This window comes from Qipengyuania flavescens (genome assembly GCF_029688735.1).
Taxonomy (GTDB): domain Bacteria; phylum Pseudomonadota; class Alphaproteobacteria; order Sphingomonadales; family Sphingomonadaceae; genus Qipengyuania.
Genome location: NZ_JARULD010000001.1, coordinates 843,871 through 955,046 on the forward strand (window position 1 = coordinate 843,871; position 111,176 = coordinate 955,046).

Annotated in this window: 116 protein-coding genes, 4 tRNA genes and 3 pseudogenes (2 of these 123 only partly in view); 71 read left to right on the forward strand and 52 right to left on the reverse strand. The window is 61.9% G+C overall.

The window, feature by feature from the left end; translation table 11 throughout:
* The 5 genes and pseudogenes from P8R33_RS04065 to P8R33_RS04085 form a co-directional block, all read left to right on the forward strand.
* Nucleotides 1-117 carry the 3' end of an META domain-containing protein gene (locus P8R33_RS04065; protein WP_278327704.1) on the forward strand. Its footprint begins 576 nt before the window's first position, so 117 of the gene's 693 nt are visible here — the last part of the coding sequence; its start codon lies beyond the left edge, outside the window; its stop codon occupies nt 115-117.
* A gap of 267 nt (nt 118-384) precedes the next feature.
* Nucleotides 385-1,983: pseudogene (locus tag P8R33_RS04070) on the forward strand (FMN-binding glutamate synthase family protein).
* A 395-nt stretch (nt 1,984-2,378) separates the two neighbouring features.
* A complete protein-coding gene (locus P8R33_RS04075) occupies nt 2,379-2,681 on the forward strand; it encodes a hypothetical protein (RefSeq protein WP_278327705.1) in 303 nt (100 codons plus the stop codon).
* 158 nt (nt 2,682-2,839) lie between these two features.
* The gene (locus P8R33_RS04080) at nt 2,840-3,052 is read left to right on the forward strand and encodes a hypervirulence associated TUDOR domain-containing protein (RefSeq protein ID WP_347569026.1); all 213 of its coding nucleotides are present in this window, start codon (nt 2,840-2,842) and stop codon (nt 3,050-3,052) included.
* On the forward strand, nt 3,052-3,717 hold the full coding sequence (locus P8R33_RS04085; RefSeq protein ID WP_278327706.1) for a DUF488 domain-containing protein: 666 nt from the start codon (nt 3,052-3,054) through the stop codon (nt 3,715-3,717). Before P8R33_RS04080 ends, P8R33_RS04085 begins: the two co-directional genes overlap by 1 nt.
* Here P8R33_RS04085 and P8R33_RS04090 read toward each other — a convergent pair.
* Genes P8R33_RS04090 through P8R33_RS04110 form a run of 5 tightly spaced genes read right to left on the reverse strand, consistent with a single transcriptional unit; the run spans nt 3,672 to nt 7,158 of the window.
* Nucleotides 3,672-3,962 carry a hypothetical protein gene (locus P8R33_RS04090; protein WP_278327707.1) on the reverse strand — a complete coding sequence of 97 codons (291 nt, stop codon included), beginning with the start codon at nt 3,960-3,962 and terminating at the stop codon, nt 3,672-3,674. The genes P8R33_RS04085 and P8R33_RS04090 overlap by 46 nt on opposite strands.
* Entirely contained in the window at nt 3,959-4,360 is a 402-nt protein-coding gene (locus P8R33_RS04095; protein WP_278327708.1) for a PRC-barrel domain containing protein, read from the reverse strand. Before P8R33_RS04095 ends, P8R33_RS04090 begins: the two co-directional genes overlap by 4 nt.
* Before the next feature lie 59 nt (nt 4,361-4,419).
* Nucleotides 4,420-5,160 carry a uroporphyrinogen-III synthase gene (locus P8R33_RS04100; RefSeq protein ID WP_278327709.1) on the reverse strand — a complete coding sequence of 247 codons (741 nt, stop codon included), beginning with the start codon at nt 5,158-5,160 and terminating at the stop codon, nt 4,420-4,422.
* Nucleotides 5,147-6,118, reverse strand: coding sequence for a DMT family transporter (locus tag P8R33_RS04105; protein WP_278327710.1), 972 nt, complete (start codon nt 6,116-6,118; stop codon nt 5,147-5,149). The genes P8R33_RS04100 and P8R33_RS04105 overlap by 14 nt, the downstream gene beginning before the upstream one ends.
* A gap of 32 nt (nt 6,119-6,150) precedes the next feature.
* Complete coding sequence (locus P8R33_RS04110) at nt 6,151-7,158, reverse strand: rod shape-determining protein (RefSeq protein WP_278327711.1); 1,008 nt, start codon at nt 7,156-7,158, stop codon at nt 6,151-6,153.
* Nucleotides 7,159-7,426: 268 nt separating this feature from the next.
* On the opposite strand from P8R33_RS04110, the gene rnk reads away from it, so the two are divergent.
* The gene (gene rnk, locus P8R33_RS04115; RefSeq protein WP_278327712.1) at nt 7,427-7,849 is read left to right on the forward strand and encodes a nucleoside diphosphate kinase regulator; all 423 of its coding nucleotides are present in this window, start codon (nt 7,427-7,429) and stop codon (nt 7,847-7,849) included.
* A 100-nt stretch (nt 7,850-7,949) separates the two neighbouring features.
* On the opposite strand, the gene P8R33_RS04120 is transcribed toward rnk, so the two are convergent.
* The gene (locus P8R33_RS04120; RefSeq protein ID WP_278327713.1) at nt 7,950-8,111 is read right to left on the reverse strand and encodes a hypothetical protein; all 162 of its coding nucleotides are present in this window, start codon (nt 8,109-8,111) and stop codon (nt 7,950-7,952) included.
* Between the two features lie 613 nt (nt 8,112-8,724).
* On the opposite strand from P8R33_RS04120, the gene P8R33_RS04125 reads away from it, so the two are divergent.
* From P8R33_RS04125 to hemN, 13 genes are all read left to right on the forward strand, one after another.
* On the forward strand, nt 8,725-9,900 hold the full coding sequence (locus P8R33_RS04125) for an NnrS family protein (RefSeq protein ID WP_278327714.1): 1,176 nt from the start codon (nt 8,725-8,727) through the stop codon (nt 9,898-9,900).
* Entirely contained in the window at nt 9,897-10,346 is a 450-nt protein-coding gene (locus tag P8R33_RS04130; RefSeq protein ID WP_278327715.1) for a hypothetical protein, read from the forward strand. The genes P8R33_RS04125 and P8R33_RS04130 overlap by 4 nt, the downstream gene beginning before the upstream one ends.
* A gap of 23 nt (nt 10,347-10,369) precedes the next feature.
* A complete protein-coding gene (locus tag P8R33_RS04135; RefSeq protein ID WP_278327716.1) occupies nt 10,370-11,095 on the forward strand; it encodes a Crp/Fnr family transcriptional regulator in 726 nt (241 codons plus the stop codon).
* Nucleotides 11,096-11,228: 133 nt separating this feature from the next.
* The gene (locus tag P8R33_RS04140; protein WP_278327717.1) at nt 11,229-11,918 is read left to right on the forward strand and encodes a Crp/Fnr family transcriptional regulator; all 690 of its coding nucleotides are present in this window, start codon (nt 11,229-11,231) and stop codon (nt 11,916-11,918) included.
* Nucleotides 11,919-12,053: 135 nt separating this feature from the next.
* Nucleotides 12,054-13,682 carry a cytochrome-c oxidase, cbb3-type subunit I gene (ccoN, locus tag P8R33_RS04145; protein ID WP_278327718.1) on the forward strand — a complete coding sequence of 543 codons (1,629 nt, stop codon included), beginning with the start codon at nt 12,054-12,056 and terminating at the stop codon, nt 13,680-13,682.
* Between the two features lie 11 nt (nt 13,683-13,693).
* Nucleotides 13,694-14,446, forward strand: a complete 753-nt coding sequence (gene ccoO / locus P8R33_RS04150; RefSeq protein WP_278327719.1) for a cytochrome-c oxidase, cbb3-type subunit II — start codon at nt 13,694-13,696, stop codon at nt 14,444-14,446.
* Nucleotides 14,443-14,622, forward strand: a complete 180-nt coding sequence (locus P8R33_RS04155; protein WP_278327720.1) for a cbb3-type cytochrome c oxidase subunit 3 — start codon at nt 14,443-14,445, stop codon at nt 14,620-14,622. Before ccoO ends, P8R33_RS04155 begins: the two co-directional genes overlap by 4 nt.
* Entirely contained in the window at nt 14,612-15,523 is a 912-nt protein-coding gene (ccoP, locus tag P8R33_RS04160; RefSeq protein WP_278327721.1) for a cytochrome-c oxidase, cbb3-type subunit III, read from the forward strand. Before P8R33_RS04155 ends, ccoP begins: the two co-directional genes overlap by 11 nt.
* The gene (ccoG, locus tag P8R33_RS04165) at nt 15,510-17,120 is read left to right on the forward strand and encodes a cytochrome c oxidase accessory protein CcoG (RefSeq protein WP_278327723.1); all 1,611 of its coding nucleotides are present in this window, start codon (nt 15,510-15,512) and stop codon (nt 17,118-17,120) included. Before ccoP ends, ccoG begins: the two co-directional genes overlap by 14 nt.
* Nucleotides 17,117-17,566 (forward strand): FixH family protein, encoded by a 450-nt coding sequence (locus tag P8R33_RS04170; protein ID WP_278327724.1) that lies wholly within the window; start codon nt 17,117-17,119, stop codon nt 17,564-17,566. The genes ccoG and P8R33_RS04170 overlap by 4 nt, the downstream gene beginning before the upstream one ends.
* On the forward strand, nt 17,563-19,692 hold the full coding sequence (locus tag P8R33_RS04175) for a heavy metal translocating P-type ATPase (protein WP_278327932.1): 2,130 nt from the start codon (nt 17,563-17,565) through the stop codon (nt 19,690-19,692). The genes P8R33_RS04170 and P8R33_RS04175 overlap by 4 nt, the downstream gene beginning before the upstream one ends.
* Entirely contained in the window at nt 19,689-19,874 is a 186-nt protein-coding gene (gene ccoS / locus P8R33_RS04180; protein WP_103022851.1) for a cbb3-type cytochrome oxidase assembly protein CcoS, read from the forward strand. The genes P8R33_RS04175 and ccoS overlap by 4 nt, the downstream gene beginning before the upstream one ends.
* A 235-nt stretch (nt 19,875-20,109) precedes the next feature.
* A complete protein-coding gene (gene hemN / locus P8R33_RS04185; protein ID WP_278327933.1) occupies nt 20,110-21,420 on the forward strand; it encodes an oxygen-independent coproporphyrinogen III oxidase in 1,311 nt (436 codons plus the stop codon).
* Between the two features lie 365 nt (nt 21,421-21,785).
* Here hemN and P8R33_RS04190 read toward each other — a convergent pair whose 3' ends face one another.
* Nucleotides 21,786-22,268, reverse strand: coding sequence for a hypothetical protein (locus P8R33_RS04190; RefSeq protein WP_278327725.1), 483 nt, complete (start codon nt 22,266-22,268; stop codon nt 21,786-21,788).
* Nucleotides 22,269-23,357: 1,089 nt separating this feature from the next.
* Between P8R33_RS04190 and P8R33_RS04195 the strand changes: the two genes are divergently transcribed.
* From P8R33_RS04195 to P8R33_RS04215, 5 genes are all read left to right on the forward strand, one after another.
* Nucleotides 23,358-24,080 (forward strand): HPP family protein, encoded by a 723-nt coding sequence (locus P8R33_RS04195; protein WP_278327726.1) that lies wholly within the window; start codon nt 23,358-23,360, stop codon nt 24,078-24,080.
* Between the two features lie 186 nt (nt 24,081-24,266).
* Nucleotides 24,267-24,392: a MerR family transcriptional regulator gene (locus P8R33_RS04200; protein ID WP_278327727.1), complete on the forward strand. Its 126-nt coding sequence runs from the start codon at nt 24,267-24,269 to the stop codon at nt 24,390-24,392.
* Between the two features lie 35 nt (nt 24,393-24,427).
* Nucleotides 24,428-24,658 (forward strand): MerR family DNA-binding protein, encoded by a 231-nt coding sequence (locus P8R33_RS04205; protein WP_278327934.1) that lies wholly within the window; start codon nt 24,428-24,430, stop codon nt 24,656-24,658.
* 279 nt (nt 24,659-24,937) lie between these two features.
* Nucleotides 24,938-25,237, forward strand: coding sequence for a hypothetical protein (locus P8R33_RS04210; RefSeq protein ID WP_278327728.1), 300 nt, complete (start codon nt 24,938-24,940; stop codon nt 25,235-25,237).
* A gap of 364 nt (nt 25,238-25,601) precedes the next feature.
* Nucleotides 25,602-25,946, forward strand: coding sequence for a hypothetical protein (locus P8R33_RS04215; protein WP_278327729.1), 345 nt, complete (start codon nt 25,602-25,604; stop codon nt 25,944-25,946).
* Here the strand turns inward: P8R33_RS04215 and P8R33_RS04220 are convergent.
* The gene (locus P8R33_RS04220; protein WP_278327730.1) at nt 25,910-26,701 is read right to left on the reverse strand and encodes a formate/nitrite transporter family protein; all 792 of its coding nucleotides are present in this window, start codon (nt 26,699-26,701) and stop codon (nt 25,910-25,912) included. The genes P8R33_RS04215 and P8R33_RS04220 overlap by 37 nt on opposite strands.
* Nucleotides 26,702-26,842: 141 nt before the next feature.
* On the opposite strand from P8R33_RS04220, the gene P8R33_RS04225 reads away from it, so the two are divergent.
* Entirely contained in the window at nt 26,843-27,337 is a 495-nt protein-coding gene (locus P8R33_RS04225) for a hypothetical protein (protein ID WP_278327731.1), read from the forward strand.
* A gap of 9 nt (nt 27,338-27,346) precedes the next feature.
* Nucleotides 27,347-27,799, forward strand: coding sequence for a DUF421 domain-containing protein (locus tag P8R33_RS04230; RefSeq protein WP_278327732.1), 453 nt, complete (start codon nt 27,347-27,349; stop codon nt 27,797-27,799).
* Between the two features lie 144 nt (nt 27,800-27,943).
* Here P8R33_RS04230 and P8R33_RS04235 read toward each other — a convergent pair whose 3' ends face one another.
* Entirely contained in the window at nt 27,944-28,378 is a 435-nt protein-coding gene (locus P8R33_RS04235; protein WP_278327733.1) for a hemerythrin domain-containing protein, read from the reverse strand.
* A gap of 574 nt (nt 28,379-28,952) precedes the next feature.
* Between P8R33_RS04235 and P8R33_RS04240 the strand changes: the two genes are divergently transcribed.
* The 9 genes and pseudogenes from P8R33_RS04240 to P8R33_RS04280 all read left to right on the forward strand — a co-directional run bounded on the left by P8R33_RS04240 (nt 28,953) and on the right by P8R33_RS04280 (nt 36,181).
* Entirely contained in the window at nt 28,953-29,435 is a 483-nt protein-coding gene (locus tag P8R33_RS04240; protein WP_278327734.1) for a hypothetical protein, read from the forward strand.
* 69 nt (nt 29,436-29,504) lie between these two features.
* Nucleotides 29,505-30,707 carry an MFS transporter gene (locus tag P8R33_RS04245; protein WP_278327735.1) on the forward strand — a complete coding sequence of 401 codons (1,203 nt, stop codon included), beginning with the start codon at nt 29,505-29,507 and terminating at the stop codon, nt 30,705-30,707.
* Nucleotides 30,682-31,476, forward strand: coding sequence for an SRPBCC family protein (locus P8R33_RS04250; RefSeq protein ID WP_278327736.1), 795 nt, complete (start codon nt 30,682-30,684; stop codon nt 31,474-31,476). The genes P8R33_RS04245 and P8R33_RS04250 overlap by 26 nt, the downstream gene beginning before the upstream one ends.
* Complete coding sequence (locus tag P8R33_RS04255) at nt 31,476-32,657, forward strand: zinc-dependent alcohol dehydrogenase (protein ID WP_278327935.1); 1,182 nt, start codon at nt 31,476-31,478, stop codon at nt 32,655-32,657. Before P8R33_RS04250 ends, P8R33_RS04255 begins: the two co-directional genes overlap by 1 nt.
* A gap of 2 nt (nt 32,658-32,659) precedes the next feature.
* Nucleotides 32,660-33,454 (forward strand): SDR family NAD(P)-dependent oxidoreductase, encoded by a 795-nt coding sequence (locus P8R33_RS04260; RefSeq protein ID WP_278327737.1) that lies wholly within the window; start codon nt 32,660-32,662, stop codon nt 33,452-33,454.
* 43 nt (nt 33,455-33,497) lie between these two features.
* The gene (locus P8R33_RS04265) at nt 33,498-34,115 is read left to right on the forward strand and encodes a flavodoxin family protein (RefSeq protein WP_278327738.1); all 618 of its coding nucleotides are present in this window, start codon (nt 33,498-33,500) and stop codon (nt 34,113-34,115) included.
* A 41-nt stretch (nt 34,116-34,156) separates the two neighbouring features.
* A complete protein-coding gene (locus P8R33_RS04270; protein ID WP_278327739.1) occupies nt 34,157-35,026 on the forward strand; it encodes a glucose 1-dehydrogenase in 870 nt (289 codons plus the stop codon).
* A gap of 732 nt (nt 35,027-35,758) precedes the next feature.
* Nucleotides 35,759-35,926 (forward strand): annotated as a pseudogene (locus tag P8R33_RS04275) (plasmid stabilization protein); the annotation flags it as partial.
* 33 nt (nt 35,927-35,959) lie between these two features.
* On the forward strand, nt 35,960-36,181 hold the full coding sequence (locus tag P8R33_RS04280; RefSeq protein ID WP_278327740.1) for a hypothetical protein: 222 nt from the start codon (nt 35,960-35,962) through the stop codon (nt 36,179-36,181).
* A gap of 257 nt (nt 36,182-36,438) precedes the next feature.
* On the opposite strand, the pseudogene P8R33_RS14800 reads toward P8R33_RS04280, so the two are convergent.
* The 3 genes and pseudogenes from P8R33_RS14800 to P8R33_RS04290 all read right to left on the reverse strand — a co-directional run.
* Nucleotides 36,439-36,657 (reverse strand): annotated as a pseudogene (locus tag P8R33_RS14800) (type I restriction-modification enzyme R subunit C-terminal domain-containing protein); the annotation flags it as partial.
* 271 nt (nt 36,658-36,928) lie between these two features.
* Nucleotides 36,929-37,004 (reverse strand) — tRNA-Thr (locus P8R33_RS04285).
* A gap of 20 nt (nt 37,005-37,024) precedes the next feature.
* Nucleotides 37,025-37,098 (reverse strand) — tRNA-Cys (locus P8R33_RS04290).
* Between the two features lie 128 nt (nt 37,099-37,226).
* On the opposite strand from P8R33_RS04290, the gene P8R33_RS04295 reads away from it, so the two are divergent.
* Nucleotides 37,227-38,006: an acyl-CoA thioesterase gene (locus P8R33_RS04295; protein WP_278327741.1), complete on the forward strand. Its 780-nt coding sequence runs from the start codon at nt 37,227-37,229 to the stop codon at nt 38,004-38,006.
* A 134-nt stretch (nt 38,007-38,140) separates the two neighbouring features.
* Here the strand turns inward: P8R33_RS04295 and P8R33_RS04300 are convergent, their stop codons facing one another.
* The 5 genes from P8R33_RS04300 to P8R33_RS04320 form a co-directional block, all read right to left on the reverse strand.
* A complete protein-coding gene (locus tag P8R33_RS04300) occupies nt 38,141-38,734 on the reverse strand; it encodes a hypothetical protein (RefSeq protein ID WP_278327742.1) in 594 nt (197 codons plus the stop codon).
* Nucleotides 38,735-38,814: 80 nt separating this feature from the next.
* On the reverse strand, nt 38,815-39,441 hold the full coding sequence (locus P8R33_RS04305; RefSeq protein ID WP_278327743.1) for a hypothetical protein: 627 nt from the start codon (nt 39,439-39,441) through the stop codon (nt 38,815-38,817).
* Nucleotides 39,442-39,516: 75 nt separating this feature from the next.
* Nucleotides 39,517-39,753, reverse strand: a complete 237-nt coding sequence (locus P8R33_RS04310) for a hypothetical protein (RefSeq protein ID WP_278327744.1) — start codon at nt 39,751-39,753, stop codon at nt 39,517-39,519.
* A 181-nt stretch (nt 39,754-39,934) separates the two neighbouring features.
* A complete protein-coding gene (locus tag P8R33_RS04315; protein WP_278327745.1) occupies nt 39,935-40,729 on the reverse strand; it encodes a crotonase/enoyl-CoA hydratase family protein in 795 nt (264 codons plus the stop codon).
* 88 nt (nt 40,730-40,817) lie between these two features.
* Nucleotides 40,818-42,002: an LL-diaminopimelate aminotransferase gene (locus P8R33_RS04320; RefSeq protein WP_278327746.1), complete on the reverse strand. Its 1,185-nt coding sequence runs from the start codon at nt 42,000-42,002 to the stop codon at nt 40,818-40,820.
* Nucleotides 42,003-42,136: 134 nt separating this feature from the next.
* Between P8R33_RS04320 and P8R33_RS04325 the strand changes: the two genes are divergently transcribed.
* From P8R33_RS04325 to P8R33_RS04355, 7 genes are all read left to right on the forward strand, one after another.
* The gene (locus P8R33_RS04325) at nt 42,137-44,014 is read left to right on the forward strand and encodes a PHA/PHB synthase family protein (protein ID WP_278327747.1); all 1,878 of its coding nucleotides are present in this window, start codon (nt 42,137-42,139) and stop codon (nt 44,012-44,014) included.
* 107 nt (nt 44,015-44,121) lie between these two features.
* Nucleotides 44,122-44,970 (forward strand): phasin family protein, encoded by an 849-nt coding sequence (locus tag P8R33_RS04330; RefSeq protein ID WP_278327748.1) that lies wholly within the window; start codon nt 44,122-44,124, stop codon nt 44,968-44,970.
* Nucleotides 44,971-45,192: 222 nt separating this feature from the next.
* Complete coding sequence (gene clpS / locus P8R33_RS04335) at nt 45,193-45,558, forward strand: ATP-dependent Clp protease adapter ClpS (protein ID WP_278327749.1); 366 nt, start codon at nt 45,193-45,195, stop codon at nt 45,556-45,558.
* 4 nt (nt 45,559-45,562) lie between these two features.
* Entirely contained in the window at nt 45,563-46,069 is a 507-nt protein-coding gene (locus P8R33_RS04340) for a DUF427 domain-containing protein (RefSeq protein WP_278327936.1), read from the forward strand.
* A gap of 83 nt (nt 46,070-46,152) precedes the next feature.
* Nucleotides 46,153-47,376, forward strand: a complete 1,224-nt coding sequence (locus P8R33_RS04345) for an LptF/LptG family permease (RefSeq protein ID WP_278327937.1) — start codon at nt 46,153-46,155, stop codon at nt 47,374-47,376.
* A 9-nt stretch (nt 47,377-47,385) separates the two neighbouring features.
* Nucleotides 47,386-48,483, forward strand: a complete 1,098-nt coding sequence (gene lptG / locus P8R33_RS04350) for an LPS export ABC transporter permease LptG (RefSeq protein ID WP_278327750.1) — start codon at nt 47,386-47,388, stop codon at nt 48,481-48,483.
* On the forward strand, nt 48,480-48,998 hold the full coding sequence (locus tag P8R33_RS04355) for a GNAT family N-acetyltransferase (RefSeq protein ID WP_278327751.1): 519 nt from the start codon (nt 48,480-48,482) through the stop codon (nt 48,996-48,998). The genes lptG and P8R33_RS04355 overlap by 4 nt, the downstream gene beginning before the upstream one ends.
* Here P8R33_RS04355 and P8R33_RS04360 read toward each other — a convergent pair whose 3' ends face one another.
* Nucleotides 48,999-50,093, reverse strand: a complete 1,095-nt coding sequence (locus tag P8R33_RS04360) for a fatty acid desaturase family protein (RefSeq protein WP_446532491.1) — start codon at nt 50,091-50,093, stop codon at nt 48,999-49,001.
* Between the two features lie 160 nt (nt 50,094-50,253).
* On the opposite strand from P8R33_RS04360, the gene P8R33_RS04365 reads away from it, so the two are divergent.
* Nucleotides 50,254-51,411, forward strand: coding sequence for an N-acetyltransferase (locus tag P8R33_RS04365; protein WP_278327752.1), 1,158 nt, complete (start codon nt 50,254-50,256; stop codon nt 51,409-51,411).
* A 120-nt stretch (nt 51,412-51,531) separates the two neighbouring features.
* Nucleotides 51,532-51,969: a response regulator gene (locus P8R33_RS04370; RefSeq protein ID WP_278327753.1), complete on the forward strand. Its 438-nt coding sequence runs from the start codon at nt 51,532-51,534 to the stop codon at nt 51,967-51,969.
* A gap of 270 nt (nt 51,970-52,239) precedes the next feature.
* Here P8R33_RS04370 and P8R33_RS04375 read toward each other — a convergent pair whose 3' ends face one another.
* Nucleotides 52,240-52,986, reverse strand: a complete 747-nt coding sequence (locus P8R33_RS04375) for a Crp/Fnr family transcriptional regulator (protein WP_278327754.1) — start codon at nt 52,984-52,986, stop codon at nt 52,240-52,242.
* Between the two features lie 144 nt (nt 52,987-53,130).
* Between P8R33_RS04375 and P8R33_RS04380 the strand changes: the two genes are divergently transcribed.
* Nucleotides 53,131-53,922: a response regulator gene (locus tag P8R33_RS04380; RefSeq protein WP_278327755.1), complete on the forward strand. Its 792-nt coding sequence runs from the start codon at nt 53,131-53,133 to the stop codon at nt 53,920-53,922.
* A gap of 87 nt (nt 53,923-54,009) precedes the next feature.
* Here the strand turns inward: P8R33_RS04380 and P8R33_RS04385 are convergent, their stop codons facing one another.
* Nucleotides 54,010-55,662: a CHASE domain-containing protein gene (locus P8R33_RS04385; RefSeq protein WP_278327756.1), complete on the reverse strand. Its 1,653-nt coding sequence runs from the start codon at nt 55,660-55,662 to the stop codon at nt 54,010-54,012.
* Nucleotides 55,663-55,915: 253 nt separating this feature from the next.
* Here P8R33_RS04385 and P8R33_RS04390 point away from each other — a divergent pair, with 253 nt between their 5' ends.
* From P8R33_RS04390 to P8R33_RS04400, 3 genes are read left to right on the forward strand one after another with little or no spacing between them, the layout of a single operon-like run.
* Nucleotides 55,916-56,068 carry a NepR family anti-sigma factor gene (locus P8R33_RS04390; RefSeq protein WP_446532495.1) on the forward strand — a complete coding sequence of 51 codons (153 nt, stop codon included), beginning with the start codon at nt 55,916-55,918 and terminating at the stop codon, nt 56,066-56,068.
* On the forward strand, nt 56,068-56,676 hold the full coding sequence (locus tag P8R33_RS04395; RefSeq protein ID WP_278327758.1) for a sigma-70 family RNA polymerase sigma factor: 609 nt from the start codon (nt 56,068-56,070) through the stop codon (nt 56,674-56,676). Before P8R33_RS04390 ends, P8R33_RS04395 begins: the two co-directional genes overlap by 1 nt.
* A gap of 60 nt (nt 56,677-56,736) precedes the next feature.
* On the forward strand, nt 56,737-57,912 hold the full coding sequence (locus P8R33_RS04400) for an AI-2E family transporter (RefSeq protein WP_278327759.1): 1,176 nt from the start codon (nt 56,737-56,739) through the stop codon (nt 57,910-57,912).
* Between the two features lie 67 nt (nt 57,913-57,979).
* Here the strand turns inward: P8R33_RS04400 and P8R33_RS04405 are convergent, their stop codons facing one another.
* Nucleotides 57,980-58,591, reverse strand: coding sequence for a superoxide dismutase (locus tag P8R33_RS04405; RefSeq protein ID WP_278327760.1), 612 nt, complete (start codon nt 58,589-58,591; stop codon nt 57,980-57,982).
* A 172-nt stretch (nt 58,592-58,763) separates the two neighbouring features.
* Between P8R33_RS04405 and glmM the strand changes: the two genes are divergently transcribed.
* The 3 genes from glmM to thiD are packed head-to-tail and all read left to right on the forward strand — an operon-like array spanning nt 58,764 to nt 61,128.
* Nucleotides 58,764-60,101 carry a phosphoglucosamine mutase gene (glmM, locus tag P8R33_RS04410; protein ID WP_278327761.1) on the forward strand — a complete coding sequence of 446 codons (1,338 nt, stop codon included), beginning with the start codon at nt 58,764-58,766 and terminating at the stop codon, nt 60,099-60,101.
* On the forward strand, nt 60,101-60,328 hold the full coding sequence (locus P8R33_RS04415) for a DUF1272 domain-containing protein (RefSeq protein WP_278327762.1): 228 nt from the start codon (nt 60,101-60,103) through the stop codon (nt 60,326-60,328). The genes glmM and P8R33_RS04415 overlap by 1 nt, the downstream gene beginning before the upstream one ends.
* Nucleotides 60,325-61,128, forward strand: coding sequence for a bifunctional hydroxymethylpyrimidine kinase/phosphomethylpyrimidine kinase (gene thiD, locus P8R33_RS04420; RefSeq protein WP_278327763.1), 804 nt, complete (start codon nt 60,325-60,327; stop codon nt 61,126-61,128). The genes P8R33_RS04415 and thiD overlap by 4 nt, the downstream gene beginning before the upstream one ends.
* 7 nt (nt 61,129-61,135) lie before the next feature.
* Here the strand turns inward: thiD and P8R33_RS04425 are convergent, their stop codons facing one another.
* The 5 genes from P8R33_RS04425 to P8R33_RS04445 all read right to left on the reverse strand — a co-directional run bounded on the left by P8R33_RS04425 (nt 61,136) and on the right by P8R33_RS04445 (nt 66,563).
* Nucleotides 61,136-62,023, reverse strand: a complete 888-nt coding sequence (locus tag P8R33_RS04425) for an LOG family protein (RefSeq protein ID WP_278327764.1) — start codon at nt 62,021-62,023, stop codon at nt 61,136-61,138.
* A gap of 120 nt (nt 62,024-62,143) precedes the next feature.
* A complete protein-coding gene (locus tag P8R33_RS04430; protein ID WP_278327765.1) occupies nt 62,144-63,460 on the reverse strand; it encodes a PepSY-associated TM helix domain-containing protein in 1,317 nt (438 codons plus the stop codon).
* The gene (locus P8R33_RS04435; RefSeq protein ID WP_278327766.1) at nt 63,457-64,035 is read right to left on the reverse strand and encodes a hypothetical protein; all 579 of its coding nucleotides are present in this window, start codon (nt 64,033-64,035) and stop codon (nt 63,457-63,459) included. Before P8R33_RS04435 ends, P8R33_RS04430 begins: the two co-directional genes overlap by 4 nt.
* On the reverse strand, nt 64,035-66,149 hold the full coding sequence (locus P8R33_RS04440) for a TonB-dependent siderophore receptor (protein ID WP_278327767.1): 2,115 nt from the start codon (nt 66,147-66,149) through the stop codon (nt 64,035-64,037). Before P8R33_RS04440 ends, P8R33_RS04435 begins: the two co-directional genes overlap by 1 nt.
* Nucleotides 66,150-66,487: 338 nt before the next feature.
* A tRNA-Trp gene (locus P8R33_RS04445) sits at nt 66,488-66,563 on the reverse strand.
* 85 nt (nt 66,564-66,648) lie between these two features.
* Here P8R33_RS04445 and aat point away from each other — a divergent pair.
* Nucleotides 66,649-67,347 carry a leucyl/phenylalanyl-tRNA--protein transferase gene (gene aat / locus P8R33_RS04450; RefSeq protein WP_278327939.1) on the forward strand — a complete coding sequence of 233 codons (699 nt, stop codon included), beginning with the start codon at nt 66,649-66,651 and terminating at the stop codon, nt 67,345-67,347.
* On the opposite strand, the gene P8R33_RS04455 is transcribed toward aat, so the two are convergent.
* The 4 genes from P8R33_RS04455 to P8R33_RS04470 form a co-directional block, all read right to left on the reverse strand.
* A complete protein-coding gene (locus tag P8R33_RS04455; protein WP_278327768.1) occupies nt 67,272-67,754 on the reverse strand; it encodes a DUF2155 domain-containing protein in 483 nt (160 codons plus the stop codon). The two genes, aat and P8R33_RS04455, sit on opposite strands and share 76 nt — an antisense overlap.
* A gap of 32 nt (nt 67,755-67,786) precedes the next feature.
* Nucleotides 67,787-68,185: an NADH:ubiquinone oxidoreductase subunit NDUFA12 gene (locus P8R33_RS04460; protein ID WP_278327769.1), complete on the reverse strand. Its 399-nt coding sequence runs from the start codon at nt 68,183-68,185 to the stop codon at nt 67,787-67,789.
* 180 nt (nt 68,186-68,365) lie between these two features.
* Complete coding sequence (locus P8R33_RS04465; protein ID WP_278327770.1) at nt 68,366-68,851, reverse strand: DUF192 domain-containing protein; 486 nt, start codon at nt 68,849-68,851, stop codon at nt 68,366-68,368.
* Nucleotides 68,851-69,432 (reverse strand): regulatory protein RecX, encoded by a 582-nt coding sequence (locus P8R33_RS04470; RefSeq protein WP_278327771.1) that lies wholly within the window; start codon nt 69,430-69,432, stop codon nt 68,851-68,853. The genes P8R33_RS04465 and P8R33_RS04470 overlap by 1 nt, the downstream gene beginning before the upstream one ends.
* A 133-nt stretch (nt 69,433-69,565) precedes the next feature.
* Here P8R33_RS04470 and P8R33_RS04475 point away from each other — a divergent pair, with 133 nt between their 5' ends.
* The 6 genes from P8R33_RS04475 to P8R33_RS04500 all read left to right on the forward strand — a co-directional run bounded on the left by P8R33_RS04475 (nt 69,566) and on the right by P8R33_RS04500 (nt 76,987).
* Nucleotides 69,566-71,299 (forward strand): fatty acyl-AMP ligase, encoded by a 1,734-nt coding sequence (locus P8R33_RS04475; protein WP_278327772.1) that lies wholly within the window; start codon nt 69,566-69,568, stop codon nt 71,297-71,299.
* Between the two features lie 151 nt (nt 71,300-71,450).
* Nucleotides 71,451-72,665: a toxic anion resistance protein gene (locus P8R33_RS04480; protein WP_278327773.1), complete on the forward strand. Its 1,215-nt coding sequence runs from the start codon at nt 71,451-71,453 to the stop codon at nt 72,663-72,665.
* A gap of 10 nt (nt 72,666-72,675) precedes the next feature.
* Entirely contained in the window at nt 72,676-73,434 is a 759-nt protein-coding gene (locus P8R33_RS04485) for a hypothetical protein (protein ID WP_278327774.1), read from the forward strand.
* Nucleotides 73,434-73,745 carry a polyhydroxyalkanoic acid system family protein gene (locus P8R33_RS04490; RefSeq protein WP_278327775.1) on the forward strand — a complete coding sequence of 104 codons (312 nt, stop codon included), beginning with the start codon at nt 73,434-73,436 and terminating at the stop codon, nt 73,743-73,745. Before P8R33_RS04485 ends, P8R33_RS04490 begins: the two co-directional genes overlap by 1 nt.
* A 147-nt stretch (nt 73,746-73,892) precedes the next feature.
* Complete coding sequence (locus P8R33_RS04495) at nt 73,893-74,435, forward strand: biliverdin-producing heme oxygenase (RefSeq protein ID WP_278327776.1); 543 nt, start codon at nt 73,893-73,895, stop codon at nt 74,433-74,435.
* Entirely contained in the window at nt 74,432-76,987 is a 2,556-nt protein-coding gene (locus P8R33_RS04500; RefSeq protein WP_278327777.1) for an HWE histidine kinase domain-containing protein, read from the forward strand. The genes P8R33_RS04495 and P8R33_RS04500 overlap by 4 nt, the downstream gene beginning before the upstream one ends.
* Before the next feature lie 11 nt (nt 76,988-76,998).
* Here P8R33_RS04500 and P8R33_RS04505 read toward each other — a convergent pair whose 3' ends face one another.
* Nucleotides 76,999-77,727 (reverse strand): TonB family protein, encoded by a 729-nt coding sequence (locus tag P8R33_RS04505; protein WP_278327778.1) that lies wholly within the window; start codon nt 77,725-77,727, stop codon nt 76,999-77,001.
* A 28-nt stretch (nt 77,728-77,755) separates the two neighbouring features.
* Between P8R33_RS04505 and P8R33_RS04510 the strand changes: the two genes are divergently transcribed.
* Complete coding sequence (locus tag P8R33_RS04510; RefSeq protein WP_278327779.1) at nt 77,756-80,617, forward strand: ATP-binding protein; 2,862 nt, start codon at nt 77,756-77,758, stop codon at nt 80,615-80,617.
* Nucleotides 80,618-80,711: 94 nt separating this feature from the next.
* On the opposite strand, the gene P8R33_RS04515 is transcribed toward P8R33_RS04510, so the two are convergent.
* The 3 genes from P8R33_RS04515 to P8R33_RS04525 all read right to left on the reverse strand — a co-directional run bounded on the left by P8R33_RS04515 (nt 80,712) and on the right by P8R33_RS04525 (nt 85,724).
* A complete protein-coding gene (locus tag P8R33_RS04515; protein WP_278327780.1) occupies nt 80,712-83,207 on the reverse strand; it encodes a TonB-dependent receptor in 2,496 nt (831 codons plus the stop codon).
* A gap of 236 nt (nt 83,208-83,443) precedes the next feature.
* Entirely contained in the window at nt 83,444-84,385 is a 942-nt protein-coding gene (locus tag P8R33_RS04520) for an isopenicillin N synthase family dioxygenase (protein WP_278327781.1), read from the reverse strand.
* 10 nt (nt 84,386-84,395) lie between these two features.
* Nucleotides 84,396-85,724, reverse strand: coding sequence for a NupC/NupG family nucleoside CNT transporter (locus P8R33_RS04525; protein ID WP_278327782.1), 1,329 nt, complete (start codon nt 85,722-85,724; stop codon nt 84,396-84,398).
* A 136-nt stretch (nt 85,725-85,860) separates the two neighbouring features.
* Between P8R33_RS04525 and P8R33_RS04530 the strand changes: the two genes are divergently transcribed.
* The gene (locus tag P8R33_RS04530; RefSeq protein ID WP_278327783.1) at nt 85,861-86,550 is read left to right on the forward strand and encodes a queuosine precursor transporter; all 690 of its coding nucleotides are present in this window, start codon (nt 85,861-85,863) and stop codon (nt 86,548-86,550) included.
* 4 nt (nt 86,551-86,554) lie between these two features.
* Here P8R33_RS04530 and P8R33_RS04535 read toward each other — a convergent pair whose 3' ends face one another.
* The 3 genes from P8R33_RS04535 to P8R33_RS04545 are packed head-to-tail and all read right to left on the reverse strand — an operon-like array spanning nt 86,555 to nt 89,524.
* Nucleotides 86,555-87,070, reverse strand: a complete 516-nt coding sequence (locus P8R33_RS04535) for a DUF421 domain-containing protein (RefSeq protein WP_278327784.1) — start codon at nt 87,068-87,070, stop codon at nt 86,555-86,557.
* Nucleotides 87,071-87,119: 49 nt separating this feature from the next.
* Complete coding sequence (locus P8R33_RS04540; RefSeq protein ID WP_278327785.1) at nt 87,120-88,106, reverse strand: radical SAM protein; 987 nt, start codon at nt 88,104-88,106, stop codon at nt 87,120-87,122.
* A complete protein-coding gene (locus P8R33_RS04545; protein WP_278327786.1) occupies nt 88,106-89,524 on the reverse strand; it encodes a dihydrolipoyl dehydrogenase family protein in 1,419 nt (472 codons plus the stop codon). The genes P8R33_RS04540 and P8R33_RS04545 overlap by 1 nt, the downstream gene beginning before the upstream one ends.
* An 89-nt stretch (nt 89,525-89,613) precedes the next feature.
* Here P8R33_RS04545 and P8R33_RS04550 point away from each other — a divergent pair, with 89 nt between their 5' ends.
* A complete protein-coding gene (locus P8R33_RS04550; protein WP_278327940.1) occupies nt 89,614-90,630 on the forward strand; it encodes an SDR family oxidoreductase in 1,017 nt (338 codons plus the stop codon).
* Here the strand turns inward: P8R33_RS04550 and P8R33_RS04555 are convergent.
* The 7 genes from P8R33_RS04555 to P8R33_RS04585 all read right to left on the reverse strand — a co-directional run bounded on the left by P8R33_RS04555 (nt 90,627) and on the right by P8R33_RS04585 (nt 97,886).
* A complete protein-coding gene (locus P8R33_RS04555) occupies nt 90,627-91,349 on the reverse strand; it encodes a glycosyltransferase (RefSeq protein WP_278327787.1) in 723 nt (240 codons plus the stop codon). The genes P8R33_RS04550 and P8R33_RS04555 overlap by 4 nt on opposite strands.
* Nucleotides 91,346-91,933: a TIGR04282 family arsenosugar biosynthesis glycosyltransferase gene (locus P8R33_RS04560; protein WP_278327788.1), complete on the reverse strand. Its 588-nt coding sequence runs from the start codon at nt 91,931-91,933 to the stop codon at nt 91,346-91,348. The genes P8R33_RS04555 and P8R33_RS04560 overlap by 4 nt, the downstream gene beginning before the upstream one ends.
* A complete protein-coding gene (locus tag P8R33_RS04565; RefSeq protein WP_278327789.1) occupies nt 91,926-92,300 on the reverse strand; it encodes a hypothetical protein in 375 nt (124 codons plus the stop codon). The genes P8R33_RS04560 and P8R33_RS04565 overlap by 8 nt, the downstream gene beginning before the upstream one ends.
* A gap of 57 nt (nt 92,301-92,357) precedes the next feature.
* On the reverse strand, nt 92,358-93,731 hold the full coding sequence (locus P8R33_RS04570) for an HlyD family type I secretion periplasmic adaptor subunit (RefSeq protein ID WP_278327790.1): 1,374 nt from the start codon (nt 93,729-93,731) through the stop codon (nt 92,358-92,360).
* Entirely contained in the window at nt 93,728-95,518 is a 1,791-nt protein-coding gene (locus P8R33_RS04575) for a type I secretion system permease/ATPase (RefSeq protein WP_278327791.1), read from the reverse strand. The genes P8R33_RS04570 and P8R33_RS04575 overlap by 4 nt, the downstream gene beginning before the upstream one ends.
* Nucleotides 95,515-96,999 (reverse strand): TolC family protein, encoded by a 1,485-nt coding sequence (locus P8R33_RS04580; protein ID WP_278327792.1) that lies wholly within the window; start codon nt 96,997-96,999, stop codon nt 95,515-95,517. The genes P8R33_RS04575 and P8R33_RS04580 overlap by 4 nt, the downstream gene beginning before the upstream one ends.
* 143 nt (nt 97,000-97,142) lie before the next feature.
* Nucleotides 97,143-97,886: a hypothetical protein gene (locus P8R33_RS04585; protein WP_278327793.1), complete on the reverse strand. Its 744-nt coding sequence runs from the start codon at nt 97,884-97,886 to the stop codon at nt 97,143-97,145.
* Nucleotides 97,887-97,996: 110 nt separating this feature from the next.
* On the opposite strand from P8R33_RS04585, the gene gntA reads away from it, so the two are divergent.
* Genes gntA through P8R33_RS04615 form a run of 6 tightly spaced genes read left to right on the forward strand, consistent with a single transcriptional unit; the run spans nt 97,997 to nt 101,437 of the window.
* A complete protein-coding gene (gene gntA / locus P8R33_RS04590; protein ID WP_278327794.1) occupies nt 97,997-98,707 on the forward strand; it encodes a guanitoxin biosynthesis heme-dependent pre-guanitoxin N-hydroxylase GntA in 711 nt (236 codons plus the stop codon).
* Nucleotides 98,704-99,282, forward strand: coding sequence for a DUF1989 domain-containing protein (locus P8R33_RS04595; protein ID WP_278327795.1), 579 nt, complete (start codon nt 98,704-98,706; stop codon nt 99,280-99,282). Before gntA ends, P8R33_RS04595 begins: the two co-directional genes overlap by 4 nt.
* A gap of 4 nt (nt 99,283-99,286) precedes the next feature.
* The gene (locus tag P8R33_RS04600) at nt 99,287-99,568 is read left to right on the forward strand and encodes a hypothetical protein (protein ID WP_278327796.1); all 282 of its coding nucleotides are present in this window, start codon (nt 99,287-99,289) and stop codon (nt 99,566-99,568) included.
* A complete protein-coding gene (locus P8R33_RS04605; RefSeq protein ID WP_278327797.1) occupies nt 99,565-100,056 on the forward strand; it encodes a hypothetical protein in 492 nt (163 codons plus the stop codon). The genes P8R33_RS04600 and P8R33_RS04605 overlap by 4 nt, the downstream gene beginning before the upstream one ends.
* Before the next feature lie 35 nt (nt 100,057-100,091).
* Nucleotides 100,092-100,337 carry a hypothetical protein gene (locus P8R33_RS04610; protein ID WP_278327798.1) on the forward strand — a complete coding sequence of 82 codons (246 nt, stop codon included), beginning with the start codon at nt 100,092-100,094 and terminating at the stop codon, nt 100,335-100,337.
* Nucleotides 100,334-101,437, forward strand: coding sequence for a glycosyltransferase (locus P8R33_RS04615; RefSeq protein WP_278327799.1), 1,104 nt, complete (start codon nt 100,334-100,336; stop codon nt 101,435-101,437). The genes P8R33_RS04610 and P8R33_RS04615 overlap by 4 nt, the downstream gene beginning before the upstream one ends.
* Here P8R33_RS04615 and P8R33_RS04620 read toward each other — a convergent pair.
* Both P8R33_RS04620 and P8R33_RS04625 read right to left on the reverse strand, forming a co-directional pair.
* On the reverse strand, nt 101,430-102,317 hold the full coding sequence (locus P8R33_RS04620) for a glycosyltransferase family 2 protein (RefSeq protein ID WP_278327800.1): 888 nt from the start codon (nt 102,315-102,317) through the stop codon (nt 101,430-101,432). The two genes, P8R33_RS04615 and P8R33_RS04620, sit on opposite strands and share 8 nt — an antisense overlap.
* Nucleotides 102,314-104,356, reverse strand: a complete 2,043-nt coding sequence (locus tag P8R33_RS04625; protein WP_278327801.1) for an HAD-IIB family hydrolase — start codon at nt 104,354-104,356, stop codon at nt 102,314-102,316. Before P8R33_RS04625 ends, P8R33_RS04620 begins: the two co-directional genes overlap by 4 nt.
* 80 nt (nt 104,357-104,436) lie before the next feature.
* On the opposite strand from P8R33_RS04625, the gene P8R33_RS04630 reads away from it, so the two are divergent.
* Nucleotides 104,437-105,516 (forward strand): glycosyltransferase family 4 protein, encoded by a 1,080-nt coding sequence (locus P8R33_RS04630; protein ID WP_278327802.1) that lies wholly within the window; start codon nt 104,437-104,439, stop codon nt 105,514-105,516.
* Here P8R33_RS04630 and P8R33_RS04635 read toward each other — a convergent pair.
* Nucleotides 105,453-106,214: a Crp/Fnr family transcriptional regulator gene (locus P8R33_RS04635; protein ID WP_278327803.1), complete on the reverse strand. Its 762-nt coding sequence runs from the start codon at nt 106,212-106,214 to the stop codon at nt 105,453-105,455. The genes P8R33_RS04630 and P8R33_RS04635 overlap by 64 nt on opposite strands.
* 208 nt (nt 106,215-106,422) lie before the next feature.
* Nucleotides 106,423-106,498 (reverse strand) — tRNA-Lys (locus tag P8R33_RS04640).
* A 111-nt stretch (nt 106,499-106,609) separates the two neighbouring features.
* On the opposite strand from P8R33_RS04640, the gene P8R33_RS04645 reads away from it, so the two are divergent.
* Complete coding sequence (locus P8R33_RS04645) at nt 106,610-107,185, forward strand: DapH/DapD/GlmU-related protein (RefSeq protein WP_278327804.1); 576 nt, start codon at nt 106,610-106,612, stop codon at nt 107,183-107,185.
* On the opposite strand, the gene folK is transcribed toward P8R33_RS04645, so the two are convergent.
* Entirely contained in the window at nt 107,151-107,636 is a 486-nt protein-coding gene (gene folK / locus P8R33_RS04650) for a 2-amino-4-hydroxy-6-hydroxymethyldihydropteridine diphosphokinase (RefSeq protein ID WP_278327805.1), read from the reverse strand. The genes P8R33_RS04645 and folK overlap by 35 nt on opposite strands.
* A 62-nt stretch (nt 107,637-107,698) precedes the next feature.
* On the opposite strand from folK, the gene P8R33_RS04655 reads away from it, so the two are divergent.
* Nucleotides 107,699-109,123 carry a M20/M25/M40 family metallo-hydrolase gene (locus P8R33_RS04655; protein ID WP_278327806.1) on the forward strand — a complete coding sequence of 475 codons (1,425 nt, stop codon included), beginning with the start codon at nt 107,699-107,701 and terminating at the stop codon, nt 109,121-109,123.
* Here P8R33_RS04655 and P8R33_RS04660 read toward each other — a convergent pair.
* The 3 genes in view from P8R33_RS04660 to P8R33_RS04670 are tightly spaced (at most 11 nt apart) and all read right to left on the reverse strand, a layout consistent with a single transcriptional unit that may run on beyond the window.
* Nucleotides 109,120-109,551 carry a hypothetical protein gene (locus P8R33_RS04660; protein WP_278327807.1) on the reverse strand — a complete coding sequence of 144 codons (432 nt, stop codon included), beginning with the start codon at nt 109,549-109,551 and terminating at the stop codon, nt 109,120-109,122. The two genes, P8R33_RS04655 and P8R33_RS04660, sit on opposite strands and share 4 nt — an antisense overlap.
* Nucleotides 109,548-110,399, reverse strand: coding sequence for an N-carbamoylputrescine amidase (aguB, locus tag P8R33_RS04665; RefSeq protein WP_278327808.1), 852 nt, complete (start codon nt 110,397-110,399; stop codon nt 109,548-109,550). Before aguB ends, P8R33_RS04660 begins: the two co-directional genes overlap by 4 nt.
* 11 nt (nt 110,400-110,410) lie before the next feature.
* Nucleotides 110,411-111,176 carry the 3' portion of an SIMPL domain-containing protein gene (locus tag P8R33_RS04670; protein WP_278327809.1) on the reverse strand. Its footprint extends 11 nt past the window's final position, so only the last 766 of its 777 coding nucleotides appear in the window; its start codon lies beyond the right edge, outside the window — the gene reads right to left on this strand; the stop codon is at nt 110,411-110,413.

The following is a 111,176-nucleotide window of genomic DNA, read 5'->3' on the forward strand; positions in this document are numbered from 1 at the left end:
CAGCAAGAGCGCCGTTTCCTCGATGCCCTTTCTCTGATCGAGAACGCATCGCTGGAAGCTGGGGGTTTTCTCGTCCTCTCCGGCAATGGCCAGCGCCTTGTCGCAGTCCTCAACTAAGGATTATCCGATGTTGAACAAATTCCGAAGTCGCGCCACTTGAAATTACCATGTCGAAATCGCACTACCTTTTCATGACACGGGTCGATCATGGTCTCGGGGTGATGGTTCCGGCAGGCAGCAGCACCGCGCGCCTGTATCCCTAGAGCGCTTCGGGCGTTCTAGGGATGTGCGCCACGCTGCAACTTCCAGCATCGATGTTTTCCAAGCCCAAGGCGATAACGAGCCCGAGGCATGCTCGCTTCATTTGCGAGACCGGAGCCAACAGTGTTCTTCTCCCGCTTTACCGTGCTCGGCCTCTGTCTGGCTGGCCTCCTGTTTGCTCTCACGAGGCTTAGCGACGCATGGGCATTGCCAGTTCTCGCAATTTTCTCGTGTCTATGTCTCTTGGGCGTCATCGACCTTATCCAAACGCGGCATGCGGTGCGCCGGAACTATCCGATCATCGGACGCCTGCGATGGGCTTTCGAGAAGATAAGACCAGAAATTCGCCAGTATCTAATTGAAGGCGATGACGATCAGACGCCCTTCTCGAGGGCGCAGCGCTCCTTGGTCTATGCTCGCGCGAAGGACGAGGTTAGCGACCGTCCGTTCGGAACGCTCTCTGACGTTTACAAGAACGGCTACGAATTCATTTCGCATTCCACAAAGCCCAAGCCGTTGGCAGATCCCGACAGCTTCAGAGTGCCGATCGGGGGAAGCGACGCGCGCGATCCCTACATGGCCTCGATCTTCAACATCTCCGCGATGAGCTTCGGCTCCCTGAGCGCCAACGCTATCCGGGCGTTAAACGAGGGAGCCAAACTCGGCGATTTTGCGCATGACACTGGCGAGGGAGGGATCAGCCCCTACCACCGTGAGAATGGCGGCGACCTTATCTGGGAAATTGGCAGCGGCTATTTCGGTTGTCGAACCGAAAAGGGACGCTTTGACCCGGTGCGCTTCGCTGACAATGCTGCCGACCCGCAGGTCAAGATGATCGAACTGAAGCTGAGCCAGGGTGCCAAGCCCGGTCACGGCGGCATCCTTCCCGGCGAGAAAGTCAGCCCTGAGATCGCTGCTACACGCGGTATTCCGGTAGGCGTCGATTGCATTTCCCCTGCCGAGCACTCGGCATTCTCGACACCGCTTGAGATGATGCAGTTTCTCGCTCAGCTCCGAACCTTATCGAAAGGCAAGCCAGTCGGTTTCAAGCTGTGCGTCGGACACCCATGGGAGTTCATGGGAATGGTCAAGGCGATGCGCGAAACGGGGATCTTTCCCGACTTCATCGTCGTCGATGGCGCAGAAGGCGGAACCGGCGCGGCCCCGGTCGAGTTCGCCGACAACCTCGGCATGCCGATGCGCGAGAGCCTCCTGTTCGTTCATAATACGCTCGTAGGTGCCGGGGTTCGTGACCGGATAAAAATCGGTGCGGCCGGCAAGATCGTCAGTGCGTTCGACATCGCCGCGGTCCTAGGGCTGGGTGCCGACTGAACCAATGCGGGGCGCGGCTTCATGTTCGCGCTCGGATGCATCCAGTCTCTTTCCTGCCATACGAACCGCTGTCCGGTCGGCGTTGCCACGCAGGACCCCTTGCGCCAGCGGGCCCTGGTCGTGCCTGACAAGGCAGAGCGGGTCCGGCGCTTTCATCGCAATACGTTGCGAGCGCTCGCGGAAATGACTGCTGCTGCCGGTCTCTCGCACCCATCCGAGCTTGGACCGCACCATCTGGTAAGACGTGTCTCTCTGACCGAAATCCGCCTCTTCTCCCAGCTTCATATTTTTCTCGAAGACGGCGAGCTGCTGTCAGGAACGCATGACCGGGATTTCTACAGCGCCGCCTGGAAACTCGCACGCGCCGACCGGTTCGAGCTGGCAGCGTGAAACTGATCTTCCATATCCTGACGGCTGTTCTTGCAGTCCTTCTTCACTCGCAGGGTGCCACACCGGATCGAGGTGGCACCGCGCGGGATTCGACCGCATGGAACATATCGCAAGCTACCGCCTGTTACGATACCGGTCCTGGGCGTGGTGCCGAACTCTCGGCAGATACCGAACTGGGCGCTTCGGCCGATGGACCCGCCGGACCGTGCGGAGTGCTGGCCTTGGTTCGTCAGGCGCACGCATGGGAACGCAATGAGGAGGTCCGGCAATCCTACCACCGGATGGCCGACGCACCTGCGGAATGGTCGCTTCCCCCTCCGACCGGCCCTCCATTTTCCTGACACTCTGGACCTTTTTAGCGGACTTTCGTCCGCATCCAACAGTCAGGACATTCAATGGAAACCGAAATGCAACGCGGTGCGATCCGCGACGAACGGCGTGCATACGCCAAGGCCTTGTTGGCCCGATACCCCGACCTGCCGATTGATCAGCTCGACGATCTTCTGCGATGGTTCCGCAAGGAGGCAAGCGCGCTCGATGTCGGATTGATTTCGATGGATGACGAGGTGTCGCAGCAATATGCATTGTTGAAGCGCGACGAACTCGATCGGTTCGCGATGCCCGATATCGTATTCATGCTGCTGTTCTGGTCGGCGACGTGCGCCATCATCGGCGGTAGCGGTTATCTGGGTAGTTGATATGTGGAAGGGCCCGAAGCGAGAATCCCTTCGTTCCGGGCTCATACCCCGTCGCCAGATCCTGCCAGCTAACAAGCCATTGCAGCCCCTTGCGAAACGTTCCTGTCTACGCCCCGTTTGATAGGAAGAACGACATCGTCCCAACGCAGGAGCGCATCATGGCGAAATACGCAGTCGGAGATCATGTCAGCTGGAATTCCGAGGCAGGAAGAGTCAGCGGAACAATCTCCAAGATTCACGAATCGGATTTCGACTACAAGGGCCATACGCGGCGTGCCTCGAAGGACGAGCCTCAATACGAAATCGAAAGCGACAAGACCGATCATGTTGCAGCCCACAAGGAAGATGCGCTGACAAAGCTGAAAAACTGATGCCAACCGTTTTCACGATCGGCCATTCCAATCGGGATGCGGACACTGTCATTGCCATGCTGAAAACAGCAGGAGTGGACATGCTGGCCGATGTTCGGGCTTTCCCCCGCTCCCGCGCCAATCCCGCATTCAACATCGATTCCTTCCCCGATCTGCTCGATGAGCACGACATCGCCTACGGACACTTCGATAAACTCGGCGGCAGAAGGAAACGACAAGATGATGTGGATCCGGCGCTGAACGGATACTGGCGCGTCCAGAGCTTCCATAACTACGCCGACTATGCGTTGAGCGGCGACTTCCAGTCGGCGATCAAGGACCTCGTTAACCTAGCGGATAATTGTCGCGTGGCGTTGATGTGTTCCGAGGCGGTCTGGTGGCGATGCCATAGGCGTATCATCGCCGATCATCTCATGGCTCGCGGTCATGAAGTTATCCATTTGATGGCTCCCGATCGTCAGGAACGAGCAAAGTTGACGAATGGAGCCGTTGTCAGCGGATCAACCGGAGTCGTCTATCCAAGCTCGGAATACCGTGAGGAGCCGAACGAGCATATCCCATTATGCCGATACGAAAGGCTCGCGATCCGCGAGAACGAACTTCGTGCCCGTCACGCGGATCAGTCTACCCGCTCGAGCAGCTCCTCCGACGAGACGATCTGGTAAAGATCTCTGTCGATCTGTCGGACAGGCTCATCATCGGAAGTTCGCCAACCGATGGCGCCCACACGGCGACGCTCGCCGCGCTCAGATCTCGAAATGGCGATGTGGCGATACTGGATGACTTCGACCGGCCTGTCCGCATTGCCGCGGCAGGACATATTGGACATTGTTTCTTCAATTACATCGGCTTCGGCGGGCGTTGAAGCAGTCGGAAGCTGACTTGCCGGCTTGCCTCGCTCGATCGTCACAGAATCTGCGCATCCGGAAGCGAACCGATATCTTCCATCGTCATCTCCGACGAAAGATCGGTGTCATTGCCACGGGTCGTCACGGTCAGACCGTCAATCGGTATCGCGACGTAACGATCAGGATCGCTGTCCTCGACTTCTATAAGAAGTTCGGTCGCATTGCCGTCGGCATCTTTCGTCACGGCTTCCACGTCACCCAATTCGGTTCCGTCGGCGGCCAGGATTTCAGCATCGAGCAACTGGCGTTCGGTCAGACCGAGTGCCACCGGGGTGTCGCCGGACTCCTGCGCGCTCTGTTCGGCTTGTTCTTCAATACGGTCTTCGACCTGGTCTTCCTGATCATTGCAGGCGGAGAGGAGGAGAGCGGATCCGAGAAGCAGGGGGGCGAACTTGTTCATGTTGATCTCCTTTATTATCTGTCCGTCACGCTAACGGATGCGGCTGCTCCTGTGTTCCGTTAAGGGTTCGCGATGAGCGCCAGCATCGAGGCTTCGTCGGGCCGTGCGGCGACACGAATATCCATTCCTTGCTTCCCCTCGAAAGGAGCCGCGGCTGCATCGGAGATGCAATAGACGATGCCTCTGAAAGGCCGGGATGTCCGTTCCAGGCAGCGCTTCACCATATGGCCAGCACGCGGCGAGTGGATCAGAATTCCGTTTATCTCGTGCGGTGCTGGAAGGGATGCCAATAGCTTCGCGGCAGCGATATCGCAGGTCTCATACACCGGCCTTCGCATCGCGAGATAACCCTTGCGGCGAAGGTTGCCGGTCAGGTCTCCAGCCGGCCGGTGGGCGGAGAAATGCAGAAGCCGTCTCCCTCGCGGAAGGGACTGAACGATCAGGCGCTCCAGATCGAGCACGTCCCCAGCCGCCGAGACAACATGGGTATATCCAGCGTGGGCGGCACTCTTCGCTGTTCTGTCGCCCACTGCAAACACTGGAATATCGAGAAGTGCCGGGCAGATAGAATGATGGCGAACGCCATTTACTGACGTGAACACGATCGCATCGGGCTGCTCGTCCAAAGCTTTCTCAGGGAGACCTTCCACTCGCAGAACGGGCAGAGCCAGCGCATCGAACCCTAACTGCCGCAGGGCACCCGCAGTCTTTTCGTTATCCGGCGACGTGCGTGTGACCCAGATCCTCGGCCCGAACGCGGGATCCTTCGTGTGTGTCGGGGAACGGTCAGTCACTTTCATTTCGTCGTTCGATATTGTCTGTCTTCGAAGAAACGACAGCCCCCGCCAGAGGCTTGCTTCCCCGGCCAGCGAGAAGAATGCCGCCAACTATCAGCGCCATTCCGATCGCATGAAAGCCTCGCAGATGTTCGCCTAGAAAGATAATCGCAAGCCCCGCGCCCATAACTGGCATGACGTTCATATACATCCCGGCTCCTGCAGACCCGATGAGTTCTACGCCCCTGTTGAAGAAGAGGTAGGCAAGGATGGAAGGAAAAACCGAAACATATCCGATCGCCAGCAGGCTTTCCTCCTGCAAAACGATATAGCGCCCCGAATTGAGCTCCAGCGCATAGAACGGCGCGATCACGATTATGCCGACGATCAAGGTCACTGCAAACAGGCTTAGGGGATGGATCGCAGGGCGGCGCCTGAGCATTACCGCATAGACCGCCCACAAACACACGGCGAGGCCGATGATGAGGTCGCCTTCGTTGAAATTCAGGGTGCCGAGAACACCAAAGTTCCCGCGAGCGATGATCCAGAGCACACCAGCCAGCGCGATGGCGGCACCGACGATCTGGCGCAGTGCCGTGCTGTCGCCCATGAAAATCGCGCCAAGAAACAGAATTAGGGCGGGTTGGCCCGACTGCAGCAACATGGCGTTGAGCGCTGTGGTCTGTTGCAATCCGCTGTAGAGCAGGGTGTTGAAGGCGCCGATGCCGAGTGCGCCAAGCACCAGCAGCATCCTCCAGTTCCTGCGGATGATGGGAGCATTCCGCCGCAAGTGGCGCCATGCAAATGGCAGGATGATGACCAGGGCAATCGTCCATCTCCAGAACGCCAAGGCGACGGGAGGGACCAGCTCACGCGCCGCGCGCGCAACGATTGCATTACCGGCCCAAAACAGGGCGGTGAACGTGAGGAGCACGTAAGCGCGCGACCACAGGCTTGCAAAGAAGCGGGACTTGTTTTGCATGTTCGACCCGGACGAAACGCTGCCGTCGAGAGTTAGGCAGCGCGCTCCTCCATCAACCGCATCAGGCCGCGCGAAACGCAACCGGAGGGATCGTTGGCGATGGTCACGGGAATACCGCATTCCGCGGTAATCGCCTCAGCCAGGAATCTGGCGCAGATCCCACCGCCCGTGGCGACAACGCGCTCGCTCAACAGGTCGGCGGCAAGATCGGGAGATATTTCGCCGACCACAAGCCTGGCGGCATCTGCAAAACGACCGAAGTGTCGCTGCAGCACGGGGTGAAACTCGGAAACCGGCAAGGTCAACGTTCCTGGAAGACCATTGTGCAGTGATCGACCTCTGATTTCCACTTCCGCGTCCTCGGCACCTTCTGCCGCGAGATGCTTCTTCAGCGTCTCGGCGGTGATTTTGCCTATGAGGAAGTGATGCCGGAGATGAAGATGTTCAGTAATCGCCTCGTCGAGGCCGAGACCGCCCAAACGCACGGAGCGCGAACGACATTGTCCGTCGATCGAGAAGACCGCAACCTCGGTCGTTCCGGCGCCGCATTCGACGACCATGGACGCGCGGGCTTCGCGGACGGGCAGGTTTGCCCCAATAGCCGCTGCAAAAGGCTCGCGCACCAGTTCGATCCTTCCGAAGCCGGCATCGTCCGCGGCAGCGAGCAATGCATTCGCCTCTGCCTTCGTGGCGTCCGCCGGAATACCGATCATGGCTGGGGGGCGTCCTCTACGCTTCCTGCCAACCACCGACGAGAGACCATGAGCAAGCAGTGCGGAAGCTGCGTCCATATCCTGCAAAACACCGCGGGCAAGGGGACGGCGGACCACATGGGTTCCGGGAACCCGATCAACCATCGCCAGGACGTCCCGGCCAGCTGCAATCAGTTTCATCTGACCGGCCGTCTTCTCGTAATAGCACAGGGATGGTTCGTCGAAGACCACGCCTTCGCCTCGCACCATGATACGCATGTTGGCAGTGCCGAGATCGATGGCGAGATCTGGGCCGCGCCTGAATCCGAAAGAAGGAAAGTTCATCATTTCCTTTAGATAGGCCTTCCGGACTCGAAAGTCTCGAAATAGTCGACGAGGCGATTGGTCTTTTGCCATTTGACTAAACCGAAGATCGCGCCCACATGTGGCTCATGGTCTTTTCGCAACACATCGACCGACATTTCGCGCACGCAGGTCAGCTGCCCGCACGGGCGCACGCCTCGTCTCGACGGCCGTGATCCGGTCCGGGACGAGGCTCCCGGACGATCTACAGCCCAGCCGCGATCCTCTTGCGGCTCTCCAGCGAGTTACGAAAATGACCACTTCCCAAAACGGCGAAAAGCCGATCATTCATGTTATCGATACCGAAGCGGACGCGCTCTACGAACTGGCGATGTCCATCGAGGAGCGCAGTCCGGATGTAGCTGGAAAACTGTGCGAGGAACTGGATCGCGCTAATGTCGTGGCAGCCGAAGACCTACCTCATGACGTTGTGACCATGCAATCCGAGGTCGAATTCGTCGACGAGCGATCGGGTGACCGGCGCAAGGTTCAACTGGTATGGCCGCGCGATGCGAACCTGGACCAGAACCGTCTCTCCGTGCTGACCCTCGTGGGCGCCGGTCTCATTGGAATGCAAGCCGGTTCTGCGATCAACTGGCCCGATCGTTCTGGCAAGGAACGCTGCCTGCGGATCGTCGACGTGCGACAGCCGGAAAGGACGGACCGGGCAGCCTAGCATTGCGGGATATTCGTGTTGTTCCCGGGGCTTCCGTTATGAGAAGATCTCGATATGACCGGGAACCTCGAACCTGCTCTGGCGGCCGGATGAGGTGGATCTATGCTCCGCTGATCCAGATCGCAATCAGCGATACTCGACCAAGCACGATCAATGACAAAACCACCGTAGTAATCACTTTGGGACCGGCATTCCCCAGACTGCGCACACCCACGCCTAGGCCCAGTGCAGCCATGGATACCACCGTCAGCAGCGTTGCCACGAAGCTTAAGGGGGCGAGCGCAAATTGGGGTAGGAGACCAAAGGATCTGGCCGCATCGCCGAACGCCTGTCGGAGTATTCACCGTTGTCGGCGGACGGTGCAAAAAGAGGGGCGACGGTCAAGCACAAGGACCGCATCGCGGTGTTGAGGCATCATATCGATGATCTAGCGAAAGTCACCGACTTGGTAGAAGGGGATATTTTACTGGCATCCGCGCTCGTCACGTCATCACTGGTCCCGATGCAATTCAATGCGCCTTGGTCCAGACCTTCGATGTCTTAACATCATTTGCGGACCTCTCGCCCTTCGTGGCTTCTCGACACTGATGATAATAGTGGCTGGCCATCACGCGATTTGCCCACTCTCTAGTGCCCCCCAGTATTGTCGGTTGCGCGTGTCATCCCGCGCTTTCCCATCACCTGAACCGTCCTAGCAATCGATGCATTCTAGGAGCGAAGGTGGAAGCGATCGCGAGCAATTCGGTTCGACGTTTTAGCGAAGCTTGAGGTAAATCAAGTTGTCCGGCCGGGTGTAGTGCTATCGGTGACCTAATCGAACAAGGTCGCCTCGTATGCCGACAAATTCTGAAAGACTGGAGCTGCGCCGCAGACGAATGGCGAAAAGCCCGCCGATCCTGCGCGGCGGCTTCAGACCATTCTTCCTCGGTGCCGCAGCTTGGGCCATATCCGCCCTAGCGGCATGGCTGACCGTGCTTTTTGGTTTCGTGTCGTTCGACCTGCTCGACAATCCACTCGCATGGCACCGCCATGAAATGCTGTTCGGCTTTGTCGGTGCAGCGATCGCAGGATTTGTGCTGACAGCAGTTCCGAACTGGACGGGGCGGTTGCCCATTGCAGGTGGTCCCTTAGCCGCCCTTTTCGCAGTGTGGCTCTCCGGGAGACTTCTTCCGTTCGTATCGCCCGACAATAATCCCATGCTCATTCTCGTCGATGGAGGCTTCTATCTCCTTCTGGCATTCCTCCTCGCACGCGAGATAATCCAGAGCAGAAACCGCAATCTGCCTGTCGTCGCGATCGTGCTCCTCTTTGGAGCTGCCGGTATCCTAGACCGGCTTGAAATGGCAGGTTCGTTAGATTCGTCGCTGGGATGGCGAGCCGGACTCAGTCTCGTCGTCTTGTTAATCGCGATCATCGGAGGACGAATTATTCCGAGCTTTACGCGGAACTGGCTCAGCTCCATCGGCGCTTGTGAACGATTGCCCACGCAGCCTCGCACCTTGGACAAAGTGATAATCGCCCTGACCGCCGCCGCACTGCTGGCGTGGCTAAGCGCACCGTTCAGCTTGTTGAGCGCGGTGCTCCTATCGAGCGCTTCCGTTGCCCACTTTCTTCGCCTGTCGAAATGGCAGGGCTGGCGGTGCAGCGCCAATGCTCTGGTGTGGATTCTGCATCTGGCATACCTCTGGCTCCCGGTGGGGCTCTTGCTTCTTGCCGGTGCCCAAGTCGAGATCGTTCCGGAGACAGCGGGTATCCACGCCTTTTCGACAGGCGCGATGGCAACGATGATACTCGCAGTCATGAGCAGAGCCAGCCTCGGCCATACCGACCGGGCGCACTTTGCCAGTCGGGAGATTGTCGCCTCGTATATTCTCATCACGATTGCGGCTGTCTTGCGGGTTCAGGCAGCTCTCTCCATCGGCGACGGACAGGCGGCGCTGGCGGTTGCTGGAGCAGCTTGGCTCGGAGCATTCGGCCTCTTTCTTTTCCGATACGGACCGATCCTGTGTGCGCCGCGATCCGATGAGAACACGAAGGAAGGTCAGGCATGACAAACCGTTCAGCCCTGAGAACCCTAGGGCTTGCTGTCGCTGTTCTTGCGACGCTTTTCTCTCTGTCGTTCATCGCGACGCCAGTAAAATTCCTGGCAGCCGACGTGCCGATGTCTCATTTACTCGCGGTGGGGCGAGAGACCTTCCGGGCGTCCGTCGCGATCGAGAGCGTTCTGCTGTTTGCCCTTTTCGTCTCGGCACGAGGAACATCGCGCAGTTTGATAATCGTAGCAATCGCGACAGTGGCTCTGCAGTGGATCGTAATCATGCCGGAATTGGACGACCGCACGATGGCGCAGATCGCAGGTGCGGCGGTCGGACCAACATCGCTGCACAATTGGTGGATCGGGCTCGATGTCATGCGCCTGGCGATCTATGCCTTCGTCGTCCACACGTGCTCGCGCCATCTTCGTAAAACTGTCCGGACGAACGGGTTGGAAAGCTAAGCATGCAGGGCTAAACGGTGGCCATGCAGGCCGAAGATCCAACAAATGAAATCAATTTCTGTCAGGCTTGCTCCGTCCGAAACCGCGCGATCTGCGCCGACCTGGACGATCATGAAATAGAGTTGTTGAACAAGATCGGGCGCAGAAGACGTCTGGCGCCTGGAGAAACCCTTTTATGGGAAGGCGACGAAGCCGTCTTTGTCGCCAACGTGGTTTCTGGTGTGCTGAAGCTCTCCACCCAGAAAAGTGATGGCCGGGAACAGATCCTCGGGCTCGCCTATCCATCCGATTTCCTCGGTCGTCCCTTTGGCGAGGTTTCTCCCTACAGCGTAGAAGCTCTGAGCGAATCAACCGTCTGCGTTTTTCAGCGATCGGATTTCGAGCGCTTTGCGGAGGAGCATGGGCGGCTGGAGCACAAGTTACTTGAACGAACGCTCGGGGAACTGGACAGAACCCGACGCTGGATGCTGCTTCTAGGGCGGATGAACGCAGAGGAAAGGCTCGCCACCCTGCTTCTCGAAATCGCCTCACGAACAGTCTTGGCGACCTGTGAGAATACGGGCTGGAAAGTGCCTGACGAGTTCGAGCTTCCAATGTCACGCCAGCAGATCGCGGATATTCTCGGCCTCACCATAGAAACAGTCAGCCGCCAGTTTACGAAGTTCCGTGAGGAAGGCGTCATTGAAATGCGAGGCCGCCGGGATGTCACCATTCGTAAGCGTGACGCTCTCGAGATGCTGGCTGCATAATCGCGCCTTATGCGCTGTCGCCAAACGCGATGGGTCACGTTTAGAAATATTCTAGCCGTTTGATCTACCTCAAAGACTTGATGGAAGTTCAACTGCAAATGTCGATCCGGAACCTCTTGCGGAGCTTCGGGCCTTGTCCGACAACGATCTTCAGCGCCTTTTCGCTGCCTTACTCCATTTGGACCTGCCAAAGTCCATGACATCACGCCTTTGCGCGTTGGGCGGCGACGTAGACATCAAATGCGGGGCAGCTGCGGAGCTCGACGGGTCCGCTGCCAGATTTATTGCCTTCGTTGCAGAGGGTGTTGCGAAGTTTGTCGGACATCTTGGTAATGATCGAGAACAGGTCGTTGCTTTCTTGCTGGCGAACGATCTCACAGTGTTTCCGCGGTCGGACGCCGTGCCATATTCGCTACACGGCATCACCGACTGTCGCGTGCTTACTTTTCCGGCAGACGCCTTCATTCGCACCATCGCGGCAGATCCCGATTTAGCGAAGGCGGTTTGCGAACACATGTTCGTCGCATTCGATCAATCCCGAGACATGTCGGTGCTCCTTGGCCGCAAGACCGCGCAGGAACGTGTTGCGACTTTCCTAACCTCGATGGCCGAACGCATCGGGAAACAAAATGATGACGGAGTATCGCTTAGTCTTCCGGTATCTCGACGCGAAATCGCTGACAGCTTGGGGCTGACCATCGAAACAGTCAGTCGGCAATTCACCGAGCTGCGGGAACTTGGCATCATAGATACCAACGGCAGATCCGAAGTTACGATATTAGACCGGCTTCGAATTCGGGAGGCGGCTGCGCTTCCTTGTTGAAAAGCAAAACTTTTCGAATTTTGATCCAAGTCAATGCGGTGGTGCGGCCAGCCGCATAGAGCCGTGAAAAAGCGATCGGAGTATTTGATGCAAGCTGAAGCTGCACTGGGTCGGGTGGGCCTCTGGTTATTGGTTATGGTTCTATCTGTCGTGATGGCTGCGACAGCGGCCGATAGCGGGATGGCGGCACACGCGACCATAATCGGAATTATCGCGTTCGTGATGGTCTGGGTGACCGCCGCTCGTTTCGATCCGTTAGGAAAAACGCAGGGCTTCTTCAAAATGCCTGAAGGGCCGTCGCGATATGACGACGACCCTATCCGCTGGGGCGTCCTGGCCACCATGATGTGGGCTCTCGTGGGTCTACTCGCTGGCGTGTTCATCGCCTCGCAGCTGGCTTTTCCGCAGCTCAACATCGAGCCCTACTTCAATTTCGGGCGGGTTCGCCCGTTGCACACGTCCGCAGTAATCTTCGCGTTTGGTGGCAACATCCTGATCGCGAGCAGCTTCTACGTCGTCCAGCGCACCTGCCGCGCGCAACTCGCGTTTCCCGCTCTCGCCCGATTTGTGTTCTGGGGATACCAGCTGTTCATCGTCCTTGCGGCCTCGGGCTATCTGTTCGGGGTCACGCAGAGCCGCGAATACGCAGAGCCGGAATGGTATGTCGACCTGTGGCTAACCATCGTTTGGGTCGCCTACCTGATCGTCTTCGTGGGCACGCTGGCGCGCCGGACCGAACCGCACATCTACGTCGCGAACTGGTTCTACCTCTCCTTCATCATTACCATCGCGATGCTGCATATCGTCAACAATCTGGCGGTGCCCGTTGCGTGGAATGGCTCGCTTTCATTCTCCGCCTTCGCCGGCGTTCAGGATGCGCTGACCCAATGGTGGTATGGACACAACGCGGTCGCGTTCTTCCTGACGGTGCCGTTCCTTGCGATGATGTATTATTTTGTGCCGAAGCAGGCCGAAAGACCGGTATACAGCTACCGGCTTTCCATCATCCACTTCTGGTCGCTGATATTCCTATATATCTGGGCCGGCCCGCATCACCTGCACTACACCGCGCTGCCTGACTGGGCACAGACGCTCGGCATGGTTTTCTCCGTGATTCTGTGGATGCCAAGCTGGGGCGGCATGATCAACGGACTGATGACCCTCAACGGCGCATGGGACAAGGTTCGCACCGATCCGATTATCCGCATGATGGTCATGGCCATGGCGTTCTACGGAATGGCCACCTTCGAAGGGCCGATGCTCAGTATCAAGGCGGTCAATTCGCTGTCCCACTATACCGACTGGACCGTCGGGCACGTGCATTCGGGCGCTCTCGGCTGGAACGGGCTGATCAGCTTCGCTGCGGTCTATTTCCTTGTCCCGCGACTGTGGAAGCGCGAGCGCATGTATTCGCTGCGCATGATCAACTGGCATTTCTGGCTCGCGACGCTTGGTATCGTCTTCTACGCAGCCAGCATGTGGGTGGCAGGCATCACCCAGGGCCTGATGTGGCGTGAATACGGCCCCGACGGCTATCTCGTGAACAGCTTCGCCGAAACGGTGGCCGCGCTGCACGAACTCTACATCATCAGAGCACTGGGCGGTGTCATGTATCTCAGCGGCGCCATTATCATGGGCTACAACGTCTGGATGACCATTAGCGGCAAGCTGCGAGAGGAAAAGCCGATGGGTGCCATGCCCGCTTACGACCCCGAAAAGGACCGGCCCATCGCAGGCTCGGCATCCCCCGAACCCGCAGAATAGGATAGATCGCCATGGGTCTCGCTACCCAGCACAAGAAGCTGGAAAAGAACATCAACTTGCTTGCGATCGGGTCCTTCATCGCGGTGGCGATCGGCGGCATCGTGGAGATCGCTCCGCTGTTCTGGATCGATAACACGATTGAGGAAGTAGAGGGGATGCGTCCCTATACGCCGCTCGAGCAAGCGGGTCGAAACATCTATGTGCGCGAGGGCTGCTATTCCTGTCACAGTCAGATGATCCGACCGTTCCGCGATGAGGTAGAGCGCTACGGGCACTACAGCCTCGCCGCCGAAAGCATGTATGACCATCCTTTCCAGTGGGGTTCGAAGCGCACCGGGCCAGACCTCGCGCGCGTCGGTGGGCGCTATTCGGACGAGTGGCACGTCCAACACCTTGAGGATCCGCAGAGCGTGGTGCCGGAAAGCATCATGCCGAAATACTCGTTCCTCGGTGAGACACCGCTTAATACCGACAACGCCGCTGCTATGCTGGTCGCCCTGCGACGTGTTGGCGTCCCCTATTCGGATCGTGACGTCGGCGAAGCGATGGCGGACATGATCCTTCAGGCCAACCCCGACAGCGGAGGCGATGTCGAAGATTTCCAGCAGCGCTATCCCAAGGCTCAGGTCCGCGACTTCGACGGCGATCCGAGTAGACTGACCGAAATGGATGCACTCGTCGCCTACCTGCAGATGCTTGGAACACTGGTCGATGTCGACAGCGCTGCAGCCCAAGAGCGGTTGGCCGAGGAGAAAGGCAGATGAGCCTCTACGACCAGTTGCGTCATTTCGCGGACAGCTACGGACTTGTTGCCCTCCTGATCCTGTTTCTCGGCCTTTGTCTTTGGGTGTTTCGGCCCGGGGCAAAGCAACAAAACCAAGAAGCGGCGCGTTCGATATTCAAGGACGAGGAAACCGGGGAGCGCCAGGATGGCAAATAAGCGCATCGACGAGCCGACCGGAACGGAGACTGTCGGGCACGAATGGGACGGTATCGAGGAACTCGATACGCCCATGCCGCGCTGGTGGCTGTGGACTCTCTACCTGACGATCGTCTGGGGTGTGGTCTACGTCATTCTTTATCCAGCCTGGCCGCTGGTCGACAAAGCGACGGAAGGCGTGCTTGGCTGGTCCAGCCGCGGAGAACTCGCCGAAGAGATGAGCGTGGTCGATCAGGCGCGCGCAACTGTGCGCGAAGAGCTGGCGCGGATACCGATCGAACGCCTGCCGGAGAACAGCGAACTTTTCGGACAGGCAGTAGCCGGAGGACGTTCGGCCTTCCAGGTCCACTGCTCACAGTGCCATGGCTCGGGAGCCGCCGGAAGCCAGACGCTCGGCTATCCCAACCTTAACGACGATGACTGGCTGTGGGGCGGCGATCTGAAGGCCATCGAATACACATTGGTAAACGGCATCCGCGCACCCGGTGTCGAAGACACCCGAACCAGTCTCATGCCCCCGTTCGAAGGAGCGTTTGAACCTGCCCGACTTGATGGTCTTGTCAGTCATGTGCTTTCGCTCAGCGGAAAAGGCGCATCAAATGGGACGGGTGTGCAGCTCTACCAGGACAATTGTAGTGTCTGTCACGGCGCTGCTGGCGAGGGTAATCGCGAACTCGGAGCACCACGCCTGAACGATGCGATCTGGCTCTACGGCAGCTCTCGCGAACAGGTCCGCGACCAGATCCTGAACCCCAAGATGGGCCGCATGCCGCACTGGAGCGAACGTCTCGACCCGGTCACGATCAAGATGCTCTCGGCCTATGTCTGGTCTCTGGGTGGCGGCGAAGAATTCGTCGAGGTCGCCGAAGATCCCACGGTGGAGGTCGATGAAGAACCGTGATCCCGGCCGCGCGTCGAGCGCTCCTCCTCGCCGCGAAGGCGAGGAGCGTGACTGGTCGGTAGTTGTCGAGGACGGGCGGGCGAAGACGAACGAGCCGGTTTCGAGCGCAGTAGCCGAGCCGGAAGCGACGACGCTGCGTCACGAGCCACACGAGCCGCCGCGTCAGCAGCTGCCGACTAAGCTGTTCGAGAAACGCACCAAGGTCCACAACAAGCGGATCGACGGACCCTTCCGCCGGTTCAAGTGGTTCGTGATGTTCGTCACTCTGGCGATCTATTACGGCACGCCCTGGATTCGTTGGGATCGCGGTCCTTATGCTCCCGACCAGGCAGTGCTGGTCGATTTGGCCAATCGCCGTTTCTACATGTTCGGCATCGAGATCTGGCCGCACGAATTCTACTATGTCGCCGGCCTGCTGATCATGGCGGCGCTCGGGCTCTTCCTCGTGACGAGCGCGGTCGGACGTGCCTGGTGCGGATATGCCTGCCCGCAGACTGTCTGGACGGACCTGTTCCAGCATGTCGATCGCTTCGTCGATGGCGACCGAAACGCACGCATGAGGCTTGACGCGGCACCCATGGGACCGAAGAAGTTTGCAAAGCGAAGCTTCAAATACACGATTTACCTCGTCATCAGCTTTTGGACCGGCGGTGCATGGATCATGTATTTCGCCGACGCGCCGACGCTGGTGCGCGACTTCTGGGCGGGAGAGGCGGCACCGGCAGCTTACATCACGGTGGCAATCCTGACGCTGACGACATTCACGCTGGGCGGGTTCATGCGCGAGCAGGTCTGCATCTACATGTGTCCCTGGCCGCGCATCCAGACCGCGATGATGGACGAGAAGTCGTTGCTCGTGACCTACAAGGACTGGCGCGGTGAGCCGCGTGGGAGTGTCAAGAAGGCGGAAAAGAACCCGGGCAAGTTCGGCGACTGTATCGACTGCCTCCAATGCGTTGCCGTTTGTCCGACCGGTATCGACATTCGCGAAGGTCCGCAGGTTGGCTGCATCACCTGTGGATTGTGTATTGATGCCTGTGACAAGGTAATGGCCGATGTCGGCCGCCCACGTGGTCTGATAGACTACGCAACGCTCGAGGATTGCGAGAAGGAAGCGAATGGAGAACCCACGCGCTCACCTTGGAGAGCGCTGCTTCGTCCAAGAACCCTCGCTTATTTCCTGATCTGGGGTAGCATCGGTTTCGCCATGCTGTTCGCATTGGGCGTGCGCAACCATGTCGGCCTTTCGGTCTCCCCCGATCGCAATCCGCCTTACATCCTCATGAGCGATGGATCTGTGCGCAACTCCTACACGCTTAAGCTACGCAACATGGAAAGCCGACCACGCGAGATGGAGATTGCTATCGAAGGCCTTCCCGGCGCGCTGATGTGGACGGATACAATCGGAAGGGACGACGCAGCGCGCACTCAGGTCAAAACAGTGCTTGCCGATCAGGTTCTTTCGGTTCGGGCCTATGTGGTTGCGCCCGAAGGAACCTCTACGCAGGATTTCAGCTTCAGCGTGACTTCGCGCGATGAGCAGCAGGAAACAGCGACAACGGAAACGCGGTTCGACACGCCGGGAGGCGAGGAATGAAACGCGAATTCACCGGTAAGCATGCGGCAGCAATCATCGTCACCGGGTTCGCCATCATCATTGCGGTCAACCTGTTCATGGCTACACTCGCCGTGCGCGGGTTCGGCGGCGTGATCGTCGAAAACTCCTATGTCGCAAGCCAGGAGTTCAATGACTGGCTCGACGCTGCCGAAGAGCAGGAGGCGTTGGGCTGGTCGGTCGAGATGACCCGAAGCGAGAACGGGCACCTCCTCATCGACACCACATCGGTGCCCGATGGCGCGACCGTGACCGCAGAAGCTCGCCGACCGCTCGGGCAACCGGAAAGCAAGGGCCTTAGTTTCATCGAAGCGACGCCCGGGAATCACGTATCGCTCGAACCACTCGATACGGGACGCTGGATCGTGCGCCTGAAAGTCGCATCTCCCGAGGGAGATGCATGGTCGACCGAAGAGCAGTTGCCGTGAACGCGCCTACGGCAATCGAAACGCTTGAGCGACCCGGCCTCGTCGATAGCAGGTTCACCGTGCCCGGCATGCGCTGTGCCGGTTGCATCGCCAAGATCGAACGCGGTCTACAAGAGATCGACGGTATCGAGGCTGCACGCGTCAACTTTTCCGCCAAGCGTGTCGCCGTCCGGCACGACCGGAAGTTCGACGCAGAAGAGCTTGTTGCAGCCATCGGCAGGATCGGCTTCGAAGCGCAGGTCGCCGATGCAAACCCCCTAGGCCAGGACGATGCCGAAGCCCGCATGCTCCTGCGCTCGCTTGCCGTGGCGGGGTTCGGGATGATGAACATCATGCTGCTCTCGGTCAGTGTCTGGTCGGGTGCGGGCGGTGTAACCCGCGAACTGTTCCACTGGCTGTCCGCGCTGATCGCCCTGCCGGTGGTCGCTTACGCCGGGCGACCCTTCTTTTCGAGCGCAGCCATGGCCCTGCGGCATCGTCGGACAAACATGGACGTGCCGATCTCGATCGGTGTCCTGCTTGCAACCGGGCTCAGCGTCTACGAAACAATCATCGGCGGTGGGCATGCCTATTTCGACAGTGCTGTCATGCTGTTGTTCTTCCTACTTGCCGGTCGCGCGCTCGATGCGACGATGCGGAACAAAACCCGCGCAGGCATCGGTGCACTGCTGTCGCGTATGGGAAAGTCAGCTCGCGTCTTGGCGGAAAATGGATCCAGCCGAACGGTCGAAGCGGACCACCTTGAGCCGGGAATGCTCATGCTTGTCGCCGCGGGTGAGGCGCTTGCGGCGGATGGCTTGGTCGAGGACGGACAAAGCTCGATCGACAATGCGATGCTTACCGGCGAAAGCACGCCTCAGCCTGCCGGTGTTGGCGATACCGTTCACGCCGGAGCGATCAATCTCGGCGATCCCATCCGTGTGCGCGTTACCGCCGCCTCGTCCGATACAGCGATTGCCGAGATTGCGCGGCTGATGGATGAGGCGGGGCAGTCGCGCAGTCATTATGTCCGTATCGCCGACCGTGCATCACGCCTTTATGCGCCTGCCGTCCATACTCTTGCGTTGCTGGCGTTTGTAGGATGGATGATTGCCGGGGCCGGCTGGCACCAGTCACTCGTGATCGCGATCGCAGTTCTTATCATTACCTGTCCGTGTGCCATGGGGCTCGCAGTTCCAGCTGCTCAAGTGGTTGCGTCAGGGGCGCTCGCCAGGCGAGGCCTACTGGTCAAGGATGGAAGCGCGCTCGAACGGTTGGCCGAAGTCGATACCGCACTGTTCGACAAGACCGGAACGCTGACCCTGGGCGAGCCTGTTCCAAGCCTCGATCATCTTACGAATGACCAAAAAACTGTCGCGCTAGCCCTCGCGCAGTCTAGCCGACACCCCTTGAGCAAGGGCATCGTGTCCGCGCTCGGAGCGGAAGGCGTCTCACCTGCATCGCTCACTGCGATCACCGAAACAGGAGGACAAGGCATAAGCGGGATGCATGGCGAGATTCCTGTCTCATTGGCTCGTGGTGCTTTGGATCAAACGGGGATGGCATCGACCTTGCGCATTGGTGAGGAAAAAATTGCCATCGTTTATGCGGATCCGGTGCGGGCCGATGCCGCCCAAACGCTCGCCGCACTTGATGCAAGCGGCTTGGACAGCAGGATCGTCTCAGGCGATCGGCATTCTCCCGTCCGCGCACTTGCGGGCGAGCTTGGTATTGAAGGCGAAGGCGAAATGCGTCCCGATACTAAGTTGGCCCTGCTCGATACCTTGAAAGCAGACGGACGTCGTCCGCTGATGGTAGGCGATGGTATCAATGATGGTCCTGCGCTGGCAGCAGCCCATGCCTCCATCGCGCCCGGCACCGCCAGTGACGTGAGCCAACAAGCCGCAGACGCGGTGTTCCTTGGCAAGGGGCTGATGCCGGTTGCGCTGGCGGTCACCATCGCACGCCGGACGATGCGCATCGTCCGCCAGAACTTCGGATTTGCGATCGGCTACAACGTGGTTGCGGTGCCGCTCGCGCTCGCGGGTCTCGTGACGCCCTTGATCGCTGCCATAGCCATGTCGCTCAGTTCACTGGTTGTCGTTGGAAATTCCCTGCGGCTGGCGCGCATGAGAAACGCACCTTGAACGTGCTGGTCTTCCTCATCCCGGTCGCGCTGTTTCTGGGCGGTGCCGGGTTGGTCCTGTTCTTCTGGGCCATGCGCGACGGTCAGTTCGAAGATCTCGACGGTGCGGCAAACCGTATTCTTATCGATGACGAGGATGATGGCCGGAATTCAACCAACGAAGATGAGGAAGGGTGCCGATGAAGACGAGGTTCGCCTTTCTGGCCTTGCTTCCGGCATCATTCGGACCGGTTCCTGTTGCTGCTCAGACCATCGAAACACGTCTATGCGGCGGCGGTGTCCTCAGCATTCCGATCCCGATGCGCGAATCGCCTCCCACGGCGCCCTGTCATAGCGAGGGTTGCCACGCGTCCTGTTCCCGTAAGCGAATTGATCCAGCGCAATGAATACGATCTCGAATACGAGCAACGAGCCCGCCATGTGGCCCTATCACCCCGATCTGCTGGCAACTCCGGTTCCCCGCTACACCAGCTATCCGACTGCGGCCGAGTTCGGCCCCTTGTCAGCCACCCATTTTGCCGAGGCTCTTGGCAATGCGAGCGGCGCCGTTTCGCTCTACGTCCACATCCCGTTCTGCGAGAAAATCTGTTTCTACTGCGGGTGCAACACGGGCAAGTCTGGCAAGCGGCAGCGGCTCGAATCCTATCTTGATGCGCTGGTCTGCGAGATAGATCTCGTTTCCGATATGTTGCGGAGCGACGCACATGTGCGTCGGATCGCGTTCGGCGGCGGCAGCCCAAATGCGATCAGCCCAACAGAATTCCTATCGCTCGTCGACTGCCTGATCGCACGCTTCAAGATCGATGATCCCACATTTTCGATCGAGCTCGACCCCCGAACATTTTCGGCGGAATGGGCGCAGGCGATCGGGAGTGTCGGGATCGAACGTGCAAGCCTCGGTGTGCAGACCTTCGCTCCACACTGCCAGGAGGCGATCGGCCGGGTTCAGCCCGAAGGCCTAATCGAACGCAGCGTAGACCTTCTTGGTCAGAATGGGATTACCTCCCTGAATTTCGATCTGATGTATGGTCTCCCGCACCAATCGCAGGACGACCTCCATGACAGCTTACAGCGCACGGTCGCCATAGCACCGGACCGCATCGCGCTCTTCGGTTACGCTCATGTTCCGCATCTGATTGCGCGACAGCGCGTCATCGACGGCAACGCCCTTCCAGATCCGGAAGAAAGGTTTGCTATGGCTCAACTCGGGCATGCTTACCTGACCGAGCAGGGCTACCGCTCCATTGGTTTCGACCACTTTGCCAAACCCAGCGATCCGCTCGCCCAAGCATCTGCGACGGGAAAGCTGCGGCGAAACTTTCAAGGCTTCACGGACGATCAGTCACTGGTCCTGATTGGTCTCGGCAGTTCGGCAGTAAGCAGTTTCCCAAAGCTGCTTGCCCAGAACGAGAAGAATAGCGGTCGCTACAGGATGCAAGCCAGCCAGAGCCGATTGACAACGGCGGTGGGCATCGCTCGGACCGACGACGACCGAGTGCGCGGGGAAATAATAGAAGCACTCCTATGCCGTGGCAGCGCGACGATCGACCCTGTGTTGGATGAGCCTGTGCTCAACGCCCTTCGCCCTTTCATCGAGCTCGAGCTTGCAACCCTCGATAATGACCAGTTATCCATTACAGCGAGCGGGTTGCCCTATGCACGCGTGATCGCTGCCTTGTTCGATACCTACCGTCCGCAGTCCGTCCGTCGTTTCAGCTCGGCTGTCTGAGTTCGGTCCGAAAGGAGTTTCTTCAATGCCGTTGTGGTTCCTTCCTGCTCTCATCACGCTTTTTGCAGTCGTCAGCTTGGGCGCGGGCATTTGGCTCTTGCTACACCTGCGCGATGTCGCTCGCGTGTTCCGCGGGAATAGGCCGGGTGAATTGGTGCGCGGGCCAGGAAAACGGAGGGCAACACCGGCAGCGGTGTGGACAGCGTTTATCATATTCAACGCGGGGTGGATCGCCTGCATTGTTATCTGGATCTTCGTTCTGGGAGGGGAGGCTAATACGGTCGTGGACGCCAAAAGCTGACAGTTTCGAGCTTGTTTCTACACCCCTATGTCCACTCCTGTCGCCCTGCGTCTCACGACCCCAGCTAGCCGAAGCGAAAACGCCGTGCGCTGACTGTCGCGTCTCCGTCAGCGCAGCGAACCACATTGCGTCCATCAGCCTTCGCCTTGTAAAGCGCAGCGTCCGACCTTCTCAACAATGAGAAGAGATCCTCATCGCTTCTCAGGCAACCAACTCTATTCGATGGCAGAAAGCTGATGGCTTTCGCAATGTATCCTGTGCACCAGAGCAACAGACCGACTGAGAACAAACCGCTACCGAGCATTACAGCAGACCAGTATAAACCAGCACTTCTAGCAGCCTGTTGCACAGCATACTCATTGGAAAAGCTGTAAAGGTCGTTGCCTACGTTGGCATAGGCGAGCGATGCAATGAGGGTGATGCACATCCCTATCGCCATGGCATAAGCACTTCCTGTCATTAGCGCCTTTCCATCAGGCCGCTCATCTACAGCTTCAATTTCAACCCTGCATACGTGATTGTCCATCGCGGTTTCATCGCCAGTCATGCCGCAAGCATCGCATCTAATCGTGACTCCCCTCTTGAACCATTTTCGGCAGAGGTGATGGCTCGAAACGCCATCGAAGGCATTGCGGAGCCATTCAGAAGCTTTCAGGGAAGAATGCCCTGCCGCCAAGGGAAGCTTGAAACGGCAGGGCTACACCATCAGTTCGAATCGAACAACTGAAAGCGCAGAGCCAGTTCCATACCAGCCCATCAAATGGCTATCATTGGCAAGTGCTTGATTCCAGCGAGCCTAAGCACTTCATGCGGGCGGTCCTGTTGCTATTCCGAGGGGGTACTGGCGCCCAGTCGCTCTAAGGAGGTAGACAAGACTGGGTGCACCATTTGAACGGGTCGAAAACTCTATGGCACAAGGCGCACGAAACCGCCTCACCAGCATCGTTTTGAACAGCCGTTCCTGCACTTCGTTCCTTAGCGTGCCTGCTCAGTGCTCGCATTGGCTAAATACTGCCATGGCAAAAAAAATCCCCCCACGACCAAGGCGAGCTTGCGAAACAGACTCTAGCAGAGCGCCACGATGGCATCACAAAGGCTGTCGATGGCCGTCTGGCCCACATGCAGCACACTAAGCACGGCGAACTCATCGGCAAACTGTCTGATGAGCATTGCCTAGACGTTCTCAATCAAACTATTTGTGGCGATTACCCTCGTGGGCGTCGGTCTCATCAGAACGCAAGCCGGCGCTGCGATCGACTGGCCTGATCGTTCTGGTAAGGAATGCTGCTTGCGGATTGTCTAAGTGCGACAGCCGACACTGAAGGACCGAGCAGCTTAGCTCCATGCCTCATAATCTACAAAGTGCAAAAGCCCTTTGGGATTACCGTTGATCGAAGCAAATAGCTTCAGGGCACGATTTGCGCAATCTGGAATCGAAGAAAGCGCGCCTTGAGTGTTGGCGGTGAGAATAGGGAACAAAGAGACAGCGCTCGTGATTGCAAGGCGAATGGTTACCGTGATGGTGCGCCACGCTGCCGGTAGATAGTGCGTCTATCAGTATGATTGCGAATTTTGCCTCGTTTCCCGGCATTGGGTACCGCATTGGCGCCAGGCGATGACATCAAAACAGGCTACCATGCGACGCATCTTCGAACCAATACTTGCTGGAGCCACTTTTCGCGATCGCATGCTGGCGTGCGCCGGTGGTCTGACGGGTATCGCTCTTACAAGCTTCATCGCGTCCTGGATCCTGCACGATAGCGCGATCCTACCTTTCATCGTCGCTCCGATGGGAGCGTCGGCCGTGCTCGTCTTCGCCGTTCCCGCGAGTCCCCTAGCTCAGCCTTGGCCGGTTATAGGCGGCAATGCGATTTCTGCCTTTGCGGGCGTATTCTGCGCGCATCTTTTTGGTTCGCCGCACATTGCAGCCGGTTTCGCTGTAGGACTTGCCATCCTGGCGATGTCGCTCACGCGCAGCCTGCATCCTCCCGGGGGAGCAGCGGCGCTCACGGCGGTCATCGGCGGAGAAACCATCGAAGCCCTTGGATATAGCTTCGTCTTTCTGCCCATTGTTTTCAATGCAGTATGTCTGGTGATCGTCGGTGTCCTATATCATAGGATTTCCGGACACAACTATCCTCATCAGGCGCGATCAATCGGAGCGCAGGCTATACCACAGCATGAGCCTACTGCGCCACATTCCGACGATATCGAGGCCGCACTGAGAGATTTGGGAGAAACTTTCGATATCGGGAAGGACGATCTGGAGCTTATAGTGCGCCAGGTGGAATTTCATGCCGCGCGGCGCCGCAGGAAAACAATACACCGAAGCTTTCTCTCTTCGAGAAAAGCTCGTTAGCGAATGCTTCGGTAAGTGACGTTCATCACCGACATTGGTCGATGTCGGAACGCGTAGTCGAGTTGGTTTGATCGGCGAGACCCTCTATCTCCTCGCCCGAAATCACTTCGACCCGAATCGGGTCATACTGAAGTCGCCGCCCGAGCCTTCTGACCCGGACAGGATCAAGCGATTCTTAGAGGCGAATTGACAAGGTCCACCGACACGAAGACGGAGACGATCCGCTATTACGAGCGCGAGGGCATCCGGCCAGCAGCCGACCGGACCGATATTGTTTATCGCGATTACTCCGACGAGCATTTGGGACTCTAACCTTTTTGCGTCGCACGCGCGAACTCGGGTTCAGCATGGCGCAAGTTCGAGAACTGCTCGCGCTATCCGATCACGATGCAAAGCCGTCCCAGGACATCGATCAGCTGGTCCCACAGCAATTGGCCGAGATCGATCGCAAGAACGTTCATCTCGGCGCTCCGCAACGAACTTTGACAGATGTTACGATCCTGCCAGGCGGACAAGATCCGCGAATGCCATATCATCGGAAGCCTGGGGCGACTTGCCGTAGCGCGAGGGCGCAATAGACGTCCGCTTTCGGGCGTTTCGGGCAAGAAGTGGAACGGCCGAAATGGGGGCGCAATGCTGCCGTTATGAGGGAAGGGAAACCAGAATTTCCCAATGATTACAGTGCCCATCACTTTCATGTCGGGTGCGCCAGTTTACCATGGAAGTGCGCACTGGAGCCGTATCGACACCGGGCGTGCTTACCGCCTGTACCAGGCTTGCCACAGTGCCGCGCACGATAAGTTGCTCTTTGGTCATCACGACCTCACTGACGAAGGCCTGCATGTAATTCTTGCGCAGTGCCGGTTACCGAGCTCGGTGAGCTTCTTCTTCAGGCCGGTGGCGAAGGCGGCAAGCGTGTCCCTATCGACGCGGTCCTGCTTGTAAGCGCGCTGCGGTTCGAGCAGATCGATCTCTTCATTGAGCGCGGCGCGTTGCGACTGGTGGCCCGCAAGGCGCTTTTTGAGATCCTGGTCCCCGGGATCGACGAGGCCTGCCTCGATCGATTCGAAGAGTCGCTAAATGGCGGTTTCGGCTGCGGGGCGCTCATTGAGCAGCGTGACGATGTCGCGCTTGCGCTTCGCATCGACACCAGTTGAGCGCTCGAGCAACTGTGCGAGGAGTTTTTCGAGGCAAGCAGGATCGAGCGAACGCTGCTCGAGCACCTCGACGATAGCGTCGTCCTCCTGCTGCATGGGAACATTGTTGTCCCGCATAGACGATCTTTCTTCCGGCGGACATACCGGCGAGGCAGGCGCAGGCGTAAAGGCGACGGTTGTTGGTTATCGAATTCTCCTTTCGACGACCGGATTCCCGATTTGCCAGATGATCCTCACTCGACCAAAAATTGGGACAATCGGCGACTGAGAGGTTGGGCTCCCGCCTGTACTGGAGGTAAACCGATGAAACTGACCGACGCGATCGAACGACTCATTCGGAAATTCGAACGGCGCACGAAGCTCGATGATTCTGATCGCGAAGCACTCAGAGCGCTACCTTCTTGCAGCGAAGCTCTTCGCGGCTAACCAGTATCCGGTATGCGAAGGCAATTTGCCGCAGTTGTTTCTATTTGGCACTCCGGCAGTCCCTTCACAAAGCTTCCCGTCTTCGCCGCTTCATGTACATGCTTCCCTTGCCGTGGTGATTTCCGCGATCAAGAGGTTGGACATCGGTTTGGTTCTTGGTTCCGAAAAGCCAAGTTTTGTGGCAATTCAAACCTTACCCTTGTTCAACCCGCGCCGTTCAGTTGAGAAACGGGAGCTACCTTCAGGTTACCTGAAGCGGTTGTTCTCTTCGCCCAATGCTTGAGCAGCGTGCGACAAGGTAACTAGACCGACTCCACCCACGAGATTGCCTGCCAGTGAAACTGTGCTGACCTTCACTAGCTGCTGAACAGCAATTTCGGCGCCGACGAAAAGACCGAACGCAATGTGCAGGGTGGAGACTACCACGTGCTCGAACGGGCCCAGCGCCAGTAAGACGCCTACCGCGAAGGCGATTGCCGCGCGTACGCCCGTGCTTCGCGCAGAGATGACGAGAAACGAGAGGAGGGCAACCAGCGCCCCTCCCACGATAGAACGCGCAAAGGTGGTCCATGGTGCGCGGCCCGCAAGCTCTTCAGCAAGTGACACAATCGATCTCCGCGCGCTCTCGTCCAACGCGCCATCGACCGAAAGGATTAAAGCCAACATGGCGCCACCGACTATGTTGAGCAGGAACGTCAGAGACCATAGCCGCAACAGGCGTTTAACCCAGTTCCTCTCCTTGCGTTTGAAAGCGGTCGCGATCGGATCGAAGAAGTTCTCGCTGAACAATTCGGCACGGCCCGTGATCAGGAAAACAACCCCGATCCCGAATCCCAAAGCGCCAAGAACTGAGGCGAACTGGCCGAAGTGGGGATGTGCGGCCGAATAAATCAGCGCCTGCGCGGCACTTCCAAAGATTATTGTAAAGCCGGCGATGAAACCGGTGGCCAGAAGCGCCGTGAGACTTTGGTCTAGACGGCGCTTGCCCTCCTCGGCAGCCCGTTCGAAAATCTCCGCTGGTTTGAGCGCGTTCGACATATCTGAACGACGCGCTGGACTTATCGAAGGTTCCTATTCAAGGTGTTCGAACGCGTGCTAATGCATCGCCAACTTCTGCGGCTCGGCAGGGCGAAACAAGCCACTGAAACACTCTTCTGAACCAAGCTGGGGTGACACATCTTGAATGAGCCCGTCGAAGGCCTCCAGGTCGATGCCGATCGTCGTCTCCAGGAGAAATTCTGGTTTTGGGAGCGAGTTGGCTGGGCGGGCATGCTGGTATTGGTGCTTGCTGCCCTCGCCGGGCTCACGGGTGCCAGTGGTCCGCTATCTTCAGGCAAGATAGAGACGGGCGGCGCATCAATCGACTATCCGCGGATCAGTCGCTGGCGTGCGGCGAACACGCTCTCCGTCCGCTTTTCGGAAGCCGGCACTTCCGGCACGATCGTTCTTCCTAAGGCATTTCTCGACGCCTTTGCGATCGACATGGTTACGCCGCAGCCGACCCAGGTGATCGCAACGTCAAAAGGGCAGGAATTTCATTTCGTCCTTGCTGACGGCGACGCTGCACGCGAAGTGCGCTTCGCAATCACTCCGCAGACGCCCGCCTTTCCCAGAGAGGCGAACGGTACCGTTTCCGGCCGTCCATATTCCTTCAGCTTTACCATCTTGCCCTAGGAGACAGCAATGGACAGCGTTATCCGCGGAGCAATGATCTACCTGATCATGCTGGTGATCCTTCGGATCTCGGGCCGCCGCACGATGGCGCAGGCGACGCCGTTCGATTTTGTCCTGCTGCTCATAGTAGCTGAGACGACCCAGCAGGCACTGCTGGGCGACGACTTTTCGATGACGAATGCGGCAGTGCTGATCGTGACGCTGTTCGGGATCGACATCGGCCTTTCCTACGTCAAGCGTTGGGTCCCGTGGATCGGCGATCTACTTGATGGACGTCCGACGCTTCTGGTCTGCAATGGGGAGATCGACAAGCGTGCGCTTCGAAAGGCGCGGATCGATATTTCCGATCTATTGGTAGCTGCTCGCAAACAGCACGGGATCGAAAGCATGGCTCAAGTAAAACACGCAGTTCTGGAAACCGACAGCGGCATAAGTATTATCCCAGTTAAGTCGGCGGCCTGACTTGAGCCGCCCGGGCTTCGCACTTAATGAAGTCGAGGAGTTTGCGAATGCTACCTCGACCGATAACGGGAACATTGATCAAGGCTTTCTTGGAACAGCCTACATCCCGCTCGCACAAGAACGGCAGGTTGGAAAGTGCCTGCCCTACCGCAAATCTGTTCCTGCATCTTTCCCGTCTCCGCAGTAGCGTTCATATTTCGTGTTGTAGCGCTCGAGCAGCTTGGCCTTGCGTTCCGGCAACATCTCCTTAGCCAGGTCGGGCATCCAGCTGCCTTCTTCCTGATAAATGTGCTGCGCCACAGCGCTTTCGATATGGTCCAGCTTTTCGTGCCACTCGTCGGAACCCGGCGGCATGTCTTTGAGCTTGGTCAGCTGGATTTTCGTCATCGCATGCTCTTCATAGGCCATGCCAGCGTGGGTCTTGCTGCTCTCATCCGCGATGCCAGGATAGAGAACAGCTTCTTCTGCATTGGCATGGCCGGTAAGCAAAGTTGCGAGACGCTCGACAGCTTGCCCGGAAGGCGCGGCGCGGGCAGCTTCGAAGCTGGCTCGTGCTGGCTGAGGATTGTGCGGATCCAAGGCTCGTCGGCTGCCAACGCTTCGACGTTCCGACGCGCTTCTGCGCACGGTTCTTCGGAGGCGGCAGGCGTAACTGCGGCTGCGATGCGATCGAGGAATGACATTTTGTGCTCTACTTTCTGGCGGTTCGAAGCCGCCCGACGGGTTGAGGGACGAGAAGCGGGCAAAGCTAGCTTCGATTCATGTGTGCGGCGTTGCGCGAATTGATAATCGCTTCAACCTCGATTCCTCTCATCAGAATTACCCGGCTTTTCGCATGGGTATGGACTTTGCAGGGTCGAAAGGTTGCTAGGCAATTCCAACCAATCGCGGAACTGGCGGTCGATCGGAATGCCTGTTTTTGTAAGTGAATTGAATGAAGAGGACGTATCCTGAACCTTGTGTCGGATGTTCGGACGACTGCAAAATCAATTTCGATTAGATCGATAGGTTCCGCCTAAGCTTTGTTGTTTAAGCAAAGAAAAATTTTATTTTGAAGTGGTGTCGAGTACTCTGACAATATTATTAAAAGTTCGAGAAACCCGCGGAGCAAGGGAAAGCTGGAACAAACCCGAACTTTCGGCGCTCACGGAGTATGACCACTACGAACTTCGGGCAATTTCTACGAGTGGCGCTGGATGACCTGAGGGAAGGCCGTCGCTCGCTTGCGCGCAGGCTGCAGGAAGTTGCCGTCGCCACAAACGATGTCGCGACGAAAGAGACCTTCCGCAATTTGATCGCTCGATCCAGTGAAGAATCAAGCATCCTCGGCCAGATGCTGGGCGAACCTGACGGGCAACCTAACCTCTGGGCAAATGGCATAATGGATGATGCATTGCGCGACATAGAGTCGACAGCCCAAGGACGGGCGCGAGACGTCGCCGTAATTGGAGCGATCCGAAAATTCCTGGCTGCCGACATCGTGTCGCTGGAAACGGCCATTGCGCTCGATCAGCACGAAGGGGCCGCGAAAAACCAAACGTTAAATGCTTTTCGCCAGCAAGCTCAGGATATGGACCATCTGCTCCGTGAGCGCCTGGCGGAATTAACCCGGTCGCTTGATGGGGAGACGCAGTGAGGGAAAGCCTCATGGCATCTTCACCGAAACCCTGCTCTAGCTCGTCAGCACCGCAGGACGAAGAACGCGTTGAACCCGGCCACGCGTCTCACGATCGCTGGGTTTCTCGCTACTGCAATCGGCTTCGGTCCCGCGAGAGTCGGTCTTGGTCTTTTTATGCCCCAGTTCGCCGACGAGTTCAGCCTTTCGCTGGCAGACGGCGGGCATATCGCGAGTATCGCCTTTGCCGCTTTTTTAATTGCTTTGCCCATTACTGCTGTCCTGGTTTTTCGGCTCGGACCTCGCACTCCTGTTATTCTGGCCTGCCTGATGGCGTGCACGGGATCGGTGGTGGTGGCTACTGCATCAAGTGCGGCCATGCTGACCGCAGGGATAGTCATCGCAGGGTCCAGCGCAGGTCTGTGCTGGACCCCGTTCAACAATGCTGCGCGGCACTGTTTAACCGAAGATCGGCGAAATACGGCTCTCTCGATAATCGCGACAGGAACGGCCACCGGCGTAGTAATTGCAGGCGTTCTTTCGTTATTCGCAGGGATGGGGGCAAGCCACTGGCGACAAGCTTGGTGGACTTTCGCCAGCATCGCCTTCTTTGCGACAATCGTGGCGTGGTTCGGGACACCGAAGCTTGAGCAGAAGCAATCGATCAAGGGGTTTGCCCTTTCGCACTTCTATGGCCGCAAGGCATGGCCGCTCCACACCCTCGCTTTGGTTTTCGGCGCAACAAACGCCATCTTCATTACCTTCGCGGCGAAGCGCATTGCAGATACGGGAGGGCTTCCTGGCCTGGTTGCAGGTGGCGCTTCGGCCGTCGTCTTTATCAGCTACGGCATCCTTGGCTTCATCGGTGTAGCCACCGGGCGTCTGGTAGGCCGGTTCGATCTCGGTGCCGTGCTGCGCGTGACATTCGCGGCAGCCGCCCTCTCGATGGTCCTCATCGCGTGGGCGCCCAATGACTGGATCCCCGTGATAACCGCAAGCGCATTACACGGAGCGGCGCTCATGGTCGTCAGCGCGGTGCTCTCCTTTTGGAGCCTGAGATTGTTCCCAAATTGGAGTACGACCGGATTCACCACGGCTCTTATGGCGCTGGCAATCGGGAGCTTGATCGGACCAACAATCGCGAGCGGCGTAATCGCTAGGACAGGAGAGCAGGCAGTCTTCGCCCTCGCGGCGGTTCCCTCTTCTCTGGTTCCTCTATGGCCCAAGCGTTTGCCGGCATTGCCGACGATCCGTTCAAGCCCGGTTGGTGACTGCGATTATTCTAAAAGGTAGTCCGGCTGGGAGCAGCCCTGAGCAGTACCCCGCTAGAATATCTCAATCCACCAACGCCCCGCCGAGAATATCCGGAACGGTTCGATCGGCAATTCGCTGCATCGTCATGTCGCGGAGAAAATTTATGTCCCAAAATCTAAAAATCGGCGCCGGACTAGGCGGCGTCGTTCTTACTGCTGGAGCGATCGCATTCGGAGCGCTCCTCTCCAATAGGCATCACAATCGCGGATATGACGATGCCGCAAACCATACCAAACGCCAGCCCGAAGGTGACAATGCGCAGGTTGGCCGATCGGTAACCATTCGCAAGCCACGAGCCGAACTGTTCGCATTCTGGTCGGACTTCTCCAATCTGCCGCAATTCATGGAGAATGTGGAAGCGATCGAAGCCGGCGCAGATGGAGCATCCACCTGGCGGATCAAGGCCCCCGCGGGGCAAACGGTCGAGGTCAAAACCGAAATTGCCAGCAAGAAGCAGGACGAACTGATCGCCTGGCGCTCGGTCGAAGATTCCGAAATCAAAACCAGCGGCGAAGTTCGCTTCGAGGAAGCACCGGGCGAGCGCGGAACCAGGGTCAGCCTGATTATGGATTACGACCCACCCGCAGGCACGCTCGGCCGGGTGGTGGCGAAGCTGTTCCTGCGCGAGCCGCAGGTTCAGGCGCGGCACGATCTGAAGCGTTTCAAGATGCTTATGGAAACCGGGGAAATAGCGACATCGGCGCGAACGCGGGACGAAACCCGAGCAGCCAAGCAGGAGAACGGATGATGCGTGCACTTACCTGGCATGGAACCAAAGACGTTCGCGTAGACACGGTCAGCGATCCGGAAATCATCAATCCCCGCGATGCGATCATCAAGATCACCAGCACAGCCATCTGCGGGTCCGACCTTCACCTTTACGATGGCGTCATTCCCGGCGTGGTGCCGGGCGATGTGCTGGGCCACGAATTCATGGGCGAAGTCGTCGAGACGGGATCTGCGAGCGATCTGAAGAAAGGGCAGCGCGTTGTGGTGCCGTTCACGATCAGCTGCGGCGGCTGTTTCCATTGCAAGCAGCAGCAGTATTCCGCTTGCGACAATTCAAATCCGGTTGAAAAACAAGATATGTCGGCCACACTTTACGGCCAGCCGATGGCCGCCCTGTTCGGCTATTCGCACCTCACGGGCGGCTATTCCGGCGGACAGGCCGAATATGCCCGCGTCCCCTTCTCGGATGTCGGCCCGATCGTCATTCCTGACCATCTGGAGGACGATCAGGTGCTGTTCCTTTCGGACATCCTCCCGACCGGCTGGATGGCGGCGGAAAACGCCGACATCCAGCCCGACGATACCGTTGCGGTGTGGGGCTGCGGCCCGGTCGGTTTGTTCGCGATCCAGTCGGCCATCGTGATGGGCGCATCCAAGGTAATCGCGATCGACCATTACCCGAACCGCCTCGCACTGGCGAAGGAGCTGGGCGCGGAGATCATCGACTTCCGCGAGACTGATGTTCGCGAAGCCCTCATGGAAATGTCCGGCGGAATCGGCGTGGATGCCGTGATCGACGCGGTCGGCATGGAATCGCACGGCTTCGCGATCGACAACATGTTCGACGTCGTGAAGCAAAAGGTCGGCATGGGTGCCGACCGCGCGAGCGCGCTGAAGCAGGCAATCCTCGCGGTCCGTTTCGGCGGCAAGGTATCGATCCCCAGCGTTTATGGCGGGATGACCGACAAATGGCCGCTTGGGGCGATGATGGAGAAGGGCCTGCAGATTCGCGGCGGCCAGACCCACGTCCAGAAATATACCAAGCTGCTACTGGAAAAGATCGAAGATGGCACGCTCGATACCACGTTTCTGATCAGCCACCGCTTGCCGCTCGAACAGGCGGCCGAAGGGTACAGGAATTTCAAGGAGCAGCAGAATGAATGGACCAAGGTCATTCTGAAGCCCGAAATGGAGAACTGACCATGGCCGGAAAAATTGAAAAGCTGTCCGGGCTGTGCGTGGTTACGGGCGCCTCGAGCGGCATCGGGTTTGAGCTCACGAAGCTGGCGGCCCGCGATGGCTGTGACCTGATCCTTGCGGCCGATCGCGATCTCGGTGCGGCCGAAGCCGCCGCGCGGCAGTGTGGTGCAACGGGTGTCGAGACGGTCGAAGCCGATCTCGCCACACGCGACGGCCTCCAAGCCCTCGTGACAATGCTCGGCGACCGTACGCCCGATGTCCTGCTTGCCAATGCCGGTCATGGGCTGGGCGAAGCGTTCCTCGATCAAGAGTGGAAGGACATTGCCCACGTCATCCACACCAATGTCACGGGCACGACCTGGCTGCTGCACCATGTCGGGCAGAAAATGCGCGCGAAGAATGCCGGTCGCATCCTCGTAACCGGTTCGATCGCCGGGCACATCCCAGGCTCATTCCAGCTCGTTTACAACAGCACCAAAAGCTACATCGATTACTTCTGCTTCGGGCTGCGCAACGAACTTAAGGATACCGACGTGGTCGTCTCATGCCTGATGCCGGGGCCGACGGATACCCGGTTCTTCGACCGCGCCGGGCTCGAAAACACCGATGTCGGCAAATCTGACAGCAAGGACGATCCCGCCATGGTTGCCGAGGCGGGTTACAACGCCCTGCTCGAAGGCGACGCGCACACCGTCAGCGGCTTCATGAACAAGATCCAGGATATGTTCGCCGGCGTGATTCCCGATACGGTGCTCGCCCAGATGCACCGTCGAATGGCCGAACCTGACAATCGCTAGGGCCGCACGCTTTCGCTAATCGCAACAACCGAGGAGAACACCTATGTCTCTCACCGCCATCGCCCTGAACTGCTCGCTCAAGAAATCTACGGGCGAAGCAAGCTCCACCGACGCCATGATCGCCGTGCTGAAAAAGCATCTGGCCGAGCGGGATGTCGAACTGGCCGAAACCATCCGGATCGCCGATTACAATGTCCCCCCGGGCGTAACGTCGGACGAGGGTGAGGGCGACGACTGGCCGGGCATTCGCGAGAAAATTCTGAGCCACGACATCCTGGTCTTCGGCGGGCCGATCTGGATGGGGCAGATCGGGTCGGTCGCTAAACGCGTGCTCGAACGGATGGATGCCTTCACCAGCGAGACCGACGACCAGGGCCGGATGCCGAGCTTCGGCAAGGTTGCGATCGCTGCGATCGTCGGCAATGAAGATGGCGCGCACTGGAGCTCGGCGCAGCTGTTCCAGTCGCTCAACGACACGGGCTGGACGATCCCGGCAGGCGCCGCATGCTATTGGGTAGGCGAGGCAATGGGCAGCACCGACTTCAAGGAGTTGGCCAAAACCCCCGATCCGGTCACCGAGACCGCGCAGATGTGCTCGATCAATGCCGCGCATCTCGCCAAACTTCTCGCGGGCGACACCTACCCCGGGACGAAGGGCTGACGGCCCGGAACCCTCCTACTCCAAACTCCTAGGAGACCATCATGAGGCAAGGAACCACCAACCAGATCGAGCCGCCCCTACCGAAGCAGCAACAGCGTGTACCGGGCGCGACCGAGGCAATGCACCCCAAGCCTGATCATGGCGAAGACAGCTACGAGGGGTCCGGTCGCCTCGAAGGAAAGAGGGTCGTCATCACCGGCGGTGACAGCGGGATCGGTCGCGCGGTCGCAATCGCCTTCGCGCGCGAAGGCGCGGATGTGCTAATAGCCTATCTGTGCGAGGATCACGACGCGCAGGAAACGAAAGAATGGGTCGAAAAAGCTGGGCGCAGATGCGTCTTGATGCGCGGCGATATCAGCGATGCGGAGCATTGCCAGGCTATAATCGAACAGGCTGTCCGCACCTTTGGCGGGATCGATGTGCTGGTGAACAATGCTGCCCACCAAATGACATTCGAAACATTGGAGGACATTCCCGACGACGAATGGGAGCGGACCTTTGCAACCAATATCCACGCGATGTTCTATCTCGCGAAAGCCGCTTTGCCTCACATGGGTGAGGGCAGCTCGATCATCAATTCGGCATCAATCAATTCCGACCAGCCCAACCCTACGCTGCTGCCTTATGCGACCACGAAGGGTGCGATCCAGAATTACACGGCAGGATTGGCGCAACTGCTGGCAGACCGGAAAATTCGGGTGAACTGCGTCGCGCCTGGCCCGGTTTGGACGCCGCTTATCCCCTCTACGATGCCCGAAGAGGACGTCGCCGAATTCGGGAAAGATTATCCGCTCGGCCGCCCCGCACAACCCGCCGAACTCGCGCCGCCCTACGTTATGCTGGCGAGTGATGAAGCAAGCTACATCTCGGGAGCTACAATAGCCGTGACCGGCGGCAAACCGATGATGTGATCTGTCGGCTGCCCGAGCAAGGGAGCGAAGCGGCATTAGCTGCCCAATACGGAAAGGTTGTCTTACGAACAGGGTCATACGCGGACGCCTGCTCATTGGGCGACCTCCCGATCGAACGCTCGATGTTTCGATTCTTGCCGAAGTGGACCATCATGGTCGCTAGTCACAGACGCGCCGCTTTCGTCGGATCGTGGAGCTGGCCCTTGCTGACGAACAGGCTATCTCCGATTATCCCGACGAACGCTCCGGCTGGCTTGAACAGCGGGGAGTAATCAGCGGACTGTCGAGCTGATGGTATTAGGCCATGATTGATACGACGATGGCGGCCGCTGAATCACAGACCAGGCCATGCATTCGCATGCCAGGCATGGCTGCGCCATTCGCGATCAAGTCCCAGCACCACACCGAGAATCGCAGCCACGCCAAGCTGGCTCAGGATATCCCAGTCGAGCCTTCTGGAGGATGTGACAGGGCTGAATTCGGTTCGCTATTCCACTTTCTGCTCGGGTCCCGGGATGGTCTTTGCGGTCGTAGCAATCGGGAAGGACAACCAACCTGAGTGCTGCAATTGCCGGGTGGGATGCTCTCTTCTGTAGACAACCTGGCAGCGCCCCTACGATAACCCGTTGCAAAGGAAGGACAGTCTTCTCGTAGTGTTCTTGCTCCATGCAGGGTGGCTCATATATTTTCCTAGCGCGGACGGGTTCTCGACACGAGGTGAGGAGAAACGTGATGGCGAAGGGAAGCAAGGACAAATACACCGACAAGCAGAAGCGCAAGGCCGAGCACATCGAAGAGAGCTACGAGGACCGCGGCGTGTCGCAGGAAGAGGCCGAACGCCGCGCCTGGGCGACCGTGAACAAACAAAGCGGCGGCGGCAACAAATCCGGTTCCGGCAGGAGCAGCGGATAAGGTTGGCGCGGAAAGCAAGTGATGCACACATACAAGCTGCGTGCTCGCGATGATCGCGATTCAGTGATTGAAGAGATCGATTTCGAATGTTTCTCGATAGCCGGAGCTCTGGATAAGGCCAAGGCCATGGTTAGAGCCGGCCACGCTGATCTTTTTGAGGATGGCATGCCGGTCTGTTCGATGGAACTGGTGGCAGAGACTGGGGTGTGGGTGGTTGATAAGCCGCGGTATTCTGAACGTTAGACGCAATTATAGCCGAGCAAATCATGGATCGCGGTTGGAAGCGGACTACCGGCTACCCGCTATAGCGCTAGTTTCGACCCTTGATAGGCGGGGCACGAGGCAAGACTTAGTCGATTGCAACCTGATCGGGAGGTTGCGAGCCCCAAACGCCTGTCCTTAACACAAGGCGGTTTGCGTGGACAGCGGATGTCCGCTTTCAGGCAGTGACAGTTGGGCGTCGAATGTCTGGAATGGGGGCGCTAAGTAGCCATCCTTAGTTATCCGACCTCAAGGTGGGGCTCGAAGCAACGAATGGTCTCTACGATCTTCGCGACCTGATTGTCTGGGAATAAGTCGCTTACGCCGTTAGGATTTCGGTCCGTGAATGGAGGCTCATATAGCAAGGCAGGATCAAGGCGTCCTGATGCAGTCAGTTGTTCGACAATGAGTTCGACGAATTCGATCTGTCTTGCCGAAAGCGTAAACTCGGCAAGCGCATTGTTGAACGCTTACAGCGCCTCCTTTCTGTCCAAACCGACGAGCGATCGGATGAGCAAAGGCATATCCGGCATATATCCGGCATATTGGTCAACTGCTCGAATTGTTCGTCGTCAGTGACTCCTGACTCGATAAGCAGAGCTTGCAGTTCGTCGAGATCGCTCTTTGTGATGGGCTTGCCCTTCCGCAAACGCACCAGCGTCAGATTGTCAGGCGCTGATTGCCAACGCAAACCCCGAAATGGGCGAAGTGCCCATTTTTGACCGGGGGTGGTGCCGCTTACGTGACTCGAACACGTGACCCCATCATTACGAATGATGTGCTCTACCAACTGAGCTAAAGCGGCACATTCCCGCTTGCGGGAAGTGGAGGCCCGAGCCGGAATCGAACCGGCGTGCAAGGATTTGCAGTCCTCTGCGTAACCACTCCGCCATCGGGCCTCGCCCTTGCCTCTCGGCACGGGAAGCGGCGCACTAGCGATTCTGCGCGGGCTTGGCAATCGCCGCGTGACACCCTTACGTAACGTCACTCTGGACGCGCGCGCGCTCAGCCGCAATGACAGCGCCCCATGAGCCTTGCCAACCTTATCGACCCCGTCACCGCCGAGGGCGGCGCGACCCGCTTCAGCGGCCTCGACAACTGGATGCAGGGGCGCACGCTGTATGGCGGCGCGTCTGCCCTGATCGCCTACCTCGCGGCCGTGCGCGCCTTTCCCGACCTGCCGCCGCTGCGCGCCGGACAGGTGGCGTTCGTAGCCCCCACCGGGCCGGAGGTGGAACTGCGGCGCGAAATCGTGCGCCAGGGGCGCAACGTGGCGCAGGTGCGCAGCGAAATCTGGTGCGAGGGCAAATGCACCCTCACCGCCTTCTGGCTGTTCGGCACCGCACGCGAACCGAATGCCGTGCATCCCGCCGCCCCGGTCGAGAACTGGCCCGGCGCGCCGGAAGATCAGGAGCCGGCGATGAAGGGCAAGGGGCCGGCCTTCATCCAGAACAATTTCGAGATCCTGCGCGCGCAGGAGATGCGCGGGCCCGGCGATCCGGTGGTGCGCCGCTGGGCGCGGCTGACGGAGCGCGAGGGCCTCGATCCGGTCAGCGAGCTCATCCTGCTCGGCGACGTACTGCCGCCCGGCGCGATGCGCGCGATGGAGCGGCAGGGCCCGATCAGCTCGATCAACTGGTCGTTCAACCTGCTCGACACCGATCCTGCCACGCGCGACGGCTGGTGGCTGAGCGAGAACGCCAGCCAGCACGCCGACGCCGGCTATTCGAGCGAGCGGCTGCGCCTGTGGAATGCGGACGGCAAGCAGGTGCTGGACGGGATGCAGTGCGTGGCGGTGTTCGGATAGGGCGACACTGCGGCGACAAAGGCGACACCCTGTCGCCCGCTCGTGATATGCACTAAACCGCTGTTACAGAAGGACATTTCCCGTTCTTGGAAAAGCGGCATTGCAAGGGCCGCCCCCGCCCCCGCCCCCGCACCTTACTTGCCGTTCGCCTTTTTCGCTTTCTTGCGGGCCTTGCATTCGGCATCGGCATTCGACCGCCACTCTTGCGGGCCCTGCTCCACCCGGTCGGCCAGCGCAGCGAGATCGCCGGTTTCATAGGCGGCTTCGGGCAGGAAATCGTATTTCGGCTTGCGCACGAGTTCGCGCCGCATGGCGAGCAGCGACAAGGTCAGCCGCTCGTCGTACTTGCGCGAGGTGCCGATCAGCTCGCCATTGTAGAAATGCGGAACCTCGACACCGTTGAGCGCGCGATCGAGCGCTGCCTCGGCCAGTGCATCGAAGCGCGAGGCAAAGGCCGCTTCCCACGCCCGGTCGAACGGCGTCCCGCGCAGCCGCGCGCGCAGCTTGTAGGCCGACTGCCGCCCCATCCCTACCGCTCGCGCCGCAGCAGAGACATTATGCGTCGCCCCAAGCTCGCGCAGGAACGCGGCCTGTTTGGCAGGCGTCCAGCCGTCGTGGCGCTCGGGTGTGGAGAGAGCGGCGGGGGATGCGTCGAGGGTTGCAGGGAGCGTTTCGACAGCGGATTCGCTGTCGGCCGCGAACGAGGATGGGTGCGGTTGGTTCGTCATCCGCGAGGTTAAGGCAAATTCGGCGCGAGTAGGAAAGGGGTCTTTCGCCGACTATTCGGGAATGACGAAAACATTCACACCTATGTCGACGTCATAGAGCGCGCTGATCTGCCGGACCATCTGCGACAGAAAGTGAAAGCCAAACCCGACGCCAGCACAAAGGATGCACACGCCCAGACAACCGTTTGCGCCAATGAGTCAGCGAAGAACGGCAGGATCGCCAGAACAACATTCGTGGTGACATGGAGGACAAACAGGAAGGCAACACCACCCCACAGGCGTTTGTCGGCGAAAAGCACGTAATATTTGCCGAATACGAAGTGAAGCAGGAGCCGCGCTGCTCCGATCACGACAAACATCGCGACGAGCAGGCCGGCGTTCATGATTTCGCCGCTCTCTGCGAGGCCATCCCTGACCCTGAAGAACTGCTGCACATTTTCGATAAGTGCGATGTACAACGCGACGATGAAGGCGCTGGCGCCAAGCGTATAGCGTCTGCGCATTCTGCTCAGACCGAAGTACCGCAAAGAGTCCTCGATCGAAACCGTCACGATTTTGGACAGGACGATCCCGACGATGGCCAGCGTATTGGAGTGATTGAAAATCGGTGGAAAGACCTTGCCGATGATAACCGTTGCGATAGTGACCCAGAAGCCGATCAGCACTGTCCAGCCGAACCCTTCGAGATAGAGTCTGAAGTCATTCATACGGCGCAGAGTACCGCCTCGATCTGAAATAGCGAGCGAGGCGTAAAACCCCGCTCGCATTTACTATCCGCAAGGTCAGCGTCCGGCTTGCGTGGTACCGATTTCCTGCTGACGCGCACCTTCCTGCGCGGCATAATCCGAATTCAGTTCAACGTTCACCGTGCCGAGGTCGATGCTGAATTCGACACCGAAAAAGCTCCACGAACAACAGCTTACGCTGGCATCTCCGGTGCCTTTTTCGTAGCTGACCTGACCTCCGCAAATTACAGTCATTTCAGCTTCGTTAAGTTCGCAGATCATTGCTACTGCCATCAACTCACTCCTTATTTGGTTAGAACAAATCCTCACGAATTAGAGGATCTGTCCTGCTGTGGTCGATGACAGCGCTAATCCTTTCAATTCGACATGAGAGCTAACCGGTATGTGCTACTGTCTTGGCTAAAAGGCCGCGTAGCTGTCGCAGGAGACAGCGAGTTCGGCCCCCCGCGCCAGGTCACGCAAATTTCGGCGCGCGTTTCTGCATTTCCGCCATCACCGCCTCGATCTGATTGGGCTTGCGGATGATGCCCGCCTGCTCCTCGCTCTCGGCCATCAGGATCGCGTCCTCGCCCTCTTCGTGCATCACCTTGAACAGGCGCTTGGCGCCGCGGATGGCGGCGGGGTTCTTGTTGGCGATGGTTTCGGCCAGCGCTGTGGCGCGGGCGAGGGGATCATCCTCCACCATGGTGGCGAAGCCGAGGTCCAGCGCCTCCGCACCAGTGAATTCGCGGTTGGTATAGGTCAGCTCGCGCAGCACATCGTCGCGCACCAGGCCGCGCCACAGGGCATAGCCGCCCATGTCGGGCACGAGGCCCCATTTCATTTCCATCACCGCCATGCGCGTGTCCGGATGCACCACGCGGATGTCCGCGCCGCTGGCGATCTGCAGCCCGCCGCCAAAGCATACGCCGTGTACCGCCGCGATCACCGGCACGGGGCACTTGCGCCAGGTCATCGCGACCTCCTGCGCCTGGTTGGCATTGCCGTGGGTCCGCTCGGTCAGCGGCGTGCGGTCGCCATCGGGGGCGGCGTTGAAGTTCGACAGGTCGAGCCCGGCGCAAAAGGCGCGCCCCTCGCCCGAGAGCACCACGACGCGCAGGCCCTCCATCTCGCGCAGCGCCTCGCCCGCCTCGATAATGCCGGCGAACTGCGCCTGGTCGAGCGCGTTCATCTTGTCACCGCGAGTGAAGCGCACCTGCGCCACGCCATTGTCGCCAAGCTCGATCGAAACGCGGTCGTTGGGCTGCATGATGGATCCTTTGTGCAAGTCGTCGGGTGAAGGCAAACACCGTTGCCGATCGCAACCGGTCTGTCCAGCACCCCGGTCGGCCAGCGCCTCAGCGTGCGTGGTCGGAGAGGAACTTCTTGATGTTGCGTGCGGCCTGCCGGATGCGCTGTTCGTTCTCGACCATGGCGATACGGACGTAGCCTTCGCCTTCCTCGCCGAAACCGACGCCGGCCGCCACGGCGACACCTGCCTCCTGCAGCAGCTGTTTCGAGAACTCGAGACTGCCCATGTGCTCGAAACCCGGCGGCAGCTGGGCCCAGGTAAACATGCTGGCGGGGGGATTGGGGATGGCCCAGCCTGCCCGCGTGAAGCTTTCGACCATCACGTCGCGCCGGTGCTGGTAGCGGGCGCGGTTCTGCTCGACCACGTCCTGCGGCCCGTTGAGCGCGGCACAGGCAGCAGCCTGGACCGGGGTGAAGGCGCCATAGTCGAGGTAGCTTTTCACCCGCGTCAGCGCGGCGATGAGCTTGGGATTACCGACGCAGAAGCCGATCCGCCAGCCGGCCATGGAGAAGGTCTTGGACATGGAGGTGAACTCCACCGCGACATCCTTCGCGCCCGGCACCTCGAGGATCGAGCGGGTCGGCTTGCCGTCGTAGTAAAGCTCGGAATAGGCGAGGTCGGACAGCACCCAGACCTCGTTGCGCTTGGCCCATGCGACCAGCCGCTCGTAGAAATCGAGATCGACCGTTTCGGCCGTGGGGTTGCTGGGGTAATTGACCACCAGCACCGTGGGGCGCGGGACCGTGTAGGCCATCGCATTGTCCAGCGCTTTCCAGTAATTCTCGTCCGGCGTGGTCGGCACGCTGCGGATCGTCGCCCCGGCGATCATGAAGCCATAGGTATGGATCGGATAGGCCGGGCTCGGCGCCAGGATCACGTCGCCCGGCGCGCTGATCGCGGTGGCCATGGACGAGAGGCCTTCCTTCGATCCCATGGTGACCACCACCTCGCGCTCAGAATCCAGCTCTACCCCGAAACGCCGCTGGTAGTAATTCGCCTGGGCGCGGCGCAGGCCGGGAATGCCCTTCGATTGCGAATAGCCATGCGCATCGGGCTTGGCCGCGACCTCGCACAATTTGTCGATGACGTGCTGCGGGGGCGGCTGGTCGGGATTGCCCATGCCGAGGTCGATGATGTCGCGCCCCGCCTGCCGCGCCGCATGCCGCATCGCGTTGACTTCCGCGATGACATAGGGGGGCATGCGCTTGATGCGGTAGAATTCTTCGGACATTCCGGCTCCGTAAGGCGTTGGACGAGTCACACTGATTACCTATTCACGGTGCAGGTGCAATCGGCCTAGGTGCATGCGGGCACGCAATATCCTATGGCCAGCACAATCCGCGCTTGCCACCCTCAGGAGCGACAATGACCGAGACCGGCCCCGATCCCTTCACCAACATGTACGAAGCCCCGGCCAAGCTGGCGCGGATGATGTTTGCGTCGTTCCAGGGCGCGATGGCGGGCGGCATGATGGGCGATACGCCGATGAAGCCGGAAGACGCGCAGCACTGGGCCGAGGTCGGCACGAAACTGCAGACCATGTGGATGCAGTACCAGGCCGAACAGCTGGCCAATCCGCAGGCCATGGCACCCTATTTCGATCCAACCCGGTGGCAGAGCATCGCTCAGGACTGGTTTCGCCAGATGCCGATCGCCGATCCGGCGCAGCAGCAGCGGTTGATGCAGGAAGGCATGCAGCTGTGGCAGCAGGTGCTGGGGCAATACGGCCTGGGCGAAATGGCCGGCATCCCGGCGGACGATCCCGAAATGCCGCTGAAGGACCGCCGCTTCGCGGATCCCAAATGGCGCGCGCATCCCGCCTTCGCGCTGATCCACCAGACCTACCTGTTCCTCGCCCAGCGCGTTGCCGCCATGGTCGATCAGATGGAGGGGCTGAGCGAGGACAAGCGCGAGCAACTGCGCTTCACCACCAAGGCCATCACCGAAGCCGCCAGCCCGGCGAATTTCCCGCTGCTCAATCCGGTGGTGATGGAGCGGACGCTGGAAAGTCGCGGCGACAATCTGGTCAAGGGCATGGAGCACCTGCTCAACGACCTGAGGCGCGGCCAGCTGTCCCATACCGATGCCAGCGCCTTCACCCTGGGTGAGAACATCGCCGTGACGCCGGGCAAGGTGGTGCACGAAACGCCGCTCTACCAGCTGATCCAGTATACGCCCTCCACCGATAAGGTGCTGGCGACGCCGCTGGTGATCTTCCCGCCGTGGATCAACCGCTTCTACATCCTCGATCTCAATGCGAAGAAGAGCTTCGTCAAATGGGTGGTCCACCAGGGCGTGACCGTGTTCATGGTCAGCTGGAAATCGGCCGATGCCAGCATGAAGGACGTGGTGTGGGACGATTACGTCCGCGCCCAGATCGATGCGATCGACCATATTCGCGAGCGGCTGGACGTGCCGGCCGTCCATACGATCGGCTATTGCGTTGCCGGGACCACGCTGGCCGCGACGCTGTCGCTGCTGCACCGCCGCGGCGAACAGGACAAGGTGAAGAGCGCGACCTTCTTCACCGCGCAGGTCGATTTCGAGAAGGCGGGGGAGCTGCTCAACTTCGTCGACGACCAGCAGCTCGGCATGGTGAAGGCGATGAGCGCGGACGGCTATCTCGACGGGCGCTACATGGCGGCGACCTTCAACCTGCTGCGCGGCACCGATCTGATCTGGAACTATGTCGTCAACAACTACCTGCTGGGCGAGGACTATCCGGCCTTCGACCTGCTGCACTGGAACGGCGACGTGACCAATCTGCCGGCGAAGTGGCACGCCCAGTATCTGCGCGACCTTTACAAGGACAACAAGCTCGTCGAACCCGGCGCGCTCAGCGTCGATAACACGCCGATCGATCTCGGCATCGTGGAAACGCCCACCTATGTGCAGGCGGGCAAGGAAGACCATATCGCCCCGGCCGAAAGCGTCTGGAAAATTACCGACCACTTCAAGGGACCGATCAAGTTCGTGCTGGCAGGGAGCGGCCATATCGCGGGCGTGGTCAATCCGCCGGATGCGGGCAAGTACCAGTACTGGCTTAACGACGGCGAGCCGCGCAGCCTGGCCGAATTCCGTGAAGGCGCGGTCGAGCATCCGGGCAGCTGGTGGCCGGACTGGATCGACTGGCTGCGCGAGCAGGACGGCGAAACCGTGCTTGCCAAGGGCAAGCGCAAGCCCGGCAGCAAGGGCGACAAGGTAATCGGAGACGCACCCGGACGCTACGTCGCCACGCGCTAACACATTGAATTAACGGCTTATCGCGCTTTATTGTGCACTGCACAAAAAGCGCTTGACTTCGCACCTGCAATGTCTATTTTGTGCACTGCAACAAAAGCGAGGTTCCCATGGCTGACAGCCAGAGCAAAATCGATGCCGCCGCCGAGAAGGCTTTCGCCGAGGCTGCGGAAAAGAAGACCGCCAACGCTGCCAAAGAGAGCGTGAGCGCGAAGACCGTCGAGAAGGCGGTCGAAGCGGATACGACTGCCCCGGTGAAGACTGACAGGGTCGCCGAAGCCGTCGCTGCGACTGCCGAGCCGGCAGCGCCGAAAAAGGCCCCGGCCAAGATGGTCGCTGCCAAGAAGGCCGCACCGAAAAAGGCCAAGCCGAAGACGGCTGCCGCCAAGACCGTCGCGAAGAAGAAGGCTCCGGCCAAGACACCGGTCGCCGCGAAGAAGACTATCGCCGCTCGCAAGAAAGCGGCCACCACCAACACCACCCCGATTTCCAAGCTGAAGGAAAACATCATGGCCACTGCCAAGAACGCCAAGACCACCGACTACACCGCCAAGGCCAAGGAAGTTGCTGCCGACATGCAGACGCGCGCCAAGGCTGCCTACGACAAGGGCACCGAACTGACCAAGGACACCGTCGAATTCCAGAAGGGCAACTTCGAAGCTCTCGTGGAAAGCGGCAAGATCCTCGCTTCGGGCATGCAGGACATGGGCCGCATCTATGTCGAGGAAGCGAAGACCGCTGCCGAGACCGTTCAGGCCGACGTCAAGAAGATGGCTGCCGTGAAGTCGCCGACCGAGCTGTTCCAGCTGCAGGGCGAAATCATGCGCCGCAACTTCGACGCGATGGTTTCGACCACCTCGAAGAACACCGAAGCCATGCTGAAGCTTGCAAACGAAGCCTTCGCACCGGTTTCGAACCGCATGAGCCTCGCCGCCGAAAAGGTTCGCCAGGCCGCCTAAGCGAAATTACCAGCTTCAATCCGCCGGGCACCCTCTCCTCTCTCCCCCGCCCGGCGATTGGACACCCGGGCCGGATGGCATCGCGCCATTCGGCCCATTTTTTTCGCTTCATCGATTTTCGACCCTGGGGCGCAGCATTTCAGCGTTTTCTTGACCCGAAACATGGTGTGAGACACTCGTCCGCCTTGCGATTTGGCAAAGCGTTACGATAATGGGCCTGCAATGATCGATCGCCTTCCCCCCTTTCCCGCCCGCGCCGCCGATGGCGACGACGAAGATGCGAAGGACGGCGAAGGCCAGGTCGGCGTCGCCACCAAGACGCGGACCAAGCCCAAGAAGCCCAGCCAGTACAAAGTGCTGCTGCTGAACGACGATTACACCCCGATGGAATTCGTGGTGATCGTCCTCAAGCGATTCTTCCGCATGGACATGGAAGAGGCGACGCGAGTGATGCTGCATGTCCACCAGAAGGGCGTCGGCGTGTGCGGCATCTTTCCTTACGAAGTGGCCGAAACCAAGGTGAACCAGGTGATGGATTTCGCCCGCCAGAACCAGCATCCGCTGCAATGCACGCTGGAAAAGGCCTGAGCCGATCGCTCTATTCGGCCATCCGGACCCCGATCCGCCCGGCCCCGGGCAGGAAAGCGTCTGGGACTATCCCCGCCCCGCCATTGCCGAGCGCACGGACCGCCACATCGTCATCCGCCACCGGGGCGTGACGCTGGCCGATACGCGCGCCGCATGGCGCACGCTCGAGACGAGCCACCCGCCGACCTATTACATTCCGCAGGCCGATATCGCGATGGAGCACCTGTCGCCCAACAGCCGCCGCTCGCTGTGCGAGTGGAAGGGGCAGGCGCGTTACTGGGATGTCGAGATTGCAGGCGAGCGGATCGAGGCGGCGGGATGGTCCTACCCCGATCCCACTCCGAGCTTTGCCGGCATCGCGGGACGTGTCGCCTTCTATCCGGAACCGTTCGACGAAGTACTGGTCGATGGCGAACAGGTCGTGCCGCAACCAGGCGGCTTCTACGGCGGGTGGATCACCAGCAAGGAAGCTGGTCCGTTCAAGGGCATTCCCGGCAGCAGGTTCTGGTAATTTGTCGATCGACCAAGGGACATGACCTCGCCCGCAATTCACGCTAGGGCCATTTCGAACGCCCCAACGCCGGTACCGCCTTGCTGAATTTCATCCCCGCCATCGACCGCTATATCTTCCGGCTGGTCATCGTCCCGATGCTCGGCGTGTTCTTCGTCGCCGCATCGCTGCTGACGCTGGAGAAGATGGGGCGATTGTTCGAATTCGTCTCGGTCGAGGGCGGGCCCGTGGGCGTAGTATTCAAGATGCTGGCCGCACTGGTGCCCGAATATGCGAGCCTCGCCATCCCGCTCGGCCTGCTGCTCGGCGTGCTGCTCGCCTTCCGCAAGCTTGCGACGACCAGCGAGCTCGACGTGTTCCGCGCAGTGGGCCTGGGCTACGGGCGGCTGCTGCGCGTGCCCTATATCCTGACCGCGATCCTGATGGCGGTGAACGTCGCGCTGGTGTTCTACGTCCAGCCGATCAGTCGCTATTACTACGAACAGCTCGAATACGATTTGCGCTCCGGCGCACTCGGTGCCTCGATCAAGGTCGGCGAGTTCACCACGCTGGCCGATCGCATGGCGCTCAGGATCGAGCGGAGCGAGGATGAGGGGCGCGAACTGCACGGCATCTTCGCGCGCGTGTCGGACAGCAACGACCAGGTCCTGTCGATCTCCGCCAAGCAAGGCGCGTTCCTCGCGACCTCCGACGATCCCGACACGATCATCCTGCGCTTGACCGACGGAACTATCGTGCAGGACACGGGCGAACAGACACCGCGCGTGCTCACCTTCACTCGTCACGACCTGCCGATCGACCTGCCCGCGATCGAGGCCTTCCGCGACCGCGGCGATGCCGAGCGCGAGTATATCCTGCCCGAACTGCTTCGCGTCGGCTGGAGCGACAATGCCAGCGAAGCCCAGCGCGATGCCAGCCAGGCGAGCTTCAATTTCCGGCTGGTCGAAGTGGTCATGATGCTGATGCTGCCGCTGCTGGCGGTGGCGCTGGGCATCCCGCCCAAGCGTTCGACCAGCGCGCTGGGCGTGTTCCTCTCGATCATCATGGTGGTGAGCTACCACAAGGTGAACCAGTATGGAGAGGACGTGGCCGCCCTCGGGCGGATCGACCCGATCATCGCGCTGTGGGGCCCCTTCGTCATCTTCGCCGCGCTGATCGGCTGGATGTATTACCGCGTGGCCTTCGTGCCGGGCGGTCAGGCGATCGGCGCGCTGGAGGTGTGGTTCGCCAAGCTGTCGAAGAAGCTGGGCAAGCTGTTCCGGCGCAGGCGGGCGCGGCCCGACCTCGTGGCGCAACCGGCGGAATAGGGCGCGGGCATGCAATTCGATTTCTTCCCGTCGAAGACGCTGACGGTCTATCTCGCCAAGCTGTTCGTGGTGCGCATCCTCGCCATGCTGTTCATGCTGGTGCTGGTGCTGATGATGCTCGACCTGCTGTCAAACAGCGGCAAGATCCTCGCCGTCGAGGGCAATGGTCAGGGCCAGCTGCTGACCTATGCGGGCCTCAGGATACCGCAGCTGGTCCAGAGCTTCCTGCCCTATTCGGTGCTGCTTGCGACGCTGATCACGCTGGTCGCCCTGAACCAGAACAGCGAGGTCATCGCGATGAAGGCGGCCGGGCTTTCCGCGCACCAGGTGCTGGCGCCGCTGCTGCTGACCGCCGGGATCGTCTCGCTGCTGAGCTTCGCGTTCAACGAGCAAATCACGACACGGGCGACCGCCACACTCAAGGCGTGGGAGGCGGTCGAGTACGGTGCGATCCCTCAAGAAACGGACGTGCGGGCCAATGTCTATCTCACCGACGGTACGGGCGTGCTAAGCGCGGCCAACCTCACCGGCTCCGGCAGCGAAATCGCGATGACCGACGTCACCTGGTACAATCGCAACGCGGACGGCACGATCCTCGAGCAGGTCGATGCCGGGCGCGCGACCTATGCCGCCCCCGGCTGGCGGCTGGAGGATGCGACCCGCTTCAGCGTGCAGAATGCGGTGACCGAAGAGCTCGATACGCTGGTGGTCGGCGAAGGTCTGACACCGGCGCAGATCGATCTTGCCAAGGTCGATCCCGAGACACAGCCGTTCTGGGAGTTGTCGGACTCCATCGACGCTTATGAGAGGGCTGGTCGGCGCACGGCAGAATTGCGCGCCAAGTGGTGGCACAAGATTTCCGGGCCGCTCTCTGCCTTCCTCATGCCGCTGCTCGGTGCGGTGGCGGCCTTCGGGCTTGCCCGGTCCGGCCAGCTATTCGTCCGTGCGGTCATCGGCATGGCGCTGGGCTTTGCCTATTTCGTGGTCGACAATGCCGCGCTCGCCATGGGCAGTTTCGGCGGGTACCCGCCCTTCCTCGCCGCCTGGGCGCCGTTCCTGCTCTTCGTCCTGATCGGCGAGACGGTCCTCGTGCGGACGGAGGAATGAGCGGCTGGCATATCCGGCTGGCGCGGGCGGAGGATGCGGAAGGATTCCATGACGTCGAGGAAGATGCCGCCCAGCTCCTCCGCGAAGAGCCCTCGCTGGAGGGCATCCCGGTTGCGCCGTCCGAAAACGCCGATCACTATCGCCGCCTGATCCGCAAGGGCCACTGCCTAACGGCCTACGAAGGCGAGCGTGTAGTCGGTTTCGCCGCAGCCGCGCCGATCCGGCGGGAATTGCACCTCGCCGAAATCAGTGTCGCGCGCACGCACCAGCGCTGCGGCATCGGGGCCACGCTACTGGAAGCACTGGCGATCGATGCAGCGAATTCCGGCTTCCGCGCGATCACGCTCAACACCTATATCGACATTCCCTGGAACGCGCCGTTCTACGCGCGCCACGGTTTCGTCGAATTGCAGGATTTCGATGGCCGTCCGCATCTGGCGGAGTCGCTGGAAAAAGCCGTCGAACTGGGCCTGCCGCGCGAACGGCGCTGTGCGATGATCCGGTTTCTCGGCTGATCAGCCGCGCGGCGTCATCGTGCTGCGCGCGATCCGTCCCACCAGCGTCGCCATGCCCTTGTGGTTGGCCCCGTGATAGGTCGAACTCGTGCCAAGCTCGCGGGCCAGGCGGCGGTGGGCCTCGGGCAGCGAGTGATAAGGCATGGAGGGCATCAGGTGATGCAGCGCATGATAGCGCAGGCCGACGGGCGCCCAGATTTCCGCCGCATAGCCCGGCGGCGGCACGTTGACGCTGTCGAGGAACTGCGCGGTGACGGTCATCGCCTCGCCCTCGTTCTCCCACAGATGCGCCACCAGCGTGCGCAGTTGGTTGAGCAGGGCCGTTACCGAAAGGATCGCTCCGGCAGTCAGCAGCGGTGCCCAGCCGAGCCAGAACACGCTGCCGACCAGCGCCCAGGCCCACAGCATACCGCCCAGCTCCTGCCAAAAGACACGCTTCGAGATATCGCCTTCGGGCGGACGGCGGCGGAATTCGGGATTGATCGAGAGCGAGGAGGCACGCTGCCACACGAACTTGCGGACCGGCGGCAAGATCGCACCGAGCGGGACGAGCAGGCCGAAGCGCACGATCAACCCGATCGGCGCGAGCAGCGAAACCAGCACGAACAGCGGCAGGCTCCACGGCTTCATCAGCGCGAGCGGCAAGTACTCCGGGTCCTCGACGGTGCCGTATTGCGTGCGCTTGTGGTGCAGCGTGTGCACGCCCTCGTACATGAAAGACGGCACCAGCAGGGGGATGCCGACCAGCAGGTTCCAGCCCAACCGAAAACCCGGCAGCGCATTCTTGTGGATATGCGTGAGCTCATGGATGAACATCAGCGCGCGGTAGAAGGCGAGCGCACCGACGATGCCGAAAGCGATCTTCGCCAGCGCTCCGTCGACCAGTATCGCAGCCGCAATTGCAACGTAGCCGAGCAGCGCGGAGCCGATCATGTCGGGCCAGTAAATCGCGGGCCGCGCTTCGGCGATGTCCTTGGTCAGGTCGCGCGCGGCGCGCAGCATCGCCTTGTCGTCCGGCATTTGCGCATGCCAGCCGGCGCCCGCATCGCGGCGTGCGACGAAATCGTCGGAAGGCATGGGCTGGTGGGCGTTCATCTCTCGATTTCCTTGGAGGTCCCCTATCGCAAAAGGGGCGCGGAATACAGCGGGCGCTTGCGATCATTGTGATCGACGGTGCGCGGGGCCGCGGGGTCATTCCTTGACAAAGATCATTCAGCACACAACGGGCTAACGCAGACTGAACGGGAGTGTTTTGGTGTCGGCAGGCGAAATAGTAATCGAACCGGTCGAAGGCAAGCAAGGGCGCGCCCGCTTCGTCGACCTAGGCCGCGCCTTCGCCGCGCGCGAACCGCATGCCGTGCCGCAATTGCGTTCGGAGCAGCTCGAGCTGGTCGATCCGGGCAAGAACCCGTTCTTCGGCCATGCCAGCCACCTGTTATTTGTTGCCACGCAGGACGGCCGCGATGTCGGGCGGATTTCCGCGCATATCGACCATCTCGCGCTCGAATTGCCGCCCGAGCAGGGCATGGGGCCGGGAACGGGCATGTTCGGCTATTTCGATGCCGAAGACGCGGCAGTCGCCGCGGTCCTGCTGGCGCGGGCCGAGGACTGGCTGCGCGAACAGGGCATGACGCATGTTATCGGCCCGATTTCCATGTCGGTCTGGGAGGAGCCGGGGCTGCTCGTGAAGGGGCAGGACCACGCACCGACGATCATGATGGGACACCATCCGGCAGCCTACGCCGAGTGGATCGAGAGCGCGGGTTATGAGCGTGAAAAAACGCTGCTGACCTACGATCTCGACGTGACCGAGGATTTCCCGCCGCTGATCCGCCGCATCGTGCAATCGGGCCAGCGCAACGATCGCATCCGCATCCGCCCGGTCGACAAGTCGCGCTGGTCCGAAGAGGTCGAGATCGTGCTGGCTATCCTCAACGACGCGTGGTCGAAGAACTGGGGGTTCGTCCCGTTCACCCCCGAAGAAATCGCCTATGCAGGCAAGAAGCTGAAGCCGATCATCCATGAAAATCTCAACATGATCGCCGAGTTGGATGGCCGCCCGGTGGCGTTCATGCTCACCTTCCCCGACGTAAACGGAGTGCTCAAGAAGACCGGCGGCAAGCTGCTGCCCTTCGGCTGGGTGCGGATGCTGCGCTGGCTGCGCAAGCCGACCGGGTCCGCCATGCGCGTGCCGCTGATGGGGGTCCTCAGGGAACTGCATAACTCGCGCCTCGCCAGCCAACTCGCCTTCATGATGATCAGCCAGATCCGCGTGAACGCGACCGAGGCCTATGGCGCGAAGCGAGCGGAGATCGGCTGGATCCTCGACGACAACCAGGGAATGAAGGCGATAGCCGATGCGATCGACAGCTCGGTAAACCGCGAATACGTGATCTATCGCAAGCCGTTATAGCGCAGCGCTGTTGCATTGCGGACACGCCGGGCCGGCGATCTGCGCCCTGCCGGAACACACCGCGCCCTTGCACCGTTAGGCGACACATGGGCAATCGCCCGCCCACTCGATCGCCAGACAATGCCAGACGCACCCGCAACCACGAAAACAGACCTGCCGCCCCTTCCCGACCGCGTCCTGATCGTGGAGGACGATGCGATCATCGGCCTGGCGCTCGAGGACGCACTGGCCGATGCGGGCGTGCGAAATGTCGAGATCAGCACGACCACGGAACAGGCGCTCGATGCGCTGCGCCGCGAACGCCCCGACGCTATTGTGCTCGATGTGCATCTGGCCGATCGCGACGACGGTTGGGCGATCGCGGAGCTCGTTAAGACCCTAGGGCCGGACAGCCCGCGGATCGTGTTCTCGACCGGGGCACCGCAGGATATTCCGGACGAAGTCGCCGAGATGGGCTGCGTTCTTGCCAAGCCTTACGATATCGAAACGCTGATCGACCTGCTCCGCGAGCCCAAGCGCCGCGGCATAATTTCGCGCCTGCGCGGTCGGCTCCGCTGAATCCTACAAATCGCTGGAGGAAGGAAACGTCGCACCCGCGGCGCAGCACCACATGCTTGCCATAGCCGGGTGGAAAATCGTGATCCACGAAAAAAGGCCTCCACTGGATATTTCCAATGGAGGCCTTTCGGGATCGTATCACCAGCCGCTTGGACGGGAGGGGGGTCTCGGCGGTGACATAGACTAAATGACCGGCCTGAAATCCGGTTCCATGGAAAGCGAAAAAATTTTCGCGACTTCCGGAAAGGCCGGAAAATCGCAAATCTTGCCCTATATGAACGGCCGCAAGCTGGCGTCGTCACGATCGAACTGTGCCACCTTGCAGGCGGTATCCATGTCCGGCACGCATATCTCGCGCGATTTCCAGATTACCAGCCCTTCGCGCTCCAGCTGGCGGATGGTGCGGTTGGTGTGGACGAGCGACAGGCCGAGCATATCGGCGATCTGCGCCTGCTTGATCGGCAGGTGCAGAACATTGTCGCGTGCCGCGAGTCCGGTCTCGAGGGCCCGATCCACCAACCAGACCGCCAGATAGGTCACTCGCTCGCGCGCACTGCGCTGGCCCAGCGCGACGATATGGTCTTCCAGCAGACGCTCCTCCTTCGCGGCCAGCCAGGTGATGTCGTAACCGAGGCGCGGATGCCGGGAAATCAGTTCGATGAAGTCCCGGCGTTTGAACGTGCACAGGCGTGCGTCGGTAAGCGCTTCGACCGAATGACTCGCCGGCTCGTCGAACGCGCCCTGCAATCCGCTCAGGTCGCCCGGAAACATGAAGCTGACAATCTGGCGGCGTCCGTCATCGAGCGTGCGGAAGCGTATCAGGACGCCCTCGATTAGCGTATAGAGCCGATGTCCCTCATTGCCCTGCCGGACGAGGCAATCGCCGCTTCGAAGCGCAATCTCACCTTCCTTGAACTCGCCCATGTAAGCGAGTTGCTGCGGCTCTAGCGGACGCAACCCCGGCCTGCTCTGGAGCGGGCAATTCTCGCAGCTGTACGGATTTGCAACCTCGTGCATGCATTATCTCCCCCTCTTTGCTACAGACGGGTTCCGAACCGCCTGCACCTGCCCGTCATTCGTCCTTACTACACAACGCACCGCGTAAAGGAACCAAGACGGATGCAGGGCGTTCAATGCGCGCACTTAACCAAAAGGGGTCTTATGTCGCTTGGTGATCAAATTGCCCGCAACCTTCCGTATCTGCGTCGTTATGCGCGCGCACTGACCGGCTCGCAGGCCACGGGTGACGCGTTCGTACGCGCCACGCTCGAGGCGGCGCTAGCCGATGAAAGTCTCAAGGCATCGCTCGAAGGGGGGCGCGTGCCGCTCTACCGGGCGTTCAACAAGGTATGGGCCAGCGCCTATATGGATGTGTCCGAACCGGATTCCGGCGAAGGCCACGAAGGCGCGGCGCATGACCGCTTGAAATCCATCACGCCGCTCAACCGCCAGGCCCTGCTCCTGACCACGCTCGAGGATTTTTCCGTCGAACAGGCAGCGGACATCATGGAAATGGAGCCTGAAGAGATCGAGCGGCTGGTCCAGGAGGCTGTCGGCGAAATCGACAAGGAATCCGCAACCAGCGTGCTGATTATCGAGGACGAGCCGCTCATTTCGATGCAGCTCGAGGATCTTGTGACCTCGCTCGGCCACGAAGTGTGCGGCACGGCCGCCACGCGGACGCAGGCACAGGAAGTCGTGGCGGATAAGACGCCCGGCCTCGTGCTGGCCGACATCCAGCTTGCCGACGGTTCGTCGGGTCTCGACGCCGTGGACGATATCCTTGCGATCAGCAGCGTACCGGTGATCTTCATCACGGCTTATCCGGAAAGGCTGCTGACGGGGGACCGGCCCGAGCCGACCTATCTGGTGACCAAGCCCTTCCAGGAACAGACCGTTCGGGCTGCCATTAGTCAGGCACTCTTCTTCGGATCGAGCAGGCCCTTGGGCTGATCCTGAAGACAGTTATCGCAAGTTACTTCGAAAGGCCCGCCACAAACCGGCGGGCCTTTTTTGTTGCGCTCGCAGCAAAGGCGGCGCTTAGCTTTCGCCGTGCGGGATAAGCTTATTGCCGGTCTGGTAGGCTGCCCGCAGGGCAAACTCGCTCGGCTGGCGTACGGGGACCAGCAGCGTGCAACAGACGCCGCGTTCGTCGAACACCAGCTCGACCGGATGGCGCAGCTCATGTGCCACGATTTTCTCGATCAGTTCGGTGCCGAAGCCCCGGCGCGCCGGCTTGACCACGGCCGGCCCGCCGCGCTCGGTCCATTCCACCTTTGCAAGGCGCTCGTTGACCTTGGCCCACTGGACCTCGACCCTTCCCCCGTCCACGCTGAGCGAACCATATTTGGCTGCATTGGTCGCCAGTTCGTGGATCGCGAGACCGAAGCTCAGCGCATCGTTGGGCGCCAGATCGACATCCGGCCCGTCGAGCACCACCTCGTGCTCCGCGTTGCGCGAATAGGGCGCAAGTTCCACCTCGACCACGGAGCGGATCGGCGTTGTGCCCCATTCGGATTGGGTCAACAGGTCGTGCGTTGCCGAGAGCGCGCGGATGCGACCATCGATCCCTTCGGCGAATTCGTCGAGGTCGCTGGCCCGGCGACGGGTCAGCGAGACGATCGAAAGCACGTTGGCGAGTGTATTCTTCACGCGGTGATTGAGTTCGCGGGTCAGCGAATCGCGAATGGAATTCTGCTGCGCAAACCAATCGAGCGAACGACTGTCCTCCATCGCTTGCTGGGCCAATAGGCGCGCGACCAGCATTAGCAGGCTGGCCACCGCCAGACCGAACAGCAGCGTGATCATGGACATCATCGACAACGCTTCGTCGCGCCCGGACTCGACCACCAGAAGCATGTTGCGATCGGCGATCTCGACTTCGCGCTCGACCACGTTCGCCGAATTGCGCCAACCCGGCAGCTGGGCAAGAAGACTGCGTTCGCCGCCTTCGACATCGTACAACCGAGCGGACAGGCCGTCGTAGCTTACCAGCTCGGCGGCGGAAGCAAGGAGCTGCTGGCCGTTGAACGGGCTATATATGAAGCCTTTCAGGTCCTGGCCCGATCCGCCCGTGTCGAAGACCGGCATGAATACGATGAAGCCGGGCTCGTCTCCACTACCTTCCTGAACGAGAACGATCCGGCCGCTTGCGATCGGACGCTGCTCGCGCTCGGCAAGGTCCATGGCGGCCCGGCGAACCGGCTCGGAGTACATGTCGTAGCCGAGCGCGCGGCGATTCCGCAACGTATCGGGTCTGAGATACAGGATCGGCACAAGCATAGGCCGCGGCTGGGCGGCAAGCGACGGCGTGATCGTCACATCGGACACTCGGCCTTCGGACAGCCTTTCCTCGAACGCAGGCACCTCCGACGCCGTGATCGATGGCGCCCAGCCCATCCCTTCCGCACCGCGAAAATTGGAATCGAGCCTCAACTCCTCGACGAACCGTCGGAAGAGAGTGCCGGTCACCTCGTCCTGGGTGCTCAGCAGGGCCGCACCGGCACGAAGATAGGAGGTGCTGGAAAAGGCCCGCCGTTCGATCGCCGATGCCATCGCCATGGTAAGGCGATTGATCTCGGCTTCGTCGCGCTTCGTCTCCCCGCGCTCGATCCCGAAAACGCTGGTTACGGTGATCGCCATGACCAGCAGAAAAATGACCACCGGCGCCGCACGCGGGTATTCGGCCAGCAATCGCCGGCGGCTACCCTTTCGTTCGAAATCCTCGGTTCCCAGCGCGAACCCCTGTTATCATTTGATGGCGTGCCTGTAGTATGTCGCGCCCGGCGTTTGGTTCCATGACACATTTTGGCGGGAACCAGAGGCTATCGACTGCGTTCCGCCTCCACACACGGGTTCGATTCTGCGCACTCGCATTGATAGCGACGTGCGCATTAGGGTGTAGAGGGAATAATTCTGGATCGATATGAATTCCGATAAGTCACACATGCCATCCCCTCGCGGCGGAACGGCCGCGAAGAGGGACGGCAAGGATCCCGAATGGGCAAACGGTTTGCGCAAGCTGTATGATTCTGTAGTGGACGAACCGCTGCCGGACAGCTTCAAGGATCTTCTAGAGCAACTGGATACGAAGGACTGATGGGAGGCAATGAACGAACGGCCTCCGAGAAGGCCGAATTCAAGCGGGAACTGACGGAAGTCGTCCCGCACCTGCGCGCGTTTGCGCGCGGGCTCTGCGGACGTGCGGATATGGCCGACGACCTCGTGCAGGAGACCCTGCTCAAGGCGTGGGCCGCGCAGGAACGGTTCCAACCCGGCACCAGCATGCGGGCATGGACCTTCGTGATCCTGCGCAATGCCTATCTCACCGACATGCGTCGCAATCGCTTCCGCGGCGAGTATGACGAGACCGTGGCCGAGCGCATCCTGACGGCACCCGCCGGTCAGGAAGAGCCGATCCATCTGTCGGACATGCACCGCGCCCTGCTGACGCTTCCGCCGGAACGTCGCGAAGCGCTATTGCTCGTCGGCGCAGGCGGCTTTTCCTACGAGGAAGCGGCCACGATCTGCGACTGCGCCGTCGGGACCATCAAGAGCCGGGTGGGACGCGCGCGTGCGGCGCTGAATACCATGCTCAGCGACGGTTCGATCCCCAAGCGCTCGCTCCAGGACGATGCGGCGCACCGGGCGATCCTCGAAGAACTCGACGACGTCGCCGCAGGCAACGGCATTGCCGCGCGCAGCTGACGCAGGCGCAAACCGCACTGTAAACTTGTCAGAAATTGCCGTGCGCGGCAGATAGGCGCGATGGACGACAGCGAAGCCTCCGCACCGGTCGAACCGACGCCTGCGCGCACGGGCCGCTCGCGGCGGCTCGCATTTGCCGAGCAGGAACTGCGGCTCATTTCCTCGCTGGTGCTGCTGATCGGCCTTGGCCTGTTCTTCGCCCTGCCCTTCGTCCTGTCGATCGGCGCAGTTGTGTTCCTGCCCCTGGTGACGGCGCTGGTGCTGACCGTGATCCTGTCCCCGCTCGCCGACAAATTGAACGGCTGGGGCTTGCCCAATGCGATCGCTTCGTTGGTCGCGCTGCTGATATTTTTCGCCGTCCTGCTGCTCGCCTTAGCGCTCATTCTCCAGCCGGCGGTGGCGCTGTTCGACGATGTGCCGGCGATGGCCAACCAGGTGATGGACCGGTTCGGCGAATTGCAGCGCCAGTTCGCCTGGGTTGCGCAGATCAATGAGCAATTGGCCGAGTTGATGAACCGCGAAGGTGGGCGCGAGGTGGTGCTCGCCAGCCCGAGCCTCCTGGAAGAGCTGGCTTTCGCAACGCCCGGCGTGGTTCTCGAAACCGTGCTGACCCTGCTGATGGCCTATTTCATGATCGAAGCGCGCGTTCGCCTGCGCCAGCGCCTGTTGTTCGGCCGGGCGAGCTTCGGAACCAGCATCAAGGCCGCGCGGGTGCTGCGCGAGGTGCAGGAGCGCGTCGCCGCCTATATCCTCACAGTCGGCTGGATCAACGCGATGGTGGGCGTGGTCGTCGCCCTTGGCGCTTGGGCGCTGGGGGTGGACGCGCCGATCATGTGGGGCGGGCTTGCCGCGCTGCTGAATTTCCTGCCCTATATCGGGCCGATCGTGATGGTCACGCTGCTGGGCCTGTTCGGCATCGGCACCGCGGATACGATCCTGCTCGGCATGGTCCCGGCGATTGCCTATCTCGCGTTGCATACGGTGGAGGCGAATGTCGTGACCCCGTCGATCCTCGGCGCGCGGTTCACCATGAACCCAGTGATGATCCTGATCGCCCTGTCCTATTTCTCGTGGATCTGGGGCGTCTTTGGTGCGCTGCTGTCGGTCCCCATCCTGCTTATGCTGACCGCCCTGTTCGACCATGTCGGCAGGCCGAATTTGATCGGCTTCATCTTCGGCGAGCCGCTATTCGCCAGCGAAATCTTCGGTAGCGAAGAAACCGAGGAAAGTAGCTGAGCGCATAAACAAGAGCCCGCCGCGCGAGTGGCGCAGCGGGCTTTCGAGTTGTTTCGGAATTACTCGATCAGTTAGGGTATTCCCAGGTCGTACCGCGTGCGAGATTCTCGCTGGCGAAGCTCCAGTTGAGCTTGCCGTTCACGGCGTCGAGATAGGCCGGACGGGCGTTCTGGTGGTCGAGGTAATAGGCGTGCTCCCACAGGTCGATCACGAGCAGCGGGTTCACCCCGTCCTGATCGGCCAGCGTATCACCGTCATGCGTTTCCTCGATCGTCAGCTTGCCGCCCTTGACCGCGAGCCAGACCCAGCCGCTGGCGAAATGGCCGGCACCGCGTTCGGCGAGCTTTTCCTTGAGGCCGTCGACAGACCCGAAGTCGCGATCGATCATCGATTTCAGTTCGTCCGAAGCGGAGGTTTCGTCCGCCGCCATCGAGTGCCAGTAGAAGCCGTGGTTCCAGCTCTGGGCCGAATTATTGAACAAGCCCTGGTCTGACCCGCGGGCCGCGGCGATCACCTCTTCGAGGCTTTTGTCGGCATGATCGGTACCCTCGATCGCCTTGTTGGTCTTGTCGATATAGGCCTGGTGGTGCTTGCCGTGGTGGTACGACAGCGTCTTGGCCGAAACGGCCGGCTCGAGTGCAGTGTCGTCATAGGGTAGGTCGATCAGATCGAATGCCATTGGGGGTCCCCTCTTGTCTGGCGTCGGAAAGGTAAGGTTCAGGTTTGCAACGCGCGGGGAAGCGATGGGTTGCAGCCTCCCGCCGATTCCGGCTGAAAAGATCGCAGGGGGTTCCTTTCGCCCTGCATTCGCGGCACAGAGCCCGCGCGAAAGGCAGGAGTTTCCAACGCATATGGCACGCAAGTTCTTCGGCACCGACGGTATACGCGGACGCACCAACGAAGGTGTGATGACAGCCGAGACCGCCATGCGCGTGGGCCAGGCGGCAGGCACGCACTTCCTGCGCGGCGACCACCGGCACCGTGTCGTGATCGGCAAGGATACGCGCCTGTCGGGCTATATGATGGAAAGCGCGCTCGTGGCCGGCTTCACCAGCGTGGGCATGGACGTGATCATGACCGGCCCGCTGCCAACGCCAGCCATCGCGCTGCTGACCCGCGAGATGCGCGCGGACCTGGGCGTGATGATCTCCGCCAGCCACAACCTGTTCGAGGACAACGGCATCAAGCTGTTCGGCCCAGATGGCTTCAAGTTGTCGGACGATGCGGAGGTTTCGATCGAGCGGCTGCTCGAACAGCAGCCCTTGCTGGTCTCGGCAGACCGCATTGGCCGCGCCCGCCGGATCGACGACGCGCGCGGGCGTTACATCCATGCGATCAAGCAGTCGGTGGCCAGCGACATCCGCTTCGACGCCCTTACGGTGGTGGTCGATTGCGCCAACGGCGCGGCCTATCAGGTCGCCCCATCGGTCATCTGGGAACTGGGCGCGAAGGTCATCACCCTTGGCGTCGATCCGAATGGCACGAACATCAACGACGGCGTCGGGTCCACCTCGCTCGAAGCGATCAAGGCCAAGGTCGTCGAGGAAGGGGCGGACATCGGCATCGCGCTGGATGGCGATGCGGACCGGCTGATCGTCATCGACGAGAAGGGCGAGACGGTCGACGGGGACCAGATCATGGCGCTGATTGCCTCGCGCATGCATGAGCGCGGTTCGCTGACCGGCGGCGGCGTAGTGGCGACGGTGATGTCCAACCTCGGGCTGGAGCGGTATCTTGAGACTTTGGGCCTCACCTTGGAGCGGACCAAGGTCGGCGATCGGTACGTACTGGAACGGATGAAGGAAGGCGGATTCAACGTAGGCGGCGAGCAGTCCGGCCACATGATCCTGCTCGACCATGCGACCACTGGCGACGGGTCGGTGGCGGCGCTGCGCGTGCTCGCCAGCCTCGTGCGCTCGGGCAAGCCGGCGAGCGAGTTGCTCCATGTATTCGATCCTGTGCCGCAATTGCTGAAGAACGTGCGCTATTCGGGCGGCAAGCCGCTCGACAATGAAACCGTGAAGCAGGCCATCGCCGAGGCCGAAGCGGAGCTGGAAGGTAAGGGTCGGCTGGTGATCCGGCCCTCCGGGACCGAGCCGGTTATCCGCGTGATGGCGGAAGGCGACGATGCGGCACAGGTGGAAGCCTGCGTCGACCGGATCTGCGATGCCGTGAGGGGGGCCGCCTGATGGCCCTCGAAATGCGTCCCGATTGCGAGCGTTGCGGCACCGACTTGCCCGCCGAGGTGCCCGGTGCCTTCATCTGTAGTGTCGAGTGTACCTTTTGCGCCGAATGCTCCGAAGCGCTCGACGACCGCTGCCCCAATTGCGGCGGCGAACTCATGGATCGCCCGACGCGAAGCAAGGCGTTGCAGGAGAAACTTCCCGCCTCGCAAGAATGCAGGTTCAAAGGATGAGCGCCCCGCCCCGCGTCCTCTCGATCGCCGGCTCGGACTGTTCGGGCGGAGCCGGTATTCAGGCCGACATCAAGACCATCGCCATGCTCGGCGGCTATGCGATGACCGCGATCACCGCCGTAACCGCGCAGAATACGCGGGGCGTACAAGGGGTGGAGGTCATGCATCCCGACCTCGTGCTCGACCAGGTCGATAGCTGCCTCGACGATATTGGCGCCGATGCAATCAAGATCGGCATGCTCGGCTCGCCCGAGATCGCGATGCTGCTGGCAGAACGCCTCGACAGTTTTGCCGGCCCGATCGTGTTCGATCCCGTCATGGTCGCGACCGGCGGTGCAGAGCTGGCAAGCGAAGCGACCATCGCCGCCTTCGGCGCGCTGATGGACATTGCCACGGTGGTCACCCCCAACTTGCCCGAACTCGCCGCGCTGACCGGTCGGGACATGCTGGCGGACGAGGACATCTACGACGCGGCCGGCGAACTCGCAACGCGCCACGACACGGTCATCCTCGCCAAGGGCGGGCATGGAGAGGGCAGCGAAGCCATCGACCGGATCGTCTCCGCAGCCGGCAAGATCGGCAGCTTCGGCCATGCCCGGCTGGACACGCGGCATACTCACGGCACGGGCTGCACGCTATCCGCCGCGCTCGCCACGATGCTGGCACATCGCCAACCGCTGACCCATGCCGTGCGCATCGCCCGCGCCTTCACCTTCGCGGCGATCGAGAGTGCGCCCGGCTTCGGCGAGGGTAACGGCCCGCTCGGTCACCAGGCGGTGCGCTCGCTATCTTCCGACTGAGCCGGCCTTAGCGGTCGAGTTCGTAGAAGGCGCTGATATGTTCCCAGGCCTCGTCGGCGGTTTCGCACCAGCGGAACAGGTCGAGGTCTCTCCTTGAGATCGTACCCTCCTCTGCGATCGCTTCGAAATTCACGACGCGGGTCCAGAATTCCTTGCCGAACAGCAGGATCGGCATCGGCTTCATCTTGCCGGTCTGGATAAGCGTCAGCAGCTCGAAGAATTCGTCGAACGTGCCGAAACCGCCGGGAAAGACGGCGACCGCCTTAGCGCGCAGCAGGAAGTGCATCTTGCGCAAAGCGAAGTAGTGGAAGTTGAGCGACAGGTAAGGCGTCACATAACTGTTGGGCGCCTGTTCGTGCGGCAGGATGATGTTGAGCCCGATGCTCTCCCCGCCCGCATCGCTGGCCCCGCGATTGGCCGCTTCCATGATCGAGGGGCCACCGCCCGAGCAGACGACGAACTGTCGCTTGCCATCCTCGATGATCGACTTTTCGGTGATCAGCCGCGCCAGCTTGCGCGCTTCGCCATAATATTTGCTTTTGGCGACAAGGCTCTCGACGATCTTGCGCTCGTCATCGGGCAAGTCCTTGGCGCCTTCCAGCGCTTCCTCGGCAGATTCGGGGGGCGGGATGCGCGCGCTGCCGTACATGACCATGGTCGAGCCGACCCCGGCCTCGTCGAGGATCATTTCGGGCTTCAGCAGTTCCAGCTGGAAGCGCACCGGGCGCAATTCCTCGCGCAACAGGAAGTCCTTGTCCTGGAAGGCGAGCTTATAGGCCGGATGCGCCGTCTGCGGCGTCTGCTTCGGCTGGGATTTCTCGAATTTGGCCTCTTCTTCGGCCGGGTAGAACTTGCGATCTGCGAGATCGCGTTTCTGCTTTTCTTCTTCTGTCATGCGCGGCGCGATAGGGCGCGGCGCCGCGCTGGACAAGTGAGGAAGAGGAAATCCCTTCGGCATAGCGCGGCCGCCTGCGGTACCGCCGGGAATGACGGGACCCTGCCAGTTACCGCATGATCACGTACGCGAAAATGCTCTTTCTCGCCCCTCTAAGCTCAATTGCCTGCGTTTGCAGCGAAGCAAGCTCACGCCGACCGTCAGCAAACATATCGTCCAGAAGATCGCTACGAACGGCGCCTCATTGCCGAGCATCAGGCGCGCAACAAATGTGGCTACGATGCCCACGGGAACGCCTATGACAAGGCTCCACCAGCTCGCCCGCAAATACGGTGATGGCTTTCCGGCCCGTTCCCGCTTGTCTAGCCAGATGAACGTCCCGGTCGCCACCACGGTGGTCATCGCCAGGCCGAACAGGATGTAGGCGATCTTGACCGGCAGCCCGCCGTAATTGCCGAAATGCAGATTGTAGGTGGAAGCCGCCAGCTGCTGGCCTACGGTTCCGTCTGCCATTCCCGCCGTGCCGCGGAAATCGCCGTCGCCGGAGAATGCGTAATACTCGCCGAAAATCAGCCGGCGCGGGTGCTCGGCAACGATCTGCATGTGCTGTCCCGCCGTGCCGGGATCGTGCAGGATGACATAATAGGGGCGAGTCCCGGGATATTCACGCTCCATGTAGGAGAGCGCCGGCGCCACATCGGGGATCGGCGCAGGCGAAGCGTCGCCTTCGGGCTCCCCGCCGAAGACCGGAGCAAGTGCGGCTTCGCTGTCGCCGCCATAGGCCGCAGCGGCAAGGCCTGACCCCGAAATGTAGAACAAGCCGATCATGGTCCCCGTCAGCGCGATCGCCAAGACGAAGGGTATGGTCCAGACAGCCAGCCGGTTGTGCCAGTCCAGCGTCGCGACATCGTCGCCCCGCCGCGCGCGAAGACGAAAGGCATCGCGAAAGATGCGCGGGTGCGCAGCGATGCCGGAGATCGTGAGCGCGACCAGCATCGCGCCGAACAGTCCGACTAGCGACATGCCGACTACGGCCGGCAGGTTCAGGCGATAATGAAGAGCCAGCAGGAATTCGGCCCAGGCGTTCTCTTCCGGCATCGCGATGCTGCCATTCCGGTCGAGATGCACCGCCTGCGTATCGGTGGTGATCGTCGCGCGCGGCAGATCGTCCGTCGGCAGGTGGACGTAGAGATGGGTCGTCGCCGGTCCGTCGCTCTCGGTCGCAAGCACGTTCTCGATCCCGCGCTGGATGGCGGCGGGTGCAATTGCCGTCATTTCCGGAGCATCATGCTGCTCGAACCTTTGCCATTCTTCGTACAGTACGATTGCCGTGCCGGTAGCGCAGATCAGGTAAAGCAGAGCACAGCAGACAAGCCCTAGGGCCGAATGGGCGGAGATCGCCTTACGAACCGTTTCCTTGGAGAGCGCTATGGTCATGCCGGACCGCCTTGCAGCAAGAGGAAGGGCGCCGATAGTGCCGCAATGCCCGCAACCCAGGCGACTTGCCGGGTGCGTCGCGTCATCATCAGAAGGGCGAAAGAAAGGACGGGCCATGTGACCGGAACGGCGGCGAGCACGGCGACATTGCCGTCCGCCTCCGCGCCCCCGGCCATGAGAATTAGGGTCCTGACGGCAAGCGCGAGAAGCAGGCTCGCAACCAGCGCGAGCGGGCCGACGATGCCGAAAGTGACCCAGCCGGATCGCCGGGCCACAGCGACCTGGCTGCTTCCCCGGTGGCTCGTCCTGATCGTTTTCGCGCGTCCCTTGCGGGCAGGTTTCGCCGCCGCGAAAGCCAGCGCCACGCAGGCCGCGAAGGTCGCGACAAGCGCAACGATAGCGACACCCCACTCGCCCGCCGCGCTGTCAACCACGACTAGCGCCATAAGCAGCGTAACCCAGCCGGCGATGTTCAGTATCGTCGAACGTTGGGGCTTCCCCCAGGACAGCCTGAGCACGGCCACACCGGCGATCGCCAGCGTAGCCGCTATCCAGATTGGCGTGTCGCCTCCCATCAGAAGCTGACCGTCAACGAACCGTTGATGCTGCGCTTCTCGCCCGGGAAGCAGTCTCCGCGGACCAGGCAGACAGCATAGTACTCCTCGTTCGTGACGTTACGCGCGGTCAGCCTGAATTCGAACCGGTCGAAATCGTAGCCGAGCGACAGATCGCCCACCGTGCGCCCATCGACCCGGTAGGTCAGCAGGTTGCCGTCGATTGCCGAGATACCGCTACTCTCGTTCCCACCGACATAGCGCAAACCTCCGCCCAGGCTGAGTCCGTCGAGCGCGCTCCGGAAATTGTAGAGCGCGAACAGCGAAGCCTGCCAGTCCGCGATCGAGGTCAGCGCAAAGCCGTTCGGATCTTCGGCATCGAGATAACTGACATTGGCATCGAGGCGCAGCCCGCCGACCAGCGCGTTCCCTTCGAACTCGATGCCGCGCACCTTCGAGATGCCTTCCTGCTGACTGTTGCCGCCGACCAGAGCATTGGGATTGGGCAGGTTGGACACCTCGATGTCGAACGCCGACAGCGTGACGAGGGCATTGATGCCGGTCGGCTGCCACTTGACCCCCGCCTCGTACTGGCGCCCTTCCTGCGGCAGCAATTGCTGGTTGGTAATCGTGTCGATGCCAACCACCGGCTCGAAACTCTCGGCATAGCTGACATAGGGAGAAATGCCTGCCGGGCCGCGCCACAGCAGCCCGAAGCTGAGGCTGGTGGCGTCGTCCTTCTGCGTGGACCCGTTCTCCACCCGGTTGTCGACGCTGTCGAAGCGCACACCGGCATTGGCAACCAGCGAGCCCCAACTCATCTGGTTCGAGATGTAGAACCCCGTCGAATCCACGTAATTGCGCGGACCGTTGCCTTGGAATTGCCGAACCTCCTCGACGCTCAGCACATCCTCGTACTGTGGATCGAAGGCGTTAAGCGTGCCGCCGTTGAAGATGTAGGCAGTGTCGGAATCGGTGAAGACATCCTGCCGCTGAACCCCGACGAGCAATTCGTGTTCGATCGGCCCGGTGGAGAATTCCCCGCGCAGACGCGCGTCGACCGCGAGCTGTTCGCTGCGGTTGTCCGCCAGATAGTAGGTCCATGCCCCGTCGCCGTTTTCGTCGATGCGCGGCACGCCATTGCCTTGAAAGGCGATCCACGCCTGACGATAGTCGGCCTGCGAATCGACGTAGCGACCAACCGCTTCGAACGAGAACGTCTCGCTGATTTGCTGTTCCAGAAGCAGCGTAAGCGCGAAGCTTTCCGTATCGTAAGCGTTGAAGCCGGCCGCTCCGTGGTATGCGTACGGGTCGATCTCCTGACCGTCGGCCGTCGGGAAAAGCGTCCCCGTCACCGGCAGGAACTGATGCGCGGTATCGGATCGCTGCTCCGAATAATTGGCCAGGATCGTCAGCTCGGTGCCCGTCGCAGGCCGCAGGGTAAGAGCGGGCGCGACGACGAGCTTGTCGTCGCTTACCTGTTCGATCTGCGTATCGGCATCGCGCAGGATGCCTACGAAACGGAACTGGGCCTGATCTTCAGCACCGGGGATAGCGATATTGATATCGGTTGCGATCTGTGCGCGATCGAAGCTGCCGTATTCGAGCCGTACTTCGCTTTCCGTCACGCCATGCGGACGCTTGGTCACCACATTGATAATGCCGCCGGGCGAGCCTGCGCCGTAGAGCACCGATGCCGGACCCTTCAGGACTTCCACTTGCTCGAGCGTGTAAATGTCCTGCCGGGTGGTGTTGTAGAACCCGAACAGGTACTGGAGATTGTCGCGATATTCCGGCGCATCGAGACCGCGAACCTGCGCGAAATCGCCGCGGGTGGAAAAGCCGAAGGGTTCGGCGGTGACGCCTGCAGAATAGGTCAGCGCATCATCCAGCGACTGGGCGCCCTTCTCCTCGAAATCCTGCTCGGTTTCGATCGAGATCGAACGAGCTGTTTCCACAATCGGCGTATCGGATTTCGTCGCTCCGAAGTCCGTAAGCGCGCCCGTCACTACGATCGCTTGTTCGTCCGCTTCGGCGGTAGGATCACCGGTCTGGGGCAAGCGATCCTGCGCATAGGCAGGCGGTGCGGTTATGAGCGCAAACGCGGTCGTCGTCGCAAGAAGAAGAGGTTTCATTGGAGCTCCCTGAACACAATCTGACTTCCCGCTAATGCAAGTCATTCTCATTTGCAACCGCGTTCTGGCAAGAATTCGGGACAGGGTGGTGCGACGTGGAGTGGGAGTGGACGCGCCGCTGCCCGCGCACGAACACGCACGGCAACACACCGCGAAGAAGAGTAGTTAGAAGCTGACTTCGGGATGGCTTTCGGCGACTGACCCTCGTGCCTTAGGAGTCGCGCTGATTTATGGTCTGAAAGTCGAGACCATTAGGGGGTGCCACGGCAGGGCACCGCACTGTTTTGACTCGCGGGGAAACCTGACGCTTCTCAGGTTCTTGAGCCATCTCAAAGAAATGGCAGGGGTGACAGGATTCGAACCCGTGGCCCTCGGTTTTGGAGACCGATGCTCTACCAGCTGAGCTACACCCCTGCAGCGAGGGCGCGCTCTAATATGGGGCCGCGCGAATAGCAAGGCGCATATCATGCGTGGCGGCGAACTGGTAAGACCGCCCGCAATGCACGCCCCTGGCTCCCAACTGATTCCCGTCGACCTGCTGCTGCGCGCCTATCGCGCGGGTGTGTTTCCCATGGCCGACCATCGCAGCGATCCGGAAGTCTACTGGGTCGAGCCGCGCGAGCGGGCGATCATCCCGCTGGACGGCTTTCGCCAGTCCGGCAGCCTGCGCAAGACGCTGCGGCAAGACCGCTTCGAGGTCACGTGCGACCGCGCCTTCGGCGAGGTCATCGCCGCCTGCGCCGAGCCGCGCGAAGAGCATGCGGAAAGCTGGATCAGCCATCGGATCGAGGCGAGCTATCTCGCGCTTCACCGCGCCGGTCACGCGCATTCGATCGAATGCTGGCAGGACGGCGAACTGGCGGGCGGGCTCTATGGCGTCGCTTTCGACCAGGTGTTCTGCGGGGAAAGCATGTTCAGCCGCCGGACCGATGCGAGCAAGGTTGCGCTGGCGTGGCTGGTCGCCGCGATGCGCAAAGCGGGGTATCGGCTGCTCGATTGCCAGTTCATGACCGAACACCTCGCGACGCTGGGCGCTGTGGCGCTGCCGCAGGCGGGCTATCTCGACCTGCTGTCGGGGACCACGGGGTCGCCGTACATGACGATCCCGGCGGCAATCCGGTCCTATTCGGAAGCCGCCTCGTCCGAGGCTTCTTCGCCCGGGAAGCTCATCGCGCAATCCTTGACCCAGACGTCGTAGATCGGATGTTCGACGACATTCAGGCTGGGCGAATTCTTGAACAGCCAGCCCGAAAAGATGCGCGCGAACTGGTCCTCGCTGCCGCGTTGACGCACCAGCACCTGGACGAAAGCACCGGTCTCTTTCGGCATTTCCCACGGCGCGGTGCGCTCGCAAGCCTGAAGCCGCACGATGACATCGCCCGCGCGCCGCTGCTCGCCGGGCGAAAGCTCGAACTCCTGGCTGACATTGTTGCGCTTGTTGAGGAGGCCGATGGTGGCGACCCGCTCGGCCATGGGCGTGCCGATGCCGGCTTCGTCGGCAGGAACCTCGGGCATCTCCGCCTGCTGCAGATCCTCGGGGATTTCGGTTTCCTGCGTCGCAGGCGTTTCCGGAACCTCGTCCGAACAGCCTGCGACAAGCGCCATGGTGCCTATGAGGGCGAGTGCCCCGCGCATGCTCACGCGTCCGGGGACCAGGCTTCGTAATCGCCCACCGCGCGTGCACGCTTGCCGCCGCGTTCGAGTGCACCGGCGGGGCGATAGGCACCGGTCGTGCCAGTGGCATTCGGCGTATAGTCGGCTTCCCAGATGCGCGGGGGCGGCAGGAAGCTCTCGGGAACATCTTCGCCCGCGCCGTGCAGCCAGCCGTGCCATTCGGCCGGGATCCGGCTCGCGTCATTATTGCCTTCGTAGATCACCCAGCGCCGCTCACGCTGACCTTCGCCGCGCTTTTTCGAGCGGTAATAGGCATTGCCCTGCGCATCGGTGCCGACATGCTCGCCATTGCGCGAGGACCACAGCATTGTGCCGATCGTGGCACCGTTCCACCAGGTGAAGATCTTGCCGAGAAAGCTCATGGCGGCGCGATTAGCCTTTTATTTGCTGCGCCTCAAGCGCCGGCGTGCGCATCCGCGCACTTGGCTTTCCTCGCTCATACGACCTTAAGGTCGCGTCGCTGCGGACGCGCAGTCGCGCTTGCCTCGCATCCGCTCGGTTCTCTGCTTCTTGGCAGGCGCAAGCGTACACTCATCCCACCATCACCAATCCACCTTGTCGCCTGGCTCTATCCCGAGCTCTGCCGCAAGGCCGCCGCGCAGTTCCAGCACGCCGAGGACCGGGCCGATCGAATAGACCGATTCGAGCGAATAGGGCTCCGTCATCGCGGCGATATTGCTGATCCGCCGGTCCGGCCCGATGAAGATGATGTCGAGCGGCAGCGGCGTATTCTTCATCCAGAAGCTTTGCGCCGTCGTCCCGTCATAGGGAAAGATCATGCCCGCATCGTCCGGCAGCTCGGTGCGGAACATGAGGCCGCGGCGCTGCGCTTCGGGCGTGTCGGCAAGCTCGACATCGAACCGGTGCGTGCCCGTTGCGCCGGTCACGGTGAGCGGGATCACTTCGAGACCGGAAACGGGATGCGTCGTCTCGGCCGCGACGTCCGCCGCAGGTCCGGCTTCCGCTGCCGGTTGCGCCGAACAGGCCGCGAGCAGCGCCGCGGCGAGCCCCGTCAGGCCACGCGCCATCAATCGTCCTGCGCTGTTTCCGCGACCCACTCTTCAAGCTCCTCGATAGTCGCGGCCTCCAGCACGCGCCGCGCCGCGTCGAAATCATGGCCTGCACGCAGCAGCGCGGCAAGCCGCTTTTCACGCAGCTTATGCGCGGCCTCCGCATCCGCGGGCGGCGGCCCGCCATAAGGGCCGAACCTGCGCCGCCGCGCGAGCGCAACGATCGCCGCGCGCCGCTCGGCCTCGCCCGGAGCGAGCTTGCTGCGCACCTCCTCCCCGATCTCGGCTGCGCGCAGCGCCTGTTCGACCCGTCTGCCGCCATAGCCCCTCGCAAGCAGTCCCTGAGCCTTGGCGCGCCCGTATGCCGCGTCGTCGACATAGCCCTTTTCCACAAACCGCGTGACGATTTGCTCCACCGGCGGCTCGCCATCTTCGTCCCAGCCCCGCTCGCGCAGTTTGCGCTTCAGATAGGCGCGCAGCTTGCCTGCACTGGTGGAAAACCGCGCGACGTAAGCCAGCGCCAGATCCTCCAGACGCACTGCGTCGAGAGGTTTAGGCGTGCGCTTTCTGCGCCGGGACGTTGCGTCTGCATCACTCATCGGCCATATTCCTGCCACAGTCCCCATGAAATGGGAAAGGCTGTGCAAGCGCCCGCATAACGACGGGCGCTTTTCGGGAATCATGAGGGTGGCCTAGGGCGCCTACGCAATCCACGGGTATCGCTACAAGATTATGACCGACGCCGTATTGACGCCGACGCCGAACGATTGCGACCTCCCCCGTCGCCGTTCGGATTTCGCGACCTTCACCGAGGCGGTGGATTACGCCGCCAGAAGCGCGAAAGGCATGAATTTCCACGACATGCGCGGCACACTGCAGCGCGTCTACAGCTATGCCGACATGCGTAAAGACGCGCTCAAGGTCGCGCGCCAGCTGGTCGCCGCCGGGATCGGCAAGGACGACCGCGTGGCGCTGGTGGCGGAAACCTGCGCCGAATTCGCCGCGCTGTTCTGCGGCTGCGTCTACGCCGGGGCCTGGCCCGTGCCGCTGCCCCTGCCGACCGGCTTCGGCGGCAAGGAAGGCTATATCGACCAGCTTGCCGTGCAGCTGGACAGCAGCGATCCGAAAATTCTGATCTATCCTGGTGAGATCGGCGAGATGGGCGCGGCGGCTGCCGAACGGCAGGGTTGTGAAGGGCAGAGCTGGGAAGATTTCGCGCTGCGGCCCGATCCCGAATGCGACCTGCCCGAGGCGCGGCCCGAAGACATCTGCTACCTGCAATATTCCTCCGGCTCGACCCGTTTCCCGACCGGCGTCGCGGTGACGCACGAGGCGCTGCTCCACAATCTGCAGGGCCATTCCATCTCGATGGATTTCCGCGGCAACGACCGCGTGGTCAGCTGGCTGCCGTGGTATCACGACATGGGGCTGGTCGGCTGTTTCCTGTCGGTAATCGCGAACCAGGCGTCGATCGACTATCTCAAGACCGAGCATTTCGCCCGCCGGCCGCTGGCATGGCTCGATCTCATCAGCCGCAACCAAGGCAGTACGCTCAGTTACTCGCCGACCTTCGGCTACGACATCTGCGCGCGGCGCATTTCCAGCCAGAGCAATGTCGGTGACCGGTTCGACCTTTCACGCTGGCGGGTCGCGGGCAATGGCGCAGACATGATCCGGCCCGACGTGATGCAGAATTTCGTCAATGCCTTTGCCGAAGCAGGCTTCAAGGCCAGTGCCTTCAACCCCAGCTACGGCCTCGCCGAAGCGACATTGGCCGTGACGGTCATGCCTCCGGGAGAAGGGATCCGAGTCGAACTGGTCGAGGAAGAGCGCCTGTCGGGCCGTCCGCGCGATCTTTCGAAGCCCGCTCGCTATCGCGCCATCGTCAACTGCGGGAAGCCGATCCCCGGCATGGAGGTCGAGATCCGCGACGAGAAGGGAGCGGCCAAGGGTGACCACCAGATCGGCAAGGTCTGGTGCCGGGGCAAGAGCGTGATGCACTCCTACTTCCGCAACGAGGAAGCGACGCAGGAATGCCTGGTCGACGGCTGGCTCGATACCGGCGACATGGGCTACATGGCCGATGGCTACCTGTTCATCGTCGGCCGCGCGAAGGACATGATCATCATCAACGGCAAGAATCTCTGGCCGCAGGATATCGAATGGGCGGTGGAGCAGTTGCCCGGGTTCAACCACGGCGATATCGCCGCCTTCTCGGTCGACACCGACAATGGCGAGGAAGCGCCCGCCGTGCTGGTCCATTGCCGCGTGTCCGAGCCCGAAGAGCGCATCAAGCTGCGCGACCAGATCGCCGACAAGGTTCGCGGCGTCACCGGCATGAGCTGCGTGGTCGAACTTGTGCCGCCGCGAACGCTGCCGCGCACCAGCTCCGGCAAGCTCAGCCGCGCCAAGGCCAAGCGGCTTTACCTGTCGGGTGAGATCCAGCCGCTGGACCTTGCTGCCTGATAATCCCTGCACGGGACGACCGCCGCCGAAAATGCTTGCCGAACGCGCGACGCTGCGCGCAGGATTGCGATGCCGCCTTGAAGATCGTGTCTTACGATCCTAATACAGGTGGAGAGATATCAGCGCCTGTAACCGGGAGACCCGCGCGACCATGAGCGACAGCAAGACGCAAACCGCGACTGCCACTGCGACCGAATTCGACCTGACGCCGCCCGATCCGGTGCCGCAGGTCGCGCCCGAAAAGGCAGCCGGCCTCGTTCCCGTATCCGAAGAGACCAAGAGCAAGCTGGAAACCAAGGTCGACGGTTTCGTCCAGGACCTGATCTCCGCCGACGCCAATTCGCCCGAATTCGGTAAGAAGGTGGACCAGCTTACCAACATGGGCCGCAAGGAGATCATGGCGGCCGCCGGCATGTCGAACCGCTTCCTCGACCGCCCCGTGCGCGCGATGGACAAGGACGAGGGCGTCGGCGCGAACCTCGCCGAGCTGCGCCGCGTGGTGGAGGATCTCGATCCGGGCAAGCGCGGCAAGCTGTCGGGCACGCGCAAGATCCTCGGCATCATCCCGTTCGGCAACAAGCTGACCAATTACTTCCGCAGCTACCAGAGCGCGCAGACGCACATCCAGTCGATCCTCTCGAACCTCGCCAGCGGCAAGGACGAGCTGATCATGGACAATGCCGCGATCGATGTGGAGCGCCAGAAGCTGTGGGAGGCGATGGGCAATCTGGAACAGATGATCCACATCTCCAACACGCTCGACGCCAAGCTGGAGGAGAAAGCCGCCGAACTCGACGCGACCGATCCGGCCAAGGCCAAGGCGGTGCGCGAGACCGCACTGTTCTATGTCCGCCAGCGTACGCAGGATTTGCTGACGCAAATGGCGGTGAGTGTGCAGGGCTATCTCGCGCTCGACCTCGTCAAGAAGAACAATGTCGAGCTGGTGAAGGGTGTCGACCGCGCCAGCACCACCACGGTCGGCGCGCTGCGCACGGCGGTGACGGTGGCGGAGGCGATGACCAACCAGCGCCTCGTGCTCGGCCAGATCACCGCGCTCAACGACACGACCGCCGGAATTATCGACAGCACCAGCACCATGCTGCGCGACCAGACCGGCAAGATCCACGAGCAGGCCGCCGCCAGCACCATCCCGCTGGAAACGCTGCAGCGCGCCTTCCAAAACATCTACGACACGATGGACGAAGTGGACGAGTTCAAGATTCGCGCGCTGGATTCCATGAAGCAGACTGTCACCCTGCTGGGGCAGGAGGTCGAGAAGTCGAAAGGCTACATCGCCCGCGCCGAAGGCCAGGCCCAGGCTCAGCAGCAGGTGGCCGACAGCGGCCTGCTGAGCATCGAGAACTGAGGCCTGACACGTGAACGACCTAACCCGCGATAGCGAGCGCCTGATCGAACAGGGCCGCATCCTGCGCGACGACAATCGCGCGGGCGGCCGGCATCGCCGCGCGCCGTCGATCGGCGAAGGGTCGGCCAAGCTGAAACAGAAGAACCTGTGGCTGCGCGTGCGCAACATCGTGCTCGCCGTCTTCGCGATCTGGGTGGGCGCGGGCATCGCCGGCGCTTTCCTGAGCGGGATCGGTTTCTGGGGCGTCATGGCCGTCGTCGTCGCGACGGCGATTGCCATCGCGCTGTTCTCCAATTTCCCCAAGGTGAAAACGCCCAAGCGGGCCGATATCAACAAGGGCAATGTCCAGCAGATGGTCGGCCGGACAGAACTGTGGCTGGAAGCCCAGCGCCCTGCCCTCCCCCCGCCGGCTGCGACCATCGTCAACGACATGGGCGTCCAGCTCGATGCGCTCGGCCTCCAGCTCGAAGGCGTCGACCAGAACCATCCCAAGGCGCGCGAAGTCCGCAGCCTGGTGGGCGAGCAGCTGCCGGAAATGATCGAGAGCTATCGCAAGATCCCGGCGCACCTTCGCACCGAAAAGCGCGCGGGGATAACGCCCGACGAGCAACTGACCGAGAGCCTTGGCAAAATTAGCGGCGAGATCGATTCGATCACCCGCCAACTGGCCGAAGGTTCGCTCGACGATCTGGCGATCAAACATCGCTATCTCGATTACAAGTTCGGCGCGGGCACCGAGACCAGCCCGCAACTGGAGGACAAGAGCTGATGCGCGTTCCCATCGCCCACGACCTGCCCAAGGACACCGTCCGCAACCGCCTGAAATCGCGCTCGCACAAAATCCGCGACTTCGTCCCAGGCGGCATGGCCGAGGTGGAGACGAGCTGGCCGGACGAGGACTGTATGAACCTGTCGGTTTCGACCATGGGCCAGCGCGTGGACGGCAAGGTGTTGATCGAGGAAAACCAGGTCGTGTTCGAGGTAAACCTGCCCCCGGCGCTCTCCTTCGTAGAGCCCATGGTCGCCAAGGCGATTGCCAGCCAGGGCCAGCGCATGCTGGCCGACAAGAGCGGCGACTGACCGCCCGCCGGAAACTGCCCATTTCCCGGAACAGAAGCTGCCCTGCGCGGTTGTTTGAGATCGGCATCGTCCCCCATCCCGCATCGCAGGCGGGTTAGGCCATCGCGGAGGGAAAAGTCCGAACTTGGGGGAGGACTCACCCGTTTCATGACCGAGCGAACCACGCTCCGCACCGATCTGAATGCAGCTACCCGCGTCCAGCACGACGCGCTCGACCGGGAGTTGTCTCCTCTGGCCGAGGGCCCGCACTATGGCCAATTCCTGCAAATCCAACATGCCGTGCGCTCTCCGGTCGAAAGCTGGCTGTCAGTGCATGCAACCGCCCCCCTGCCGCCAAACCAGACTGCGCTGATCCGGGAAGACCTTAGAGAGCTTGGCGCTCGGCCGATCGACCATGTGCCGACGTTCGAGGCGGAAGACCCACGTGAGGCGTGGGGCGTCGCATGGACGCTCGCCGGGTCCTCGCTCGGTAATCGGGCTTTGCTGCACCGACGCCGCAAGGCGGGGCTGCGCGGCGCGGATCGCTTTCTCGGTGACGAAGCCATGCCGCATTATTGGGCGGAGCTACGCCCGCGCATAGAAGTCCCCATGGACGAAGCTACGCATGAACACGCCATCCGCGGTGCGCGCCGGGTGTTCGACATTTTCCTTGCGGTTCAGCGCTCAGCCACCGAAAGGGCCGCCGCATGAAAGCCGCCAATTACGATGTCGACCTGACGAATTGCGATCGCGAGCCGATCCACCAGCTGGGTGCGATCCAGCCCTTCGGCGCGCTCGTCGCTTTAAATGCCGACTGGTTCGTGTCGCATTATTCGGCAAATTTCGGCGAGATTACCGGCTCCGAGAAGCCTATAGAATTGGGCATGGCACTCACGGACATCGTGCCGCCCAATGCAATGCAGCGCCTTCGCAGCCTTGCCTCGCAAGTCTCCCATTCCGATCAGGTCGAACGGATGTTCGGGTTCGATTTGTTCGGCAATGGCGAGAAGTTCGACTGCGCCATCCACTCCACGGGCAATTACACCGTTCTGGAAATCGAGCCGTACTTGGAAGGCGAACTCGACCGCCAATTGGCTGCGCTGCGCCCGGTACTGGGTCGATTCGACAAGTTCACGGACGTGTCGGCGCTTGTCGGCGAAGCGGCGCGGCAGTTGCGCCACAGCCTCGATATCGACCGGGTCATGGTCTATAAATTCCATGACGACCTGTCGGGCGAAGTCGTCGCCGAGGCCAAGCGCGAGGATCTGGAAGGCTTCCACGGCCTGCGCTATCCGAAGTCCGATATTCCCGCACAGGCGCGCGAGCTTTACGTGCGCAATCGCTTCCGCATCATCAGCGATGTGCATTCAGAGCCCGTCCCGATCGAGCCCGGCATCTCGCTCGACGGCGAACCGCTCGACCTCAGCATGAGCACGCTGCGCGCCGTCTCGCCGATCCATATCGAATATCTGAAAAACATGGGCGTCGGCGCCTCGCTGTCGATCTCGATCATCATCGGCGGCAAGCTGTGGGGCCTGTTCGCCTGCCATCATTACAGCGCCAAGCTGCTTCCCTATTCGCAGCGCACCGGCGCGGAACTGTTTTCCGAGCTATTCTCCCTGACGCTCGAGCGCGTGATCGCCAGCCAGGAAGAAGCGGTTCGCGAAGAAGGTCGCAAGGTGCACGACCGCCTGATGCGCGACATCGCCGCTGGCCAGTCGCTCTCCGAAAGCCTGCCGACGATCGATCCGCTGATCCAGCGCATCGTCGAGCACGACGGGGCCAGCGTCTTCATCGACGATGTCTACAATGCCCGCGGCTCGGCACCGAACGAGGAAGAGTTCCGTGCCATCGTCGGTTCGCTCAACGCGGCGGCAACCAGCCGCGTCTTTACCACCGACGCGATCGCCGAACGCATCCCGAAGGCCGAGCGTTTTGCCGACCGCGCAGTCGGCGCGATGGCTATCCCGGTGTCGCGCACTCCGCGCGACTATCTCGTTCTTTGGCGCAAGCCGCTGAGCCAGGTCGTGACTTGGGCCGGTAATCCGGAAAAGCCGGTCGAGTACGGGCCAAACGGCGCGCGACTGACGCCGCGCAAGAGCTTCGAGGCCTGGCAGGAAACGGTCGAGGGTAGGTCTTCCCCGTGGACGGCATCCGAGAAACAGATCGCCGAGGGCCTGCGCGTCACGCTGCTCGAGATCATCCTGCGCGTCACCGACGAGGCGATGCAGGAGCGGGGCAGGGCTCAGGAGAAGCAGGAACTCCTGATCGCCGAGCTGAACCACCGGGTCCGCAACATCCTCAACCTCATTCGCGGCCTGATCAACCAGTCGAAGGGCGATGCGAAAGACGTCGACAATTTCGCGGAAATCGTCGGAGGGCGCATCGGTTCGCTCGCGATGGCGCACGACAATATCACCAAAGGGAACTGGAGTTCAGCCCCGCTTTCGGAGCTGATCGATTCCGAAGCCCAAGCCTATCTTGCCGGCAAATGCGACCGGCTGGAGGTAAGCGGGCCGGAAGCCATGGTGACCCCGGAAGCCTATACCGTTCTCGCCCTCGTCATCCACGAAATGATTACGAATTCGGCGAAATACGGATCGCTCAGCGATTCGACCGGTCAACTGAAAATCGATGTCCGGCGGGGGGATACCGGCGATCTGGAAATCCTGTGGCACGAAAGCGGCGGTCCGCCAGTCAAACCGCCCAAGCGTCGCGGTTTCGGCAGCACGATCATCGAACGCTCACTGCCCTACGAACTCGGCGGCGAGGCGAGCATCGAATACAAGCTGGAAGGCGTAAGGGCGCGTTTCTGCGTGCCGGAGCGCTTCGTCGAATGGGCATCGCGCGGGGACACGCCGAGCCCGACCAGCGCCGTGAAACCGCAGGACGACGGACTGGGCCACCTTCCGGAGAGGATCTTGCTGGTCGAAGACAGCATGCTGATCGCGCTGGATACCGAGGACTGTCTCCGCGATCTCGGCGTGCCGACGGTCGATGTCGAGAGCAATGTCACCGGCGCGCTCGAAACCATTCGCAAGAACGCTCCCGAACTTGCGATTCTGGACTTCAATTTGGGCCAGGAATCGAGCGAACGGGTTGCTCAGGAGCTTGTAAAGCTGGGCATACCGTTCTGGTTGGCCAGCGGTTACGGCGAAATGCAGGACCGGCTGGAAGAACTAGGCGCGCACGGTGTGCTGACCAAGCCTTACGGCCGCGAAGAGCTCTCCCGCATCCTCTCGGAGTATGAACCTGCTGCCTGATCGGCGGAAAGTTAATTGAAGAACCGCTGCTGGTAATAGAACGGCGCGGCCACCGGTTCGCCGTCGGCATCGGTCGCCGGGCGGAAACGCAGCTGTTCGACCACCAGGCGGCAGACCGCGGCATCGGTGTCGGGAAACGGACTTGAGCGGTAAACCGAGCAATTCGTCGCCCGGCCGCTCGGCAACACCGTCACCTTCACGATTACCGAGGTGCCGATGCGCGCCTCGCGCCCACCGGGCGGAATGGGGAAATCGCGCGCCGAATTGAGCGCGCCAGAGATGATCTCCGGCTTCGTCACCGCGCCTCCGCCACGACCGGTCCCGCCATTGCCGCTGCCGGTGCCGAGCCCCGACCCTGCGGCGCCGGTGCCGTCGCCTGCGTCGGTCGCGCCGGAGGTGTCCGCAGTGCCGGTCGAGGCTGCACGCGGGGCGGGCCGGTCCTCGCGCAGCGGACGTTTCGGCGTGGGCGCGGTCACCGGTTTCGCCACCGCATCGCGCCCGGGGTCGCCCTGCTCGCCTTCCGGCTCCGGCTGCTGCACCTCCGGCTCTGACTCGGGCGGCGCCGTGACGGTGACAGTAAATGCGGAGACGACGCTTTCCTCCACGGTCGCGACCGCATTCGGCGCCAGACTACGTATGAGCACGTAGAAGATGCCCAAATGAATCAGCACGATGGCGAGGATAACCCAGGGATTGGGCTTTCTTCTGATCCCTGCGTAGCGCGTCGCTTCGTTTGCCATGGGGTTTGGAACGACCCACTCGCCCCCCGTGTTCCGCCGGACGCGGGGGCAGGATCATCGATCGCTGCACGAGGACAGCATGGACCAGACGCTCGCCACTCCCCCGCTATCCGAGGCAGGATCTCCCGGACTTAGGCGCATGGTGGCGATCCATATCGGAGCCGCGCTGGGGTTTTTCGCCTTGGCCTATGTCAGCATCGACTTCGCCCGTAACGAGGGGCGGATCGCAGCAATCTGGCTACCCAATGCGGTTGCCGTCGCAATTCTCCTGCGTTTTCGTTTCGAGCAATTCAGGTCCCTGATTGGCGCGATTTTCGTTGGCAATGTCGCGGCGAACATCGCCTCCGGGGACCCGATTGCGCAAGCCCTCCTACTCGCCAGCGCCAACGGTGCCGAAATAGCAATCGCGGTTTGGTTGACGCGGCGCTGGTGCGCTCGACAGCCGATCATGGACGATATCGACGATCTGCGCCGCTTTGCGATTGCCTCCGGCGTATTCGCCCCGGCCGCCAGCGGGCTGATCGCGGTCCTCGCTTTCGGGGCGCAGCCGGCGACTCTGCTGGCGGTCTACGGCAAGTGGGTGACGTCCGATGCCCTGAGCATGCTGATCCTTGCGCCCAGCATCATGATTGCGATCGATGCCTTGCGGACACGCAGAAAGCTGCGAAGGCGAGAGCTTGCCGAATGGGTCGGCCTGTCCCTCGCGGGGACCGCCCTCACGATCATGGTCTTCGTCCAGACGACCTATCCGCTGCTGTTCCTCGTCCCGCCGGTCGTGGTCATCCATGCCTTCCGGCTCGGCAGCCTCGGGACTGCCTTTTCGACGATCAAGGTGGCGGTGATCGCCTTGGTCTGCACCGAGCTGGGCCATGGTCCGATCAACCTGTTGACCTATCCGGAGACCATCCGTTTCCTGGTCCTCGAGGTTTTCCTTGCTTCCGCCATCCTGCTGGGTCTGCCGGTCTCCGCAGTGCTTGCTACGCGCCAAAGGTTCGCTGCCGAACTCGCTGCGCAGAAAGCCGAGCTTGCCCTGTTGGCCGAGAATGTAACCGACGCCATCCTGCGGGTCGATGGCGAAGGCGTAATTTCCTATGCGTCACCTTCGGTGATGGCAGTCCTGGGTCTTCCGCCAGAAGAGTTTATCGGGAAGCGCGTCAGCGAGCGGGTCCACGCCGAAGCCGCGGACGAGATTGCTGCGGTCGAACACCGGCTCAATTCCGGCGAGGCCGAGAAGGAACGCTTCACCTACCGCCGATATCTCGACGGCGAGGATGGCGAGGCGGTTCACATCGAGGCCGACTGTGCCGTTGCGCGTAATGCCGAAACAGGTGAACAGGAGGGCATCGTGGTTTCCGCCCGCGACGTAACGCACCGCGTGCTGCTCGAGCGCCAGCTCAAGCGTGCACGATCGCATGCGGAGAACGCGGCGCGCGCCAAAGCGCAGTTCCTTGCCAATATGAGCCACGAAATCCGCACACCCATGAACGGCGTGCTGGGTTTCGCCGAGCTGTTGCAGCGCCGCGACCTCGATGAGGAATCGGCCCGCTATGCGGAACTGATCGAACGATCCGGCCGGTCCATGATGATGCTGCTCAACGATATTCTCGATCTGTCGAAAATCGAATCCGGCCAGCTCAAGATAACCAGCGAGCCGGTGGATGTCGTGCAGCTATCGGCGGATTGCGTCGAGTTGCACCGCGCCCAGGCGGAACGCAAAGGCGTGTCTCTCAGCATCGCGCCGGTTGTCGGCATACCACAGTCGGTTTCCAGCGACCCGTTTCGCCTGCGCCAGATAATGCTCAACCTCATCGGCAATGCCGTGAAGTTTACCGAGAGCGGAGGCATCGAGGTGGCAGTCGCTCGGGAGCAGACGCAACTGGCAATCTCGGTCGAGGACAGCGGCATCGGCATCGATGAAAGCCGCCTCGCGATGATTTTCGATCCCTTCGTCCAGGCGGAAGGATCGACCACGCGGCGCTTCGGCGGGACCGGCCTGGGCCTCGGCGTTTCGCGCCAGCTGGCGGAATTGCTTGGCGGGTCGTTGAGCGTGGATTCCATGCCCGGCATCGGATCGCGCTTCACCTTGCGCATTCCGCTCGTCGAGGTGGAAACCGTACCTGCCCGCCAGCAAGGTCATGGTCGCCGAGCGACCGATATTGCCATGCCGTCCAAGGGTCGCATCCTGCTGGCCGAGGATCACGACGTGAACCGCATGCTCGTGACCGCCATGCTCGAGGATCTCGGACAGGAGGTAACCCATGCGCATGACGGCGTGGCCGCGATCGAAGCGGTGACGTCAAATTTCGGTCGGCGGCCTCCGTTCGACCTGGTACTGATGGACATCCAGATGCCCGGCTGCGACGGTTATGCGGCAGCGCGCGCCATTCGTTCTTACGGCATCGAAGCAGAGTGCCTGCCGATCGTTGCGCTGACCGCGAACGCCGATCCCGAAGACGTGCTCGCAGCGCAAATAGCCGGCATGCAGGCCCATTTGGCCAAGCCACTGGTGTTCGAGGATCTCGCCGCCGCGCTCGCCCGCTGGCTTCCCATGCATATCGTGGCGGACAATGAGAACGAGAAGACCCGCATCCGGCGTCCCGATCCGGGCGCCGCGACCCTGCCACCGAAATCCTCAGACATCGACGAACGCTGGAAGCAACGCCGCAGCGAAGCGATCGAAGCGGTCGGAGCTGCGGTTCGCGCGCAAGCGATGGAGGGCGCCGGGATCGAAGACCTGGCACGCGTTGTCCACAAGCTTGCCGGGACGGCGGGCATGTTCGGCGAAGAAGAACTCGGCTCGCGCGCGGCGGCGCTCGAACGGGCGCTTCGCTCGAGCGTAGACGTTGATGTGCGCCTGAAGCTGGCCGAGGAACTGCTCGAAGCGGCCTGAAACTCCGCGAGACACAAAAAGGGCGGCCTTCCTGAAAGAAGACCGCCCCCAGTGTATATCGGCCCGGGATGCGTGCCCCGGTTCCGTTATAGGCTTAGTAGCCGAGGATCAGCGACACGCTGGCTGCACGCGGCGGCGACAGCTGCGCGAAACCGGCGCCGTCCAGATCGCCACCGAAGCCGCCGACGTAGAATTCGTCGAACAGGTTGGTGACGTTGAACTGCAGCGCTGCATCGCGGCCGTTGAAGTATTCGCCGAGGCGGATGCGCGCGTCGAGATCGACCAGCGTGTAACCGCCGACCGACAGATCGTTCACATCGTTCACCCAGCGCTTGCCGGTGTGCTTGACCTGTACGCCGAGTTCGACCGGGCCGAAGGAGCCCTGCGCACGGCCGCCGACCGACCAGAGCGGGGTGCCGCTCTCGTTCTTGCCGGCAGTCGGTGCGAAGATCGGGTTGCCGTCATCGTCCAGGCCGAGCTGCACGTCGTTCTTGATTTCCGATTCGTTGATCGAACCGAACACATAGAGCAGCGTGTTGTTGGTCGGCTGGAACGCGACCGAGCCATCGATACCGTACTTGTCGACCTGGCCGAGGTTACGTGCGATCGATTCGTCGAGGATCGGATCGTAAGCCACGGCACGGCGGTTGCTGTACTTGGTGTACCAGCCGGCGATCTGGGCCTGAACACGGCCGTTCTGATACCGGAAGCCGAGGTCGAAGCTGTCGGTGGTTTCGGAATCCGGCTGGAAATCGTCGGTCTTGTTCGAGAAGAAGAGCGAGTCGTACAGCTCGTCCGTGCCCGGGACCGAGAGGCCCTTGGCATAGTTCCCGAAGATCGACGCATCGCCGAATTCGTACACGGCGCCCACGTTCGGAAGCAGCTTGTCGTACTTGTAAGTGACCGAGATCGGCGGTGCTGCATTCGGATTGGCTGCTTCGTAAGCAGCGGCATCCTGGTTTGCGAAGCAGTCGACGAAGCCCGAAGCACTAGTCGTGTAGCAGAGCTGGTTCAGCTCGCGCTTGAAGAACGGTGCGCGCAGGCCGAGCACGGTCGTCAAATTGCCGAAACGACCGCGATATTCGCCCGACACCTGATGCAGCGTCGCATAGGACTGGCGGTTACGCTTGTTCAGTTCGAAACCGTCTGCCGTGAGGACCGGATCGTTGACCGGGAAGACGTCGACGATTTCACCGTCGATGCGAGCAATCGAGGTCTGACCGGTCTGACGGTGGTTCGCATCGTCATAGGTGTAGCTCAGGCGAACGCGGTGGTCGGCATTGATCTCGTACGCGAGGTTCGAGATGACGCCGAAACGGTGCGTACGGGTCTGGCTCGGGTCGAAACCGCTGATCTCGTCGAGCATGTCGCCGTCGCCGTTGAGGTCACGGCCGAAGTAGTAGCCGCCGCGCAGGAAGCCGGTGTACTGCTGGCCATTGTACTCGCGGGTACCTTCGAGCAGTTCCTCGTTACCGCCGCCGTTAGCCTTCACATACTGGTAGCTCGGATCGATCGTCAGGATCAGGTCCGGGGTCAGGGTGAAGCGCGACGAACCGCGGATGTTGCCGGTGTTAGACGGGTTATAACGACGCTCGAACTCGGCACCGCAACCGTTGACACCGTCGGGATCGACATAGCCATCGACTGCAACCTGCGCCGGCGTTTCGAACACGCCCGGAACGCTGTCCACGGTGCAGGGGTAATTGATGTTGTAGAAGCGGAAGCTCTCGTCGCCCGCTTCAATCGCATCGATGATGTCGGTGACGAAGAACGAACCGAAGAAGTTGTTGCGGTTCTCGTTATAGTGACCGGCAACGGCAACGAAATCGCCATTGCTGCCGATGTCCTGCCAGATACGGCCGTTGTACTGTTGCTTTTCCACTTCGCCGTAATTGTTGAAGGGGTTGGCGTAGGTCGTGTAGCTGGCCGAAGCGAACGCCTTGGTGCCCATGCCGGTGATGTCGCCGGTGTCGATCATCACGAAGCCGCGACCGTAGAGGCGGTCGACACCGATGTTGTCGCCTTCGGGGAAGGTGTCGCCAGCGGTCAGCGTCATGGTCACGCCGAATTCGTCGGCGGGTTCACGCGTACGGATGTTGATCGTGCCGCCGACGGCCGAAGCGGTCGGGCTGTCGACATCGGTAACGCCGAGATTGACGTTGATCGATTCGAGAACTTCCGGGTCGACCTGCTGGTTCGTGTAAAGCGCGTAGTTGCCCGAATCGTTCAACGGCAGCCCGTCCAGCGTCTGCGAAATACGGCTGTCGTTGAAGCCGCGAATGGTGAAGCTACCGCCGGACGAACCCCATGGGTCGTTGTTCTGGAAGCTGACGCCGGGGACGAGGTTGACGATGTCGTTGACCGTCTGGCCGGGGCGCTGGCGACGAATGATTTCTTCGTTCAGCTCCTGCTTCGCCTTGGGCGTATCGGGGACTTCGATGCCACCGACGTCCTGATTGCGGGCGCCGGAAACGACGATCACATCGTCTTCGAATTCGACCGAACCGGTCGACTGTGCGGCCGCCGGTGCGGCGACCATTGCGCTGGCGGTGCTGACTACGGAGGCAGCCAGGAGATACTTGAACTTCATGTCAGGAGACCCCTTAAGTGTCCAAATCAAAACTGTGCTCGAGAGAAGCGGAGCCCGGCTAGTCCGGGTTGATTGCCGCAAAGCGTTGGTTTTGTGACAGAGTCAAGACAGTGGTGGCCGCGCGGTTACGCTGCACTTGCGAACGACAGAAAATGCATGCCTTATCAGAGACTTCGCTGTGTTGCGCAAATGCAACGCCGCGTGAATTTTATTGCCTTGCCGCAGTGCAGCATCGATCAGGCTAGGTTGATCTCGCGCAACCGCTGCATGAGGTAGTCGTGGCTGGATATCGCTTCCGGGTGATCGTCCGGGCGCGCCGGATCAATGCATTGCGGCAGGGTTTCAATCACATAGTCCGGCCGGAAATGCAGGAAGAAAGGCATCGAATAGCGCGCCCGATAGGCCGCTTCTCCACGCGGGTTGACGACCCGGTGAGTCGTCGAGCGTAGCCGGCCGTTGGTCAGCCGGTCGAGCATGTCGCCGATATTCACGACCAGCGCCCCTTCGGGCGGCGCGACGGCTTTCCACTCGCCCTGTGCGGTCAGCAGCTCCAGCCCGGCCTCTTCGGCGCCCAGCAGCAGCGTGATCGTGTTGATATCGCCATGGGCCGCCGCGCGAATCGCGCCTTCCGCTTCCTCGCCCTCCAGCGGCGGATAGCGAAGCAGGCGCATCACCGAATTGCCGTCCTCTACCGTGGCCGCGAAAAAGTCGCGGTCCAGCCCGAGATGCAGGGCAATGCCTTGCAGCACTCGCGCGCCCGCTTCCTCGAAAGCGGTATAAAGCTCGGTGAAGGTATCACGGAAGCCGCCGACTTCGTCGGGCCAGACGTTGTCGGCCATATATTCCGCCAGCGCGTGCCCCTCCGGCAGTTCGCGACCGACGTGCCAGAATTCCTTGAGGTCGTGGACCTCGGCATCCTTGGCCTTTTCCGTGCCGAAGGGCGTATAGCCGCGGGCACCGCCGCCGCCGGGGATGTGGTAGGCGCGCTTCACATCATCGGGCAGCGCGAAGAATTCCTTCGACAGGGCCTCGGCCCGGTCGATCAGCTCCTGCGGGATGCCGTGGTCGCGGATGACGGCAAAGCCGTATTCCTCGAAGCTGCGGCCCAGCTCGTCGGCAATGCTTTCGATCGGCTGTGCCAGGGACACAACCGCGATGTCGGTGTTCGATTCGCTCATGACGCGCTCTCTAATACGGCAGGAAGAGTCCCGCCAGCGCCGCGCTCATCAGATTGGCGAGGCTGCCGGCAGCCAGCGCGCGCAGGCCGAGCTTGGCGATGACCGGCCGCTGGTTGGGGGCAAGCCCGCCGGTGACCGCCATCTGGATCGCGATCGAGCTGAAATTGGCAAAGCCGCACAGCGCGAAGGTCGCAATCGCGCGGCTGCGGTCCGACAGCACGGTCGCATCCATTGCGCCGAGTTCGATGAAGGCGACGAATTCGTTGAGGACGATCTTCGTGCCGAACAGTCCGCCCGCTGCCCCCGCCTGCTCCCAGGGGATGCCGATCAGGAACATCACCGGCGCAAAGATGAAGCCGAGCAACTGCTGGAAACTGACATCCGGATAGCCGAACCAACCGCCGATCCCGCCGAGAATGCCGTTGGCCAGCGCGACCAGCGCGACGAAGACCATGACCATCGCGCCCACCGCCACGGCGAGCTTCACGCCGGTCTGCGTGCCTTGCGCGGCGGCTTCGATCACATTGGCGGGCTTGTGCCCTTCCTCGAACGTCTCGGCGACTTCGACTTCGTGCGGCTTGCCGCTCTCGGTCAGGGCAGCCGGCCCTTCGGCGCTGATACGCGTGGTCGGCAGCTGGACCTCGGCCAGTTCCGCGGCATTGCGGGCGAGATCGCTCTCGTCGTCCGGCATGATGATCTTCGCCATCAGGATGCCGCCCGGTGCCGACATGAAGGCGGCTGCCAGCAGGAACGGCACAGCCTCCGCGCCGATAAAGCTGGCATAGGCGGCGAGGATCGTGCCAGCGACCCCGGCCATGCCGACTGCCATCAGCGTGAACAGGCGGCTGGGTGTAAGCGCGGCAAGATAGGGCCGCACCACCAGTGGGCTTTCCGACTGGCCGACGAAGATGTTCGCTGCGCTGCCCAGCGCCTCGACCTTGCTGATCCCGGTGATCCAGCCGATCGCGCCGCCCACCCAGCGCACCAGCCGCTGCATGATGCCCCAGTGGTAGAGGATGGAGACCAGCGCGGCGAAGAAGATTATCACCGGCAGCGCCGCAATCACGAAGGTGTTGGCGAAGGGGTTCCCCTCCATCGGACCGAAGATCGCGGTGATTCCTGCCTTGGAATAGTCGAGCAGCGCGATCACGCCGTTGGACATCGCCTGGATCGCCTCGACGCCCCAGGGCGTGCGCAACACCAGCAGCGCCATGAGCGCCTGCAAGGCAAAGGCCGCGCCGACGACGCGCAGCTTGATCCGGCGCTTGCCGGTCGACAGGAGGAAAGCGATCGCCAGGATCGCGAGGATACCGGCGATATTGATCAGGATGGGCTGCACTGCGGACCCCTCTCGCGATGCGACGAATTGCGGATGAAATCGGCCGCTACCTTGCGCGGCGGGTCCGCTTAGTCAATTTTCGCATTCCAAGCCAGCATTCGCTGTCACCCGATTTTCAAGGATGATTTTCCCCCGCATGACCGACCAGCCTGCCCATCAGGAACGCGTAGCCGCCGCCTCGATCCCGCTCGGCCTGTTCGTCTATCTCGTGCTTTACGGCGGGCTGACGGTGATCGCCGGCGTCCTCGCCTTCAAGCAGGTGCAGCTGTGGCCGACCCAGCTGGCAGTGGAATCGGGCATCTTCGCCTTCCTCGGGCTGGTCGTGATCTCCAGCACGATCGCCCAGCTTTATGGCGAGAAACTCGCGCGCAAGCTGGTGTGGTGGGGCTTCCTGCCGCTGGCGGTGTCCGCGCTACTGATTTTCCTCGTCCTGTCGCTACCCGCTTCCCCCGACATGGTCGACTATCGCGGCGCGGACCTCGATGCGTTCAACACCGTGCTGGCGCAGACGCCGCGGATCATGGCGGCCGGGCCTGCCGCCTATATCGTCTCGCTGCTGCTCAATGTCTGGATCTTCTCGCGCCTGCGCGGTTCGGGCGAGGATAATACGATCGGGCTGATGGTCCGCGGCGCGATCGCCAGTGCGCTCAGCCAGGCGATCGATTCGGTCATCTTCGTGACGCTCGCCTTCTATGGCGAGTTCGACATCACGCCGCTGCTGATCGGGCAGGTAATCGCCAAGGTAACCCTCAGCATCGTGCTAGTGCCGTTCCTGATTACCGGCGGCGTCGCGTTGGCCCGCCGACTGGACAAGCGCAGCTTCTAGACCGTCAGGGGCGATCGATCCCGTCGACAAGGTCGTCGTCGAGATGGTCGCCATGCAGCACGGATATGTCGCCGGTCGTCTCCAGTACGACTGCTCTCACTTGTCCCATATCCAGCACATTGGCTTCGCGCAGCTTGGCGATGATATCATCCTTAGCGACGCGCGATATCTCGAGCGCATTATCGATGAACTTGCCCTCCCACATCAGGAAGATCGGCCCGTTCTGGATCGCCTGCTCGAAGCTCTCCGACTGCTGGCGCAACTTCGCGATGACGAACTGCAGCCCGAAGAGCGCCGCCAGAGCGGCCAATGTCTGGATGAAGGCCGGCCACTCGCTCGCTTGAACAGCGCCCGCGAGGAGCGAACCCGAAGCGACTGTTACGACGAAATCGAAGTTCGTCATCTTCGACAGCGATCGCAAGCCGATCATTCGGATCACCAGCGTGACCCAGGCGATGCCGATCAACGAGAGAACTACGGCGCGGGCGGCTATATCGAGCCAGGTTTCTTCGAAGAACATGCTTCCCTAATGCGCGGACTTAGGGTTTCGCTCCGAAAACCGATAAAGATCAGGCCGAACAGCTCGCTCCGCCCAATACGCAGAAACGCGCGCAGTGGGGGTGGTTGAGCGGGACGTCGCGACTTGCCTCCTCCAGCGTCGCACCGAGATCGAAGCCAGGATCATGCGGTATAAGCGTGCAGGCGACCACGCGAGGCGCAGCTTCGCCCTTGCGATGCACGACCATGCGGCTCGTGGCGCACATGATGTCGGCGGGCGATTTGCCGAGGATGTCCCAACAAGCCGTTGTGATTTCGGCGATGTCCTTGTCCGCGTCCATTTCCGGGAACAGGACCAGCCGCGCAGGGTCGCGCGCGTCGATCGCGATGTTCTCGGCGTCGAACAGGACGGCATAGGCGTTGCGCGCCTCGACTGCGCCTTCGCCGGGCAGCAGGCGACCGGCGACGGCGATCGAGAATTCGTTCTCCGACAGCCAGCGCAGGCCGTCCATGGCAAGTTCCCATGTCCGCGCGCCGCGCTCGGCCTCGTGCACCTGCCGGCTGTAATGATCGAGACTGACGCGCAGCGTGAGCTTCGACCCGAAACGCTCGCGCAGCTCGAGCAGCGCCGCTTCGTACCGCCGCATCGGCTTCATCGCATTGGTCAGCACCAGCGCCTCGAAGCCGCGTGCCAACGTCTCCTCCAGCATTGGGAGCATGTCCGGGTTCATGAACGGCTCGCCGCCGGTGAACCCGATTTCCCGCGCGCCCATCGTCTGTGCCTCGTCGAGAAAACGCGAGGTATGGTCCGCGCTCAGATAGACCAGCGCATCGTTGGTCGGGCTGCTCTCGATATAGCAGGTCGCGCAGGCGAGATTGCACAGCGTCCCGGTATTGAGCCACAGCGTGTCGAGTTCGCTCAGCGCGACACTGGCGCGCTCCTCGCCCTTGGCAGTCAGTTGCGGATCGCTGAATTTCTCGCGCGGCAGCGGCGCGGCCTCGACGGCAAAAGGCGACGGCCCGCCCGGCGCGGCGCGGCTCTTGCTGCGCGAGGCCATCAGGCGAAAGTACGCCGCATCTTGGCAACGAAACCGGCGTATTTCTTCGGCAGGCTGCCGAACACGGTCGGCTCCCATGCGCTGAAGGCCGCCGCCTTCGAAATCTCGCTACGGGTCGGATAGCTGATGATCGCACTGCCGAGCGCGAAAGTGCTGCTCTTGCCGCTGATCGTCTGGGTGAACGGCAGCAGCAATTCGCCCGCATTCTTGCCGACGATGCTGACGCCGAGCACCTTCTTGCCCTTGAGCACCATCTTCATGTGCCCCTTGGTGTAGCCTTCCGCGATGGCGCGCTCGTTCTCCGAAAACTGTTGCTTCACGACGGTCACCGCATCGCCATGCTTGTCGCGTGCCTCCGTCTCGGTCAGGCCGATCTGCGCGACTTCGGGTTCGGTATAGGTGCACCACGGCAGCGCGCTGAAATCGACCTTGGTCGGCAAGCCGGTGACGATTTCCAGCGCCACGTTCGAGCCCTCGTAACCCGAAACATGCGTCAGCCGCGGCCCTTCGCGGCAATCGCCGATGGCGTAGATGCCCTTCACCGAAGTGCGGCGGCGCTCGTCGGTCTTGAAACCGTTTTTGCCGGTTGCGATGCCGATCTCCTCGGCACCGAAGCCGGAAACGCGCGCCGTGCGACCGACGGCGACCAGTAGATGGGTGCCGGTGACCGTTTCGCAGCTGTCGGTATGGACCGTCACGCTGCCCTCGCCGCCTTCTACCTTCGCGGCCGAGCCTTTCACGAAGCGCACGCCCTCCGCTGTCATGACGTCGACCACGACGGCCACCGACTCCGGATCGTCGCGGCCCATCGGCTCGCCCGGTTCGATCACCGTGACCTCGCTGCCGAGCCGGCGGAAACTCTGCGCCATTTCCATGCCGATCACGCCGCCGCCAATGATGATCAGATGACCGGGCTGTTCGATCAGGTCGAACAGGTTTTCGTTCGTCAGATAAGGTACGGTGTCGATGCCCTCGATCGGCGGCACGAAAGGGGCCGAGCCGGTCGCGATGACGATGCGCGGGGCTCTCAGTGTCCGCCCGCCGACCTCGACCGTCTGCTTACCGGTGATCCGCGCGGTGTCGATAAATACTTCGCAACCCATGTCCTCGAAGGTTTCCTTCGAATCGTGATGCTCGATCCCGGCGATAGCGTCGTGGATGTGCTTGTGAACGCCGGACCACTCCACCTGCGGAGCAGCCAGCGTCACCCCGAACCGCTTTTGCTCGCGCGCTTCGGCCGCACGTTTGGCGGCAGAGATCAGCGCCTTGGAGGGAACGCAGCCATTATTGAGACACTCGCCGCCCATCTTGTGGCTTTCGATCAGCGCCACATCGAGGCCGAACAGCGCGCAGCCACCGGCAGCGGTGAGGCCCGCGGCACCGCCGCCGATCACGATAACGTCATGGGTGAATTTCATCGCTTGTCCCGTAACCCAATACGCCTAGGAAGCGAACTCTTTCGCATCTCCCGGCAGTCCATGGGAAGGCATTCGTCATCGCAAGCATTCTGGTTACAGGCGCCGCCGGACTATTGGGCGGAGAGGTCTGCGCGCGGCTGATAGATGCCGGGCATCGTGTCACGGCGCTGGTCCATCGCACGCCCGATGTGCGGGCGAATGACGGGACGGCAGTAGCAGCGCGGACGCTGACGGGCGATGTGTCGCAGTCGCGCTTCGGGTGGGACGACACGCTGTTCGGGAAGGTGGCTGAGGCGCACGACCTCGTAATCCATTGCGCCGCGATGGTGCGCTTCGATCTCGATGAGGCGGACTACCGCGCCGTGAATGTCGACGGCGTCGCGCACATGCTGGAACTTGCCGAGGCGGGGGATATGGCCGTGCTCCACGTGTCCACCGCCTATGTCTGCGGCGCGCGCGACGGCATGATCCGTGAGGACGATCCCCTGCCCGACGGTGACTTCGCCAATGGCTACGAGGCGAGCAAGGCGGCGGGTGAGCGACTGGTGCGCGCCAGCAATCTGCGCTGGGCGATTGCGCGTCCGTCGATCGTGGTCGGCGAGCATGACAGCGGAGCGATCCGCCAGTTCGACACGACCTATGCCGCCTTCAAGCTGATCGCCGAGGGCCGGGTTAAGCACATGCCTGCGAAGCCGGGGGCCACGCTGGATTTCGTGCCCATCGATCATCTGGCGAAGGGCATCGTGACCATCGCCGCGAGTCTCGCCGCGACGTCTGGCGCGAGCAGCGGCGGGACCTTCCATCTCGTGTCGGGACAACCGCTGCCGGTGGGCGGCTTTACCGGCGCGATTGGCGCCTACTCGCAATTCCATGAACCCGCGCTGGTCGCGCCCGAAAAATTCGACCCAGCGACCCTCCCGGCGATCGAGCGACGGCTCTTCAACTGGATTGCCGGCCTCTATGCCAGCTACTTCCAGCGCGACCCGCATTTCGATGACAGCGCCTTTCGCCAGCTTGGCGGCGAGGCCTGTCCGGCGACCGGCAAACCCTACATCCATCGCCTCATCGAGTACTGCATCGAGGCGGGCTTCCTGCCGAAGGCCTAGCGCACGTCCGGGTAGTGCTTTTCCATCCGGTGGCGCAGGCCGAAGGCCCAGAGCATGCCGACCTTGAAGTAGATCCAGTTCGCCTTGAGCGGACCCCAGGCCGCAATCCTGCGATCCGATGTCTCGATCCAGCGCGGCACCAGTTTGATCCGCCCGAGCCGCGCGAATTTCACGCAGAGGTCGGCCTCCTCCATCACCGCATCGCCCGGCGTGCAGCCGCCGATGCGTTGAAAATCCGCGCGCCGGAAGAACATCGCGTGATCGCCGAACAGCAGGCGTACGCCGCACACAAACAGGTGTGGCCGTGTGATGAGCGGCGCATACCAGGTCTTGATCCAGTTATGCGCGGTGGTAACCCAGCGGGTCTTGTGCGGTCCCTTGATAAGCGGCGTGAAGCTGGCGAGCGCGATGCGCTTGTCGGCCAGCGTGTCCTCGATCACCGCGACCATGTCGACAGGCGGCAGCGTGTCGGCATGAAGGACGCAGACGGTGTCGCCGAACGCTTCGGCGATACCGAGATTGATCTGCCTCGCGCGGCCTCGTTCGCCGACGATCACCCGCCACCCGGCAGTTTGCGCGAGTTCGACCGTTGCATCGCTGCTGCCGCCGTCCACCAGCACGATCTCGGCAGGCCGGGGGTCGAGTCTGGCAAGCCGCTCGACCAGTGCGGGAAGCGCCGCCTCCTCGTCCAGCACCGGAACGACAATGCTGGTGCTCACTGGAGTTCCGGCCAGCTGGCAAGGTCTTCGGGCGTGTCGATATCCGAAAGTTCGGGCAGCACCGCCGGCCCCAGCCCGCGAGCCGCGAGGCGCGCCAGCGATTCAGCAAAGACGGACGGCGTGCTCCATTCCATGTCCGCAAACAGCCACGGTAGCTTCTCGCGAAAGCCGATCAGGTAATACCCGCCATCGGTCGCCGGGCCGATGACAACCGAACGATCGTCCAGCGCGCCCGCAGCGGCGCGGATCAGAGGCACGGTCATGCCGGGACAATCGCTCCCGATGACGAGCGCAGGGCCTTCCACCCGCGCCATGCGATCGCCGAGATCGCCGGGGCCTTGCTCGACGACTTCGACATCCTCGCCGTAAAGTTCGCGGAATGCCGCGCATTCGCCGCCAGTCACTCGCAACTGGAACGGCAGGCCACTGGCCTTCGCCTCCTCCACCGTGCGATTGAGCAAGCGGGCATAGAGCCGTGCTGCGCCTTCCTCGCCGAGCGCCGGAATCAGCCGCGTCTTCGCCTTGCCGGGCACCGGCAGGCGAGCGAAGACGACGAGTTTGGGCGAATGGGCCTGATCAGCCACCGGAGGCTGCGTCTCGGGCCAGGATACGCGCAAGATCGGCGCCGAAGCCCTTCACGATCGCTTCGCGCATTTCGGTGTCCATCACCTCGAAAAAGAGTAGGTCCCGCTGCGCCCCGGAGGCATCCGTTACCAGCACATCGATCTGCGTTGGCGATGCAACAGACACCGCGACGCTCGTTAGCGGATCGCCACCCGCTTCCGCAAACCCTTCCATCAGTGCAGCGCACAGCTCGGCCTCGCCCATGACTGCCCGTTCGGCGTTATAAACCGTGCAGGTCGCGCGTTGCTCCGCCACGTCGTAAACCCCTTCGCTGCCCGCGCAGCCGGTGGTCGCAAGGAGCAAGGCGAGCGGAATTGTCGTATTCATGAGCGCATTGTCGCCGCTCGGACCCGGACTTGCAAGCTGTCCCGCAACGCTCGCGTTCTATTCGCGGAACGCGCGGTCGCTGAAGCGGCGCAGCGGGGTCAGGATGTATTGCAGCACGGTCCGCTTGTCGCCGAGCAGGCTGACATCCGCGACCATGCCGGTGCCGATTTCGAGGTCGCCGTCGACATTGGGGATCGAATCCATCTCCGTCCGCACGCGGACGAGATAGAAAATCTCGCCGCTCCGCTCATCGACGATCGAGTCCGGCGAAATGGTCACCACCTTTCCGTCGAGGCTGCCATAGATCGTCTGGTCGAACGCCGTGATGCCGACCTTCGCTTCCTGCCCGATCCGCACGGTGCCGATGTCCTGCGGGCGGATGCGGACCTCGACCAGCAGCGCATCGTCCGTCGCGGCAATCTCGACCAGCGGTTCGCCCGGAGAAACCGCACTGCCGCGCGTATTTACCAGCACGCGATTGACCGTGCCCGTCACCGGCGAGCGCAAGGTCGTGCGCTCGAGCCGCTCTTCGAGAGCGGGCAGGGTTGCGCTCCGCGCCCCCAGTTCCGCCTGCGCGGCTGCGAGTTCATTGGCCGATTGCGCGCGCCAGTCGCGCAGGGTCCGGTCGAGATTGGCCTGCGCTTCGTAGACCTGCGCCTGCGCGCGCCCGACGCTAGCGCGGGCTCCGGCCAGCTGCGCTTCCGCGCTTGTCGCCTGTCCCTCGGCGCGCACCAAAGAGAGGCGCGGTTCGATACCCTGATCGACCAGTGGCCTCAGAAGATCGGCTTCGGCACGGGCGGCCTGCGCCTGGCTCGCGAGCGAATCCGACTGGCGTTCCGCTTCGGTCACCTGCTGCCGCGCCCGGGCAAGTTGCGCGCGCGCGCCTGCCAGCGAACTTTGCAAATTGGCCTGGCGCGAGGCGTACAGCGCGCTTTCGATGCTGCGCTGGCGTGCCGCTTCCTCGTCCGCCGGTGCCGGGAAGCTCGGCGCGCGACCGGCCAGCTCGGCCTCCAGCCGCGCGACTTTCATTTCCAGTGCCCCGGCCGTGGCGGAGGTGCTGCCGAGATTGGAGCCGGTCTCCGTCGGGTCCAGCCGCAGCACCGGGTCGAGCGCTTCGACCTGCTGGCCGGTGGTGACGAAAATTTCTTCGAGCACCCCGCCTTCGAGGCTGGAAACGATCTGGAGCTCGTTGCTCGATATCACGCGCCCCTGCCCGCGCACGGTGCGGTCGATTTCCGCCAGTGCCGCCCAGATCAGGAAGACGACGAAAAAGACGACGATTGCCCAGAACAACCAGCGCGAGACGCGGCGCGGTTCGAGATTGTCGATGAACCGCTCGACGCGGCCCTCTTCGCGCTCGGGCACCTGGCCGGGCATCGGCTCAGGCTGGCCTTCGGGCGTCTCGTCCACCGGATCCTCACGCGCGCTCATGTCGGTTTCACCGCTTTGGACGTCACCGCCGTAGTGACGTGACCGCTGGTCGGGTTGCCCTGCTGGCGCGACCCTTCGGCGAGTTTTGCCAGCACTGCATCGCGCGGCCCGTCGGCGCGGATCTTTCCTTCATCGACCACGATGATCCGATCGACCAGCGCGAGCAGCGGCTGGCGGTGAGTCACGACCACCAGCGTGCGATCGGCCAGTTCGTCACGCAAGCGTCCGATCAGATCGGCTTCCGTCTGCGCATCCATCGCGCTGCTCGGTTCGTCCATCACCAGCACCGGCGGCTTGCCGGCCAGCGCGCGGGCGATGGCGATCGACTGGCGCTGCCCGCCGGACAGACCTTCGCCGCGATCGACAAGCCTTAGGTCATAGCCGCGCGGGATTCGGCTGGCGAAGATGTCGGTGCCCGATACGCGGCTGGCGCGCAGCATTTCCTCGTCGTCCACATTGGGTCGGCCGAGCGCGATATTCTCGCGGATCGTGCCGGAGAACAGCGCCGGTTCCTGCAGGACCGATCCTACGGAGCGGCGCAGCGAATTGGGATCGAGCTGGGCGATGTCGATCCCGTCGAACAGCACCATGCCGTCCTGCGGCGGATAGAGGCCCAGCATCATGCGTGCGAGCGTGGACTTGCCCGAACCGACACGGCCCAGCAGCGCGACTTTCTCGCCCGGCCTGATCGTCAGGCTGACGCTGTCGAGCGCCTTGGTCGCGGCGCCGGGATATTGAAAACTGACATTGCGCAGCTCCAGCTCGCCGCGCGTCCGGTCGACCACGATGGCATCGCTGCCCGGCCCCTCCGGCGGCCTCTCCATCAACGCGCGGATCTGGCGATAGGCGGTGCGGGTGGCGGTCAGGCGCGAAACCAGCTGCGAAATCTGCGCCAGCGGCGCGATGGCCCGCCCGGCGAGGATCGAACAGGCGATCAGGCCGCCCATCGTCAGGCGGTTGTCGGCGACGGAAAACACGCCGACGATCACGACGCCGGCATAGGAAATCGTACCTGCCGAGGTGGCGAAGGTGGTCCCGATGCTGGAGATCAGGCGCTGCTGGAGCGAGATATGCGCGTGGTCGCCCAGCGCCCGCGTCCAGCGATCCTCGAACAGGTTGCGCGCCCCGGCGGTCTTCACCGCCTCGATACTGCCGATCGTCTCGACCAGCACCGACTGCTTGAGCAGCCCCTCGTCCATCGCTCTTGCCGCGAGTCGCTGTTGCGTCGGATGCACGGCGAGGCCGACGAGGATCACCAGCGGGACCATCAGCGCGGGCACCAGCACCACCCAGCCGCCGATCAGCGCGACCACGGTCAGCGTGATGAAGATGAACGGCACGTCGACCACTGCCGCCAGCGTCGCCGAGGCGAAGAAATCGCGCAGCGTCTCGAGTTCGCGCATCAGCCCGGTCAGCTGGCCGGTCGAGCCCTTGCGCAGCTCCAGCCGCATTTCGATCAGGCGTTCGAAAACGGTCTCGCCCACATCCTTGTCGATATTGGTGCCCGCGTGATCGACGAAATAGGCGCGCAGCAGCTTGAGCGCGAAGTCGAAGATGACGATGATCGCGAGACCGATCGACAGTGCCGCCAACGAGGTGAAGGCGCTGTTGGGTATGACCCGGTCGTACACCGTCATGGTGAACAACGCAGTGACGAGGCCGAAGATGTTGATCAGCGTCGCGGCGATGGCGACCTTGGAATAGGTCCGCCAGTTCGCCTTGATCGGTTCCATGATCCAGTCGGCGAGCCGCTTTTCCGGGACGTCGACGATCCGCTCTTCGCTCATGGCTGGCCCTCCATGTCGAACTGTTCGAGCAGGCGTCCTGTGCGCGCCAGCAGGACATAGCGCGAGGCGTCGAGCTGGGTCAGCCCTTCGATATAGGCGATGGCTGCAGACAGATAGGCGCTTTGCGCGTCGGCCACGTCGAACAACGTGCCGCGCAGCGCGGCGAAGCGGCGGAAGACGACGTCGCGCGTCTGGCGGGCGGAAACATAGGCGGCTTCGAGCGCGACCAGCTGCTGCTCCAGCGCCTGGACATCGGCCCAGATGATCGCGGCATCACGCTCGCTTTCCTGGCGGATGCGATCGGCCGTCGCCTCGGCAGCCGCAGAGCGGGCGCGTGCCTGATCGTCTCGCGCCAGCGCGCCGCCGAACAGGCGATAACGCAGGTTCAGGCTACCGCGGACGTCGTAGTCTTCCTGATCCTCGAACACGCCATAACGGCCGGCATCGACCCGCGCGGTCAGCTTGGGCGCCTGGCTGGCCCAGCTGTTGCGCACGTCGATCCGCGCGGCTTCGGCAGCGGCTTCGGCGCTTTTGACCGCAGGCGCATCGCTGGCAGCCATCACGGCGTAGTCGCGGCTTATCCGCATGTCCGACAAGACCGGAGGGCGCTGCAACAGGGGCGGCGGCGGCACGCCGGTAAGCTCGGCGAAGCGCGCCTCTGCCGAAGCCAGCCGCCGCTCGAATTGCGCCAGGCGGATTTGCCCGTCGGCCCGCAGGGTTTCCACTCTCGCTCGGTCCGCAGGCGCGTTGACGCCCTGGGCAATGCGCTTGTCGAGGGCCTCGTCGATGCCGTCCTGCGCTTCGAGATAGCCCTCGGCGAGGCGGCTCAGCGACTGGTATGCGAACACGCTGTACCAATTGGTCACGACATCGTTGACAAGACCCGTGAGCGCTGCGTCGCGTTCGTATCCCGCCGCTCGCAGACGCGCTTGCGCGGCGAGGATGGCGCCGTTGACGGCACCCCAGTCGAAAAGCGTGTACTCCACGGCCGCGGTCGCATCGGAGCGTTCGCGGGGGCGCGAGCGTTCGAGCAGGTTGAAGGGATCGTCGCCGAAATTGCGCGTGATGGTCTTGTAAGTCGTGAAGTTGAGATCGACCGTCGGGAAGTGTCCGGCTTCCGCCTCGTCCAACTGCGCTTCGGCCAGATCGACCTGGGCCTCGACCTCGCGGCGCGAGGCATTGGCTTGCAGCGACGATGCCACGATCCGCCGGAAAAGCTGGGGATCCGCCGCGCTGTCGGCAAGGCCGAGAATGGGGTCGGCGCTATAATCGAGCTGAAGCGGGCTCTCGCCGGGGTCGGGAAGTTCGGTAGCCTCCGTGACGGTCGGCAGGCTCACGCCCGGATCGGGTAGTTCCGTCGCGTCCTGATTATCCGGCAGAGCCTCTTCCTGCTGCGATGCGCGCGCGGGCGACGCGCTCACCATCAAGGCAAGCGGTAGCCCGACCAAAATCCGGCCCTTCAGATACTTAACTCCGTCCACGGCCATGCTCTTTAGCACCGGATCGATTTAAGAACACCCGAAACTCCGATACGCGAGATCGGTCATTTAAGCAGGAGAGTGAATGGTTGTAGCCAGCCGATCGAACACACGGCCGGACATTCGGAGGATATAATCGCGACCGCTCAGGAATTAGCGAGACGAGCGGTCTTGGCATTGCCCGCACCATGCGTGAGAGGGCCCAAAGCGAACTGGCTCTCGACTGACTGGTCCAGATAACGCGCGATGAACGCAGCATCCGCGGCGTGGACGGACGGATATTCCGTGGGGACGAAAGAGCTCGAATTCTGGCCCTTGTAAGTGGTCACCGGCACGAATTCTCTACGTTCTTCCAACTCGGCCGCTGCAGCCAGTCGCTCGATCAATCTTTCCGGCCGGGTAACGAGCTCGGAATGCGATACCAGTGCATACCCGGTCGCACGTGATGCCACGTCTGACCAGTTGCGCAATTTGGCGGTGCGCATGGCGATGGCATTGGGAAACGGCGATCCGGTTTTCTGACAAAGCTCTTCTTCGATCGGCTGTCCGAACTTGGGATTTGCCCTATCCATACCCCAGAAATCCTCATCCCACACACTGCGCCACTCGGCCCGGATAAACTCGCCGAAGTCCATTTCCTTGAGTTCCGGATGCACGTGCCACGGCTTGGCGTGCAGGCTGCGCAACCACTGGTCGACTTGCCGCGCGATTACGATGACGAAGACATCATCGGGGATCTCCACCTCCTCCGGGACGAGCCAGTGCTTGAAGCCGAAATCCTCGGTAAACTCTAACTCTTGCAGATTCTGTTCGAGCAATTTTATCAGGGCGTTGGTGCCACTGCACCGCTGGCCATAAACCTGAAAGCGCCTGAATTTCGCGATAGCCAAGACATGTCTCCGATTAGGGGGCGAGGTCGTTACCGTGCTGCGAACGGGTTTTCCGCATGATCCATGTTAAATTGCAGCAACGCTTTTCCTGCCCGAACGTCTGTACGATCATGATGGGAGAAATCGACATCTACAACGGCGCTGATGCGACCGATAGCGAGACCTCGCTGGCCGACGCCCTGCGCGCGCATATTGCCGAGGATGGCTTCCCCTGTGTCGGCGCGAAGTCGGCTCTGGCGACCGGCAGGCTGAAAGTGCTCTCCGCCCGTTCGCTGACCAGCGCATGGAACGATATCGAAATCCATGACGCGTTGCTCGACTGGAGCGAAGATTACGCCAGCAACCCAGACGGTCTGCGCAGCCTCGCCGTCGTGTTTTCCGGGCCCGACGATCTGGATGAGGCGGCTTTCGAGAAAGCGATGTGGGAGCGGCTGAATTCGCTTGCAGCCAAGGACGATTGGCGCGGGCTGGACTACGACCCGGACGTCAGCAGCGATCCGAGCGATCCGCATTTCTCCCTGAGCTTCGGCGGCGAGGCCTATTTCGTGGTCGGCATGCATCCCAACGCGTCGCGTGCCGCACGGCGAATGCCGCATCCGACCCTTGTCTTCAATCTGCACGACCAGTTCGAGGCCTTGCGCGCTTCGCAAAGATACGAGCGCATGCGCGAGACGATCCTGAAGCGCGACATGGCGCTGGACGGTTCCATCAACCCCATGCTTTCGCGGCACGGCACGACGAGCGAGGCGCGGCAATACAGCGGGCGCGTCGTGGGCGATGACTGGCGCTGCCCCTTTTCCGACCCGAGAAGCGGCAAATGACCCGCATCGAACCGCGCACCGGGACGGCCTTCGAATTGTCGAAAGGGCAGGTGCTGACCGTGACCGATCCCGAGGGCGGGCAAGTTAGCGACCTCCTGGCCGTGTCGCGGGCCGATCCGGCGGAGATCCTCTCCAACGGGAGAACGTTCGACTACGAAGAACGGATCATGCTGACGACCGGCGCGCGGCTTTGGTCGAACCGGTCGAACCCCATGCTCACCATCCTGGAAGACACCGCGCCCGCACACGACTTTCTTCTGACGCCCTGTTCGAAGGACACGTTCCGCCACTTCTACCCGGACAAGCCGGTCCATCGCGGCTGTTTCGGAAATCTGGCCGAAGCGCTGGAGCCATATGGCGTGGAGCCTGACGACATACCTACCGCCTTCAATGTTTTCATGAATGTACCGGTCGCCGGCGACGGCGCGCTTTCGGTCGATCCGCCGCAGTCTCCGCCAGGCACCTTCACCCGGTTCCGGGCTGAGATGGACTTGGTGATCGGGCTTACCGCCTGCGCGGCCTACGCATCGAACGGCGGCACGTTCAAACCGATCGATTACAACGTGAACGGCTGAGACGATGCTGGACATTCTCGAATGGTACGGCGCCATCGCAGCTGTAATCGCAGCGCTGGTCGTAGCGACGAATGTCAGTGCGCGGGTAACGGGATGGGCCTTCGTGCTCTTCGTCACGTCTTCGCTGGCGCTGACGGCCTGGGGCTTTCTGAGCGACGATGCCGAAGGGATCGGCTGGCAGAATATCGCCCTGCTGCTGATCAATTTGTGGGGCGTGTATCGCTATCTCGGTCCGCAAAAAGGCGAAAGCAAGCAGCCCGCAAACGAGGCTGGAGACGCGGCATGAAACATACCGCGCTGCCGGCCAGTTCGGCCGGCATCATCCTGCTTGTCGGGCTGGCCGGACACTTCGCTTCGGGCGCGATTTATTCCTCGCTCGAAGCGCGCGAGATGATCGCGGCGCTATCCAGTCCGGCACTTTATCTCGGCAGTGCCATCGCCGGGAGCGCCGCCACGACGCTGGCCCTGATGCTGACCTTGCTCGGTCTGGTGAGGCGCGCAGATGCGGAGTTCGACGTCCGGATGTACTGGCAGATCTACCGCATAGCGGTGCTGTCGACCGTCCTCCTGGGCGGTGCCGTCGTCATGCTGCTCCTGATGACGATGCCGATCGGCGAATTCGACGACGTACCGGAAAACTGGTTTCCGATGCTCTTCAAGGTTTTGTACTGGATCGTGGTGGTCCTCAGTGCCGGACTTGTCGCTATGGTCACCATGCTGTTCGGCACCGTCCGGTCGCTGATCGCCAAGCTCACGCCGCACGACGATGTGTGAAAGCGACCCTCCTTCACGCAGACGGAACCCCTGACATGTTCACCCAGCTGAACCCCCCGCTTCCCGTGCATGTCATCGATCGCGGCGCCGGGCTCGCCTTTGCCGTCATCGACTACGGGTTGGAGCACAATCTTATCTGGGTCACCGCAATCGATGCGACCGGTGAAATCTGGTGCGCCCCCAATCCCAAGGTTCGGCTCAGCGAAAACTGGACTGCCGGCCGTATCGTCAATCCAGCGCGGGATAGTGGCCGGCAGGTGGAAACGAAGGAACAAGAATGAACAAGCGCCCACTGGCCTTTTTCGCGCACCATCAGGGCCGCGGCCATGCCAACCGGATCATGGCTATCCTCGAACACATCCCGGAAGATCGACCGGTCACGATCATGACGGCAGCGCCCTCGCAGTTCGACGAGCGGCCGCGCGATGCGACCTTGGTCGAGTTGCCGAACATGATCGGTGCGCCCTCGCGCAGTCCGGCGCTGCACGACCAGCCGACGCCGGAGGTGATGCACTGCGTCCCCCTCGGCGTGGAGGAAATGCGCCAGCACATGGGGTCGATTGCAGAAACGCTGCGGAAGGCCGACCCGGCGCTGTTCGTCATCGACGTTTCGGCGGAGATCGCCCTGTTGTCGCGCATCATGAGCGTGCCGGCCGTGACTATCAGGATGCATGGTGACCGTGAGGATGTCGGTCATGTCGCGGGCTACGAAGCCTGTGTCACCATGCTGGCCCCGTTCGACGAGCGGATGGAGCAGGCGAGCTACCCGCCGCGCCTTCGCGAGCGAACGTTTTACACCGGAGGCCTGTGCACAACCCGCGCGCCCTTGCTCGAAAAAGGGGAGGCCCGCGCCAAGCTCGGCTTGCCCGAAGACAGGACCATAACGCTGGTAATCGCCGGTGGCGGAGGATCGGGTACGCCTTACGCCCCGCTCACGGTCGCCGCGCGCGCTGAGCCGGAAACGCAATGGCTGGTTGCCGGACCGGTACACCGCGAAGGGCACGAAACCGATTTCGGTAACCTCCAAGAGCTGGGCTGGATCGACAATCTGACCGATTATTTGTGCGCTGCCGATCGCGTGATTGCTTCGGCCGGCGACAATACGGTCCACGAGATCGCCCGGGCGGCCAAGCCGTTCCTGTGCATCCCCGAATGGCGGTATTTCGACGAGCAGCAGGCCAAGGCGAGAGAGCTGGAGCGCCTGGGCGCGGCGACTTATCGGGAGACCTGGCCCGCCTCGATCCCCGAATGGCAGCGCGCGCTATCCGAGACCGACGCGTTGGATGCCGGCGTTCTTGCATCGCTGCATGACGATGATGCCGCGCGGAAGGCCGCGCACTGGCTGGAGGAACAGGCAACCCGCCTGTGGGCGGTCAGCTGAACAGCACGTCGGCACCCTGCCGGGTATCCGCAATCTCGCTTGTTGTGGGCTGACGCACCACCTCGAGGCGTGTTTCGGACCGCTTCACCAGTCCGCGCCGCTCGAAATCGTCCAGCCAGTACTGCATGCACCACTCCCCCCACCGGCTGCGATAAAGCCGGGCGTTGCGGATGATGGTATCGAAATGCTGCAAGGGCGGCTTATGGACGTGATGGTGCTGGTGGAAGCAGATCGCCCCGCCCAGCCAGTACATGCGCGCGCCTGCCCGCTTCAGCCGCTGGCCCAGATCCGTCTCTTCGGCACCGTAGCCGATGTAATCCTCATCCATTCCGCCAGCCTCAGCCCAGGTCTGCGAGGACATGATAAAGGCCAACCCCCAGAGTTCTCCGAAATCCGCGATCGGATCGACGGAGGTTTCATCGAGGGGGCGCTTGCTCGGATGGCGCACGCCGGTGCTGGCCAGCAGGTCGTAATCCGGTGCCCCGTCGGGGGTGAGCCAGCCGTCGCCGCGCCCGGGCAAGTACCGCACTTCGGGCAGGAACACGCCTTCGCCGTCGTGCACATGTGCTTCCGCCGCGCGGCGCACGAATTCCGGATCGGGAATGCAATCGACGTCGAGGAAGGCCAGAACATCGCCCCCCGCCAGTTCCGCGGCACGGTTTCGCGCGGCGGCGAGCGGCATGGGTTCGCCCGGTACCTGCACGCAGCGGACGAGGAAGCGACCGTCGGTTTCGATTCGCGGCGGTTCGTCCTGCATGTAGGCGACAACGAGTTCGTCTGGCGGGAAAGTCTGAGCCTCGAGGCCTGCAATCAGATGATCGAGATGTTGCTGGCGCCCGCGCACCAGCGTGAGCACCGAAACGGATCGATAGGTACTCACCAGCTGCCTTGCGCCTGGTAGTGCCGGACGCCTTCCAGCACGCCGGCAGCATAGCACCCTTTCGCCCAATAGGCATGGGACAGCGACGGATCCTTTGCCAATCCGTCGCTCGCATTGCCGACCACGATCGGGAATGGACAGGCGCGCAGCATGGTCAGGTCATTCCCGCTGTCCCCTGCGACGACGACACGCGACTGGGTCAGCGAGAGCTCATCCGCCACATGGACGACCGCCGGCCCCTTGCCGGCACCTTCGGACAGAATATCCAGATACCGACCATGGCTGGCCACGATCTCCACGCGCAGGCCGGCTTTCCGGAACGCGCGGCGGATGTCTTCGGGATCATGCTGGTCTATGAAGAAGCTGGCTTTGCCACTGTGCTGTTCCAGCAAAGCCTGCTGCCGCAGCCCAAGTGTAGCCGTAGTCTCGCGAATCGTATTCTCCTGCCAGGCGCTTTCCACCCGGCGTCGCCAGCCTTCGTCTTCCGAGAAACAGCGTTCGTTTCGGTCGTACCAGTGGATGCGAGTGCCCACACTGCTGATGATGACGTCGGGTGTCGGTACGCCTTCCGCCGCAAGGATTGCTTGCGCGCTATGGAAACTGCGCCCGGTCGCGATACCGAGCGCGATATGGCCCGACTGTTCCGCCTGCCAGGCGAGGAATTCGCGCAAGGCTTCCCGATCGCCCAGCAGGGTGTTGTCGATATCGCAGATCAGGATCCGGTCCCAGTGCGGTGCTCGTTCCAGCGGGCCGGTCAATTCATGCAGAAGGCGATGATACTGGTCGCGGTGAGCCGTCCAGTCGTAGGCTGCAACCGCTTCTACACCTGCAGTGGCGTAGCGTACCCACTTGCGCCTGTCCGTCACGATGTCCCGGCAAGCAGTGGCAATCGCCTGCGGATCGCGCGGGCAAACGAGTTCGCCGTTGCTGCACCGTTCCACGATATCGTTCGGGCCGCCGCTGTCCGTGGCGACCACCGGCAAGCGCGACGCGGCCGCTTCCAGCAGCGTCAGGCCGAACGGTTCGTTGAGGGCGGGGTTCACGAATACGCCCCCGCTCTCGCGGGCCAGGGCATAATAGGCCGGGATGTCGGCGGGGTGGTGATGCTTGGGATAGGCGACCTTGCCGTAGAGATCGTGTCGGTCGACCGCCTCGATCAGCTCCTGCATCACCTCGCGGCATTCGTTTTCCAGATCGCCGAGCAGCGAGCGGCAGCCTGCGACGATCACCAGATTGGCGGCGTCCTGCAATTCCGGGTCCCCGGCGTAGGCCTCTACCAGGCCCAGCAGGTTTTTCTTGCGAACGGGCCGGGCGATGGCGAGCAGCATGGGCTTGGCCGGATCGCGCAGGAAATGCGCCAGATCCGCCCGCACCTTGTCAGTGGGTTGCGCGCTTTCGAACCGGGTCAGGTCGCATCCCGGCGGGATCACACGGATGCGACCCGCTTCGATGCTGTCGTAGTGAGCGTATTGTGCTTCCGCCTCGTCGCGCGAGCTTGCTATTACGGCGTCGGCAAGAGCCAGTGCCCGGTCTTCGACAGCTATCCGCGTATGCAGGCTGGCGTCGGCACCGCCATTGACTTCGCGCTTGACCGCGCCAAGCGAGTGGCCGGTAAAGACGTAGGGGATACCGAGCTCTTCCTTCGCCTTACGGGCCAGGATGCCGGCATCGGCGTAATGGGCATGGATGATGTCGGGCTTGCGATCGAGATCGTTCAGGTAAGCGAGAAACGCCTGGCACAGCTCTTCGTGTCGCTCGTGCAGGGCTTCTTTGGGCAGGTATGACGGATCACCGTCATCGAGCCGGACGAGCCGTATCTTGCCTTGCACCTCTGCGCATTGCGCATCGAAGCGCATGCCCAGCTTCGCATCGGCAAAGCCACGGGTAACGATATCGATACGGTCAATGGCCGGATCGCGCGCACTCGCGCAGGCCAGTTCGAGCAGATAGGTGATGTGGCCACCGGTATCGGCGTTGATGCCATAGGGCACATCGGACAGTGTGAGGCAGCCCTGCAGGGCAATATGACAAACAAACATCGACGGGCTCCGGATCTGCGGGTACCGATGCTCGTGGCTGTTCCAAGTTCCTGACAATCAAGGTGATAAATGTTGCTTTCATGCGTATAGCCCACGTCGCGCCCGTCGTTCACCCAGTCCCGCCCGTGACTTACGGCGGCACCGAACGGGTCATCGCGGACCTTGCCGCCGCGCAGGTCGAGGACGGTCACGAGGTCACCCTGTTCGGCCCGGCCGATTGCACGCTTCCGGATGTGCGGCATGTAGGCGACTACCGTTCGCTATCCTGGCACGAGCGGCAAGGGGGTTCCGCTCCACCGGGCCTGCCTGCCGTGCTGGAGGCGCAACTGATGCGCGACGTGCTGACCCATGGCGGAGCGCACGATGTCGTTCATCTGCACGGCTCGGCCCACGCGAGCGCTGCCGCCAGCGCGCTCGGCATCCCGGCGTTCCGCACGATCCACTGGCGCGCCGACGAGCCGGATCACGTCGAGCATTTTCGCGCATTCCCGCAAGAGCGGATCATCGCAATATCGAATGCGCAGGCAGGGGCAGTGCCGGCTAGCAGCTTGGCAGGCGTGGTACATCACGGGATGCCTACGGAGCGATATCGGGCGGGCGATGGATCGGGGGGATACCTCGCATTCCTCGGTCGGATGACGGACCAGAAGCGGCCGGATCGCGCGATAGAACTCGTGCGCGCAACCGGCCGGGACTTGCGCCTCGCCGGCCCCGTCGATCCGGGCAACCCCGGTTATTTCGACGAGGTCGTACTGCCCGCGCTGGACAACCGGATCAGGCATGTCGGGAGTGTCGACGATGCGCAGAAGCAGGACTTTCTGGGCAAGGCAGCCGCGCTGGTATTTCCCATCGACTGGCCCGAACCTTTCGGCTTGGTGATGATCGAGGCGATGGCATGCGGGACGCCTGTAATCGCATGGCGACAGGGGAGCGTCCCCGAAGTGATCGAGGACGGGATGACAGGTATCGTCGTCGATAGCGTTGCCGAAGCAATCGGTAGGATGGACGAAGTACTGCAGCTTGACCGGTCGACCATTCGCCGCCGGTTCGAAGAACGGTTCTCCGCGCAGCGAATGGCGCGCGAGACGCTGGCGCTTTACCGCGAAGCCTGCTCGTCCCGGTCCTCGAAAGAATCCAGTGCCAGCATGCCTTCGCCGTAGAGATAGTCGCCGCAAAACTCGCCGAGCCGTTTCAGCTCGGCCTCGTCCAAAATCTCGATCCGTCCTTCGCCATGCGGTTCCAGCACACCGCGTTCCTTCAGGATACGAAAGCTGCGATTGGCATGGACCGGTGTGATACCGCATGCCTCCGCATAGTCGCGCTGCAGCAATGGGACCGGCAGATTGCGACCGTCATACAGATCGACGAACTTGAGCCGTTCGATGATCTCGCAGACGAGGTGCGCGATCCGCCCTTCTGCATTGAGCCGTCCGAGTCGGAAGATCCATTCGCGGTGCATGGCCGCATCCAGCAAGGTGGAGAACCACAGTGCGCGGGCGAGATGAGTTGAGCGCTCGAGCAGTTTGGCAATGGCCGAATGCGGCACCTCGGCAAGGTGAACGCGACCTAGTGCCGTCGTATTGTGATCCAGCCGCTTCATCGGGAAGCCGTGCAAATCGACGAAGTCGCCGGGAACGTTCAACCCGACCAGTTGCCGCTCACCCTTCCGATCGTCGCGGTGGCGAAGCACGGTCCCTTCGATGATATAATAGGAATGGTCGATCCGCTCTCCACGCTCGACCAGAGTTTGCCGCGGTTCGAGCCAGATAGTGCGACCGACCGCTTCTTCGAGCCAGGTCTTTTCTTGTGAGGCCAGTTCGTGCCGCAGGCGGCCCTTGAGAAAAAGTTCGGTGTGCAAGGCAGTTTCCAGGTTTGTCGCTGAATTTTCGACTAACCAAGACGCGAGGTCCGTTCAAGCGTGGTTTCTCGGACCATAGACAAGTGTTATACCCCGGCGCCGAACCGCACGACGGACGAACATTTCCCTGTAGTTGCGATAATGCGAATAGCTGACTGTTCGGACGGAGCGCCCTTAGGGTGGTGGTCTGGCCGATTCGAAAACTGGGTGGTGAGCCGTGCTGGGTTCGAACCAGCGACCTACTGATTAAAAGTCAGTTGCTCTACCGACTGAGCTAACGGCCCGACCACGGTGGGGCACCTAGGCATGCGGCGGTGGGCGGTCAAGCGGCTCTTGCTTGTTTGCGTGCATTCGCGTGGCTACCACCGCCCAAGGACAGGAGCCGGACGGGAATTATGGTCGAACCGCTGGATGCGAGAGCAGCGCAAAGCCGCACCGGCGGGCCGTCGTTCACGCTTCGCAACCGCCTGACGCGGGTGATGTGGCAGGTGTGCTGGCTGGTCCTGTGCCGCTGGACGCCGCCGCCGCTGCATGGCTGGCGGGCGCTGGTGCTCCGCCTGTTCGGCGCGTCGCTGGGGCGGGGATGCCGGGTTCATGCGAGCGTGCGGATTTGGCTGCCGTCGGCGCTGACGCTCGGCGACAATGCGCTGATCGGGCCGGGCGCCCGCATCTACAACCAGGGCCCCGTCACTATCGGCGACGACAGCGTGATTTCGCAAGGCGCATTCCTTTGCGCGAGCACGCACGACCTGTCGGACCCCGACTTCCAGTTGCAATTGCGCCCGATAACCCTTGGCCGGCGCTGCTGGGTCGCGGCGGAGGCCTTCGTCGGACCCGGGGTGACCATGGGCGACGGTTCCGCCCTCGCCGCGCGGGGCGCGCTGTTCGAGGATGCGGACAACTGGACCGTCTATCGCGGCAACCCGGCCACTGCCATCAAACTGCGCGCGCTGCGAGTTGGCGCAGGGTGAGGCCGGTCAGCGGGTCGCGCCAGCCAGGAGCGATCTGCGCTGCCGGAGTGAGCACGAAAGGACGCTCGCGAAACGCCGGATGTGGGATCGCCAGGTCCGGCGACACCCAGATGCCTCCGCTCCACAGCACTATGTCGAGATCCAGCGTGCGGGCCCGCCAGCGCTGGCCGCGCCGCTTGCGGCCGAACTCCCCCTCGACTGCCTGCAGCAGCGCCAGCATATCTGGCGGAGAAAGCGGGCTCGCGACGAGCACCGCCGCATTGGCATAACGCCGCTGCGACGGGCCGACTGGCGCGCTCTCCATGATCGGAGAAACCGCCAACACGTCCAGCTCGCTGTCCGCGAGGCTTTCGATCGCCGCCCCGAGCACCGTCCGCGGTCCGCCCACGCTGGACAACCGCATGTTAGACCCCAGCGCCACGATATAGCGATGTCCGCTTGCCTCGCTCATGCCCCCGCCCTAGCGTCGCGCACCGCCCTTGGGAACGGGCCGGGGCGAAGGGGAGACAGGCGATGCGTAAACTGATGCTGGCACTTGCAGTGGGAGCCGCGGTCTGCACACCCCTCGCCGCGCAAGACACGAATGCTGTCGAGGAGCGCACCGAGCATGAGCAGATGATGCGCGCGCTCTATGCCGACATTATCGCCTTTCGCACCGCGCGCGGCCACCAGCAGATGGACGAGATGGTCGCCTATCTGGTCGGGCGGCTGTCCGAAGCGGGTTTTGCAGCCGAGGACCTTATGGTGACCGATTACGATAGCGAGGGCGAGCCGACGCAAGGCCTCATCGTGCGCTATCCCGGCAATGGTGCGTCGGGCAAAAAGCCGATTGTCATGCTCGCCCACATGGACGTGGTCGATGCGCTGCCCAAGGACTGGGATCGCGCGCCGTTCACGCTGACCGAGGAAAACGGCTATTTCTACGCCCGCGGCACGCAGGACAACAAATACGGCGTCGCCAACCTGACCGGCACCTTCATGCGGCTGAAGCATGAAGGCTGGGTGCCGAACCGCGATCTCTACCTCGTCTTCTCGGGTGACGAGGAAACCGGCATGATCTCCACCCGCGCGCAGGCCAAATGGGTCGCGGAGAACGTGGACCCCGCCTATGTCCTCAATTCGGACGCAGGCGGCATCGGGCTGGCCGATGATTTCTCTCCGCTGGCGCAGCAGGTGCAGCTGGCCGAGAAGACATATGTTACCTTCGACCTCACGGTGACCAATTCCGGCGGCCATTCCTCTCGTCCCCGCAGCGACAATGCGATCTACGAGCTGGCCGCTGCGCTGACGAAGATCGCCGACCATCGCTTTCCCGTGCGCGAGAGCGAGCTCACCCGCAGCTATTTCGCGGCGCTGGGCCGGAGCGTGCCTGGCGCGCTGGGCGATGCGATGACGCGCTTTGCCGAAGACCCGAGCGATGAAGAGGCCATCGACATGATCCGCGCCGATCCCGGCTTCGTCGGCACGCTCGGCACGACCTGCGTCGCGACCATGCTGGAGGCCGGACATGCCGAAAACGCTCTGCCGCAATCGGCCAGCGCCGCGGTCAATTGCCGGGTGTGGCCGGGCGAGGGCGTCGATAGCGTGAAGGCGACGCTGGCCGAGGTCATCGGCAATCCCGACGTCGCGATTACCCAGCGCGCAGAGGCAACCGAGAGCGGCATGAGCAGCTTTCCCGACGAAGTCCGCGTGGCGCTGGCCAAATCGCTGGCGGCGCGCTTCGGGCGCGAAATCCCGATGATCCCGAACATGTCCTCGGGCGGCACGGACGGCATGCATTACCGGACGCTGGGCTACGACACGATCGCCATCGGTGCGGGGGCGAGCAGGCCGCAGGACATCTTCGCCCACGGCCTCAACGAACGCATGCGGGTCGACGCTTTCTACGACGGGCTCGACCACTGGTCGATCATCCTGAAGGAACTGGCGGGCAGCTAGAAAACGTCGTTGGGTACGGTGTCGCCCAAGATTTCGCCGAGCGACATGCGCCGCCGCCGTTTGACGTAACCCTTGCGCTCGATCTCGAAGGGCACGGCAATGTCCTTCGCATAGTTCTGCGCGCGCAGCCGGACGGACATACGCTGGTCGTCGCCCCCTTGCAGGACAATGGCCGAGGCGACGATCGTCCCCTCGGCTGCGCGCGTTCGCAACATCGCCGTCAGTCTCCCAAGCACATCTGCGCTGCCATCGACCGGGGCGGTTTCGAGCATGGCCACATTGTGGATCATGCCGTTGGCGCGCAACTCGAAAACCAGTGGGAAGAAGTGGCCGTCCTTCTCCATCCGCGCCACGGCGGCTTCCAGCGCGGCAGTAAAGAGCCGGTCGAGCGCGTCTTGGGTGATCCCTGCCGTCACGAGCCCGCTCAAATATCCTCGACGATGCGCCCGTAGAGCTGCGGTCGCCGGTCGCGGAAGAAGCCCATGCCCGCGCGGTGGATCGCGGCCTGGTCGAGATCGAGCGTCGCGACCAGCACGCCGTCTTCCTCTCGGCCGAATTCCACCAGCTTGTCGCCCCATTCGTTGGTGATGAAGCTGTGGCCGTAGAAATCGGCATTGCCTTCCTTGCCGATCCGGTTCGCCGCGATCACCGGCATGCAGTTCGAGACGCTGTGCCCCTGCATGGCGCGTTGCCACATGCGGCTGGTGTCGAATTCGGCGTCGTAAGGCTCGGAGCCGATGGCGGTCGGGTAGAACAACAGCTCGGCCCCCATTAGCGCCATCACGCGTGCCGCTTCGGGATACCACTGGTCCCAGCACACGCCGACCCCAATGCGCGTCCCCATGACGTCCCACACCTTGAAGCCGTCGTTGCCGGGGCGGAAATAGTACTTCTCCTCATAGCCCGGCCCGTCGGGGATATGGCTCTTGCGATAGGTGCCCATGATCTTCCCGTCAGGCCCGATCATGGCGAGCGTGTTGTAATAGTGGTGCCCGTCGCGCTCGAAGAAGCTGGTCGGGATGGCGACTTTCAGGCTGGCCGCCAGTTTGCGCATGGCGATGACAGAGGGGTGATCCGCCGTCGGGCGTGCGCGGGCGAACAGCGCCTCGTCCTCGACCTGGCAAAAATAGGGGCCGGCGAAGAGCTCGGGCGGCAGGACGATTTCGGCCCCGCGCGCGGCGGCCTGCTCGACCATTTCGCCGACTGCGGCAATATTGGTCTGCTCGTCGTCGCTGCCGAGCGGCAGCTGGAGGGCGGCGACGGTAATGTCTCTCATGCTGCGAGGGACTATTTCTCCCGCAGCGCGAAGTCCACCTGGATATAGACATTGCTGCGCGTAGTGCCGACCATCATGCCGCCTTCCTCGGGGCGCGGCCCCATGTTGATCGGCGGCGGCGGAGCCACGGGTGGCGGCGGCGCGTTCGATGTGCGCTGGACCATTGCCTCGTTCATCGCCTCCGCACCGCGCAGCCAGGTCTGGCCCTGCTGGCCGCCGGCATCGCGAATATAGAGCACCCGGCTGACTTCCATTCCCGCCGCCTCGGCATAGGCCTCCGCCCGCTGCCGCGCCGCCTTGTAGGCGTCGGCATAGGCGAGGTTGGCTGTGGCTTCGGGATCGCTCATCGTCAGGCTGGGGCCGGAAAGGACGTTTGCGCCCGCCTCCGTGACGGCAGTGACGGCGGCGCCCGCGCGGTCGGGATCGTCCATCGTCACCTCGACCACGTTCATCGCGCGGTACTGCCCCTCGCGGTCACCATATTCGATCCGGCCGACGTTGACGCTCTGGGTCTGGATGTCCTCTTCCGCGACGCCGAGTTCGCGCAGGGCCGCGACGATTTCGGCGATCTTCTTGGCATTGGCATCGCTGGCGGAGGTGGCATTGCGGCTGAAGGTCTCGATCCCGGCGCGGAACTGCGCGCGGTCGGGGCGGCTTTCCGCCTGCCCGCTGGCGCTGACCGAGAGCAGGGTCTCACCGTGGTCGACACCGCGCGCCTCGTCGGCCCGGTCACAGGCTGCGAGAGCGAGCGGGGCGATGGCCAGGGCTAGGTAACGA

Bases quoted from the DNA above. Each gene is read 5' to 3' on its own strand.
- P8R33_RS04100 (WP_278327709.1), bottom strand. From the start codon at position 5,160: ATGAAAGTGACTGACCGTTCCCCGACACACACGAAGGATCCCGCGTTC.
- P8R33_RS04455 (WP_278327768.1), bottom strand. From the start codon at position 67,754: ATGGCGCTTGTCGCAGGCTGTTCGGACGAGGTTCCGGAAACGCCTGCG.
- aguB (WP_278327808.1), bottom strand. From the start codon at position 110,399: ATGAGAGACATTACCGTCGCCGCCCTCCAGCTGCCGCTCGGCAGCGAC.
- ccoO (WP_278327719.1), top strand. From the start codon at position 13,694: ATGGGTCTCGCTACCCAGCACAAGAAGCTGGAAAAGAACATCAACTTG.
- P8R33_RS04260 (WP_278327737.1), top strand. From the start codon at position 32,660: ATGGCCGGAAAAATTGAAAAGCTGTCCGGGCTGTGCGTGGTTACGGGC.
- P8R33_RS04505 (WP_278327778.1), bottom strand. From the start codon at position 77,727: ATGGCAAACGAAGCGACGCGCTACGCAGGGATCAGAAGAAAGCCCAAT.
- gntA (WP_278327794.1), top strand. From the start codon at position 97,997: ATGATGGGAGAAATCGACATCTACAACGGCGCTGATGCGACCGATAGC.
- thiD (WP_278327763.1), top strand. From the start codon at position 60,325: ATGAGCGCCCCGCCCCGCGTCCTCTCGATCGCCGGCTCGGACTGTTCG.
- lptG (WP_278327750.1), top strand. From the start codon at position 47,386: ATGCAATTCGATTTCTTCCCGTCGAAGACGCTGACGGTCTATCTCGCC.
- P8R33_RS04500 (WP_278327777.1), top strand. From the start codon at position 74,432: ATGAAAGCCGCCAATTACGATGTCGACCTGACGAATTGCGATCGCGAG.
- P8R33_RS04190 (WP_278327725.1), bottom strand. From the start codon at position 22,268: ATGACTGGCGATGAAACCGCGATGGACAATCACGTATGCAGGGTTGAA.
- P8R33_RS04105 (WP_278327710.1), bottom strand. From the start codon at position 6,118: ATGCAAAACAAGTCCCGCTTCTTTGCAAGCCTGTGGTCGCGCGCTTAC.
- P8R33_RS04515 (WP_278327780.1), bottom strand. From the start codon at position 83,207: ATGAAGTTCAAGTATCTCCTGGCTGCCTCCGTAGTCAGCACCGCCAGC.
- P8R33_RS04125 (WP_278327714.1), top strand. From the start codon at position 8,725: ATGGCGAAAAGCCCGCCGATCCTGCGCGGCGGCTTCAGACCATTCTTC.
- P8R33_RS04395 (WP_278327758.1), top strand. From the start codon at position 56,068: ATGGGAGGCAATGAACGAACGGCCTCCGAGAAGGCCGAATTCAAGCGG.
- P8R33_RS04360 (WP_446532491.1), bottom strand. From the start codon at position 50,093: ATGAACGCCCACCAGCCCATGCCTTCCGACGATTTCGTCGCACGCCGC.
- P8R33_RS04460 (WP_278327769.1), bottom strand. From the start codon at position 68,185: ATGAGCTTTCTCGGCAAGATCTTCACCTGGTGGAACGGTGCCACGATC.
- P8R33_RS04080 (WP_347569026.1), top strand. From the start codon at position 2,840: ATGGCGAAATACGCAGTCGGAGATCATGTCAGCTGGAATTCCGAGGCA.
- P8R33_RS04465 (WP_278327770.1), bottom strand. From the start codon at position 68,851: ATGGCGCGTGGCCTGACGGGGCTCGCCGCGGCGCTGCTCGCGGCCTGT.
- P8R33_RS04095 (WP_278327708.1), bottom strand. From the start codon at position 4,360: ATGAACAAGTTCGCCCCCCTGCTTCTCGGATCCGCTCTCCTCCTCTCC.
- P8R33_RS04135 (WP_278327716.1), top strand. From the start codon at position 10,370: ATGCAGGCCGAAGATCCAACAAATGAAATCAATTTCTGTCAGGCTTGC.
- P8R33_RS04570 (WP_278327790.1), bottom strand. From the start codon at position 93,731: ATGAGCGCGCGTGAGGATCCGGTGGACGAGACGCCCGAAGGCCAGCCT.
- P8R33_RS04605 (WP_278327797.1), top strand. From the start codon at position 99,565: ATGAAACATACCGCGCTGCCGGCCAGTTCGGCCGGCATCATCCTGCTT.
- ccoN (WP_278327718.1), top strand. From the start codon at position 12,054: ATGGTTCTATCTGTCGTGATGGCTGCGACAGCGGCCGATAGCGGGATG.
- P8R33_RS04280 (WP_278327740.1), top strand. From the start codon at position 35,960: ATGCACACATACAAGCTGCGTGCTCGCGATGATCGCGATTCAGTGATT.
- P8R33_RS04520 (WP_278327781.1), bottom strand. From the start codon at position 84,385: ATGAGCGAATCGAACACCGACATCGCGGTTGTGTCCCTGGCACAGCCG.
- P8R33_RS04565 (WP_278327789.1), bottom strand. From the start codon at position 92,300: ATGAATACGACAATTCCGCTCGCCTTGCTCCTTGCGACCACCGGCTGC.
- P8R33_RS04430 (WP_278327765.1), bottom strand. From the start codon at position 63,460: ATGACCATAGCGCTCTCCAAGGAAACGGTTCGTAAGGCGATCTCCGCC.
- P8R33_RS04545 (WP_278327786.1), bottom strand. From the start codon at position 89,524: ATGAAATTCACCCATGACGTTATCGTGATCGGCGGCGGTGCCGCGGGC.
- P8R33_RS04130 (WP_278327715.1), top strand. From the start codon at position 9,897: ATGACAAACCGTTCAGCCCTGAGAACCCTAGGGCTTGCTGTCGCTGTT.
- P8R33_RS04575 (WP_278327791.1), bottom strand. From the start codon at position 95,518: ATGAGCGAAGAGCGGATCGTCGACGTCCCGGAAAAGCGGCTCGCCGAC.
- P8R33_RS04630 (WP_278327802.1), top strand. From the start codon at position 104,437: ATGCGTATAGCCCACGTCGCGCCCGTCGTTCACCCAGTCCCGCCCGTG.
- P8R33_RS04195 (WP_278327726.1), top strand. From the start codon at position 23,358: ATGCGACGCATCTTCGAACCAATACTTGCTGGAGCCACTTTTCGCGAT.
- P8R33_RS04255 (WP_278327935.1), top strand. From the start codon at position 31,476: ATGCGTGCACTTACCTGGCATGGAACCAAAGACGTTCGCGTAGACACG.
- P8R33_RS04540 (WP_278327785.1), bottom strand. From the start codon at position 88,106: ATGGCCTCGCGCAGCAAGAGCCGCGCCGCGCCGGGCGGGCCGTCGCCT.
- P8R33_RS04155 (WP_278327720.1), top strand. From the start codon at position 14,443: ATGAGCCTCTACGACCAGTTGCGTCATTTCGCGGACAGCTACGGACTT.
- P8R33_RS04495 (WP_278327776.1), top strand. From the start codon at position 73,893: ATGACCGAGCGAACCACGCTCCGCACCGATCTGAATGCAGCTACCCGC.
- P8R33_RS04220 (WP_278327730.1), bottom strand. From the start codon at position 26,701: ATGTCGAACGCGCTCAAACCAGCGGAGATTTTCGAACGGGCTGCCGAG.
- P8R33_RS04600 (WP_278327796.1), top strand. From the start codon at position 99,287: ATGCTGGACATTCTCGAATGGTACGGCGCCATCGCAGCTGTAATCGCA.
- rnk (WP_278327712.1), top strand. From the start codon at position 7,427: ATGACCACTTCCCAAAACGGCGAAAAGCCGATCATTCATGTTATCGAT.
- P8R33_RS04330 (WP_278327748.1), top strand. From the start codon at position 44,122: ATGGCTGACAGCCAGAGCAAAATCGATGCCGCCGCCGAGAAGGCTTTC.
- P8R33_RS04110 (WP_278327711.1), bottom strand. From the start codon at position 7,158: ATGATGAACTTTCCTTCTTTCGGATTCAGGCGCGGCCCAGATCTCGCC.
- P8R33_RS04270 (WP_278327739.1), top strand. From the start codon at position 34,157: ATGAGGCAAGGAACCACCAACCAGATCGAGCCGCCCCTACCGAAGCAG.
- P8R33_RS04075 (WP_278327705.1), top strand. From the start codon at position 2,379: ATGGAAACCGAAATGCAACGCGGTGCGATCCGCGACGAACGGCGTGCA.
- P8R33_RS04215 (WP_278327729.1), top strand. From the start codon at position 25,602: ATGATTCTGATCGCGAAGCACTCAGAGCGCTACCTTCTTGCAGCGAAG.
- P8R33_RS04435 (WP_278327766.1), bottom strand. From the start codon at position 64,035: ATGGGAGGCGACACGCCAATCTGGATAGCGGCTACGCTGGCGATCGCC.
- P8R33_RS04535 (WP_278327784.1), bottom strand. From the start codon at position 87,070: ATGTTCTTCGAAGAAACCTGGCTCGATATAGCCGCCCGCGCCGTAGTT.
- glmM (WP_278327761.1), top strand. From the start codon at position 58,764: ATGGCACGCAAGTTCTTCGGCACCGACGGTATACGCGGACGCACCAAC.
- P8R33_RS04480 (WP_278327773.1), top strand. From the start codon at position 71,451: ATGAGCGACAGCAAGACGCAAACCGCGACTGCCACTGCGACCGAATTC.
- P8R33_RS04530 (WP_278327783.1), top strand. From the start codon at position 85,861: ATGACCGACCAGCCTGCCCATCAGGAACGCGTAGCCGCCGCCTCGATC.
- P8R33_RS04400 (WP_278327759.1), top strand. From the start codon at position 56,737: ATGGACGACAGCGAAGCCTCCGCACCGGTCGAACCGACGCCTGCGCGC.
- P8R33_RS04625 (WP_278327801.1), bottom strand. From the start codon at position 104,356: ATGTTTGTTTGTCATATTGCCCTGCAGGGCTGCCTCACACTGTCCGAT.
- P8R33_RS04390 (WP_446532495.1), top strand. From the start codon at position 55,916: ATGCCATCCCCTCGCGGCGGAACGGCCGCGAAGAGGGACGGCAAGGAT.
- P8R33_RS04425 (WP_278327764.1), bottom strand. From the start codon at position 62,023: ATGACAGAAGAAGAAAAGCAGAAACGCGATCTCGCAGATCGCAAGTTC.
- P8R33_RS04440 (WP_278327767.1), bottom strand. From the start codon at position 66,149: ATGAAACCTCTTCTTCTTGCGACGACGACCGCGTTTGCGCTCATAACC.
- P8R33_RS04470 (WP_278327771.1), bottom strand. From the start codon at position 69,432: ATGAGTGATGCAGACGCAACGTCCCGGCGCAGAAAGCGCACGCCTAAA.
- P8R33_RS04375 (WP_278327754.1), bottom strand. From the start codon at position 52,986: ATGCACGAGGTTGCAAATCCGTACAGCTGCGAGAATTGCCCGCTCCAG.
- hemN (WP_278327933.1), top strand. From the start codon at position 20,110: ATGTGGCCCTATCACCCCGATCTGCTGGCAACTCCGGTTCCCCGCTAC.
- P8R33_RS04615 (WP_278327799.1), top strand. From the start codon at position 100,334: ATGAACAAGCGCCCACTGGCCTTTTTCGCGCACCATCAGGGCCGCGGC.
- P8R33_RS04310 (WP_278327744.1), bottom strand. From the start codon at position 39,753: ATGGCAGTAGCAATGATCTGCGAACTTAACGAAGCTGAAATGACTGTA.
- P8R33_RS04490 (WP_278327775.1), top strand. From the start codon at position 73,434: ATGCGCGTTCCCATCGCCCACGACCTGCCCAAGGACACCGTCCGCAAC.
- P8R33_RS04230 (WP_278327732.1), top strand. From the start codon at position 27,347: ATGGACAGCGTTATCCGCGGAGCAATGATCTACCTGATCATGCTGGTG.
- P8R33_RS04415 (WP_278327762.1), top strand. From the start codon at position 60,101: ATGGCCCTCGAAATGCGTCCCGATTGCGAGCGTTGCGGCACCGACTTG.
- ccoP (WP_278327721.1), top strand. From the start codon at position 14,612: ATGGCAAATAAGCGCATCGACGAGCCGACCGGAACGGAGACTGTCGGG.
- P8R33_RS04205 (WP_278327934.1), top strand. From the start codon at position 24,428: ATGGCGCAAGTTCGAGAACTGCTCGCGCTATCCGATCACGATGCAAAG.
- P8R33_RS04320 (WP_278327746.1), bottom strand. From the start codon at position 42,002: ATGTCCGAAGAATTCTACCGCATCAAGCGCATGCCCCCCTATGTCATC.
- folK (WP_278327805.1), bottom strand. From the start codon at position 107,636: ATGAGCGAGGCAAGCGGACATCGCTATATCGTGGCGCTGGGGTCTAAC.
- P8R33_RS04265 (WP_278327738.1), top strand. From the start codon at position 33,498: ATGTCTCTCACCGCCATCGCCCTGAACTGCTCGCTCAAGAAATCTACG.
- P8R33_RS04315 (WP_278327745.1), bottom strand. From the start codon at position 40,729: ATGCAGCCCAACGACCGCGTTTCGATCGAGCTTGGCGACAATGGCGTG.
- P8R33_RS04355 (WP_278327751.1), top strand. From the start codon at position 48,480: ATGAGCGGCTGGCATATCCGGCTGGCGCGGGCGGAGGATGCGGAAGGA.
- P8R33_RS04405 (WP_278327760.1), bottom strand. From the start codon at position 58,591: ATGGCATTCGATCTGATCGACCTACCCTATGACGACACTGCACTCGAG.
- P8R33_RS04655 (WP_278327806.1), top strand. From the start codon at position 107,699: ATGCGTAAACTGATGCTGGCACTTGCAGTGGGAGCCGCGGTCTGCACA.
- P8R33_RS04295 (WP_278327741.1), top strand. From the start codon at position 37,227: ATGAGCCTTGCCAACCTTATCGACCCCGTCACCGCCGAGGGCGGCGCG.
- P8R33_RS04325 (WP_278327747.1), top strand. From the start codon at position 42,137: ATGACCGAGACCGGCCCCGATCCCTTCACCAACATGTACGAAGCCCCG.
- P8R33_RS04300 (WP_278327742.1), bottom strand. From the start codon at position 38,734: ATGACGAACCAACCGCACCCATCCTCGTTCGCGGCCGACAGCGAATCC.
- P8R33_RS04305 (WP_278327743.1), bottom strand. From the start codon at position 39,441: ATGAATGACTTCAGACTCTATCTCGAAGGGTTCGGCTGGACAGTGCTG.
- P8R33_RS04240 (WP_278327734.1), top strand. From the start codon at position 28,953: ATGACCACTACGAACTTCGGGCAATTTCTACGAGTGGCGCTGGATGAC.
- P8R33_RS04475 (WP_278327772.1), top strand. From the start codon at position 69,566: ATGACCGACGCCGTATTGACGCCGACGCCGAACGATTGCGACCTCCCC.
- ccoG (WP_278327723.1), top strand. From the start codon at position 15,510: ATGAAGAACCGTGATCCCGGCCGCGCGTCGAGCGCTCCTCCTCGCCGC.
- P8R33_RS04380 (WP_278327755.1), top strand. From the start codon at position 53,131: ATGTCGCTTGGTGATCAAATTGCCCGCAACCTTCCGTATCTGCGTCGT.
- P8R33_RS04170 (WP_278327724.1), top strand. From the start codon at position 17,117: ATGAAACGCGAATTCACCGGTAAGCATGCGGCAGCAATCATCGTCACC.
- aat (WP_278327939.1), top strand. From the start codon at position 66,649: ATGCACGCCCCTGGCTCCCAACTGATTCCCGTCGACCTGCTGCTGCGC.
- P8R33_RS04370 (WP_278327753.1), top strand. From the start codon at position 51,532: ATGCCAGACGCACCCGCAACCACGAAAACAGACCTGCCGCCCCTTCCC.
- P8R33_RS04595 (WP_278327795.1), top strand. From the start codon at position 98,704: ATGACCCGCATCGAACCGCGCACCGGGACGGCCTTCGAATTGTCGAAA.
- P8R33_RS04645 (WP_278327804.1), top strand. From the start codon at position 106,610: ATGGTCGAACCGCTGGATGCGAGAGCAGCGCAAAGCCGCACCGGCGGG.
- clpS (WP_278327749.1), top strand. From the start codon at position 45,193: ATGATCGATCGCCTTCCCCCCTTTCCCGCCCGCGCCGCCGATGGCGAC.
- P8R33_RS04085 (WP_278327706.1), top strand. From the start codon at position 3,052: ATGCCAACCGTTTTCACGATCGGCCATTCCAATCGGGATGCGGACACT.
- P8R33_RS04610 (WP_278327798.1), top strand. From the start codon at position 100,092: ATGTTCACCCAGCTGAACCCCCCGCTTCCCGTGCATGTCATCGATCGC.